This window comes from Kordia sp. SMS9, from assembly GCF_003352465.1.
Lineage (GTDB): Bacteria > Bacteroidota > Bacteroidia > Flavobacteriales > Flavobacteriaceae > Kordia.
Genome location: NZ_CP031153.1, coordinates 113,664 through 229,006 on the forward strand (window position 1 = coordinate 113,664; position 115,343 = coordinate 229,006).

At 36.0% G+C, this 115,343-nt stretch carries 101 protein-coding genes and 2 tRNA genes (2 of these 103 cut by a window edge); 55 read left to right on the forward strand and 48 right to left on the reverse strand.

Translation table 11 applies throughout. The annotated features are described in order from the left end of the window. From KORDIASMS9_RS00520 to KORDIASMS9_RS00560, 9 genes are all read left to right on the forward strand, one after another. Positions 1–1,742 carry the 3' portion of a glycoside hydrolase family 2 TIM barrel-domain containing protein gene (locus KORDIASMS9_RS00520; protein WP_114900974.1) on the forward strand. 61 nt of this gene lie to the left of the window's left edge, so 1,742 of the gene's 1,803 nt are visible here — the last part of the coding sequence; its start codon lies off the left edge, out of view; the stop codon is at positions 1,740–1,742. 44 nt (positions 1,743–1,786) lie between these two features. Beyond that, positions 1,787–2,110: a hypothetical protein gene (locus KORDIASMS9_RS22970; RefSeq protein ID WP_162819694.1), complete on the forward strand. Its 324-nt coding sequence runs from the start codon at positions 1,787–1,789 to the stop codon at positions 2,108–2,110. Positions 2,111–2,173: 63 nt separating this feature from the next. After that, positions 2,174–3,190 carry a glycosyl hydrolase gene (locus KORDIASMS9_RS00530; RefSeq protein WP_114900975.1) on the forward strand — a complete coding sequence of 339 codons (1,017 nt, stop codon included), beginning with the start codon at positions 2,174–2,176 and terminating at the stop codon, positions 3,188–3,190. Between the two features lie 429 nt (positions 3,191–3,619). Then, on the forward strand, positions 3,620–4,114 hold the full coding sequence (locus KORDIASMS9_RS00535; RefSeq protein WP_114900976.1) for a hypothetical protein: 495 nt from the start codon (positions 3,620–3,622) through the stop codon (positions 4,112–4,114). Positions 4,115–4,157: 43 nt separating this feature from the next. After that, positions 4,158–5,498, forward strand: coding sequence for a hypothetical protein (locus KORDIASMS9_RS00540; protein ID WP_162819695.1), 1,341 nt, complete (start codon positions 4,158–4,160; stop codon positions 5,496–5,498). 15 nt (positions 5,499–5,513) lie between these two features. Continuing rightward, the gene (locus KORDIASMS9_RS00545; protein WP_114900978.1) at positions 5,514–6,275 is read left to right on the forward strand and encodes a cyclase family protein; all 762 of its coding nucleotides are present in this window, start codon (positions 5,514–5,516) and stop codon (positions 6,273–6,275) included. 24 nt (positions 6,276–6,299) lie between these two features. After that, a complete protein-coding gene (locus tag KORDIASMS9_RS23590; RefSeq protein ID WP_205318021.1) occupies positions 6,300–6,761 on the forward strand; it encodes a hypothetical protein in 462 nt (153 codons plus the stop codon). A 111-nt stretch (positions 6,762–6,872) separates the two neighbouring features. Beyond that, positions 6,873–7,439, forward strand: a complete 567-nt coding sequence (locus tag KORDIASMS9_RS00555; RefSeq protein ID WP_114900979.1) for a LemA family protein — start codon at positions 6,873–6,875, stop codon at positions 7,437–7,439. Beyond that, the gene (locus KORDIASMS9_RS00560; RefSeq protein ID WP_114900980.1) at positions 7,439–8,380 is read left to right on the forward strand and encodes a DUF3137 domain-containing protein; all 942 of its coding nucleotides are present in this window, start codon (positions 7,439–7,441) and stop codon (positions 8,378–8,380) included. The genes KORDIASMS9_RS00555 and KORDIASMS9_RS00560 overlap by 1 nt, the downstream gene beginning before the upstream one ends. Positions 8,381–8,403: 23 nt before the next feature. Here the strand turns inward: KORDIASMS9_RS00560 and KORDIASMS9_RS00565 are convergent, their stop codons facing one another. Beyond that, positions 8,404–9,357 carry a lipopolysaccharide assembly protein LapB gene (locus KORDIASMS9_RS00565; protein WP_114900981.1) on the reverse strand — a complete coding sequence of 318 codons (954 nt, stop codon included), beginning with the start codon at positions 9,355–9,357 and terminating at the stop codon, positions 8,404–8,406. A 203-nt stretch (positions 9,358–9,560) separates the two neighbouring features. Here KORDIASMS9_RS00565 and KORDIASMS9_RS00570 point away from each other — a divergent pair, with 203 nt between their 5' ends. Then, the gene (locus tag KORDIASMS9_RS00570; protein ID WP_205318022.1) at positions 9,561–15,641 is read left to right on the forward strand and encodes an alpha-2-macroglobulin; all 6,081 of its coding nucleotides are present in this window, start codon (positions 9,561–9,563) and stop codon (positions 15,639–15,641) included. 511 nt (positions 15,642–16,152) lie between these two features. Continuing rightward, entirely contained in the window at positions 16,153–16,407 is a 255-nt protein-coding gene (locus tag KORDIASMS9_RS00575; RefSeq protein ID WP_114900982.1) for a hypothetical protein, read from the forward strand. Positions 16,408–17,129: 722 nt separating this feature from the next. Here KORDIASMS9_RS00575 and KORDIASMS9_RS00580 read toward each other — a convergent pair. Both KORDIASMS9_RS00580 and KORDIASMS9_RS00585 read right to left on the reverse strand, forming a co-directional pair. Then, entirely contained in the window at positions 17,130–18,275 is a 1,146-nt protein-coding gene (locus KORDIASMS9_RS00580) for a hypothetical protein (protein ID WP_162819696.1), read from the reverse strand. A gap of 32 nt (positions 18,276–18,307) precedes the next feature. Further along, positions 18,308–18,958 carry a DUF6624 domain-containing protein gene (locus KORDIASMS9_RS00585; protein WP_114905101.1) on the reverse strand — a complete coding sequence of 217 codons (651 nt, stop codon included), beginning with the start codon at positions 18,956–18,958 and terminating at the stop codon, positions 18,308–18,310. A gap of 175 nt (positions 18,959–19,133) precedes the next feature. On the opposite strand from KORDIASMS9_RS00585, the gene KORDIASMS9_RS00590 reads away from it, so the two are divergent. Both KORDIASMS9_RS00590 and KORDIASMS9_RS00595 read left to right on the forward strand, forming a co-directional pair. Continuing rightward, entirely contained in the window at positions 19,134–25,742 is a 6,609-nt protein-coding gene (locus KORDIASMS9_RS00590) for an MG2 domain-containing protein (protein ID WP_114900984.1), read from the forward strand. A gap of 81 nt (positions 25,743–25,823) precedes the next feature. Continuing rightward, on the forward strand, positions 25,824–27,560 hold the full coding sequence (locus KORDIASMS9_RS00595) for a T9SS type A sorting domain-containing protein (protein ID WP_114900985.1): 1,737 nt from the start codon (positions 25,824–25,826) through the stop codon (positions 27,558–27,560). A 2-nt stretch (positions 27,561–27,562) separates the two neighbouring features. Here the strand turns inward: KORDIASMS9_RS00595 and KORDIASMS9_RS00600 are convergent, their stop codons facing one another. After that, on the reverse strand, positions 27,563–27,928 hold the full coding sequence (locus KORDIASMS9_RS00600) for a glyoxalase (RefSeq protein WP_114900986.1): 366 nt from the start codon (positions 27,926–27,928) through the stop codon (positions 27,563–27,565). Positions 27,929–28,056: 128 nt separating this feature from the next. Here KORDIASMS9_RS00600 and KORDIASMS9_RS00605 point away from each other — a divergent pair, with 128 nt between their 5' ends. Further along, positions 28,057–28,737, forward strand: a complete 681-nt coding sequence (locus KORDIASMS9_RS00605) for a T9SS type A sorting domain-containing protein (RefSeq protein ID WP_114900987.1) — start codon at positions 28,057–28,059, stop codon at positions 28,735–28,737. 620 nt (positions 28,738–29,357) lie between these two features. Here KORDIASMS9_RS00605 and KORDIASMS9_RS00610 read toward each other — a convergent pair. The 5 genes from KORDIASMS9_RS00610 to KORDIASMS9_RS00630 form a co-directional block, all read right to left on the reverse strand. Further along, entirely contained in the window at positions 29,358–30,059 is a 702-nt protein-coding gene (locus KORDIASMS9_RS00610; RefSeq protein ID WP_114900988.1) for a peptidase E, read from the reverse strand. Positions 30,060–30,095: 36 nt separating this feature from the next. Continuing rightward, positions 30,096–31,049, reverse strand: coding sequence for a hypothetical protein (locus KORDIASMS9_RS00615; protein WP_114900989.1), 954 nt, complete (start codon positions 31,047–31,049; stop codon positions 30,096–30,098). 38 nt (positions 31,050–31,087) lie between these two features. Next, positions 31,088–31,528: a hypothetical protein gene (locus KORDIASMS9_RS00620; RefSeq protein WP_240321108.1), complete on the reverse strand. Its 441-nt coding sequence runs from the start codon at positions 31,526–31,528 to the stop codon at positions 31,088–31,090. A gap of 61 nt (positions 31,529–31,589) precedes the next feature. Next, the gene (gene obgE / locus KORDIASMS9_RS00625) at positions 31,590–32,588 is read right to left on the reverse strand and encodes a GTPase ObgE (protein ID WP_114900990.1); all 999 of its coding nucleotides are present in this window, start codon (positions 32,586–32,588) and stop codon (positions 31,590–31,592) included. Positions 32,589–32,622: 34 nt separating this feature from the next. After that, positions 32,623–33,729: an adenylate kinase gene (locus KORDIASMS9_RS00630; protein WP_114900991.1), complete on the reverse strand. Its 1,107-nt coding sequence runs from the start codon at positions 33,727–33,729 to the stop codon at positions 32,623–32,625. A 148-nt stretch (positions 33,730–33,877) separates the two neighbouring features. Between KORDIASMS9_RS00630 and KORDIASMS9_RS00635 the strand changes: the two genes are divergently transcribed. Next, positions 33,878–35,032 carry a 5-(carboxyamino)imidazole ribonucleotide synthase gene (locus KORDIASMS9_RS00635; RefSeq protein WP_114900992.1) on the forward strand — a complete coding sequence of 385 codons (1,155 nt, stop codon included), beginning with the start codon at positions 33,878–33,880 and terminating at the stop codon, positions 35,030–35,032. 1 nt (position 35,033) lies between these two features. Beyond that, positions 35,034–35,519 carry a 5-(carboxyamino)imidazole ribonucleotide mutase gene (gene purE, locus KORDIASMS9_RS00640; RefSeq protein ID WP_114900993.1) on the forward strand — a complete coding sequence of 162 codons (486 nt, stop codon included), beginning with the start codon at positions 35,034–35,036 and terminating at the stop codon, positions 35,517–35,519. Between the two features lie 555 nt (positions 35,520–36,074). Here the strand turns inward: purE and KORDIASMS9_RS00645 are convergent. Next, entirely contained in the window at positions 36,075–36,863 is a 789-nt protein-coding gene (locus KORDIASMS9_RS00645) for a T9SS type A sorting domain-containing protein (RefSeq protein ID WP_162819697.1), read from the reverse strand. Positions 36,864–36,943: 80 nt separating this feature from the next. Beyond that, entirely contained in the window at positions 36,944–39,394 is a 2,451-nt protein-coding gene (locus KORDIASMS9_RS00650) for a LamG-like jellyroll fold domain-containing protein (RefSeq protein ID WP_240321109.1), read from the reverse strand. A 165-nt stretch (positions 39,395–39,559) separates the two neighbouring features. Between KORDIASMS9_RS00650 and KORDIASMS9_RS00655 the strand changes: the two genes are divergently transcribed. The 11 genes from KORDIASMS9_RS00655 (at position 39,560) to KORDIASMS9_RS00705 (ending at position 47,461) form a co-directional block, all read left to right on the forward strand. Next, positions 39,560–41,593: a M3 family metallopeptidase gene (locus tag KORDIASMS9_RS00655; protein WP_114900995.1), complete on the forward strand. Its 2,034-nt coding sequence runs from the start codon at positions 39,560–39,562 to the stop codon at positions 41,591–41,593. Positions 41,594–42,075: 482 nt separating this feature from the next. Beyond that, positions 42,076–42,579, forward strand: a complete 504-nt coding sequence (locus tag KORDIASMS9_RS00660; protein WP_114900996.1) for a GbsR/MarR family transcriptional regulator — start codon at positions 42,076–42,078, stop codon at positions 42,577–42,579. An 85-nt stretch (positions 42,580–42,664) separates the two neighbouring features. Continuing rightward, entirely contained in the window at positions 42,665–43,009 is a 345-nt protein-coding gene (locus KORDIASMS9_RS00665; RefSeq protein ID WP_114900997.1) for a hypothetical protein, read from the forward strand. Next, a complete protein-coding gene (locus KORDIASMS9_RS00670; RefSeq protein WP_114900998.1) occupies positions 43,006–43,893 on the forward strand; it encodes a cyclopropane-fatty-acyl-phospholipid synthase family protein in 888 nt (295 codons plus the stop codon). Before KORDIASMS9_RS00665 ends, KORDIASMS9_RS00670 begins: the two co-directional genes overlap by 4 nt. A 6-nt stretch (positions 43,894–43,899) precedes the next feature. Beyond that, positions 43,900–44,253: a hypothetical protein gene (locus KORDIASMS9_RS00675; RefSeq protein ID WP_114900999.1), complete on the forward strand. Its 354-nt coding sequence runs from the start codon at positions 43,900–43,902 to the stop codon at positions 44,251–44,253. A gap of 6 nt (positions 44,254–44,259) precedes the next feature. Continuing rightward, the gene (locus tag KORDIASMS9_RS00680; RefSeq protein ID WP_114901000.1) at positions 44,260–44,667 is read left to right on the forward strand and encodes a hypothetical protein; all 408 of its coding nucleotides are present in this window, start codon (positions 44,260–44,262) and stop codon (positions 44,665–44,667) included. 4 nt (positions 44,668–44,671) lie between these two features. Further along, positions 44,672–45,589 (forward strand): TIGR01777 family oxidoreductase, encoded by a 918-nt coding sequence (locus KORDIASMS9_RS00685; protein WP_114901001.1) that lies wholly within the window; start codon positions 44,672–44,674, stop codon positions 45,587–45,589. A 40-nt stretch (positions 45,590–45,629) separates the two neighbouring features. Then, entirely contained in the window at positions 45,630–46,100 is a 471-nt protein-coding gene (locus KORDIASMS9_RS00690; RefSeq protein ID WP_114901002.1) for a hypothetical protein, read from the forward strand. After that, positions 46,097–46,561, forward strand: a complete 465-nt coding sequence (locus KORDIASMS9_RS00695) for an SRPBCC family protein (RefSeq protein WP_114901003.1) — start codon at positions 46,097–46,099, stop codon at positions 46,559–46,561. The genes KORDIASMS9_RS00690 and KORDIASMS9_RS00695 overlap by 4 nt, the downstream gene beginning before the upstream one ends. A 74-nt stretch (positions 46,562–46,635) precedes the next feature. Then, the gene (locus KORDIASMS9_RS00700; RefSeq protein ID WP_114901004.1) at positions 46,636–47,190 is read left to right on the forward strand and encodes a sigma-70 family RNA polymerase sigma factor; all 555 of its coding nucleotides are present in this window, start codon (positions 46,636–46,638) and stop codon (positions 47,188–47,190) included. 13 nt (positions 47,191–47,203) lie between these two features. Further along, positions 47,204–47,461, forward strand: coding sequence for a hypothetical protein (locus tag KORDIASMS9_RS00705; RefSeq protein WP_114901005.1), 258 nt, complete (start codon positions 47,204–47,206; stop codon positions 47,459–47,461). On the opposite strand, the gene KORDIASMS9_RS00710 is transcribed toward KORDIASMS9_RS00705, so the two are convergent. Beyond that, on the reverse strand, positions 47,458–48,273 hold the full coding sequence (locus KORDIASMS9_RS00710) for a hypothetical protein (RefSeq protein WP_205318023.1): 816 nt from the start codon (positions 48,271–48,273) through the stop codon (positions 47,458–47,460). The genes KORDIASMS9_RS00705 and KORDIASMS9_RS00710 overlap by 4 nt on opposite strands. A gap of 149 nt (positions 48,274–48,422) precedes the next feature. Here KORDIASMS9_RS00710 and gcvP point away from each other — a divergent pair, with 149 nt between their 5' ends. The 5 genes from gcvP to KORDIASMS9_RS00735 all read left to right on the forward strand — a co-directional run bounded on the left by gcvP (position 48,423) and on the right by KORDIASMS9_RS00735 (position 55,375). After that, positions 48,423–51,269, forward strand: coding sequence for an aminomethyl-transferring glycine dehydrogenase (gene gcvP / locus KORDIASMS9_RS00715; RefSeq protein WP_114901007.1), 2,847 nt, complete (start codon positions 48,423–48,425; stop codon positions 51,267–51,269). Between the two features lie 234 nt (positions 51,270–51,503). Further along, positions 51,504–52,562 carry a 3-oxoacyl-ACP synthase III family protein gene (locus KORDIASMS9_RS00720; protein ID WP_114901008.1) on the forward strand — a complete coding sequence of 353 codons (1,059 nt, stop codon included), beginning with the start codon at positions 51,504–51,506 and terminating at the stop codon, positions 52,560–52,562. 1 nt (position 52,563) lies between these two features. Then, positions 52,564–53,355 carry a pyrroline-5-carboxylate reductase gene (proC, locus tag KORDIASMS9_RS00725; RefSeq protein WP_114905104.1) on the forward strand — a complete coding sequence of 264 codons (792 nt, stop codon included), beginning with the start codon at positions 52,564–52,566 and terminating at the stop codon, positions 53,353–53,355. A gap of 83 nt (positions 53,356–53,438) precedes the next feature. Further along, the gene (locus KORDIASMS9_RS00730) at positions 53,439–54,227 is read left to right on the forward strand and encodes a LytTR family DNA-binding domain-containing protein (protein WP_114901009.1); all 789 of its coding nucleotides are present in this window, start codon (positions 53,439–53,441) and stop codon (positions 54,225–54,227) included. Positions 54,228–54,286: 59 nt separating this feature from the next. Then, entirely contained in the window at positions 54,287–55,375 is a 1,089-nt protein-coding gene (locus KORDIASMS9_RS00735; RefSeq protein WP_114901010.1) for a serine hydrolase, read from the forward strand. Positions 55,376–55,381: 6 nt separating this feature from the next. On the opposite strand, the gene KORDIASMS9_RS00740 is transcribed toward KORDIASMS9_RS00735, so the two are convergent. Then, a complete protein-coding gene (locus tag KORDIASMS9_RS00740) occupies positions 55,382–55,906 on the reverse strand; it encodes a glutathione peroxidase (protein ID WP_114901011.1) in 525 nt (174 codons plus the stop codon). A gap of 134 nt (positions 55,907–56,040) precedes the next feature. Here KORDIASMS9_RS00740 and mscL point away from each other — a divergent pair, with 134 nt between their 5' ends. Then, positions 56,041–56,493 carry a large conductance mechanosensitive channel protein MscL gene (gene mscL / locus KORDIASMS9_RS00745; protein ID WP_114901012.1) on the forward strand — a complete coding sequence of 151 codons (453 nt, stop codon included), beginning with the start codon at positions 56,041–56,043 and terminating at the stop codon, positions 56,491–56,493. Between the two features lie 9 nt (positions 56,494–56,502). Here mscL and KORDIASMS9_RS00750 read toward each other — a convergent pair whose 3' ends face one another. Then, the gene (locus KORDIASMS9_RS00750) at positions 56,503–58,026 is read right to left on the reverse strand and encodes a lipopolysaccharide biosynthesis protein (protein WP_114901013.1); all 1,524 of its coding nucleotides are present in this window, start codon (positions 58,024–58,026) and stop codon (positions 56,503–56,505) included. A 140-nt stretch (positions 58,027–58,166) separates the two neighbouring features. Between KORDIASMS9_RS00750 and KORDIASMS9_RS00755 the strand changes: the two genes are divergently transcribed. The 3 genes from KORDIASMS9_RS00755 (at position 58,167) to KORDIASMS9_RS00765 (ending at position 60,434) form a co-directional block, all read left to right on the forward strand. Then, positions 58,167–58,694, forward strand: a complete 528-nt coding sequence (locus KORDIASMS9_RS00755) for a methyltransferase (RefSeq protein WP_114901014.1) — start codon at positions 58,167–58,169, stop codon at positions 58,692–58,694. A gap of 3 nt (positions 58,695–58,697) precedes the next feature. After that, on the forward strand, positions 58,698–59,561 hold the full coding sequence (locus KORDIASMS9_RS00760; RefSeq protein WP_114901015.1) for a glycosyltransferase family 2 protein: 864 nt from the start codon (positions 58,698–58,700) through the stop codon (positions 59,559–59,561). Positions 59,562–59,684: 123 nt separating this feature from the next. Further along, complete coding sequence (locus KORDIASMS9_RS00765) at positions 59,685–60,434, forward strand: LytTR family DNA-binding domain-containing protein (protein WP_114901016.1); 750 nt, start codon at positions 59,685–59,687, stop codon at positions 60,432–60,434. Here KORDIASMS9_RS00765 and pafA read toward each other — a convergent pair. Beyond that, a complete protein-coding gene (pafA, locus tag KORDIASMS9_RS00770) occupies positions 60,431–62,119 on the reverse strand; it encodes an alkaline phosphatase PafA (protein ID WP_114901017.1) in 1,689 nt (562 codons plus the stop codon). The two genes, KORDIASMS9_RS00765 and pafA, sit on opposite strands and share 4 nt — an antisense overlap. Before the next feature lie 135 nt (positions 62,120–62,254). On the opposite strand from pafA, the gene KORDIASMS9_RS00775 reads away from it, so the two are divergent. After that, entirely contained in the window at positions 62,255–62,992 is a 738-nt protein-coding gene (locus KORDIASMS9_RS00775) for an ABC transporter permease (protein ID WP_114901018.1), read from the forward strand. Then, complete coding sequence (locus KORDIASMS9_RS00780; RefSeq protein ID WP_114901019.1) at positions 62,992–63,762, forward strand: ABC transporter ATP-binding protein; 771 nt, start codon at positions 62,992–62,994, stop codon at positions 63,760–63,762. The genes KORDIASMS9_RS00775 and KORDIASMS9_RS00780 overlap by 1 nt, the downstream gene beginning before the upstream one ends. Positions 63,763–63,819: 57 nt before the next feature. On the opposite strand, the gene KORDIASMS9_RS00785 is transcribed toward KORDIASMS9_RS00780, so the two are convergent. The 5 genes from KORDIASMS9_RS00785 to KORDIASMS9_RS00805 form a co-directional block, all read right to left on the reverse strand. Continuing rightward, positions 63,820–64,836, reverse strand: coding sequence for a hypothetical protein (locus tag KORDIASMS9_RS00785; protein ID WP_114901020.1), 1,017 nt, complete (start codon positions 64,834–64,836; stop codon positions 63,820–63,822). 298 nt (positions 64,837–65,134) lie between these two features. Beyond that, positions 65,135–66,625, reverse strand: coding sequence for a DUF389 domain-containing protein (locus tag KORDIASMS9_RS00790; RefSeq protein ID WP_114901021.1), 1,491 nt, complete (start codon positions 66,623–66,625; stop codon positions 65,135–65,137). Between the two features lie 3 nt (positions 66,626–66,628). Further along, complete coding sequence (locus KORDIASMS9_RS00795) at positions 66,629–67,705, reverse strand: mannose-1-phosphate guanylyltransferase (RefSeq protein ID WP_114905105.1); 1,077 nt, start codon at positions 67,703–67,705, stop codon at positions 66,629–66,631. A gap of 213 nt (positions 67,706–67,918) precedes the next feature. Continuing rightward, on the reverse strand, positions 67,919–68,518 hold the full coding sequence (locus KORDIASMS9_RS00800; RefSeq protein ID WP_114901022.1) for a SprT-like domain-containing protein: 600 nt from the start codon (positions 68,516–68,518) through the stop codon (positions 67,919–67,921). Positions 68,519–68,624: 106 nt separating this feature from the next. After that, positions 68,625–69,545 (reverse strand): DUF4349 domain-containing protein, encoded by a 921-nt coding sequence (locus KORDIASMS9_RS00805; RefSeq protein ID WP_114901023.1) that lies wholly within the window; start codon positions 69,543–69,545, stop codon positions 68,625–68,627. Between the two features lie 134 nt (positions 69,546–69,679). On the opposite strand from KORDIASMS9_RS00805, the gene KORDIASMS9_RS00810 reads away from it, so the two are divergent. The 7 genes from KORDIASMS9_RS00810 (at position 69,680) to KORDIASMS9_RS00840 (ending at position 75,073) form a co-directional block, all read left to right on the forward strand. After that, positions 69,680–70,579 carry a hypothetical protein gene (locus KORDIASMS9_RS00810; protein ID WP_114901024.1) on the forward strand — a complete coding sequence of 300 codons (900 nt, stop codon included), beginning with the start codon at positions 69,680–69,682 and terminating at the stop codon, positions 70,577–70,579. Next, complete coding sequence (locus tag KORDIASMS9_RS00815; protein ID WP_114901025.1) at positions 70,576–71,124, forward strand: hypothetical protein; 549 nt, start codon at positions 70,576–70,578, stop codon at positions 71,122–71,124. Before KORDIASMS9_RS00810 ends, KORDIASMS9_RS00815 begins: the two co-directional genes overlap by 4 nt. A 190-nt stretch (positions 71,125–71,314) precedes the next feature. Next, the gene (locus KORDIASMS9_RS00820; protein ID WP_114901026.1) at positions 71,315–72,088 is read left to right on the forward strand and encodes a co-chaperone YbbN; all 774 of its coding nucleotides are present in this window, start codon (positions 71,315–71,317) and stop codon (positions 72,086–72,088) included. Between the two features lie 139 nt (positions 72,089–72,227). Continuing rightward, positions 72,228–72,791, forward strand: a complete 564-nt coding sequence (locus tag KORDIASMS9_RS00825) for an outer membrane beta-barrel protein (RefSeq protein ID WP_114905106.1) — start codon at positions 72,228–72,230, stop codon at positions 72,789–72,791. An 87-nt stretch (positions 72,792–72,878) separates the two neighbouring features. Further along, positions 72,879–73,541, forward strand: a complete 663-nt coding sequence (locus tag KORDIASMS9_RS00830) for a DUF4386 family protein (protein ID WP_114901027.1) — start codon at positions 72,879–72,881, stop codon at positions 73,539–73,541. Between the two features lie 75 nt (positions 73,542–73,616). Further along, positions 73,617–74,102: an LURP-one-related/scramblase family protein gene (locus KORDIASMS9_RS00835; protein WP_114901028.1), complete on the forward strand. Its 486-nt coding sequence runs from the start codon at positions 73,617–73,619 to the stop codon at positions 74,100–74,102. Between the two features lie 110 nt (positions 74,103–74,212). After that, on the forward strand, positions 74,213–75,073 hold the full coding sequence (locus tag KORDIASMS9_RS00840; protein WP_114901029.1) for a PD40 domain-containing protein: 861 nt from the start codon (positions 74,213–74,215) through the stop codon (positions 75,071–75,073). Here the strand turns inward: KORDIASMS9_RS00840 and KORDIASMS9_RS00845 are convergent. The 8 genes from KORDIASMS9_RS00845 to porU all read right to left on the reverse strand — a co-directional run bounded on the left by KORDIASMS9_RS00845 (position 75,063) and on the right by porU (position 86,716). After that, positions 75,063–75,743 (reverse strand): YceI family protein, encoded by a 681-nt coding sequence (locus tag KORDIASMS9_RS00845; RefSeq protein ID WP_114901030.1) that lies wholly within the window; start codon positions 75,741–75,743, stop codon positions 75,063–75,065. The two genes, KORDIASMS9_RS00840 and KORDIASMS9_RS00845, sit on opposite strands and share 11 nt — an antisense overlap. Positions 75,744–75,843: 100 nt before the next feature. Further along, the gene (locus KORDIASMS9_RS00850) at positions 75,844–76,524 is read right to left on the reverse strand and encodes an SDR family oxidoreductase (RefSeq protein WP_114905107.1); all 681 of its coding nucleotides are present in this window, start codon (positions 76,522–76,524) and stop codon (positions 75,844–75,846) included. Positions 76,525–76,680: 156 nt separating this feature from the next. Further along, positions 76,681–77,628: a M20/M25/M40 family metallo-hydrolase gene (locus tag KORDIASMS9_RS00855; protein WP_114901031.1), complete on the reverse strand. Its 948-nt coding sequence runs from the start codon at positions 77,626–77,628 to the stop codon at positions 76,681–76,683. An 89-nt stretch (positions 77,629–77,717) separates the two neighbouring features. Beyond that, complete coding sequence (locus KORDIASMS9_RS00860) at positions 77,718–79,379, reverse strand: pyruvate dehydrogenase complex dihydrolipoamide acetyltransferase (RefSeq protein ID WP_114901032.1); 1,662 nt, start codon at positions 79,377–79,379, stop codon at positions 77,718–77,720. A gap of 6 nt (positions 79,380–79,385) precedes the next feature. Continuing rightward, positions 79,386–80,384, reverse strand: a complete 999-nt coding sequence (gene pdhA, locus KORDIASMS9_RS00865) for a pyruvate dehydrogenase (acetyl-transferring) E1 component subunit alpha (RefSeq protein ID WP_114901033.1) — start codon at positions 80,382–80,384, stop codon at positions 79,386–79,388. Positions 80,385–80,636: 252 nt separating this feature from the next. Continuing rightward, positions 80,637–81,119 (reverse strand): cytidine deaminase, encoded by a 483-nt coding sequence (gene cdd / locus KORDIASMS9_RS00870; protein WP_114901034.1) that lies wholly within the window; start codon positions 81,117–81,119, stop codon positions 80,637–80,639. Positions 81,120–81,569: 450 nt separating this feature from the next. Further along, positions 81,570–82,811: a type IX secretion system outer membrane channel protein PorV gene (gene porV / locus KORDIASMS9_RS00880; protein ID WP_114901036.1), complete on the reverse strand. Its 1,242-nt coding sequence runs from the start codon at positions 82,809–82,811 to the stop codon at positions 81,570–81,572. A 32-nt stretch (positions 82,812–82,843) separates the two neighbouring features. Next, complete coding sequence (porU, locus tag KORDIASMS9_RS00885) at positions 82,844–86,716, reverse strand: type IX secretion system sortase PorU (protein ID WP_114901037.1); 3,873 nt, start codon at positions 86,714–86,716, stop codon at positions 82,844–82,846. Between the two features lie 226 nt (positions 86,717–86,942). On the opposite strand from porU, the gene gldJ reads away from it, so the two are divergent. Together gldJ and murF are read left to right on the forward strand one after the other, a co-directional pair. Next, the gene (gldJ, locus tag KORDIASMS9_RS00890) at positions 86,943–88,652 is read left to right on the forward strand and encodes a gliding motility lipoprotein GldJ (RefSeq protein ID WP_114901038.1); all 1,710 of its coding nucleotides are present in this window, start codon (positions 86,943–86,945) and stop codon (positions 88,650–88,652) included. Positions 88,653–88,739: 87 nt separating this feature from the next. After that, on the forward strand, positions 88,740–90,014 hold the full coding sequence (gene murF, locus KORDIASMS9_RS00895; protein ID WP_114901039.1) for a UDP-N-acetylmuramoyl-tripeptide--D-alanyl-D-alanine ligase: 1,275 nt from the start codon (positions 88,740–88,742) through the stop codon (positions 90,012–90,014). Positions 90,015–90,051: 37 nt separating this feature from the next. Here murF and KORDIASMS9_RS00900 read toward each other — a convergent pair. The 10 genes from KORDIASMS9_RS00900 to KORDIASMS9_RS00945 all read right to left on the reverse strand — a co-directional run bounded on the left by KORDIASMS9_RS00900 (position 90,052) and on the right by KORDIASMS9_RS00945 (position 97,753). Then, positions 90,052–90,126, reverse strand: a tRNA-Val gene (locus tag KORDIASMS9_RS00900). 25 nt (positions 90,127–90,151) lie between these two features. Beyond that, positions 90,152–90,226: transfer RNA gene (locus tag KORDIASMS9_RS00905), tRNA-Val, on the reverse strand. Between the two features lie 67 nt (positions 90,227–90,293). Then, positions 90,294–91,514 (reverse strand): folylpolyglutamate synthase/dihydrofolate synthase family protein, encoded by a 1,221-nt coding sequence (locus KORDIASMS9_RS00910; RefSeq protein ID WP_114901040.1) that lies wholly within the window; start codon positions 91,512–91,514, stop codon positions 90,294–90,296. Between the two features lie 7 nt (positions 91,515–91,521). Continuing rightward, positions 91,522–92,409 (reverse strand): energy transducer TonB, encoded by an 888-nt coding sequence (locus KORDIASMS9_RS00915; RefSeq protein WP_114901041.1) that lies wholly within the window; start codon positions 92,407–92,409, stop codon positions 91,522–91,524. A gap of 6 nt (positions 92,410–92,415) precedes the next feature. Next, a complete protein-coding gene (locus tag KORDIASMS9_RS00920) occupies positions 92,416–92,784 on the reverse strand; it encodes a biopolymer transporter ExbD (protein ID WP_162819699.1) in 369 nt (122 codons plus the stop codon). Positions 92,785–92,789: 5 nt separating this feature from the next. After that, positions 92,790–93,176, reverse strand: a complete 387-nt coding sequence (locus KORDIASMS9_RS00925; RefSeq protein WP_114901043.1) for a biopolymer transporter ExbD — start codon at positions 93,174–93,176, stop codon at positions 92,790–92,792. Between the two features lie 9 nt (positions 93,177–93,185). After that, positions 93,186–93,872, reverse strand: a complete 687-nt coding sequence (locus tag KORDIASMS9_RS00930; protein WP_114901044.1) for a MotA/TolQ/ExbB proton channel family protein — start codon at positions 93,870–93,872, stop codon at positions 93,186–93,188. Between the two features lie 64 nt (positions 93,873–93,936). Continuing rightward, the gene (gene nhaD, locus KORDIASMS9_RS00935; RefSeq protein WP_114901045.1) at positions 93,937–95,358 is read right to left on the reverse strand and encodes a sodium:proton antiporter NhaD; all 1,422 of its coding nucleotides are present in this window, start codon (positions 95,356–95,358) and stop codon (positions 93,937–93,939) included. A 23-nt stretch (positions 95,359–95,381) separates the two neighbouring features. Then, positions 95,382–96,608, reverse strand: coding sequence for a Glu/Leu/Phe/Val dehydrogenase dimerization domain-containing protein (locus KORDIASMS9_RS00940; protein ID WP_114901046.1), 1,227 nt, complete (start codon positions 96,606–96,608; stop codon positions 95,382–95,384). Between the two features lie 80 nt (positions 96,609–96,688). Then, entirely contained in the window at positions 96,689–97,753 is a 1,065-nt protein-coding gene (locus KORDIASMS9_RS00945) for an anhydro-N-acetylmuramic acid kinase (protein ID WP_114901047.1), read from the reverse strand. A 173-nt stretch (positions 97,754–97,926) separates the two neighbouring features. Here KORDIASMS9_RS00945 and KORDIASMS9_RS00950 point away from each other — a divergent pair, with 173 nt between their 5' ends. Next, positions 97,927–99,069: an acyl-CoA dehydrogenase gene (locus KORDIASMS9_RS00950; protein ID WP_114901048.1), complete on the forward strand. Its 1,143-nt coding sequence runs from the start codon at positions 97,927–97,929 to the stop codon at positions 99,067–99,069. A 70-nt stretch (positions 99,070–99,139) separates the two neighbouring features. On the opposite strand, the gene KORDIASMS9_RS00955 is transcribed toward KORDIASMS9_RS00950, so the two are convergent. The 10 genes from KORDIASMS9_RS00955 to KORDIASMS9_RS23910 all read right to left on the reverse strand — a co-directional run bounded on the left by KORDIASMS9_RS00955 (position 99,140) and on the right by KORDIASMS9_RS23910 (position 106,853). After that, positions 99,140–99,955, reverse strand: a complete 816-nt coding sequence (locus tag KORDIASMS9_RS00955) for a hypothetical protein (RefSeq protein WP_114901049.1) — start codon at positions 99,953–99,955, stop codon at positions 99,140–99,142. A 78-nt stretch (positions 99,956–100,033) separates the two neighbouring features. Further along, a complete protein-coding gene (locus tag KORDIASMS9_RS00960; RefSeq protein ID WP_114901050.1) occupies positions 100,034–100,453 on the reverse strand; it encodes a DUF6565 domain-containing protein in 420 nt (139 codons plus the stop codon). Between the two features lie 19 nt (positions 100,454–100,472). Beyond that, positions 100,473–101,189, reverse strand: a complete 717-nt coding sequence (locus KORDIASMS9_RS00965) for a hypothetical protein (RefSeq protein ID WP_162819700.1) — start codon at positions 101,187–101,189, stop codon at positions 100,473–100,475. A 19-nt stretch (positions 101,190–101,208) separates the two neighbouring features. Continuing rightward, positions 101,209–101,961: a toll/interleukin-1 receptor domain-containing protein gene (locus KORDIASMS9_RS00970; RefSeq protein WP_114901052.1), complete on the reverse strand. Its 753-nt coding sequence runs from the start codon at positions 101,959–101,961 to the stop codon at positions 101,209–101,211. Positions 101,962–101,974: 13 nt separating this feature from the next. Next, positions 101,975–102,337: a hypothetical protein gene (locus tag KORDIASMS9_RS00975; protein WP_114901053.1), complete on the reverse strand. Its 363-nt coding sequence runs from the start codon at positions 102,335–102,337 to the stop codon at positions 101,975–101,977. After that, complete coding sequence (locus KORDIASMS9_RS00980) at positions 102,334–103,284, reverse strand: caspase family protein (RefSeq protein WP_114901054.1); 951 nt, start codon at positions 103,282–103,284, stop codon at positions 102,334–102,336. Before KORDIASMS9_RS00980 ends, KORDIASMS9_RS00975 begins: the two co-directional genes overlap by 4 nt. A 294-nt stretch (positions 103,285–103,578) precedes the next feature. Next, positions 103,579–104,217, reverse strand: coding sequence for a response regulator transcription factor (locus KORDIASMS9_RS00985; protein WP_114901055.1), 639 nt, complete (start codon positions 104,215–104,217; stop codon positions 103,579–103,581). A gap of 14 nt (positions 104,218–104,231) precedes the next feature. Continuing rightward, positions 104,232–106,343, reverse strand: coding sequence for a sensor histidine kinase (locus KORDIASMS9_RS00990; protein WP_162819701.1), 2,112 nt, complete (start codon positions 106,341–106,343; stop codon positions 104,232–104,234). Between the two features lie 97 nt (positions 106,344–106,440). Next, positions 106,441–106,617: a hypothetical protein gene (locus KORDIASMS9_RS22975; protein WP_162819702.1), complete on the reverse strand. Its 177-nt coding sequence runs from the start codon at positions 106,615–106,617 to the stop codon at positions 106,441–106,443. 104 nt (positions 106,618–106,721) lie between these two features. Continuing rightward, the gene (locus KORDIASMS9_RS23910; protein WP_256387004.1) at positions 106,722–106,853 is read right to left on the reverse strand and encodes a hypothetical protein; all 132 of its coding nucleotides are present in this window, start codon (positions 106,851–106,853) and stop codon (positions 106,722–106,724) included. 423 nt (positions 106,854–107,276) lie between these two features. On the opposite strand from KORDIASMS9_RS23910, the gene KORDIASMS9_RS01000 reads away from it, so the two are divergent. The 7 genes from KORDIASMS9_RS01000 to KORDIASMS9_RS01030 all read left to right on the forward strand — a co-directional run. Further along, positions 107,277–108,656, forward strand: coding sequence for a microtubule-binding protein (locus tag KORDIASMS9_RS01000; RefSeq protein ID WP_114901058.1), 1,380 nt, complete (start codon positions 107,277–107,279; stop codon positions 108,654–108,656). Positions 108,657–108,905: 249 nt separating this feature from the next. Further along, positions 108,906–109,967, forward strand: a complete 1,062-nt coding sequence (locus tag KORDIASMS9_RS01005) for a hypothetical protein (protein WP_114901059.1) — start codon at positions 108,906–108,908, stop codon at positions 109,965–109,967. 290 nt (positions 109,968–110,257) lie between these two features. Then, a complete protein-coding gene (locus tag KORDIASMS9_RS01010) occupies positions 110,258–112,222 on the forward strand; it encodes an AAA family ATPase (protein ID WP_114901060.1) in 1,965 nt (654 codons plus the stop codon). A 2-nt stretch (positions 112,223–112,224) separates the two neighbouring features. Next, complete coding sequence (locus tag KORDIASMS9_RS01015) at positions 112,225–113,970, forward strand: amidohydrolase family protein (protein ID WP_114901061.1); 1,746 nt, start codon at positions 112,225–112,227, stop codon at positions 113,968–113,970. A 27-nt stretch (positions 113,971–113,997) separates the two neighbouring features. Continuing rightward, positions 113,998–114,399, forward strand: a complete 402-nt coding sequence (locus KORDIASMS9_RS01020) for a nuclear transport factor 2 family protein (RefSeq protein WP_114901062.1) — start codon at positions 113,998–114,000, stop codon at positions 114,397–114,399. Between the two features lie 4 nt (positions 114,400–114,403). Then, a complete protein-coding gene (gene lepB, locus KORDIASMS9_RS01025; protein ID WP_162819703.1) occupies positions 114,404–115,105 on the forward strand; it encodes a signal peptidase I in 702 nt (233 codons plus the stop codon). Then, positions 115,105–115,343, forward strand: the beginning of a protein-coding gene (locus KORDIASMS9_RS01030) for a hypothetical protein (protein WP_114901064.1). The gene runs 403 nt beyond the window's last position; the window shows 239 of its 642 coding nt (coding positions 1–239); it begins with the start codon at positions 115,105–115,107; its stop codon lies beyond the right edge, outside the window. Before lepB ends, KORDIASMS9_RS01030 begins: the two co-directional genes overlap by 1 nt.

Sequence of the window (115,343 nt, forward strand, 5' to 3'; positions counted from 1 at the left end):
CTCTTGGAAAGAAAGATACTTCTTGGAATATTTTAGTCGATGGAAAACCTTTCCCCGTGAAAGGCGCCACATTTGGTCATGAAAATGACGTGGCGAATTATGACAAATATTTTAAAGATTTGCAAGAACTTGGCGTGAATACACTTCGTACGTGGGCAACTGGAGAAAATACCAAAGCATTTTTAGACGCTGCTGCAAAATATGACATTAAAGTGATGGTCGGCATTTGGATGCGACACGGACGTCCAGGCATGGAAGATGACGATAGCTTTGATTATCTACGAGATAAAGACGGTATGGAAGCGATGTACGATTTTTCTATAAACGTAGTGAAAATGTACAAAGATCATCCTGCGGTGTTGACTTGGGGCGTTGGGAATGAAGTGTACCTCAACATGGCAACAGACGAAGAGAAAGAAGCGTATTCTAAATTCTTGGAACGTGTGTGTAGCAATATCAAAAAGCTCGATCCCAATCACCCAATTAGTTCTACAGAAGCATGGACGTTTGGTTTGAAATGGTGGCAACAATATGTGCCTTCAATTGATATTTATGGCTTGAATTGTTATGGCGCAGGCGCAAATTTTCTTCAAGAGGAATTAGAAAAAAGAAACATTGACAAACCGTACATCATTACCGAGTTTAATGTGCAAGGTGAATGGGATATTAAAAATGAAGTCAATGGTGTGAAAGTAGAACCATCTGACGAAGAAAAATACACTGCCATTGCTGATGGTTATAAAAATTGGATCGTTACAAAACCCAATTGTTTAGGCGTATACGTATTTCATTATGCAGATGGAAACGATTATGGAAGTCCGTGGCTATTTACACATCACAGAGGTTTGTATCGTCCGACCTATTGGGCAATTCGCAAAGCATTTACAGGAAAAAAACCGACGAATGCCATTCCGAAAATTGAAACCTTTCAACTCTCCAACGAAACGATAAACAGTAACACATGGATTCCTATCACTTTGGAAGTTTCTGATGCCGAAAATGAAGCTTTAAATATTAGCTTCTATTACAATCAACATACAGGAAGTCGCAAACGGAGAAGTCAAATTCATAAAGTAAACCATAGAGGTTCGCTAAAAGACGGATTTGAAATTCAAGTCCCAAAAGAACATGGCGCGGTAAAAGTGTATGTTAATGTGCAGGATACTTTTAACAATGTGGGCATTGCTTCTACGGGCATTCAAGTGAATGATGCCGAATCTAAAAACAGAAAATACTTAGTTCCAAAAGTGCATGCGCCTTTTTATGTGTATAAAGATGGTGATGAACTTCCTTATATTCCCACAGGCTATATGGGCAATTATCAAGCGATGAAAGTAGACATGCAACACACCACAGAAGTATATTCGGGAACATCCGCTATTAAAATTGAGTATACAGAACGAAGTGGTTGGTACGGACTTGCCTTTGTAGATCCTAAAAATGATTGGGGAACTACACTTGGCGGATATACTATTGAAGGTGCTACTAAGTTTTCATTTTGGGCAAAAGCAGATCGTGATGGTGTGACCGCAAAAATTGGTTTTGGATTGATAGAAAAAGACAAACCTTTTCCTGACACCACTATACAATCTGAAAAAATTACATTGAGTAGCAAGTGGAAAAAATATACACTAAAAATAAAACGCGCTGATTTAAGCTGCATCCGTTCTGGCTTGGTACTTTTCTCTAATAGTTACGGACATCCGCAAAGTATTTACCTTGATGAGGTGGTTTTTGAGTGATGGTTTAAAAAGTATTTCCTAATATCGTTGGAAAGTTTGTCGCAGTGCTGCAAGAACGTTTCAAACGCAGGGGAAACCTTCTCGCAAAGCTGCAAGAACGTTTTGAACGCGGGGGAAACCTTCTCGCAAAGCTGCAAGAACGTTTTGAACGCGGGGGAAACCTTCTCGCAAAGCTGCAAGAACGTTTCGAACACGGGGGAAACCTTCTCGCAGGGCTGCAGGGACGTTTCCAACGTTGCGGGAAGCTTGTTGCATTGCTGCGAGAAGGTTTCCCCAGGATTTTTATTGCGAATTCTTCAATAAAACAACAAAAAAACACCATTTTATTACGAATCTTTCAAAATGAAGTTTTGCAAGTTCAATGTTAAAATGTATTGGATATCAATATGCTTTACACTACTTTTAAAGAGTATCACAAAAACACCTAATATATGCCAACAAACAAACTCTCCATTGAGGAAATGGTCGCACAAATAGACACTACAGTCGATCCTGACTTTGTTTATGCGTTTCAAAAGACAAAGTTTGTACCTTCAGATGGAAAAACCTTACTAATTATGGGACAAACGGTGGAAGGTATTACCGAATACCTCGATCATTTTTCCAAGGAAACCATTCCTGGAGGTTGGGCAGCGTATTGGGCAGTTACGGAATTCAATGGTGTAACAGAAACACATACCAACGAAACCAACAGTTCGCAAAACCACCAAATGTTGGTGGATCAATTTCCAAACACGGTTTTGCAAAGTGCGCTTTGGATGGTTGGAAAATTGGACATTGATAAAAATGTGAGTCATGGCAAATATGATTCCGTACTACAACAATATAGTACGTGGGCAAAATCAATCAACCGACCGATCTATCTTCGCATTGGCTACGAGTTTGATGGTATGCATAATGAATTAGAACCCGAAATTTATATAAAAGCCTACCAATATATTGTTGATTTTTTGCGGAATGATGGTGTGGAAAATATTGCCTTTGTCTGGCATTCGTATGCTTCCAAACCGTATAAAGACTATCCTGCATCTAACTGGTATCCTGGCGATGAGTATGTGGATTGGGTTGGAATTTCTGTCTTTGGACACGCTTACGACGATCCCAATTTTGGCAACTATTGCGATGCTGTAATGGAACATGCTAAAGTGTATAAAAAACCCGTCATGATTGCAGAAGCCAATCCGATTAAAGGTATTGAACCAAAAAGTGATGCGGCTTGGACAGATTGGTTTGTCAATTTTTTCTCTTTTTGTTATGAAAAAAACATCAAAGCGATTAGTTTGATCAACGAAAACTGGCAACGCTTGCATATTGATGGTATTGGCGAATGGAAAGACGGACGTTTGCACAATAACCCCAACGTGGCAAAAGCATGGTTTTTGGAGACTGACAAAGAACGTTATTTGAAGCAGTCAGAAACACTGTTTAAGGAGTTGGGATATGAGTAACTCTTTATATGTAAAATTGGGCTTGATTTTGTATAATAAAAAAGTAGTATCTTGGGTATTTCTAACGCAACCCTTATGAATAGAATTACAGTGATATTCATTGTTTTGTGCAGTTCAGTTCAGTTTCTGATCGGTCAAAACATCGCCTAATAATAAGCAAAAGTAATTGCTTGTGCTCGCCTACTTAAAAAAATTCTCAAAGATTTTTTATTCAATTTGTATTTGCTAAATTATACCAATTTTTCTACAAGAAGCGAAGTTGCTTTGGTATTATAGAACGCTGCGAATGTTTTGCATAGCCTTAGCCACGGAAAATAGTCGCAAGGAAATAGAATGCTGAATGAACGCGCTTATTTGTTGCATCTTATAGTAAAATTGGTATTAGATATGTAAACACCATATACAACACACCATCCACAACCCAAAAAAATGCTAACAAAACACATCTTACTAGGCTTTATATTTGGAGTATCCATGTCGTTTATTTCATGGATCGTGGGCATGATTGTAAATAGTTTCTTGATGAAAACGGCATACTATAAAAAGCTATCGAACCTAAATTTCATCAAAAGTAAACGCTTGAACAAACGTATCGGAATCAACTTCTTTCGGTGGATTGTAAAAAATACATTCTTCAAATTCTTCAATCAGAAAATTAAGGTCCAAAACAAACAAACGGATTTAACCGTGATTCGCTATGAAATGACGCTTTCTGAAATCAGTCATCTCATCGGATTTGCCTTTGTGACGATTGCCGCCATCTATCAAAGTATTAGCGTAAGTTTTGTATTTGGACTGATCATGATGATTCCAAATATTCTCATGAATTTATATCCTTCCTTATTACAGCAAGAAAACAAACGGAGAATTGACAAGGTATTGCAACGACAAAAACGTGCTCAAAAAACACAACAACTTCCATAGCAACTAAAATTTTCCTACCTTTCTTCACTGTATGAAGCAACCTATGAAAATCCTTTTTTTCTTATTAACGATTCTTGCAACTACTTCTTTGTATGCGCAAAAAAGTCTCAACGATGTTTTTGCCAATTGCCTCATTTCAGATACGGAAAGCAATATACAACGTGCGAATCCTATTTTTATCATTGCCATAGATGAAGCCAATAACCGCATCAAAACAAATTACAAAAATCTAGAAAACCTGCTCGTAGAAGCCACCGAAAAGCAATCGTGGTTTATCACGCAAAGTGAAGAAGCAGCTACGATTGTAGAAATAAAAAATGTAGATGTGAAAAGCGGTTGGATTACGCTTGGCGAAACCTACGCAGGTGTTTTTAATATGGACGAAGGCGAAACCTTGGAGTTTTTCAATCCGTTTGTCAATTACAAAATCATCGGAAACGAACCGTTGCTACAACCGTATCCAACACACATTAAAGACGCATATATTAATTACATTCAAGCGGGCGGCATCATCAAAAGAGCCAAAAATGAGTATGTATTGCTCACGCCCGTAATTTTTGGCGCACACAAAACAAGAGCTATTTATTATGCTACAAGTTCCGACTTGGAAAATTGGACGTTTCAAGAAAAGAAAATAGTGGATACTTCGCAAATTGCGTTTGCCAAAAAAGAAGGAAATGTATTCAGCACCGGAAATCCGTTGCCACTAAAAAACGGTACGTATTTGGTTTTACTTGGCGTAGAACAGCCTAACGGAAACTACACGTCTGCATACATGATCTTGAATGCAACACTAGATATTGTGCAAGCGCCACAAGAAATTAAAATTCCCGAATGGCATGGCGAACAGCAAAATAGTTTTCCGTTGGCAATCACAAAACACAACGGAGTCTACAGAGTATTGTTTCACAGAAGAAGCAAACGGTTTATTGAATCGGAAGTACATGAAATCACTACAAAAAACATTCTAAAAGCATTCAATCAAAACAAAGGTATCAGTTCGTCTAAAATCATACAAAAAGCCAAAGACGAAACAGGCTATATTCGCGGAAAAGCGGATGATGCGAGTTATATTACCTACAATTCAAAACTGTATATTTTATTGGGAAGCGAAGAGTTGCCTTCGGAATATTTGACATCTTTCAATCGTGAATATGGGTTGCTTTCGCTGGAAAATGACGAATGGATTCACGATGCGCGCAGTCCGTTGCTTGTCAATCCTGTAAACATCTACAATAAATATCCGGAATACGAATGGACATCTGATCACTTAGGTGGATTTGTGTCGCCTATAGTTCACGAAAATCACTTGTATCTATTTTTAACCTTCGGAACCGACAATCCTGACTATTTGTTAGCGGGAATCAAAATAAAAACGAACTAACCAACACTACCAATTATGAATATCATCGACCTTTCCAAACCGATTCAATACAATAAAAATGATCCTTGGTTTATGAAAGTCAAAATTAAGCACAAACCACATCGAAAAGCCAAATGGTTGCTTCGTATTTTGGGCTTGCCTTTTAAATTATTTCCCAAAGGATTTGAAGGTTGGGCAGATGATACGATCAAAAAAATGGGCGTACATGCTACCACACATATTGACGCACCTTGGCACTACTCGCCTACTGTGAATGGTGAAAAAGCCAAAACCATTGATGAAATTCCGCTCAATTGGTGTTACGGTGACGGCATTGTGATCGACATGAAACACAAAGTAGATTTTGATGCAATTACCGTAGCAGATATTACCACATTTCTTTCGGAACATAAGCTGAGTATACAACCAAACATGATTGTGTTGATTAAAACTGGAAGAGACAAATTTAATGGCTCAAAAGATTTTCATAAAATCGGCACAGGCATGAGCGCGGAAGCCACAGAATGGCTCATTGATCAAGGCATAAAAGTCATGGGAATAGACTCTTGGGGTTGGGATTTGCCGTTACCTTACATGCTAAAAAAAGCAAAAGAAACAGGAAATTCAGAATTTTTCTGGGAAGCGCATTTAGTTGGACAACGCAAAGAATACTGTCACATGGAACAATTGGTCAATTTAGATGCCTTACCCTATTCAGGATTTAAAGTAGCTGTATTTCCTTTAAAAATTGTCGGAGCTTCTGCTGCACCAGCGCGTGTGGTTGCCATGATGGAATAATACCAATTTACTATAAAAACGGACATGAATACAGATATAAATACATGTAAAGAATGTAAAAGCGCATATTACACGGATGTTTCTGAAAAGAAAAATTTGTGCGCTACTTGTGCACACTATTTATACGGTAAAGAACGCTGTTATCACCGATTTGAAGGTGGAGAACGCTGCGCAAAATGTTATTGGGATGGCACTTTTTCTGAACGTATCAAAGGCATTATCAAAAGAAATAACAAAAAACTTAAAAGCATAAACATAAGTATCTTTATGGCTACTGTAGTACTTGTTATTTCCACACCGTTAACTGTAATAGGAATTATTTATATTGACACTACACTGTTAAGTCTTGCAGAATATTCCTTTTCAAGAAATGTTTTACTCCTTTTAAGTGTTTTTGGAGTCTTAGTTTCTATTCCATTTTTAAGGAAAGCAAAAGCGCATAAAAAACAATTGATCAAAGAAAATCCGTATTTAGATTCATATTGAACTACGAATTGATAAATGTTGCCATTACTAAAAATTTTTACTTAAATTGAAACATTACACCAAAAACCAATACGTATACAATACACACACAAACCTTAAACTAAAAACACTATGGATATCTCTATTATTCTGATTGCTATTGTAGTCATCGTCCTCATTGCAGTAGCTGCTGTATACAACAGTTTGATCGGCAGAAGAAATCAAGTTCAAAATGCGGAAAGTTCTATTGATGTCATGCTGAAAAAACGATATGACTTGATTCCGAATTTGGTAGAAACCGTAAAACAATATATGAATCATGAGAAAGATTTATTAGAAAACATCACTGCACTTCGATCAAAATTAGTCACTTCTTCATTGGACAAACCCGAAAGACGTGCATTGGAAAGCGAATTATCGCAAGGTTTACAACAACTTAACATCAGTGTTGAAAATTATCCAGATTTAAAGGCAAACGAAAACTTTTTAAACCTTCAATACAACTTAAACGAAATAGAAAGTCAATTATCGGCTTCTCGTAGAGCGTACAATGCTTCTGTGTTAGACTATCACAACGGTTTAGACAAATTTCCTTCCAACATCATCGCTGGTTTTTTTAACTTTAAAAGAGAAGAATTTTTTGATATCATTCCTTCTGAAAGTAAAAACCCAAACGTAAAAAATTTATTTGACAATTAATGATATCGGAAGAAGTAAAAGGCAGATACGCTGCCATTCTGACAACCTTCAAAGCGGCTAAAAGAGATATTTTTCAACGATCAAAAAAGAATTGGAAAACCACGCTTTTTGTATATCTTGGTTTGGTCGTAGTAGGTTTGTTTTTGGTTATGTTTGATGTGATTAGATTTCAAAATCAGTACATGTTCCTAATTATATTGTTAGCACCTGCGATCATTTTTGCCATTCCTGCTATTATTTCCTCCACGCTCAAAGGAAAATGGGTAGAAAAATACAAGGATGAGGTTTTAAAACCCATTGTAGAAGCACAATTTCCAGGTATTGTATACGAAGATGAACTTCATATTTCCAAAAGCATGTTTAATGCGAGTAACCTTTTTACCAGACCTGATCGGTTTAATGGAGAAGATTTATTCAGTGGAAAACTAGACGCGACACAATTTGTTTTTTCAGAAATTCACGCCGAAGAAAAACATACCCGCAGAGATAAAAATGGCAACACAAAAACTTCGTATACAACCATCTTTAGAGGTTTGTTTTTAATTGCAGATTTCAACAAGGAAATTCACAATGAAACCTATGTCTATTCTTCGGGTGGAAAATGGTTTTCAAGATTCAAACGCGTTCGATTGGAAGATCCCGAATTTGAAGATCGCTTCAACGTATACAGCAACGATCAAGTGGAGGCGAGATATATTTTGACACCTAAAATGATGCAACGTATTGTAGATTTGGAAGATCGGTTTGATGCCAACATGTATCTTTCATTTCGTGGACACCATGTATATATTGCCATCAGAGAGTCGTACAATATGTTTGAAGCGAGTATTCATGATGATGTCAGCTTTCCGCAAATTCAACGCTTTCTGGAAGAAGTGAACAGTATATTAGAAATCATCAACGACTTGGATTTAAACTTGAGAATTTGGACGAAGCGATAGTTTTATCAAAGAAATCTAATAAATTACATCTCCAAAATCGCTTCTTTATGCTCCTCAAACGGATCTAGTTTTTCTTCCGCCAAGGCTTTATTAATCCACTCCAACGCTTTTTGCTTATTGCCGCGATGTTTGGCGATTTGTGACAAACGGTAATACGCCCAACACACTGGAACACCATCTTTTGCGGTATAATTGGCAATGTAGGTATTCAAGCACTTCTCGCCTTTATCCAACTGAATATTATAATCGGCAGCCACTTTTCCTATTTGATAATGCATGCCATTTCGTTGGTGTTTTTGGTGTGACTTTTCAAGGTTTGAAATTGCTTTCAATGGCTGATTTTCCTTTACATACAACTCGGTCAACTTATCATAGCACGTTACAGAACCGCCAACTTCAATCGCTTTCTTATAATATTCTTCCGCTTTTTCAGGCTCGTCATCGTATTCGTAAATATATCCTTTTGCCAAATAACCATCTACTTTCGAAAGATTTTCCAACTCATTGGCATATTTCATCGACTTCTTATAGCTGCCGCCAATAATACCTGGCAACTGCATATACAATTCCACCATTGCCCAACGCACTTCAATATGTGTAGGATCGAGTTCGGCAGCACGTTTAAACGAGCGTTTCACATCACCAATCAAACCGATCGCTCTCAGTTTACTTACTTCCAGCGCTTTCATGCCTTTTGCACCACCAAATTTATAATGATAATTGGCATTAAAATCGTCCATTTCTACCAAAAGCTCATAATTTTCAATAGCGCCATCCCACTTTTTTTGGAATCCGTACGCGTCACCTAGCAATTCGATCAACTGACGATCGTTGGGCGCATTGGCAACAGCTTCTGTTAAAATAGTTTCAGCTTTGCTATATTGTTTTTGATCAAATAATTGTTGTGCAGTTTCCGCAGTTGTTTGACTTATAGACAACATCGGAATACATAAGAGGAGTAAAAAAAAATGCTTCATGTGTAGTTTTCAGTTTCAATAGCTATTTACAAAGATACTACTTTCAGCGTGACTTGTTTTATAAAAAAATCTTAACATTTTCTATCTTGGAATGTTCTTTGCAATTTATCACACAGAAGTAACACTATTGCATTTAAAATTCTTACTTTACATACGTAAAAACGTCTTTTAGAATTTTACATTGTGATTAAACATGATAACGAATGAAAAACGCACTCACTATATTTATGATTCTACTCTTTAGTCAATTTTCTAACGCACAAGAAAAATATACACAACTTTGGAAAGAAGTCACGGCACTTGAAAAGAAAGGTCTAACGAAATCCGCTTTTGAAAAGGTTTCTGAAATTTACACACTTGCTAAGAACGATCAAAACAATCCGCAAATCATCAAAGCGTTTCTGCACAAAGCAAATTATCAGATGACGCTGGAAGAAAATGCTGAATTGACCATCATCAACAATCTCAAAGCGGAAATTGCCACACAATCGTTTCCTTCCAAAAATATGCTGCAAAGTATTTTAGGACAATTGTATTGGCAATACTTTAAAACGAATCGTTACAAATTTTACAATCGTACCAAAACGAATGAAAAAGTAGATGCCACCGATTTTAGAACGTGGGATTTACAGACATTATTTACTGAAATCTTCACACAACTTGATGCATCACTTCAAAATGCGGAACAATTGCAAACGACAGACTTACGTGCGTTTAATGAAATTCTCAACACACAAAAAGGCTCGAAAACCTTTCGCCCAACTGTCTATGATTTTTTGGCGCACAATGCCTTAGATTTTTACAAATCGACCGAAAACAACATCACAAAACCGAGTGAAACTTTCGAAATTAACAATGAAGACTATTTGAGTGACGCTAAACAATTTTCAGAACTCACATTGACGACAAAAGATACGCTTTCGCAAGAATTCAAAGCACTGCAAATCTATCAAAAACTCATTCGTTTTCACTTGAAAGATGCATCGCCTGAAGCACTAATTGCCGTTAATATTGAACGCTTGAAATATGTACAGCAAAAAGCTACTTTTGAAAATGTAAAAAGAAAACTCATCGCTATATATCAACAAGAAAAAGCAACACACGCTTCTCATCCGTATGCCGCAATGTATGATGTAGAAACTGCCAAATTGCACAAAGGATTTGGAGATGCTTACACTACCGAACAACCTGAAAAATATAAATGGGAATACAAAACAGCAATCGAATTGTGTGATGCGGTCATTGCAAAATTCCCAAAAGGTGAAGCGGCTGCACAATGCAAAGCCATCCGAGCTGATATTTTAGAAAAAGAATTTTCTATCACTACCGAAGAGATTATTCCAATTGCGAAACATTCAAGAATGTCCATTCAGTATAAAAATGTAGAAAAACTATACTTTTCTATTCGTAAAATACAATACAATCAAATAGACAAATACTATACGTTAGATGATAAAAAACAATTCAAATTCATCAACAATTTGCCTGTTGCAAAAACTTGGAACGCAACCTTACCAACAGATAATGATTATCATTTGCACACCACAGAAATTGCCATTCCGCCATTAGAAAATGGTTTCTATGTCATCATTGCATCTCCCACGGAAACACTAAACCGAAAATTTATGGCAGATGAAATTTTACAAGTCACCAATATTGCCATTACACATAAAAAAGCGCTTAGCGAATATATATTTCAACTCACCGATAGAAATTTTGGAAGCCCAATTGTCAATCAAAGAATAGACATTAAATACAAACTAGGCTACAGAGGAGATAACAAGCAAAAAACACTCACCACTGATGCTACCGGAAGTGCTTCATTTTATCCAGCTTCCGTTGGTCGTTTGTATGATTTAGACATTAAAGTTGCTACAAAAAATGATACGGCGTATTATGAAAATTTTAGTTTTTACAAGCGTTCCACTCAAGAAAATACCGATCCGATAAAAACCCTCTTTTTATTTACAGACAGAAGCATTTATCGACCATCGCAAATCGTACATTTCAAAGGAATTTTGGTACGTAGAGAAGGCACAAAATCTACGATTGTCAGTAATGAAAAAGTACAAATTACACTACGTGATGCCAATAATCAAGTGGTAAGTGCCAATTCGTTTGTTACCAATGAATACGGTTCGCTCAAAGGTGAATTTGTCATTCCGAATAACGGCTTAACAGGAAGTTTTTCACTAAATGCTTCAATACATAACGACAGACTCGGAAGTACTTATTTTTCTGTGGAAGAATACAAACGCCCAAAGTTTAAAGCGGAGTTTTTACCCATCACAAAAACCTTTGCCATCAATGATACAGTAACAGTAAAAGGAAATGCACTCGCTTTCGCGGGAAGCACCATTTCGGATGCCAAGGTGAGTTATTCCGTAAAACGAACGCCACGCTATCCACAATGGGTATATTGGAGAAGTCCATATATAAACACATCTTCACAACAAATTACAAGCGGAGAAACCAACACAGATGCTTTAGGAAACTTTGAAATTTCCTTTAAAGCGATTCCTGATGAAAGTACCGATAAAAAACTATTGCCTGTATTCGATTATGAAATTACGGCAGATATTACAGACATTAACGGAGAAACACGCAGTACAACTACAATTGTACATGTTGGTTATCACAGTTTGCAGGCTACAATTTTAATTGATAAAAAACTAGACGCCACCAAACGCGATTATACCGTAGAAATCATCACGAAAAATCTAAACAACGAGAAAGTTTCTGCAAAAGGCACAATAAGCATTCACAAATTGCAAGCGCCTGATCGTGTATTGCGAAAACGTCCATTTGCTGTGCCCGATTATCAATCCATCTCTGAAAAGGAATTTAAAGAATTATTTCCGTACGATGCCTATTCAAAAGAAGAAGAAGATTTTAGATTGTGGAAAAAAGGGAAGAATGTATTTAATGAAACATTCGACACCGAAAAAGCCGCCAAACTAGACCTAGGAAAAATCAAACGTTGGGAACCTGGAAAATATATCGTGGAAGCCATGACTACAGATGCCAATGGTTTTGAAATCAAAGATGTTACGTTTATCGATGTTTGGGATCCGAACGATAGACTCATTGCAGACAATAAATTATTTGAAATCTATACAGACAAAAAGTCGTATGCACCAAATGAAGAAGTCCTGCTTCATATAAATTCAGCAAACGAATTACTGAAATTAACGGTTGATATTGAAAAAGACAAACGCATTGTAAAATCGTATCAAATTTCAATGGGAAGTGGTAAACAAACCATTCGAATTCCTGTAGAAAAGGAAGATGAAGGCGGATTTGTAATACATTGTTCTGGAACGGTTTTTAATAGTTTTATTAGTCAAGAACTTCTAATTATCGTAAACTATCCTCCATCTGAATTAACGATAGAAACGACTACGTTTAGAGACAAATTAAAGCCTGCGCAAGAAGAAACCTGGAGTTTTAAAATCAAAGGCACGAAAGGAGAAAAAGTAGCGGCAGAACTGCTTTCTAGCATGTATGATGCGTCGTTGGACGAATTCAAATCGCACGCTTGGAATTTTAATCCAATCTACAAACCTACATACTATAGTCACATTTATATCAATGCTGGAAAAAGTTTTGACATTGCTCGTTTTGGCGATTCCTACATGAACACCAAACACAGAAACTACAGCACACAAGCCTACGATCAACTCAATTGGTTTGGATTTTCGTTATATAGAGCCAGAAGAAGACTGATGATGCGCAAAATGGTAGCTATGGAATCTGCAAGCATGTCAGAGCGAAAAATGGCAGCTCCAGTTGCTGAAGATGCGGAAGAATCAAGCGATTATTTAGGAGCTGTTGGCAATGCTAATTCATTTGCAGCAGGAGATCAAAACACAAGTTTTAGAGATGGCGATGCATCTTCTGCTAGAGAATTTGAGCTATTTGAAGAAAAAGCAGCAACTATAGTTCCACGAAAAAATTTACAAGAAACGGCTTTTTTCTTTCCACAATTGCAAACGGACAGCGAAGGAAATGTATCGTTCACCTTCACGACGCCAGAAGCCTTGACGGAATGGAAACTACAATTGTTAGCACATACGAAAGCATTACATTCAGCGACTAAAACACTGACAACAGTTACGCAAAAAGAATTGATGGTATTGCCAAATGCTCCTCGATTTTTACGGGAAGGTGACGAAGTAGTAATTAGCACAAAAATTTCGAATCTATCCGATAAAAACCTCAACGGAGAAGCTTCGTTACAGTTAATTGATCCGACAAACGGAAACAATATCAATTCTGCTTTATTTCCGCGTTTAGGAAAGCCAACTCAAACATTTTCAGTAGACGCCAAAGGAAATACACAAGTTTCTTGGTTGCTATACATTCCGAAGAATTTGCAAGCAGTTCAATATACCATCACAGCGAAAGCAGGCGAATTTAGCGATGGCGAACAAAATGCATTGCCTGTCTTATCCAATAGAATGTTGGTGACGGAAACCTTGCCCATGTGGATTCGTTCTGACGAAACCAAAACGTTCACGTTGGACAAATTGGCAAACACAACATCTGAAACGTTGACACATCACAAATTGAGTTTGGAAATGACATCCAATCCTGCGTGGTATGCCGTGCAAGCCTTGCCATATTTAATGGAATATCCGTATGAATGTTCGGAACAAACATTTTCACGTTACTACGCGAATGCATTGGCAAGTCACATCGCAAATAGCAATCCGAGGATTCAACAAGTGTTCAATCAGTGGAAATCGTCGGATGCTTTGTTGAGCAATTTAGAAAAGAATCAAGAATTAAAATCATTAATCATTCAAGAAACGCCTTGGGTTCGCGATGCACAATCGGAAACGGAACAGAAAAAACGAATTGCATTACTATTCGATCTCAATCGCATGCAAGATGAAGAAACGCGTACACTTCAAAAATTACAACAAATGCAATTGCCTTCTGGTGGATTTCCTTGGTTTGCTGGCGGACGCGAAAGTAGGTTCATTACACAACATATCATTACAGGTTTTGGACATTTGAAAAAATTAGGTGTGCGTACAAAAGAAAATTTCAACACCAAAAAGCTTCTTCAAAAAGCAGTTCTATATCTTGATAAAGAATTTGTGCAAGAATACAAAGACATTCGCAAATACAATAAAGATGCCGACTTGTCCAAAGATCATTTGTCATATTCGCAATTGCATTATTTATACATGCGAAGCTTTTTTGGGGAGATTTCATTGAACGAAGAAGCACAGAAAATTCGCGATTATTATTTAGGGCAAATAGATCAATATTGGTTGAAACGCAGTTTATATTCCAAAGGATTAATGACATTGATTTCACATCGAAACAATCGTACAAAAACTGCCAATGCCATTTTGCGTTCGTTACAAGAAAACAGCATTACGAGTGACGAATTGGGTATGTATTGGAAGGCAAACACATCTTCTTGGTATTGGTATCAAGCGCCGATTGAAACGCAGGCGTTACTCATTGAAGCTTTTGCAGAAATTTCGAATGATATCACTTCCGTAGATAACCTAAAGATTTGGCTGCTGAAACATAAACAAACCAATCGTTGGTCTACTACCAAAGCAACGTCGGATGCAGTATACGCGTTGTTGTTGCAAGGAAGCGACTGGCTTTCCGTAACCGATATGGTTGATGTAACGATTGGCACTAAGAAAATTTCGCCTGAAACCTTAGAAAATGTAAAAGTAGAAGCTGGTACAGGCTATTATAAAACGTCGTGGAACGGAAGCGAAATTACGCCTGAAATGGCAAAAGTTACCATCAGCAAAAAAGGAAAAGGCATCGCGTGGGGCGGATTGTACTGGCAATATTTTGAAGATTTAGATAAAATCACCACGGCAGAAACCTCGTTGAAATTGAGTAAAAAACTTTTCAAACGTACGTATGACGACACTGGCGAAGTGATTACGGAAATCGACGAAAACACAAAACTTGAATTGGGTGATTTAGTGCGTGTTCGCATTGAACTTCGAAACGACCGACCGATGGAATTTGTGCATTTAAAAGACATGCGCGCGGCAGGTTTTGAACCGATCAATGTATTATCGCAATACAAAAGGCAAGATGGTTTGGGGTATTATGAAAGTACCAAAGACGCGAGTACCAACTTCTTCTTTGACTATTTACCCAAAGGTGTTTTTGTATTTGAATACGACTTGCGCGTCAACAATAAAGGGGATTTCTCTAACGGAATTTCAACGATTCAAAGCATGTACGCGCCTGAATTTAGCAGTCACAGTGAAGGCGTTCGTGTGAAAATTCAATAATGGGGCAATGTTTGCAATTTGATGATTTGAAATACTACGTCTGATCGAGTGAATTTGTGTAACAAATTTGTATCGAGATCTACTAGGAAGTACTGAGTTTCAAAGTACTTCTCGATACAATTTTTCAATGAAAAATCACTCGAAGTGACGTTTGGCATTTCAGATGTGCAATTTTAGATCGGATAAAACAAATCCTTCCATACGTCATCACGAGGAACGCTAGTGACGTGGTGAGCTGTGCATCTTAAAAAACTTTCGCAATGACGATTCAACATTCAACATTAAAAAGGTCTAAAAGCATGTAAGCGCGATCTAAATTCTAGTAGCGAGCGGTCTAGAAACTCGCAAATACTACTTGCCTTCCGAAACTAGGAAAACTACTTGCTATTTGTGTTGAAATACCTGAATTTCACATCAGTAATTAATACTCTTACATATAACGTTGAAAAATCTCAAATTTACACTATCAATTCAAACCTATTAATAATCACTTTTTTAAAAACAATGTATTATGAGTACTTCAACTTTAATTTTAGACCCAGGAACCAATGGTGGTGCACAAGTTACACCAGATCGTTTTCCAGCACGAATTCAACTTACATTTTCTCCACAAGCGCAAGCAGAAGCGTTTTATGGACTTGATGGACAAAGACCTTCAATTCCTTTAAAACCAGGACAAACTATTGATGTCGTTGTCAATGTAAATTCTTTACAATTGCAATACAGAGTGGTGAGCGGACAAGCTAAGCTTCAATGGGAATTGTAAGATAAAAATCTTACCCAATTTATACAAAAGAGTTGTTTCTGTTATTTAGAAATGACTCTTTTTTTGATTTGAAAATGTGCCAATTTGACGATTTGAAATACTACGTCTGATCGAGTGAATTTGTGTAACAAATTTGTATCGAGAGCTGTTATGAAGCAATCTATTTTCAAAGTACTTCTCGATACAATTTTTCAATGAAAAATCACTCGAAGTGACGTTTGGCATTTCAGATGTGCGATTCTAGATCGGATAAAACAAATCCTTCCATACGTCATCACGAGGAACGCTAGTGACGTGGTGAGCTGTTGATCGCAATAAAAATGCTGCTATTTGAAGTAACGGATTGCCACAAGTTTTTTCATTTCGACAAACTCAATGTAAAACTTTCACAATGACGTTTCAATGTTTCCAATTTGACGATTTGAAATACTACGTCTGATCGAGTGAATTTGTGTAACAAATTTGCATCGAGAGCTGTTATGAAGCAATCTATTTTCAAAGTACTTCTCGATACAATTTTTCAATGAAAAATCACTCGAAGTGACGTTTGGCATTTCAGATGTGCGATTTTAGATCGGATAAAACAAATCCTTCCATACGTCATCACGAGGAACGCTAGTGACGTGGTGATCTGTGAAAAAGTTCCGCAGTTTCAAAAAGTCCAAGAATGCATAAGCACGATCTAAGAGCGATCTAAGAGATTCCGCCTCTCGGGAACAAGTCTAATAATACACTATCTCAAAACTCGTTTGTTTATCCAAAATTTTCTCACCACCAAGATAATAATACGAACGAATCGTTTTCGGATTTCCTTTGTTGTCATACAAGTATTCGTATTCAATGTTGAGCGAAACAAGTTTTCCTCTTTGATAAAATGTCAGTGTTCCCACGACTAAATACATTTGGTCATTGGTATCGTAAGTAATCTTGTAGGTTTCTTTCTCTGCTCCTTTTGTTCTGTGATACGCGGTAATTTTGTTCGTTTTTGAATATTGAAAAGTTCCTGTTTGAATGCTGTCATTGGTTTCCACTCTAGGAAATTCTTCATATTTCTGTTGGTCAATAGCGAGAGAATCTTCGTAATAATCAAATAAATAGCGTTTGTATTCGGTTTGAAACTGCTTTAGCAACTTAGCTTCTGAATACGTGTATGTTTTTTTGTAAATATCAATCACTTCGCCAAACTTATCATAGATGATTTTTTTCGCAGGCAAATCGCCCATGTAGACCATTTTTTCCAACGCGCGATCTTCAAAAGTACTTCGCCATAACGTACGTGTATCATTTTCTTCCTCGTCAAATTCTTCTAAAATCAAGCTTTCAAATGCTTTTATTGTTATCAATCGGTTTTTTTTATCGTAGTTATATGAAATACTATCATTGTTATTGTAAAAGGCAATCAAACGATCATGTTCATACACATACTTGTCATTCCCTTTTTCGTCATATTCATAGCCTACATCTTCATTGAGTTCATTTTTGATGGTTTTCACAATTCGATTTCCTTCTTTTTTAATATCCGCTTTCGGTGCTTCCAAATGATTGATTTCTTCTTTGGAGTCTTCAATTCCATACGTATACGTTCGTGTGATGGTTTTTGCAAGTGCTCCATTCGCGTTGAGCAACATGGTTACTTTTTGCGTCGTAGCTTCGTCATAACCTTGTTCGTATTGTGTAAACGTTCGCACTACTTTTTTCACCTTTCCGTTATATTTTGTAGGATCAGAAATACGTTCATTGTCTAAATATGTATAAAAAGTACTTTCGGGTGAAGCCATCTCTGGTTTGGGAAATTCCTGCGCGTGTACCTTCGCGAAAGCGAAAACAATAGTTAAACTAATTGTAATATAGTTTTTCATATTCATCATAACGATTGCTGGTTAAAATACGTATGCGTTTGTTACTCTTTATTTTTTTGCTGTTTTGTAAATTCGGCGGTTCGTTGCAATTGTTCTTCCAAATTCCATTCAAAATTGAACCGATTTTTTAAAAATCCAGCAATCGGTTCCAGTCCAATCGCAGCTCTTCTTTTGTCAATATTTACAGGATCATACACTGGCCACACATTAAAACTTTTGGTTGCTGGATAATACTTCATCTGTCCGCCATACCATTGCAATTCTCCTTTTTCTGTGGCAATTCTATCTGCGGCTCGTACCAAAAAACGCGCTTCCAACTTCTTGTCTTTGACGGCTTGTCGCATCATTGGAAGGTATTTTTCGCGCACAGCATTGTCTGAATGTTGCAGCACATTACACAAAGTCCAATTTCCGTTATTGCCACTTTTTTCTGGAGAAGGCCAACCATACGTATCTAATATTGCCTTGACTTTCTTTTCGTTTACTGCGTGATTTTTCTTGTATATTTTTTGATACTTTTTAAATTCTTCCGAATCCGCTCCATGACGTTTCATAGCAGTATCTCGCAAGCGTATCGGCGTTTGTTCGGTTTCCCAAATGGTATCCAAAACGGCTATTAAATCTTTTTTAGCTATTTCTTGACCAAAGCAACAACTAGCAAAAAGTAGAAAGAAAACAATACTATATTTCATGATTTTGGTGGAATCGGTTTGTGTTGTTAAAGCTATGAGAATCTTTTTTGAAATCAAAATTACCATGCTCCCAAAAAGATAACTTTACGAACTCAAATGGCGCATTCCCTAATCCGTTATTGTATCTTTCACAAGGTTTCTAGTTATTTGTGACACTAACCAAAAAAACAGTTCTATGAGAAAAATATACATTTTCAGCTTTGTCATGTTTTTAGGTGTGCAACTCAGTTTTGCGCAATATAACTACGACAAAAAATGGCAAAAAGTAGAAGAATTAGAACTTGAAGGAAAAGTTGCTTCTGCACAAAAATTAGTAGAACGCATTTACAACGAAGCCCATAAAACACAAGAAACTACACAACTTGTAAAAAGTTTTCTCTATCGTGCTAAATTTTCTTTGCTCCTTTCGGAAGATGCGGAAGTTCAGGTATTACAAAGTCTTCGGGTAGAAATAGATAAACAAGCATTTCCTACAAACGCCATTTTGGAAAACATCTACGCAAGCTTGTTAACGCAATATGCAAGAAAGTATCAATACAAAATTCGGAAGCGTTCGGTAGTACAATCTGAAAGCATTCCGAGCGATGTACAATTGTGGGACATCAAAACCTTTGTGACAGAAATTCACAAGCACTTTCAACATTCAATTTCGCGTGAAGAAGCATTGTTGCAACTTCCTGTAGAAAACTATATGACTTTATTAGAAGGAAATGCTACGATGCACATATATCGTTCGAGTTTGTATGAAATTTTAGCACACAATGCCCTCGATTTTTACGAAACAAACATTCCGTATGCTTACAAAAGCAATGAAAACTATCGTATTTCTGAGAAAGACTATACTCCAACGGAAACATTCATACAACAAAAATTTCCTGAAAACACACAAGAAGTTTTTGCCATGAGCAATACTTTGCAACTCTTTCAAAAGCTGGAAAAAGTAGCACTCAAAAACAAAAATGCACATGTAGATGTCGTTTTGAAACGTTTAAACTTCATCCTTAAAAGCACGCAGAACTATTCCAAAAAAGCTTCAAACTACACGAAAGCACTGCAACAATTGGGGAACAACTATCAAAACAATCCGTTGGAAGCGTTGATCAACTATGAACTTGCCAATCATTATTTTAAGGTTTCGCAACGTTACTATTACGATTCAAATGAAAATTCTAAAGAGTTGCGCACCAAAGCAATTGCGCTTACAAAAGCAATGACGCTTGCACATCCAAATTCGGAAGGCGGCATCAAATGTGCATTGCTTCAAAAAAAGATAGCACAAAAAAGTATCAAATCTACCGTCGAAACGTTTAGCATTCCAAACAAAGCCACACTAGCACAAGTAGAGATCAAGAATATAGACACCATATATTTAAAAGTCTATCGCGCACCACACGGACTTTTAGAAAATGTAAGCTATGTAAAACGTGATTCACTTGTGAATGATTTCATCAAATATAAACAACCAACACTTCAAGAAACATACAGTACCAACATCCCGAAAGATTATTACAAGCACACAACAGAAATCAACATTCCGTCACTTCCAAAAGGCAATTATCTCCTAGTACTTTCCGATGACGAAGAAGGACTCACTACTACAAGTGTAGTATCGTACAACAGTATTCAAAAAACGAACCTTTCGGAAATTATCACAGAATATAACGATAAAGAAGTACATACCATTTTGCATCGCGATACTGGAAAACCTATTCACAAAGCAAAAATTAAAATCTCAGACAACAAAGGAACTGTCAAACAAACGGAGCGCACCAACGTATATGGTCAAGCCACGATTAACAAACGTTCGCGCTATAAAACGGTTGAAAAGTATATCATTCACCAAGAAGATACCTTGTACACAGCCGCTACATCGTTGGGAAAAAAATATGAAAAAGGCGAACAAGAAGCCTATTGGGAAGCGAAGCCATTTGTGTTTACTGACAGAGCTATGTACCGACCTGGACAAACGGTCTATTTTAAAGTCGTGGTGATTCAACAAAAAAATGGTGTGAGTTCCGTAGTGCCAAATGTATTTTGTGAAGTTGAGGTCGATTCCGAAGACGGCGAACTAAAATTATTGCGACTCAAAACCAACGAATTTGGCTCGTTTAGCGGTTCGTTCAAAATTCCAAAAAGCAGTACAACGGGCGAATTTACCATTATAGTTGATGAAGATTTAGATTATGAAGAAGAAGAACATCCTTTTTGGGACCAAATAGACGAATTTGATACTGCCGAACATACCTTTACCGTAGAAGAATACAAACGTCCACGGTTTGAAGTTACGGTAGATCCTGTAACGAGCAATGTTGCGTTCAATGATACGATAAAAGTAACAGGAAATGCGAAAGCTTTGCTCGGAAGTTCATTGACAAATGCTACTGTTTCGTACAAAATAACACGATTTATCAATGCGTACAAATACAATTCAAATGAGCAAGAAAAAATCATTGTGGAAGCGAAAACCAAGACAGACAACAACGGAAACTTTAGCATTCCGTTTGTCGCTACCATTGACGAAAACGTTGCTAAAAAAGACACCTACGCGTATGAATACACCGTTTCCATAGAAGTTACAGATATCAATGGCGAAACGCAAACTGCCGAAAAAATGGTCAGTGTCAGTACCAGCGGCTTTACATTAGATTTAGATATTCCCCGAAAAAGTAACAAAAAATTACCGTTAAAAGTAGAGATTACCACCAAAGACATCAATGATGTCAATGTCGCAGCCAACGGACATTTTAAAATATATAAGCTTACAAATCCGACACGCGTGTATAAAAAACGACCTTGGTCAGTTCCAGATTATTACATCATTCCAAAAGAAACATTTGTGCAACAATTTCCACACATGTCGTATGATGACAAGGAAGAAGCGCAAGAAAAAGAAGCACAAATAACCTCAATGCCATTTAATACAGGCGAAAAATCAACCTTTACTTTAGATGTTTCTTCGTGGGAATCGGGCGCGTATATGATTGAAAATGCAGTGTATGATGAAAAAACAAAGGATAGTATTACGCAATCGGAAAACTTTGTACTCATTGATCCAGACGACGAATATTTAGCAAACAACGCACTATTTGACTACGAAATACGCAATAGCGATTATAAAAATGATGGCTTTATAAAGTTGAAATTGGCAACCGCTTTGCGCGATGATAAACTGAACGTATTTGTACAGGCATTCCACGAAAGTGAACAAATTTTTTCGAGCATGGAATCTGTTGAAAAAGGTTCAAAAATTGTCACCATTCCGCTTGCCAAACAATTGACGAATGAAGTAACCATCCGAATGAGTTTTGTAAAATTCAATACGTTTTATGAAGATGAATTTTCAATACTTCTGTATGAAGACAAAAACTATCTCAACATTGAAACCACTACATTTCGTAACAAATTGCAACCTGGACAACTGGAAACATGGCAGTTTAAAGTACTCAATTTAGAAAATAAAGGAAGTAACGCCGAAGTATTAGCGTCTATGTATGACGAATCACTCGATCAATTTAAAGTGCATGATTGGGATGTGAATTTTAATCGCTTCCGCGGAAATTACTATGCAGCACCACAATTACAAGTGCGTGGTTTCAAAACGAAACGATCTCGTGAAATTTACAATTCCAACAATAATTACACGATTCCAACATTCAAAAAACACCTAAAATTCAATTGGTTTGGACTCCACTTTCAAAATGCTAAATATGCAAACGATCAATACCTCACAAACATAAAAATACAGCAATATCTAAACAACACTGTATATACAGGAAGTGTTTCTGGCTATGTAGTGGACGATACAGGAATGCCGTTGCCTGGTGCATCAGTAGTAATACAAGGAACCAACATTGGAACTATAACCAATTTTGATGGTTTGTACAGCATCAACGCAAAAGCAAGTGATGTTTTGACGTTTAGCTATGTAGGTTTTAGTCCTGAAGAAGTGAAAATTGGAAGTCAAACGAATGTTAGCGTACGTTTGACTGGCAACAATGCTTTGGAAGAAGTAACTATTACCGCGTATGGAATTTCTACAACAAAAGCGGCAGTATCATCTAAAGTCATCACTATAAATGGTAAATCTATTCAACATGTGCCAGTAGGATCTTTAGATCAAATGCTCCAAGGCATGGCAGCTGGCGTCAATATAAATACGGGAAGTGGTGATTCAGGACAATCAGCCAACATTATTATAAGAGGACGAGGCTCTTTACAAGGCGACCTAGAACCGTTGTTTGTGATTGATGGTGTTCCTGTTGATCAAAATGTGTTTCGAAATTTATCAGATAAAAATATTACCGAACTTAGTGTTTTAAAAGGTGCTGATGCAACTGCCTTGTATGGAAATCGCGGAGCTAACGGCGTGGTAATTGTTACCACTAAATACGGAACACGGAAAGAAATGGTTGGCGATACCGAAGTAATTGTCGGTTTAACCGAAGAAGATATAGACACGGTTGAAACGCGGAAAAATTTACAAGAAACTGCTTTTTTCTATCCGCATTTACGAACGGATGCCGAAGGAAATATTGCTATCGAATTTGAAGCGCCAGAAGCCTTGACACGCTGGAAGTTTCAACTTTTTGCACATCAAAAAAATGGAATCTACGGAAGTATTTTAAAAAATGCCGTCACACAAAAAGAATTGATGGTAGTTCCGAATATGCCGCGTTTTCTGCGTGAAAACGATACGATTGTCATTTCCACGAAAGTGGTCAACTTGCAAAACAAAGCCACCAAAGGAATTGCTTCGTTACGTTTATACGATGCCCAAACGATGGAATCCATTGACGCAAAAGTACATCTCACCGAAAAAAATAAAAGCTTTACATTGGACGCGAAAGGAAACACAAATCTTTCGTGGAAACTATACATTCCCAAAGGAATTGAAGCCATTCAGTATAAAGTAATCGCTACGGCGGAAAACTTCTCAGATGGTGAAGAAAGTGTGTTGCCTGTACTCAAAAACAGCATTTTAATCACGGAAGCAAAACCTTTTGTGGTAAAATCAAGAGAAGAGAAAACGGTTATATTTAGCAAACTCGCTACAAATAAAAGTGAAACCTTAGCGCAACACCAATTGACCTTGGAATATACGTCCAATCCAACGTGGAGCGCCATTCAGTCGTTACCGTATTTGCTAGAATATCCGTATGAATGTGCCGAACAAACCTTTGCGCGTTTGTATGCCAATATGATTGCCGCACATATTTTGCAAAGCTCGCCTAAAATAAAGGAAGTTTTTGAAGCTTGGAAAGCCAATGGACAACAGATTTCTGACTTGGAGAAAAATCCGGAATTCAAATCCTTATTGCTTGCGGAAACTCCTTGGTTGCGCGATGCAGCTTCTGAAACGCAAAAGAAACAACAATTAGCAACATTATTTGACGAAAACGCATTGAACGAACTACAGCAAGAACTCTGGTACAAATTGGACAACTTACAAACCGCTTCTGGCGGATTTCCATGGTTTGCTGGTGGAAAAGCGAATTATTACATCACACTTCATATGTTGCAAACCTATGCGCATTTGGTAACATTCAATGGAATGACAGCACCGTTAAAAAATGACGCGCACCAAATAATGAAAGCCGCATGTAAATATATTGACGAACGTTTTTTAATTGCGCATGATGTACTGAAAACCTCAAATAATGCTTCTTACCAACAACAAATTGAGTATTTGTATACACGAACGATGATTGCTGATTTTATAGAAATTCCTGCAAATGTAAAAGAAGCGATGCAGTTGTATGTAGACAACTTGCAGAAAGATTGGTTGTTTTTATCTGTAAAACAAAAAGCCATGTTGGCACTTAGCTTGGCGCGAATGGACAAACAAAGTGATGCAAAAAAAATCATGACGGCGTTGGACGAACTTGCCGTAAAAAGTACTGAAAATGGTATGTATTGGAACGAAGTAACCAAACGTCGTTATGACACTACAAGCGCAGTAGAAACCCAAGCTTTATTGATTGAAGCTTATGCAGAAATTACCAAAGACGACGCAATTGTGCAAGAATTACAATTGTGGTTGTTGCAACAAAAACAGCGCAACCAATGGGAAACCACCAAAGCGACTACCAAAGCAATTTATGCCTTATTGTTGAATCCGAAGGAATTCGTTTCTATCAAAGACCATACGAAATTCACGATCGGTACGGAAAAAATCAAAACAAAAAAACTAACGGAATCTGAGAAAGAAGCTGGCACAGGCTATTTTAAAACGTCTTGGTATAAGGATGAAATTACCAAAGACAAGTCAAAAATAAACATAAAAAACAACGGGAAAACAGTTGGTTTTGGCGCAGTCTACTGGCAGTATTTTGAAACATTGAACAACGTTACCCAAAGTGAAACTGCTTCGTTGCAAGTCTCCAAAGCTTTGTATGTAAAAGAAACTGTGAATGGAGAAGAAACTTTAGTTCCGATTGCGAAAAAAGTGTTGAAAATTGGCGATAAAATCACGGTGCGATTAACGATTCAAAACAAAGATGATGTTGAGTTCATTCACTTAAAAGACATGCGCGCCGCAGGTTTGGAATCAATAAATGTATTGTCGGAATACAAATGGCAAGATGGTGTTGGCTATTATGAAAGTACGCGTGATGCTAGTACTAATTTCTTTTTTGACCGCATTCCGAAAGGTGTTTTTATTTTAGAATACGAAGTCCGCGTTAACAATACGGGCAATTTTTCTAACGGAATTACGACTATTGAAAGCATGTACGCGCCAGCATTGAGAAGTCATACCAAAGGAATTCGAGTGAATGTGGAGTAAAATTGGGATAAGGGTATTTTCTGATAGATTTTTGCTATTATTTAACTACATTTGAAAATATCATTACAGACCGACCATACCATGAAAAAACTACTACTTTTATGTACCATTTGTATTGCAACAGCGTCTTACGGACAGATTATTAATTTTCCTGATGCAAATTTTAAAGCGAAACTCTTAGAAAGTTTACACATTGATGATAATGATGATGGCGAAATAGATGTCGCAGAAGCCTTAGATGTGACTCGACTGTATATTCATTACGGAAATATTTCAGATTTAACTGGTATTGAATTTTTTACCAATCTTACGGAAATACGCTGTGATAATAATAATATTTCAACATTAGACTTGTCTATATTTCCGAGTTTAGAAAAAGTAAATGCCAACAATAATAATATAACAAGTATTAATGTATCTGGCTTGACGAATTTAGAATTTTTAAATGTGCATGATAACCAACTTACAAGTATAGATATTAGCGGATTATCAAATTTACACAGCATTTTAATTTCCAACAATCAAATTTCAACACTTGACACACAAGGATTATCATTGAGACGCATAGAATGTTCTGGAAATTTATTGACAACTTTGGATGCGAGTCATCATACAGAACTTACCTTACTGAAATGTGATAATAATAGTTTATTAGAATCCTTGAATATAAAGAATGGAAGTTTTGAGCGTTTTGGTTCAAGTTTTTCAGGAAATTTTGCGTTGCGATATATTTGTGTCGATGTAGAACAGTTTGCAGATGTTCAAAATAAAATTGCGGATTACGGATATACCAACTGTACTATTAATACTTTGTGTTCGTATGTTTCAGGACAAGCTTTCTCTTCAATTTCAGGTGCAATTTTATATGATGAAGCTTCTGATGGTTGTGATACTAACGATGTTGTATATCCTAATTTAGAATTTACACTTTCCGATGGCACGAATACTGCCACGAGTTATGCTGAGGCATCTGGCAACTACAATTTTGACATTCAAGATGGAACATATACCGTAACGCCAGTTCCAGCAAATCCAACATATTTTAGCTTCTCTCCTGCTTCTGTAACGGCAACTTTTCCAGACGATGCTTCTCCAAGCATTCAAGATTTTTGTGTGACACCAAATGGTGTATATCCTGATTTGGAAGTAAAATTTATGTCGGCAGGTGTTGCGTATCCTACCAATTTACCCTATCCCATCACAAATGATTATACTATAGGGTTTTTAGACAACGATCAAACGTTTTCTTTTAGACTTGTATGTGAAAATACAGGAACTACCACACAATCAGGAACACTCTATTACGGCTATAACATAACAGAAGTATTATCAACTACGACAACTCCTATGGGAACCGATTTTGGCGTTGGAGGTTTGTCGTGGAGTTTTACAGACTTAAAGCCTTTTGAAACATTTGAAGTGTTAGTAGTTTTAGAGTTTTCACAACTGCATTATCATAACTTTAATCATTCTGCTATCGCTATCTCTCCGCAACCAGATGCTACTTTAGGAAATAATGAGATGATGTTGGTTCATGAGGTTTCTTGTTGCCTTTTAGACACGCCAACTTTTTCTTTTAAAGATTATTTTGCGTTGTACCCAAACCCAACAAATGGCAGATTAAATTTAAAACTGAAACAACAAATTGACGTTTCTTCTTTGACAATTTATAATATGTTTGGTCAAAAAGTAAAGACTATTCCATATCAAAATCAAGAGCTCACCACAATTGATGTTGCAGATTTAAGATCAGGGCAATATTTCATAAAGATTTCAACCGACAAAACACTATTTACCACACGTTTTATTAAACAATAAAACTAGTTGACAAATTCCCCAATATGCCACAAAATTCCTGATGGATCGTGGAGAAAGAATTCATTCCCCCAATCGTTATACACGATACTTTTGAGTCGCACATTTTCATATTTTTGGTCTAATTGTAAGGATTGTACGTGTTCAAAATGTTTTTGTAATTCGTCAACTTCCATAAAAATCATGGAATTGTCCACCCAATCTTTCACATACGCATCTTGCAAATAAAAACCGAAGTTTCCCATGTGGAAATAAGACATGTTCGGAAATAGAACGATTTCTTCAAAACCCAAATCACGGTAAAAATTTCGAGAGGTTTCATACTCTTTTGCGCCGATAAACGCTCTCATAGATTTGATATTATAGTTCATTGCACAAATATTTAAGTAGTTTTTACACAAAAAATCATTTTCCCTCACTGAAAAAGACCGTTTACGTATTTCTTGTTTTATAAAGTAGTAAGATACAATAGTTTTGAAGCATAATCAAACCAAATGATATGAGACAAACATTACTTTCTTTGCTATTTTTAAGTGTTTCTATGTGCTGCTTTGCGCAGAAACATACATTGACAGGAACTATTTATGATGAAGACAAAAACGTATTGGCAGATGCAAATGTGATTGTAAAAAATTCCACCAACGGAACCGTCACGAATTCGCATGGACGCTTTGCGATTGAAGTTGCTCCCAAAGACGTGCTGGAAGTTTCCTATTTGGGCTTTGAAACAAAGAAAATTTTCATTACAGATCAAAAGAAAATTTCTTTCACACTAAACAGCACATCAGCACTAATAGACGCCGTGGAAATTACGGTTTCTGAAAGAAAAATTACGTGTACAAATACTGCATGTACAAAAATAAGTTTGAGCAGAAGCTGTGGAGTAACATCTCATGGCATATTGATTGAAAAGAGTGTTCAAAATGAAAAAAGAATGGAAACGACTCTTTTTCCAAATCCTTCCGCAAACGGATTATTTCAGCTTCAGCTATATAAAAGTTACACAAAGCTTACGCTAGAAGTTTTCAATATGAACGGACAATTGCTACAATCCAATACATATACGAAGCTTTCTAAAAACCCTCAGATTGATCTTTCAAAACATCCAAAAGGCATGTATTTAGTACGAATTGTCGCTGATGGAACTGTTTTGGAAACGAAGAAAGCGATGCGGTTGTAGGTTGAAGTTTATGGGTTTAATTTAAAATTCAACATTTAGCATTTAGCATTTAGCATTTAGCATTTAGCATTTAGCATTTAGCATTTAAAATTAAGCATTCAGAGTACTTCTCGATACTAAATTTCTACGAAATTTCACTCGAAGTGACGATTTTGTAATTTGAAGATTTGAAAATGTTTCAATTTGAAAATAAACCTTTGATATGTCATTCCGAGGAGCGATAGTGACGTGGTAATCTGCTTCTAACTTTAAACTCACACGTCAAATCGAGTGAATTTGTGTAACAAATTTGTATCGAGATTTGCTTTGAAGCACTTAAATATTCAAAAATCTAACAACACATTCAAAAAGCAAAGCGTTCTAACATCAAAGTACTTCTCGATACTAAATTTCTGCGAAATTTCACTCGAAGTGACGGTTGGTTTAATGTAACAATTTGTTAATGTAGAAATGTGTTAATATAGCAATGTGTTAATTTGGTGATTTGGTGATTTGTTTCAATCAGATAAAAAATAGTGTTTGAAACTAGCAGATTGCCACAAGTTTTTACAAAACTTTCGCAATGACGTTTCAAAATAGACTTTGAACTAATTTAAAATTTAACATTCAGCATTTAACATTCAAAAAGTCTCAAAAATCTCCGCTTCCAAACGTTCTTCAATAACTTGATCGTCTTGTTTGTACACGTAATAGGAATGATTGTTTTCATTGAGCGACATCGCTTTGACAGGTTTTCCGTTTTCAAAGACAATTCCTGCTAAGTCATCACATGCATAGCCATCGGTTAAAATTCCGTTGGCAATATTGCTGTGAAATAACGGACGGCGCGACGCTTCCGAATGGTAATGCGGACAATGACTGTATGGTAAGAAGTTGAACCCTTCAACAAAGGTTAATTCTTTTGGGCGCGAATCTGTAAATCCGCCATTAAACCAACATAAAGAACCAGCGCTTCCACCTGCTAAAATGATTCCGTTTTGATAGGCTTTCATCAACGCTTTGTCGATTTCATGCGCTTTCAACAAGGTCATCATATTGAGCGTATTGCCGCCACCAATAATAATGGCGTCCATTTGCAATAAATACTCTTCGAAACTCCAATCTTGTGAACTAGAACTGATCCAAATTTTGAGTACATGTGGTTCTACTTCGATGTTGTGGCAGAGTTCATACCAATATTCAATATACCAAGGTGCATCGCCTGTAGCCGTTGGCAAAAAGCAGATTTTCGGCTTTGCTTTTCCAGTCAGTTTTGCAGTATATTTTACAAATTTTTGATTCACTTGTCCACCATACACAAATAAAGTTGAGGTTGTATCCATAGTTTTTTGATTGAAGTAAAAGTTTGGAATTCTATTTTAATTATGCTCAAATTTTCTAGTATCTCCAGGTTTTTGAGTAAAAGGCGGTCTTGGACGTTTTGCATTTTTTTGAGATCTGTACGCTTGCATTTGCTCCCATCTTTTAGGATCGTACTTTTTCCAAAACACTTCATAAAATTTTCTATTTCCTTTATCGTTTCGAATAAAATCTGCAAAAAGTGCTACAATTTTATCGCGATACGGAGAGTTTTTATGAAGCATATCATAGTTATTTTCATCAAAAACCATAATAGAAGCGTAAATCGTTTTCCTAGATTCCAAACCTCTTGCAATTACCGTGAATTTTTTATCGTCGTTTTCAAACAACGGAATGTCTTTCCAAAGCAATTCAGGCAAATGACTCTGCGTAGTTCTAAAAATTTCTTTAGCCCAATTTCCAAAATGATCATATAGTACTTTTCGTGTGAATAAAGCAGTAGTTACACATTCAAATTTGACTTCATTGATCTGCAACGTATCATTTTTTACCACAGGTCGATATTTATGATATAAGATTCCCCTAAAACCTTGTTCTATTGTTCTTTCACAACGTTTGCCAATTGGTGTTGTTTCGTAATATTCTACCGCTAATTCTTCGTTCAAAGCGCCATTGGGTAAAATCAAATTTTTATCAAACAATAACTCAGCAATATCTTTGGGAGATTTCACTTTTATTTCGCTAAAAGCAGCGTTCATGTCTGATTGTAGAAAGTAGAGTTTTGTATTTGGATAGTACGATTGGGCACGTTCATTGTATTTTTTTTCCAAGTGAACTTTAATGATTTTTTCATTCTTCTTTAAATCGTAAATAAAGAAGGTTTTTTTGTTCTTTTTGATGATTTTTACATACGGTGTATCACCAATGTAGGCGATTCCGTTTTCTACATGAATATCTTGTGCAAAAGCAAAACTAATGTAAAAAGCGAAAAGGATAGTAAGCCATTTTTTCATGGTAGCGATTTCGGTTGATGACAGAAAGATATGGAATTTTAGCTTTTTATGATAGTAATTTCTTTAGAATGATGCGTTACATTCTCTTTATAAAACAAATTTTTTCGAAATTCCGCTGGTTTTTTATCGTTTAATAAATTTAACTTCCCGTTTAGTTTGATGAGTTCTTGAAAGTGCTTTTCACGCTGTTCATATTGTTCTTTATTGTTATACGTTGTAATCAGCATCAAGTGAAAAGGCGCTGCTGCGGAATAGGAAGTTTCCATAATTTCAAACGAATGAATATACTTTTTCTGCATTGCCATGTTGCGCAATACTTTCCAGTTATATTCATAATAAAACATGGCTTCTGCCTTATTTTCATTGACAATTTGCACAAAATCTACAGTGGAAATGCGTTCACTTTTTTGTGAAAATACACTTTGCGTGAAGAGAAAGAACAACACTAGAAAAAGTGTTTTTGAATGGATGGTTTTCATGATGATTGATGATTTCTATCCAAAAAAGATACAAAAAAAGCGACTTAAAAGTCGCTTCGTATTAGTTGTTTAACATTTCCCAGAGTTTGTCTTTCAACTCCATAATGCCAAGTTGCGCTACAGAAGAGATAAACATGTATGGAACGTTGAGATCTTTGTCGAGTTCTACACGCATTTCTGCCATCAATTCTTCGTCAAGCATATCCGATTTTGAAATGGCGATGAAACGTTCTTTATCCAGCAGTTCGGGATTGTATTTTTTTAATTCATTAAGTAAAATATCGTATTCTTTGGAAATATCAGCGCTATCCGCGGGAATCAAGAATAACAAGGTTGAATTTCGTTCAATATGACGCAAAAAGTAATGTCCCAAGCCTTTTCCTTCGGCAGCACCTTCAATAATTCCAGGAATGTCTGCCATGACAAACGATTTAAAATCTCGGTATTCTACGATTCCTAAATTTGGTTTTAGTGTCGTAAATTCATAATCGCCAATTTTTGGTTTTGCAGACGTAATTACAGACAATAAGGTTGATTTTCCAGCATTTGGAAATCCTACCAAACCAACATCTGCCAAGACTTTTAACTCTAAAATGATGTCAATTTCTTCACCAGGAATGCCAGGTTGCGCATACCGCGGTGTTTGATTTGTGGACGATTTAAAATGCCAGTTTCCGCGTCCGCCTTTTCCACCTTGTGCAATGATTTTTTCCTCATCGTGTTCCGTAATTTCAAAGATGACTTTATTCGTTTCTTTGTCACGAATTACGGTTCCGAGTGGCACATCTAAATATACATCTTCACCATCGGCACCTGTACTTCGGTTTCCACTTCCATGTGCACCGTGACCAGCTTTGTAATGTCTTTTTAATTTGTAATGAAATAATGTCCAAAGGTTTTGGTTTCCGCGTACAATAATATGTCCGCCGCGTCCGCCATCGCCGCCATCGGGTCCACCTTTCGCGTTGTATTTTTCGCGTAGTAAATGCATAGAACCTTTTCCTCCGTTTCCGGAAGTCAAATGCATTTTTACATAATCTACAAAATTCCCTTCTGTCATTGTCTCCTCTTTTTATGTGGACGCGTTGTGTTGTTTACAATTGATCAATAGTAGCGCTCAAACGCACTGTAATTTCTTCAATAGTTCCGATGCCGTTGACACTGTGAAATTTGTTTTGTTTCTTGTAGTAATCAATTAATGGCGCCGTTTTTTGATTGTATTCATCAAAACGATTTCTAATTTTATTTTCGTCCTGATCATCAGCACGACCACTCACTTTTCCGCGTTCTAACAAACGTTGAATTAAGATTTCATCATCCGCTTCTAGCGCAATAGTTGCAGAAATTCCCATGTCTTTTGTCGCTAGGAAATTATCCAATGCTTCTGCTTGTGCCGTAGTTCTTGGGAAACCATCAAAGATAAAACCATTTGCCTCTGGGTTTTTTTCCACTTCTGCTTGCAACATGTTGATCGTTACTTCGTCAGGCACCAAATCACCTTTATCCATGTAAGACTTGGCTAATAATCCTAATTCTGTACCATTTTTGATATTGTATCTAAACACATCTCCTGTAGAAATATGCACCAAGTTGTATTTTTCTTTTAAGAAATTTGCTTGTGTTCCTTTTCCAGCGCCTGGCTTTCCGAATAAAATTAAATTGATCATGTTGTGGTTGTGTAATTGATAAACTTCAGGTAGATTTCTTCCCAAATCGTCATAGTCGAGTCCGTAACCGACAATGAATTCGTTGGAAATTTCCATCCCGATATAATCTATGTTGTGTTGTTTTTTATATGCTTCTGGCTTAAAAAATAAGGTTCCTATTTTAAAGTCTTTTACTTTTTTTGCTTTGAATATTGCGTGCAATTCATCTAAGGTGTTTCCTGTGTCAATAATATCTTCTAATACGATCACAGTTCTGCCTTCAATATCTTGAGAAAGTCCAATGAGCTCTTTAATTTCGCCAGAAGAAGACGTTCCATGGTAGGATGCTAATTTTACAAAAGTCATCTCGCATGGATAATTATACGCTTTCATAAAATCGGCAAAAAACATAAATACACCATTCAAAATTCCAACGAAAATGGGTTGTTCATCTTTGACATCTTCTGCAATTTCAGCAGCCATTCTGGTCACTGCTTCCTGAATTTGTGCTGAAGAGATAAATTTTTTGAAATATTTGTCGTGTAATTTGATCACTTTTGCGTGTTTTTCCTATGATTTTCCTTAAATAAAAGACACAAAATGCTTTTAAAGGGGCAAAGATACAAATTGATTTATGAATAACGTTTAATGAGTTTACTTTTACGAAATTAGATTTGTATTTTTGTTGAAAATGTAAAAACGAATGAATTATTTCTCCTCTAATTTTAAATTAGGAATTTTAGGCGGCGGTCAATTGGGAAAAATGCTGCTCTACACTACCCGAAAGTTTGATGTATATACGTCTGTGTTGGATCCAAGTGACGAAGCTCCTTGCAAAATAGCGTGTAATGAGTTTCACCAAGGTGATTTGATGGACTTTGAAACCGTGTATAATTTTGGTAAAAATGTGGATGTGTTAACTTTTGAGATTGAACATGTAAATGTAGACGCATTGCAAAAGCTAGAAGATGAAGGCGTACACGTATATCCGTCTGCAAAAACGTTGCAAACCATTCAAAATAAAGGAATTCAGAAGCTTTTTTATCAGAAAAACAACATTCCAACAGCGCCATTTTCTATTTATATGTCGCTAGAAGAGTTGCTACACAGTGTAGAAAATGACGTGATTTCGATTCCGTTTGTGTGGAAAAGTACGCAGTTTGGCTATGATGGAACTGGTGTAAAAGTAGTACGTTCTTTAGCAGATTTAGAACGTTTGCCAAATGTAGAGTGTATGTGTGAACAATTGATCGATTTTAAAAATGAGCTCGCTGTAATTGTTGTGCGTTCTGTTTCTGGAGAAGTAAAAACGTATCCTGTGGTAGAAATGGAGTTTCACCCAGAAGCCAATCAGGTGGAATATGTAATTTGCCCTGCGAGAGTTTCTGAGGATATTCTAGCGAAAGCCCAAAAAGTAGCATTGCAAGTTTCAGAAGCATTACAACATACGGGAATTTTAGCCGTAGAAATGTTTCAAACACAAGACGACGAAATTTTAGTGAATGAAGTGGCGCCAAGACCTCACAACAGTGGACATTATAGCATTGAAGCGAGTTATACGGATCAATTTGAACAACACATTCGCGCCATTTTGAATCTTCCGTTAGGAAAAACCGAAAGTAAAGTTGCGGGAATTATGGTGAATTTGGTAGGCGCCGAAGGATATACGGGCGATGTAGTGTATGAAAATATTGAAAAAATCATGCAGTTGGAAGGCGTAACACCACATATTTATGGGAAGCAACAAACACGCCCATTTCGCAAGATGGGACATGTAACTATTGTGAATGAAGATGTTACCGAAGCACGAAAAGTAGCGGCGGAAGTAAAACAAATAATCAACGTAATTAGCAAATAATATGGCAAAAGTGGGAATTATTATGGGAAGCACAAGTGATCTTCCTGTAATGCAAGAAGCAATTGATATTTTGGAAGGTTTCGATATTGAGATTGAAGTAGATATTGTGTCTGCACATCGAACTCCAGAAAAGTTATTCGATTATGGAAAAAATGCGCATACGCGTGGTATTAATGTGATTATTGCTGGTGCTGGTGGCGCGGCTCATTTGCCAGGAATGGTAGCTTCATTGTCTCCACTGCCTGTAATTGGTGTTCCTGTAAAATCTCGAAATTCTATTGATGGTTGGGATTCTGTATTGTCTATTTTGCAAATGCCTGGCGGCGTTCCTGTAGCAACTGTTGCGTTGGATGGCGCAAAGAATGCTGGAATTTTAGCGGCGCAAATTATTGGAAGTTCAGACAAATGTGTGTTGGATAAAATTTTGGTGTACAAAGAAGGTTTGAAACAGAAAGTGATTGACGGCGCGAAGAAGGTTGCGAAGTAATCGTTCTTTCCGACTTTAAGATATATTAAAACAACAAAAGCCGCTTCGAAAAGCGGCTTTCTTATCTTTACAAACCATTTAAAAATAAAACTAACCTACCATATTATTAATCATTTTTTACCCAAAAATACATTGGACTAAATAAGTTTGTAATGATGCATCAAAAGTATTGCATTGCTTGGTTTTTCTACTTTTTGGATGCATAAAAAATTGTTTTCTCGTTGAAATGATTAAACTCTTCGTTGAAAGGTATTTCTACTTTTTAACTACTTATTTTAACTTCATTTAAAGACATAAAAAAACCCTCTAAGAACTCTTAAAGGGCTTTCATCAACCAATCCATTTAATTATAATACAGTTAATTAGGGCTATCAACATTGTAATTATGCGTCAAGTAGGTTAATATATTAGTATTAAACCATGAAAAATTTATCTTACTACTAAATCAACAGGACAAAATTCCTAATTATCTAGCAGTTCAAAGAATGGCAGAAAAGTTTCTTTAAAGAATCGACAAAACACTTATTTTATCGACGAAATACATTTTTTATCTGTTTATTTGGCTATTTTTTGGACGATTTGCACGCCAGAAATCGTAGTATATTGGATGATGTAGATGCCGCGAGCTACGTTTTTAGTCAAGATTTCATTCGAAAAATTTGTAGAAAGAATTTGTGTTCCTGTGATGGAATACAAACTGACTTTGGCAATATCATTGCGTTGTGTATACAGTTTTAATTGATCATCATGAAAATACGCGAGAATATCTTTGGAAGTATTTTCACTATCGACGGTATGTAATGCACTGCGATAGTCTAAGTTTAGAAAGAAACGATCGTGTGTTTCTCCCGTAATTCCTGAAAAGGTATAACTTGTTTGGCGTAAATCTGTAAAGGTACTTTGATACGTATCTTCTAAAATAATGTCAAAGTCTGTGCTTAAAAATTCAGCATCTATAGAAATTGTATATAAACCATCGGAAGTCAATTCGTAGCCCAAAGGCACTTGTACATTGGCATTTGTTAATTCTGGTAATGCCTGTATGGAGAGTCGCATCGCACCTAAAAAAGAATAAAATTCTACCGCTGCGCCGTCATTGATAAACGGTCCGTCGTAGCCATCATCAAAATGAATCGTTCCTTCTGGAATGAATCCTAAAAGAATCGTGACAAAAGAACCATTTCCTGCCAATCGCAACGAAATACGTCCGTCTGTGGGACTGTTTTCAGAATTTTTACGGACTTCTTGGATGTACTTCTTCGAAGCATAATCGTAACAAATTTGACCAAACATCGTCATGTATGTGCCAAAAAAAAGTGCTATTACAAGTATTTTTGTCTTCATAATAGAGACCTTTTAAAATGGGGTTCAAATCTCTACGACAATTATACACAAATTTTATTTATATTTCTTGTTTCTGACTGTTAAGACTTTAGGATTTTTTTTGTGAGTATAACTCCGCTTTCAGTTGTGTACTGAACCACATACACGCCTCTTGCCAATTGCGGCATTGCAATGGTTTCAGCATATTCGCGTTGTAGCAATAGTTTTCCAGAGATGTCGTATAAACTAATCATCTCAAAATCGGTACGCTTGGTAATGGTTTGTAAGTCATCACCATTAAATAATACGTTTACTTGATTTGGTTCAATGTCTAGTTCGTCAATACTTAGTGTATTTCTGTATTGAACTTGGATGAAGAAACGATCATTTTCTTCTGTTGGACTCGTCGTAAATGTGTATGAAGTTTGACGTAAGTCTGTAAATGTCCCTTGATATCTGTCTTCTAAAATGATGTCAAAATCTTGCGATAGATATTCTGCATCAATTGATAATGTGTACGTTCCGCTTGATAGGACTTGGTATCCTAAAGGCACTTCCATGTCTGTCGTTGTTAATGCTGGCAATGCTTGAATCGACATTTTACTGTCAGCCACATACGAGTAAAACTCAATACTAGCGCCTTCGTTGATAAATGGTCCATCGTACGTATCGTCATAGTTTATGGTTCCTTCTGGAATAAAACCTACCAATTGTGTTGCGTACATTCCGCTTCCAGCTAAACGCAATGACATACGACCATCCGTTTGACTATTGCTTGTAGTTGTGGTAGATTCTGTAGCAAATGCAACTTCTCCTGTTGGTCTGAAGAATTGGTCATTATTTGCGACTACTCGGTGTGAATTTTTAAATGTTACCGTTCCTGAACCTGTACTTTTTGCTTGCACGGCAAAACCTTGCGCAGTTGCAATGTTTCCGTCTGCTGCTCCTAAAGGGTTTGAACCTGTATTATTATATTCGATGTAATCCGAAGCTAAATTATCTCCTGTTGGCGCGTCTGTTTGCCTCCAGTAATACACGGTTCCTTCAATGTCATCTGAATTGTCTTTTTGAAACGCTTCCCAATCAATTGCAGACGGATATGGATTTCCGATGATGTTATACCCAGATTCGCTTGTGTTTGGATCTACCGTATAGTACACAGGTTCATCAATATCGCCATTGTTGACTGTTCCATCAAAAACGGCCGTTTCTACATTAAGATGATTTGCTCTTAATGCATAACCTCTACCAACTTCCATATCTGTATGATTGTTATTCCATGAAGCATTTGTGGTAGAAGCATTCCAGTAGTAGTCAAATCCGCCAACATCAGGAAAAATAGTAGCTATTACTGCATCTGTTTCCGCTACAGGAGTAGACCAATATGAATAGAAAAGCGTATTGGTATAATTTGGAGAATCTCTTTCAATGATATAATTTCCAGTACCTTTTACAGGAATGTTTTCACGTGGAAGCAATGCACCATCATTCTCAACGGTAATCGTTCCGTTATTTGTTAAGTCATAATATACATCCAATGTAGCACCTGCATTCACCGTAATAGAAGCGGAAGCATCAACCGTAAGTTCTCCAACAATCGTATGTGCCGTTAGTACTGGATAATTTGTTGAAGAAGGAATCACTACAGATTCCAATTTAGTAGCGTCTGGTGCAGTACCTCCAACCCAGTTTGTACCAGTAGTCCAACTTGTGGTTGACGCAGTTGACGACCATGTAATTTCAGTTTTATTACTTGCAGAATCTGTGGTTACAGCATCGCTATCATCTAAATAAGAAATGGTATCACCATCTAAGGCAGCCACTAAATTATCTGTTCCTACTGTCGTGATTAATATGTCTTTATTTTCGTCTATTTCGGTAACTGTACGCACATCGTCCCAAACTCTAAATCCCCAAATATTTCCTGCAAAATAATTATTAGAATTGGATTGTGAATTGTTATTGAAACAGTATTCTGAGCTTCCGCCAGAAGTCCATGTTCCACAATTTGGATATCGTATATTACCATCAGAGCGTCCTAAATTAATATCGCCACTATGCGATCGTATTTCAAAACCAGCTCTAGAATCCATTAAACTTCCATCTAAATACCATTTTAAGTTTGTATTATCAGATGCTGCAATTGGGTCATTTACAGGAACACCAACATTGTCAAACACTAATGCTATATGATACCAAGTATCATCACTAATAGGTTCTCTAAAATACGTTCCATTCCATCGTGGTGTATAATCACTATTAGACCTGTTATATCCTCCAACAACGACATAATCGTTTTCTACGTACAGTATTATTCCACGCGATCCACCACCTTCTTTGTAGATTATTTGTCTACTCGTGGCATCATCCACTTTAAAATATCCTTCAATAGTTCTATCGTTTACGGTTGTCGTGTTAATATTGTCCGAATCAGTTAACTCAATAAAGTCATCAACTCCATCCAAATAATACCCGTCATTTGGAGGTTGTGCATAGGTTAAAAAGGATAGTAGTAAAAATATTTTTAAAATGTATAAATTCTTCTTCATCATCGGAGCAATTTTTATCATTATATACGTAAATTCTCTATCTTTGGTTTTCAAAAATTTGAAAATTCATGTTTTCGATATATAAATCTACATACTATTTATAAAAATAGTATTTTCTTACAAAGATAAAGATTGCAAATCGACAAAACAAACAAATAGATCGTCCAAATGACCGTTTTAACACATAAATTTCTTACAAAACATACCACAGCTCCTTTTTTTCAAATTGATGAAAGTGAGTTTGTAACAGCAATTGACTCCGAAATTGCGAATGCTAAAAAGCAAATTGAACAAATTGTTGCTAACGAGCAGCCACCTACTTTTGAAAACACAATTGAAGCGTTGGAATATTCAGACGAACAGTTGGATCGTATCACAAGTATTTTCTTCAATTTGAATTCGGCTGAAACCAACGAAAATATTCAAAAAATGGCACAAGAGATTTCTCCTAAGTTAACAGAATTCTCTAATGATATTGTATTGAATGAAGGTTTATTTGAACGTGTAAAAACTTTACATGCGCAAAAAGATACACTAAATTTAACAACAGAACAACACACATTATTAGATAAAAAATTCAAATCGTTTTCACGAAATGGCGCTAATTTATCTAAAGATAAGAAAGAAATACTTCGCGAAATTGATAAGAAACTATCAAAGTTGAGTCTCACTTTTGGTGAAAATGTTTTAGCGGAAACGAACAAATTTCAGCTACACTTAACAGATGAAAAAGATATTACAGGACTTCCAAACGGAGCGTTAGAAGCCGCAAAATCTATCGCGAAAAGTCAAGATAAAGACGGTTGGATTTTCACACTCAATTATCCAAGCTATATTCCTTTTATGAAATATGCTGACAATCGCGAATTGCGCAAACAGATGGCAACTGCTTTTGGTTCCAAGGCTTTTAAAGGTGATGAATTGGACAACAAAGCCAATGTGTTGGAAATTGCCAAGCTCCGTCATCAACGTGCCAATTTGCTCGGTTATGAAACGCATGCACATTTTGTGTTGGAAGAACGCATGGCAAAAACACCTGAAAAAGTAATTTCGTTTTTGAATGAATTGCTCGAAAAAGCAAAACCAGCCGCTGAACGTGAGTTTTCACAATTGTCAAATTTTGCCAAAAAATTAGATGGTATTTCAGCATTGCAAAGTTGGGACAGCGCATACTATTCTGAAAAATTAAAGCAAGAATTATTCAATTTGGATGATGAAAAACTGAAACCGTATTTTAAACTTGAAAATGTAATTGATGGGGCATTTACGGTAGCCGCAAAATTATTTGACATTCATTTCCAACAGGTATTTGATATTGAGGTGTATCACAAAGACGTAAAAACTTATGAAGTTGTAGATGGCAATGGTAAATTTGTCGCAGTATTTTATGCCGATTTTCATCCGAGGAAAGGAAAGCGAAATGGTGCTTGGATGACGTCCTATAAATCGCAGTACCGAAAAAATGGAACGGTAGAACGCCCACATGTATCTATTGTGTGCAACTTTACCAAACCTACGGAATCGAAACCATCATTATTGACTTTTAACGAAGTTACGACTTTGTTCCATGAATTTGGACACGCATTGCACGGAATGTTGGCAGACACCACCTATCCAAGTTTAAGTGGAACGTCCGTTTTTTGGGATTTTGTAGAATTACCAAGTCAAATACTAGAAAACTGGTGTTACGAAGCAGAAGCCTTGGCCATTTTTGCAAAACATTATGAAACTGGAGAAGTCATTCCGATGGAATACATTGAAAAAATCAAAGCTTCCGCAACCTTTTTAGAAGGAATGGCGACGTTGCGTCAGATAAGTTTTGGTTTGTTAGATATGAACTGGCACGGAATTGATCCAACAGATATTACCGATGTAAAAGCACATGAAAAAACGGCTTTCGAAAACACACGTTTGTTTCCAGAAAATCCTAAAACTGCGATGAGCACTGCCTTTTCACATATTTTTCAAGGTGGTTATTCTTCTGGATATTACAGTTACAAATGGGCAGAAGTGTTGGATGCAGATGCTTTTGAATATTTCAAAGAACATGGAATTTTCAGTAGAGAAATTGCTTCAAAATTTGCAACACACGTACTTTCAAAAGGTGGAACAGAACATCCAATGACATTATACAAACGTTTCCGCGGAAGCGAACCAAAACCAGAAGCGTTATTGAAACGTGCAGGATTGCTAGCGGAATAGACTTCTTAGATTGTTAGAACTAAAACTAAATTTGAAACGCCAAACGTCACTTCGATTTCTATGACAAAAGCAAGCGATTTTGATTAAAAGATTGAACTCACTAGTTTCTTTATTTTTTTACCACGAATACACGAATTATTTTTCTTATTACTGTCCGTCACTTCGAGTGGTTTTCTGTCATTGAGCTTGTCGAAATGCAGAAAATTGTATCGAGAAGCACTTTGAAAAGTAACCAATTCGTCATAATGCTACTTATTAGTGATGTTATTTATTAGTGATGTTACTTGAGTAATAAATTTCATAGTTTGAAAACACATGCAATCAGCAACTAGCGATAATGCTACTGAATGTATCAAAGTGCAAGTTGATTTTGACTGCGCCCAATCTGAAAAGTATATTTTTAAATTCAAGCTAAAAATTATAAAAACAAATTAAACTTTCAATAATTTTTGAAAGTTTGAAAATTATTGTATATTTGAACTATGAAAGTAACAGAAGCAAAATATAAATTCATTCAAACTTGGGGCGCGTTAGGAACCTTATGGGGAATTAACAAAGCGATGGCACAAATTCATGCGTTGCTCTTGGTGTCACCAGAACCTTTATCGATGGAAGATGTCATGGAAGAATTGCATATTTCCAGAGGAAACACCAGTATGAATTTACGCCAATTAATCGATTGGGGCATTGTATACAAAACTTCCAAAGCTGGCGAACGAAAAGAATATTTTACTTCTGAGAAAGACATTAACGAACTCGCGAAGCAAATAGCAAGAGAACGCAGTCGAAGAGAAATTCAACCAACATTAAAAGTGTTGAAAGAAGTGAGTAGTATTGAAGATGATGGTTCCGCAGAAACAAAGGAATTTATCAAACAAACAAAAGCGCTCCACGAATTGGCAAATACCGCAGATTCTATTTTGAATCGAGTCGTAAATCAAGAAGCCAATTGGCTGACCAAAACGTTCATTAAACTTTTAAAATAACAACAAACACGAAAGGAATTCATTTTCCTTTTTATTTTCAATAAAACTTTCACTAATTATTGAAAGTTTAAAAAATACAATAGTCATGAAATTTATATATCACATCAACAACATCGTATTCGCATTGACCATTTTAGGGTATACATTGATCATTCCAGGACTTTTTATGCAGTTGGTTTTAGGAATTATTCAACTCATATTCTTCATCGTCTTACTATGTAATTATGATAAATTTTCAAAACGAATACAAGATCATTTAAAAATTTATGGAGCTGTAGCCAGTTTATCTTTATTGCTTTTTTTCAATGGCGATCTTATCAATACAGCACTCAACACATCTATTGTACCTGTTTTTAGTATCATTATTCCGTTAGGTATTGCTGGCTATTTCACTTATATCATTGTTGAACTCGAAAAACGTGTCTTATGAAAAATCTCTGTCTACTCACCTATCTCAAAAAGGAATTTCAAACACCAACAAACAAAGAACAAATCATTGACTTTTACGACAAAGCCACGGACGATTATCGTTTTTGGAGCAAAGATCTAAACATGCACTTTGGGTATTATATTCCTTTTAAAACCTCTTTGTTTACGCGTGATCGCATGCTGAATCAGATGAATGCAGAAGTTTTCAAACGTTTACATATTAAAAATCAAAAAAAACACATTGTAGATTTAGGTTGTGGCATGGGCGCATCTATTCGTCACGGAATTGCCAATCATCCAAAATTAGCTGTGACAGGTTTGACAATTTCTCCGTTTCAAGTAGAAAAAGGAAATGAATTGCTTCAATCAGATCGCGGAACAATTTTAAACAGAGACTACCGAAACACATTTTTAAAAGAAAACTCCTTTGATGGCGCGATGGCGATAGAAAGTTTGTGCCATTCAGGTTGTAGCAAAGACGCGTTGGCGGAAACATACCGAATCATAAAACCCAATACTACGTTTGTCATTGCAGATGCATTCATAAAGAAAAATTACAAGCAAATGAATCTGCTCGCAAAATACACGTATAAAGGTTTGTGTGACTCGTGGAGTTTGGAAAGTTTGGCAAATATCAATCGTGTCAAAAAAGACTTAGAAGATATCGGTTTTAAAGACATCAAAGTGCAAAATATTTGGTACAGAGTGGCGCCATCAGTATTACATGTTCCTTTTGCAATTGGCGGATTTATCCTAAAAAAACTATTCAAAAAAGAACCGCTAAAACCCGAAAGTAAACAAAACTTAAAAGGTTCATTCTTTGCGCTTTTATCAAGTTTGAGCATGATGAATTTTGGATATTATATGATCACAGCTAAAAAATAAATTGGTATGAATTTCAATATCATCAGTTACATACTATACATTCCAATAATCTTCTTTATTACCATAAAAGTAGGCTGGATACTATACAAAAGTGGCGAAGTGTTTTTATGTAGCATTTTTCAAAATGATATTGAGATGACACAAAATTTAAACAAACTTTTACTCATTGGATATTACTTAATCAATTTAGGTGCCGCCACAATTACAATTACCTTTTGGGATACGGTGGAAAACCTACCTGAAATGATCAATACACTGTCCAAGATTCTCGGAAGCACAATTGTGCTGTTGGCACTTTTACATTACAACAACATCTTTTGGATTACATTTTTAAACAGAAAAAAACAACCTATAAATTAACACATCATGGGATCAACAAAAATCATCATCGCGTATTTCGTCTATCTACCAATTGTTATTGGACTCACCATTTTTGTCTCTAAAAAGCTATTTGAAAGTGGCAAAAGTTTTATGATCGAAATTTTTAGAGGAAAGGAAACAATAGCGCTCGCAACCAACAAACTTTTTGAAGTTGGTTTCTATCTTATCAATATCGGAATGGCGTTAATTCTTATGAAAATCTCAAATTACAATGGAACTTACAACATTGACAACCAGAAACTTATTGAAGTCATGGGACTCAAAATTGGAAGCTTTTCTATCTACCTTGGGGCAATGCTACTTTTGAATTTATTTCTATTTCTACGAGGAAGAAAAGTGACAAGAAGTACAGAAAAAAAACCTGTTGTACCTACATTTTCAACCAAAAAATAACGATATGAAAAAGATAATCATTGCAGGCGGAAGCGGATTTTTAGGACAATCATTAATCAGCTACTTTTTACCAAAAGGATATGAAATTATAGTGCTATCAAGAAGCGCAAGAAAAACAGGAAACGACCATTTGCGCTATGTACAATGGAATGCAAAAACTTTAGATATTTGGATGACTGAACTTGAAGGTGCAACTGTATTAATAAACCTTACGGGAAAGTCGGTAGATTGTCGCTATAGTGAAAAAAACAAAGCAGAAATTCTAAACTCCAGAGTCAATGCTACGAAAGTGCTAGGCGAAGCAATACAAGCCTGCGCTGTGCCTCCAAAAGTGTGGATGAATTCGTCTACTGCAACAATTTATGAGCATTCGCTAAAACGAAAAATGACGGAAGAAAACGGAAAGATAGGTGACGATTTTTCTATGAACGTTGCCAAATCGTGGGAAGCTACTTTTTACGATTGCAATACTCCAAAAACCAACAAAATTGCGTTGCGGACTTCCATCGTATTGGGAAAAAATGGTGGCGCGTTTATTCCGCTGAAAAACCTAACAAAACTTGGTTTGGGCGGAACGCAAGGAAGTGGAAAACAAAAAGTGAGCTGGATTCACGAACATGATTTTTGTCGCGCTGTTGCATTTTTGCTAGAAAAACACGAAACGGGAACGTATAATATAACAGCTCCGAATCCGATTGAAAATAAACGTTTTATGAAAACAATTCGGAACGTACTTAAAGTTCCTTTCGGACTCTTTCAACCAAAATGGTTACTCAAATTTGGTGCGCTCATTATAAAAACGGAAGCTGAATTGATTTTAAAAAGCAGATTTGTAATTCCTGAAAAATTAGTCAATGCTGGTTTTCAATTTCAATATCCGACTGCTGAAAAGGCGATTGAAGAAATTATTAATCGTCATTAAATAAAAAAACTATCCTATTTTTATAGGCTTAAATCTAATTTTGGGAAGAAAGAAAAAAAATATTTGGACTAAGAAAAACATTATAAATGTGATCTTATTTTTTGGAATCATAGTTGTTTTACTAAAAATAAACATATATGATAAAAAAAAACTAGCCAACGATTCCTTTAAAACTGTTGGTGTAATAGAAAAGTTGCACCCTAAAAAACCAATAGGAAAACGTTCTAAAGATGTTATTTATTTCTACTTTATCAAAAATGACATTGTATACCATAAAATATTAACTAAGACTGTAGGTGTAATTAATAATCATAAAATAAAATTGAATGACTGCTTTGAATTAAAAGTAGCTAATTCAAGTAACAGTATTTATGAGTTAAATTTAACAAAGAGAATTGATACTTTCATTGATAAGAAATTATATCAAAAACATGACTACAACAGTTTTATTCATAGAAACAAAATAGAAAGATACATCATTAATTCTAAATCAAATAAAGATAAGCTTTGATTACTATTACACTAAAAACACATATCAAAGCGCCAATTCAAACAGTTTTCGACATTTCTAGAGATATTACCGAACATGAAGCTTCAAGCAAAAACACACGCGAGAAAGCAATTGCTGGTGTGACTTCTGGGAAAATAAATTTGGGAGAAACGGTAACGTGGCGCGCCAAACATTTTGGGGTTTATATAAAACACACGAGTCTAATTTCCGAAATGGAATCACCCACTTTTTTTGTGGATGAAATGGTAGAAGGTGTTTTCAAAAGTTTGCGACATGAACATATTTTTAAAGAAGTGGACAATGCAACGGACATGACAGACATTTTCAACTACGAAGTTCCGTATGGCATTTTTGGACGCGTATTTAATTACTTCATTTTAAAATCCTATCTCACCAAATTTTTACACGAACGAAATCAACACATCAAACAACGCGCAGAAATCTCAAATTTAACAGGTTGACAGATTTTTCTATCGCTGTAAATATTTTTTATTTCAACAATATCGTTTACATTTGAAAAAACAATAGCTCACAAATGCCAAACCATCAACTGGATCCGAACAAGTGGATTACGCTCTATGCGGATTATCTTTTCAATTACACAATTGTAAGGGTAAAAGATAGAGAAACTGCACAAGATTTAGTCCAAGAAACGTTTTTTGCAGGACTAAAATCAATGGCAAATTTCAAAGGAGAAGCCTCAGAACGTACGTGGCTCATCTCTATTTTGAAACGAAAAATTATTGATTACTATCGCAAAATCAATTCAAAAAAAGGGCAAGCGGAAGTACGCATCAATTACAATGCTGACACAGAATCGGAAGGTGATTGGTTGGAAGAGCGCGTTGCTGATGGATATGATAAAAACGCCGAAGATCAAATGCAAAATGAAGAACTTGGACTTGCCATTGAAGACTGCATTGACAAACTTCCAGAAAAACAAGCTAAAATCTTTAAGATGAAAACCATTTTAGGATACGACACAGAAACCATTTGTAATGATTTAAATATAACTGCGTCTAACCTTTGGGTTATCATTCACAGAGCGAGAACCACGCTTTCTGGATGCCTCGAACAGAACTGGTTTTAATAAGTAATGAAGAATGAGTACGAAATTCAAATTTTTTATATCGTGTGAAGAAGCTCAACATATTTGCGACAAATCGCAGTATGGAGAAGCTGGCTTTTGGGAAATACTAAAACTGAAATTAAGATTGTCTTGGTGTCACATCACAAGAGCATATTCTAGTAAAAATGCAAAGCTCACCGAATTGGTTCAAAAATCAAACATTGACGCTATAGAACAAAAAAAGAAAGACGAAATGGCGCGCAAACTCAAAGAAGAAATGAGCAAATACTAAACACATACTAAAAGTAAAAACCATACAATCGGAATACTCTCTACCCAAAAAGCGGCAAAGTATTTCGATTTTTTTATGCGCGATTGCCAAATAGACACACACAACAACAACCCGATTCCCACAGTCATAAAAAATGCTGTAGAAAAAGATTTTTCAATAAAATATTCTAAGAATACAAACAATACAATCCACACATAGGCAAGCAATTTTGTTCGTGGAATTCCGAGTCGCTGTGGCAACGTTCCCAAAGCGGCGGCATCATACGACAAATCGCTAATCTCAAACGGAATCATCAAAACCAACACTAATACAAAACGTTGCAAACCCAATAAAATAACATTGGTTTCTGCAAGTGGAATATCTGCATTCACAATGGGCAACAACACCGTAACTCCTGTCCAACACAACGCTACAATAGAGATTTTAAAACCTGGGAGCGTTCTAAAATTTTTCTGTTTGGGTAAAAAAGGAATAATATAAAGCGAAGACAGTAAACTCAATCCGACGGCAAGGAACAAGGTTTTCCATTGTAATTGAAACGCATAATACGAAGCCAATACAAAGCACACAAAACTCAACATCTGTATAAATTTCAAGTAGTTGGTGGCAACAAAAAAATATTGCTTCGCAGAACTCCCGTATTTTATAAAATTATATGTCACAATCGTACCGTAAAATGTGAAATACAAAACAGCTTCATCATACGGTAAATCAAACACATACAGCGTACAATACGTCAAAGCATACACGCTAAAACCTATGTGAATACTGCTATCTAAATAAAAATTGAAACCTCTTTTTAAAACATTCATCAAACAAAAATAGCCAAACTGTTCATAACCTAACTTTTTCGTTAAAAACTTTCGCATTTCGCAACCACACAAAATTGCAAAGAAGTAATTTTTTAGTTGTATTTTTGCATGCCATAAGCACAACTATAAAAAAAGAAAAAATATAGCTGATGAAAACTGATTCTTTTTCATTGAGACATAATGGAATTCGTACGAAAGACATTCCATACATGTTACAGACTATCGGAGTTGATTCTGTTGAACAATTGATGGATGAAACCATTCCAGATGGAATTCGCTTGCGAGAAGCACTTTCGCTTCCAAAAGGACTAAGCGAAAATGAATTTTTAGCGCACATGCAGGATTTGGCAGGTCACAATAAAATCTTCAAATCGTACATCGGTTTGGGATATCATGAAGCCGTAACGCCGCCTGTCATTCAACGTAACATCTTGGAAAATCCAGGTTGGTACACAGCGTATACGCCGTACCAAGCAGAAATTGCACAAGGAAGATTGGAAGCCTTGTTAAACTTCCAAACGGTGGTGACGGAATTGACAGGAATGGAACTTGCCAATGCGTCTTTATTAGACGAAAGTACCGCTGCGGCAGAAGCCATGACAATGCTATTTGGTGTACGATCAAGAGCGCAGAAAAAAGGAAACATCGTAAAGTTTTTCGTCTCTGAAGAAGTATTACCACAAACAATTTCCTTATTAAAAACACGTGCTATTCCGATCGGAATTGAGTTGGTAATTGGAAATCATGAAGAATTTGACTTTTCAACAGACTATTTTGGTGCTTTACTACAATATCCTGGAAAACACGGTCAAATATTTGACTACAGAGCATTCACAGAAAAAGCAAACGAAAACGAAATCAAAGTAGCAGTAGCAGCAGATATTTTAAGTTTGGTATTGTTAGAATCGCCAGGAAGCTTTGGAGTAGATGTTGTCGTAGGAACCACACAACGTTTCGGAATTCCATTAGGATATGGTGGACCACATGCCGCATTTTTTGCCACGAAAGAAGCGTACAAACGTAGCATTCCAGGAAGAATCATTGGTGTTACGAAAGATACGGACGGAAATCGTGCATTGCGCATGGCATTACAAACCCGCGAGCAACATATCAAAAGAGACAAAGCAACCTCTAACATCTGTACTGCACAAGTATTACTTGCCGTCATGGCGGGAATGTACGCAGTATATCACGGACCTAACGGATTGCGCTACATCGCTAACAAAGTACATACAAACACTGTAAATCTCGCAAATTCGCTTAAACAATTAGGGTTCAAGCAAACAAATACAGCATTCTTTGATACAATTGTCATCAAAGCAAATGCTGCCAAAGTAAAAGAAATTGCAGAATACAACGAAGTTAACTTTTTATACATTGACGACAAAACGGTTGCCATTTCTATCAACGAATCAACTACGAAACGTGATTTAGAAGACATCATTTTCATCTTTGCGGCGGTTGTTGTAAAAGAAACTGTGCAGATTACAGATACAAATACTTCTAAAATATTAGCTTCTGTAGTACGTGAAACACCGTTTATGGAAGCAGATGTATTCAACACTTATCATTCGGAAACAGAAATGATGCGCTACATCAAGAAATTGGAACGTAAAGATTTATCGCTAAATCATTCCATGATTGCCTTGGGTTCTTGTACAATGAAATTAAACGCTGCGGCGGAAATGTTATCGCTAAGTTCAGCACAGTGGAATAACATTCACCCTTTTGTTCCTGTAGAGCAGGCAGAAGGGTATCAAATATTACTAAAAGAACTGATTCACCAGCTAAACGTTGTTACAGGTTTTGCAGGAACTTCTTTGCAGCCAAACTCTGGTGCGCAAGGAGAATTTGCAGGATTGATGGTCATCAGAGCCTACCACGAATCAAGAGGAGATACACACAGAAACATCTGTTTAATTCCAGCGTCTGCACACGGAACCAACCCAGCAAGTGCCGTGATGGCAGGGATGAAAGTTGTTGTAACCAAAACGTCTGAAGACGGAAATATAGACATCGACGACTTGCGTGAAAAAGCATTGCTTCACAAAGACAATTTAGCAGCGTTAATGGTAACCTATCCATCAACACACGGCGTTTTTGAAGCAACCATTAAAGACATTACACAAATCATTCACGATAATGGTGGACAAGTATACATGGATGGTGCCAATATGAACGCACAAGTAGGACTGACAAATCCTGCTACAATTGGTGCCGATGTTTGTCACTTAAATCTACACAAAACATTCGCCATTCCACATGGCGGCGGCGGACCTGGTGTTGGACCAATTTGTGTAGCAGCACACTTAACACCTTTCTTACCAAGCAATCCAATCATTGAAACTGGTGGCGAACAAGCCATTACTTCAATTTCTGCGGCGCCTTGGGGAAGTGCCTTGGTATGTTTAATCTCGTACGGATACATTACCATGTTAGGGTCAAGAGGATTGACAGAAGCGACAGAATATGCCATCTTAAATGCAAACTATATCAAAGGTCGTTTGGAAGGTCAGTACGACATTTTATACACCAATGAACGTGGACGTTGTGCGCACGAAATGATCATTGATTGCCGTCCATTCAAACAACACGGAATAGAAGTCACAGACATAGCCAAACGTTTGATGGATTATGGTTTCCATGCGCCAACAGTTTCATTCCCTGTAGCTGGAACGATTATGATTGAGCCAACGGAAAGTGAAAGTGTCGCAGAATTAGACCGTTTCTGTGATGCGATGTTAGCTATTTTTGAAGAAATTTCAGAAGCAAGCGCAAGTGACACCAACAATGTGATGAAAAATGCACCACATACACTCGGAATGTTAACAGCTGACGAATGGAATCTTCCATACTCGCGTCAAAAAGCTGGATTCCCATTGTCCTTTGTGGCTGAAAACAAATTCTGGCCAACCGTTCGCAGAGTAGACGATGCTTATGGAGACAGAAACTTAATTTGTACGTGTGCGCCTATTGAGGAATATGCAGAAGCATAAAATACACTTTAAAAATCATGAAAAGAGCGTCCTTTGTACGCTCTTTTTTGTAGACTGTTTCATATTTTTATTTGAAGAATTATCACTATCTTATGTATTCTTTTGAAAATTATTCACATAATTAACATTTGAGTGCATTATCCTCAAAAATAAAAACTTTGAAGCATCCGCTAAATAATTAAAAGTCTATTATCATTAATTTAGTAGCTTATAATCCCAAAAAACTATGATTGTATGAAAGTGAAAATAACTGGGACAGGATGTTATATTCCCTCTGAAGTTGAAATCAATGAAGCTTTCCTTCAACACCAATTTTTAAATGAAGATGGTAGCCCTTTTAAACAAAACACAGCTATTATTATAAAAAAATTCAAGTCGATTACAGGAATTGATGAACGCAGGTATGCAGAAACGCATCATTCTTCTTCAGACTTAGGATTTTTTGCCGCTGAAAAAGCAATTGCTAATGCCAATATTGATCCTGAAACCTTAGATTATATCATTTTTGCACATAATTTTGGCGACGTAAAACACAATACCATTCAAAGTGACATGGTACCAAGTTTGGCAAGTAGAGTAAAACACAACTTGCGCATCAAGAATCCAAAATGTGTTGCGTACGATGTTATATTTGGTTGTCCAGGTTGGCTTGAAGGCATGATACAAGCGTATGCTTTTATCAAAGCAGGAATTGCTAAAAAATGCCTTGTTATTGGCTCAGAAACCTTATCACGCGTTGTGGATGTTCATGACCGAGATTCTATGATTTACTCAGATGGTGCTGGCGCAACAATTATTGAAACTACTACCGAAGATTGTGGCATTATTGCACATGAAACTGCAACACATTCGTATGATGAAGCGCATTATTTATACTTTGGAAAATCAAACAATCCTGAGTTGAGCGACGATACGCGATACATAAAAATGTACGGTCGAAAAATATACGAATTTGCTTTGACGCATGTGCCAGCAGCCATGAAAGCTTGTTTAGACAAAAGTGGTGTTGCTATTGATGATTTGAAAAAAGTATTCATTCATCAAGCCAATGAAAAGATGGACGAAGCTATTATAGAGCGTTTTTACAACTTATATGATAAAGAAGCTCCTAAAAGCATTATGCCAATGACTATTCATAATTTAGGAAACAGTTCGGTGGCAACGATTCCAACGTTATTTGATATGGTTACCAAAGGACAAGTAGAAAATCAAGACATACAAAAAGGTGACATCATTATGTTTGCTAGTGTTGGTGCTGGAATGAACATCAACGCAATTGTTTATAAATATTGACATGAATCACGATACAATTGCCATTATTGGTGGCGGAAACTTAGGAAAATCTATTGCGCAAGGATTGTTAAAACAACACAACAATCCTTCGCAAATTTATGTAACGCGCAACAAAATTGAACTTTTGAACGATTTAAAAGCGCAAGGTGTGCAGGTAACTTCTAACAATGTGGAAGCCGTACAACAATCAAAAATCCTAATTTTTGCCTTAAAACCGTATCGTATTGAAAGTGTACTAAAAGAACTTTCTGCATATATTACACCAGCGCATTTAATCATTTCTGTGATCAGTGATTTTTCTCTAGAACAACTAGCAACCTGTGTGAATAGCAACATTGAAATCGTTCGTGCAATGCCGAATACCGCAGCCGCGATTGGCGAATCACTTACCTGTTTGGCTTCGAAGAATGCTTCCTCAGAAAACATGTCGAAAACGAAATTTATTTTTGACGCATTGGGCGAAACCATAGAAATCAACGAAAGTTTGATGGATGCTGCCACGGTTCTCGGTGCCTGCGGAATTGCTTATGTGTTACGCTTCATTCGCGCAATGATTCAAGGTGGCATTGAAATTGGATTTGATGCCAAAACCGCAACGAAAATCGCTTCACAAACGGTAAAAGGTGCGAGCGAATTGTTATTGCAAAACGGGAACCATCCCGAAGAGGAAATTGACAAAGTAACGACGCCTAAAGGCTGCACCATTGCTGGACTGAACGAGATGGAACATCAAGGATTTAGTTCGTCATTGATCAAAGGAATTAAGACTTCGATTGAAACCATTCAGAAATAAACTACTTTATATTTAGTTTGTATTTACTAAATTAGTTGCATAAAGCGAATCATCAATTATTTTAGTCTTACGAATTGAGTATAATGTCATCCTTAAAATTTAAAAAAACATACCTGTATCATTTTTTAGCGGCTTTTATAATTGCGCTTTGGCTTACTATTTTTTTAATTATTATTGCTCCTTTTGATGCTTCAGAAGTTTCTTTTAAAATACGATTACTAATAATGCCTGTGTATGGGCTCATTACATTTATTGGATACATTGTTTTAATTCCTTTCCAAGATTTTGTAATCAAAAAAAAGCACAAACAATTATTATTTGAAATATTTCACCTAATTCTATTTAATATTATCGTACTAATTGGTAGTTATCTGTACTATAAATCTAGTATTGTTAATGGTGATTATTCGTTTACAAAATTTACATTTGAAGTTTACTATCCTATTTTCTTTATACTATTACCAATCATCATCTTTGCTAAATGGTTTTTGAGAAAACAACATGGCAATAAAAGTTCTGAAAAAATCATTTTGAAGGGTGATAATAAGTTAGATATACTTCAAATAGAGAATTCAGATTTAGTGTGTATTTCAAGTGCAGATAATTATGTTGAAGTAAATTATTTAATAGATGGTATATTACATAAGAAGCTTCTAAGAACTACTTTAAAAAATATAGAACTTCAATTCCCTGTATTGCTAAAAGTACATCGTTCACACTTAATCAATCCTGATCATTTTAAAGAATGGAAAAGCGCTGCTAAAATTTTATTAACTGGAATAGAAGTTCCCGTTTCCAAAAATTACAAAAACGATGTATTGGCTTTAAATCACTCATCCCTAAAAACGATAGATTCACCACAATCGCAATAAAATAGGGACATACAATCATTTTCATCTTTAAATTTGAACTCAACAAAAATTCACAAACGATGAAAAAAAATATAATCTTAATAGCAACTATTCTGGTATCTTTTACAAGTATCTCTCAAGATAAAAATAAAGAAGTACATGTATTATTAGAAAAAATGGTGTCCGATAAAAAAGTAATGGGTGTTGTTGCTGGTTACAGTGTAGATGGCAAAACAATTGCTATGTCTTCTGCTGGATATGCCAATAAAAAAACAAAAGAAAAGTTTACAACAGCTACAAAACTACGCATGGGTTCTATTGCAAAACCAATGACAGCTTTGGCAGTGATGCAGTTGGTAGAACAAGGCTTATTAGATTTAGATGCGCCTATACAAACGTATATCTCAGATTATCCAACACATCCAAAAACTCAAATTACTACAAGGCATTTATTATCGCATACATCGGGAATTGCAGGTTACAAAAATGGAAAAGAATCCAATACTACAAAAAACTACCCAACACTTTATGATGCTTTAGCGCTATTTAAAGACAGAGCATTACTATTTGAGCCTGGTACTCAATATAATTATTCAACTTATGGTTATACCGTTTTAGGAGTTATTATTGAACGCGTATCTGGACTAACTTTCGAAGCGTATATGCAAAAAAATATTTGGGATAAAGCAGGAATGACACATACAGGAGTTGATAAATTTGGTGTAAAAGTAGAAAACAAATCAGAGTTATATTCTCGTAATAACGGAAAAGGAAAAGCTAAAAAAGCCAAAGAAAATAATTTAAGTAACAGAATTCCTGCTGGAGGATTTTATACAACTGCAGAAGACATGTTAAAGTTCGGAAATGCTGTGTTAAATAATGTTTTTGTTAAAAGAAGCACTTTAGATCTCATGCGCCAACATCACAGTTTGGAAAAAGAAAATAACGCCTATGGTTTTGGTTGGTTTTTGTATTCAAAAAAACCAAATGAAGGCGCACTTATTGGGCATACTGGAGGTCAAACTGGATGTACTTCGTTTCTTTTTATAGCTCCAAGTAAAAAAGCTGTTAGTATTATATTAGCAAATACATCAAGAGCACAATCTAGTGTTGATCCAGTGGCTAATGAATTGTTAAAATTATCAGTGTATTATAAAAAAAATGACTAAGCACTTTTATAAATGCTTACGGATTTTCGAACTCATAGGTTTCGTCAATGAGTAGTAATAATTGACGAATTGACCGTTTTCGTCAATGAGGTATTTTTGAAAATTCCATTTCACGCTGGAACGTTTTTTACCATTTAATTCTTTAGAAGTCAACCACTTGTACAACGGATGTTGGTTTTTCCCTTTAACGTCAAGTTTTTCCGTAAGTGGAAAGGTAACACCAAAATTTATTTGACAGAATTCCTGAATTTGTGAAGCGTCTCCAGGTTCTTGTCGCCCAAACTGATTGCAAGGCGAACCAATAACAACCAATTGATCTTTATAGGAATCACTCAACTCTTGCAACTCTTTGTATTGTTTGGTAAATCCGCATTTAGACGCCACATTTACAAACAAAATTTTCTTTCCTTTAAAATCTGACAACAACATCGGATTTCCGTGAAGATCATTAATTTCAATATCGTAGATGGATTGTTTTTCAGTGTTTGCAGAAACATTGGTACTTAGTTTCGCTTTTTCAATGGTTTTCATAGCTTTTCTTTTTCTTTTCACTACAAAAATAACGATTTTAACGCTCTTTTTCACGAAAAGCGATACTTATCGTAGTTTTCATTTCTAATGAATATTTTCAAAAAGGATTCCTATTTTTACAAAAAAGTCACAACATGAAATTAAATCTATTTAAAGAGTTTAAAGAGTTTGCCGTAAAGGGAAATATGATTGATATTGCCGTCGGAGTTATTATTGGAGCCGCTTTTAACAAAGTGATTGATGTATTGGTGAAAGAAGTTTTTTTACCGCCATTATCGCTTTTGACAGACGGAATTAGCTGGTCCAATCGAAAAGTAATTCTGCGAGAAGCTGTAACAGCAGACAATATGCCAAAAGTAGACGAAGTCGCCATTGCTTATGGAAAGCTTTTTGAAGTGCTGGTCGATTTTGCCATTATTGGATTTACTGTGTTTTTAGTGGTGAAGTTTATGAATTCGATTCGTAAAAAAGGGCAAGATCCGAAGAATACAACCATTGCCACACCGAAAGATATTGAATTGTTGAGCCGAATGACGGAATTGATGGAACAGCAATTGGAAATTGCACAGAAGAATGCAGCGAAATAGTTTTAAAATTTACTTTACGCCTAATTTTTCCGAAATCCAATCGTTGGCAGCAGGAATCATGCGGAGTTTGAAAATGACAAATCCGTTGACGATCATACATGTTCCTACTTTTAGTAATATATCGAGCAGAATATAATTGGTTGTAGGAAAGTAATGCAACAGACTTACGGTGACCGTGAAAGACAGCAACAACCAAATATGCTTTTGTGTAAACGGTTGTATTTTATATTTTGAATAGATAAAAATCAGCTTCACGGTGTTGTACAAACTCATGGAAATCAATGTCGCATACGCAGCGCCTTCAATCCCCAAATTGAGATATTTGATAAAGTAAATATTCAATGAAATGTTTAATACAACTAAAATAGCAATCGCTACCATGTTGAAACGATAGTATTTTGAATACAGCAATATATGTGAATTGAACGAAGTCGTCATGTCAATCACAACATTAAAACTCAGAATTAAAATCACGGGAATGGTGTCTACTAAATTTTCACGCGTAGGTAGCATTGAAAATAAATCATCCACACCTAAAAAGATACAACAGAGTAAAAATCCACCAATAGCAAATAGCAATTTTGAGACTTCTTGATACTTTTTTCCAAGCGAAGTTATGTCATCTTTTGCTATATATTCTGTAATGATCGGACTGTAAATGGTATATAACCCAATCGCAGGAATTGCCAAGGTTGCCGCTAAAACCACGCCGATACTGTACGTTCCGTTTGCCGTCATGGCATTGCCTTCTTCAATCAAATTTGGCACCATAATTCCATCAATCTTAAATGCCAATAACGAACCGAGAATGCTAAAAAAAGCAAACACACTGTACTTTATGTATTCACTTCTAAATTCACGATGAAATACTTTTTTTGACTTAAAATTGAATTGAATGTTCGCTACTTTTTTCACATACCACAACGCAATGAGCATAATAATGACAAAACAAAGTACATAGATGATTTTTCCCGTTTCTACCGTGATCAAATTCCCTAAATACAGCAAAAAAATCGCTGGAAAGAAAATTTTAATTGAAAAGCGTTCTAATAGTGTCGGAATGGCAATTTTTTTATAGTTGGAAGCTTGTCGTTTGCACACATCCATGATCGCGAAAGCAACACCTACAATGACAGAATAGCCAATATAGTCAAAGACGTGAAAGTCTGTGAGTACAGTTGATAGTGAATTCGCCAATAACAAGAAAATAACAGAAAATAAGATGCCATTTATCATCACAATGAGTAACGTTGTGGAGAAAAAAGCATTTCGTTTTTCAGCAGATTCTTTAAATCGAGGAAAGTAGTTGACAAGCGATTGCGACGTTCCAAATACGAAAAACGCCATGAGAATTTGTGCACCATCAAAAATATAGCGAATGATCCCTAAAAATTCTTTGTCGTTCGGATAAATAAAAAGCGTGGACACAATGCCAATAGCCGCACCAACATAGTTGATGATACTAAATTTAAGCGTTTGTGACGATACTTCTTTTTGGTGTTTTTCCAATCGTGGCAAATGTTTGTATGACAAATGTACACAAATGTACGGAACGAGTCTGCGTTTTGAAAAATGAACTTTAGAAACGATCTCAAATACGATTTAAAGAAGCTAGAAAGACACGATTTTAGCTATGGTTTGTATATATTTGTATTGATCAAGACTTTCAACAGATGTACAGTAAATTCTATCCGCATAAGCGTTATAAATATACGCTTGAATTTTTAAAGGAAGTTATTCCTACTAATGCAAAGATTTTAGATTTGGGTGTAGAAAACCCTTTTTCAGAAATCATGAAGAAAGAAGGATATATGGTTGAAAACACGAATGGAGAAGATTTAGACGAAGATTTTTCATCAGTACAAAATAGTGATGCTGATGTAGTAACTGCGTTTGAAATTTTTGAACATCTTGTGGCACCTTTTAATGTATTGAAAGAAATTAAAGCAAAAAAATTGGTGGTTACCGTTCCGTTGCGTTTGTGGTTTGCAACTGCGTATCGCAGTAAAACTGATCCTTGGGACAGGCATTACCACGAGTTTGAAGATTGGCAGTTTGATTGGCTGTTAGAAAAATCAGGTTGGGAAATTATCAAAACAAAAAAGTGGACCAATCCTTCACGTCCACCCATTGCACCACGACCAATTCTTCGCCATTTGATTCCACGCTATTACGCTGTGTATGCCGAACGCAAAGCATAGTTTATGAAGTATTACATCATCATTCCAGCACATAACGAAGCGGATTTTATTGAACAAACGCTTCATTCTGTAGTGCAACAAACGCTGCTTCCAAAAAAAGTAGTACTCGTAAATGATGCTTCTACCGACGCTACCGAAATGATTATTGATCGGTTTGTGGCGCAGTATTCTTTCTTCACGAAAGTGAACACCAATGCGAGTGATGAACATCTTCCGGGCAGCAAAGTCGTAAAAGCTTTTTATACAGGTTTTGAAACGTTGGATGCTGATTTTGATGTGATTGTGAAATTAGATGCGGATCTCATTTTACCCACAAATTACTTTGAAACGATTTGTCGTCATTTTGAAAGTGATCCAAAAATTGGAATTGCTGGCGGTTTGGCTTTTATTGAGAAAAATGGCAATTGGGTATATGAAACTGTTGCCGACAAAAATCATGTGCGAGGTCCATTTAAAGCCTATCGAAAAGCGTGTTTTGAACAAATTGGCGGTTTGCAAAAATCATTAGGTTGGGACACTGCAGATGTGCTTTTAGCGCGTTTTTATGGTTGGAAAGTATTTGTAGATGAAACTTTAGCAATAAAGCACTTAAAACCTACGGGGAATGCATACAAACAGAAAGTGCATCGCAACCACGGAGTCGTTTTTTATAAACTTGGATATGGCTTTTGGATTTCGTTGATTTCTTCCTTCAAAATTGCACTGAAAAAGAAAAGTATTCCTATCTTTTTCGATTATATGAAAGGATTTTTTGCAGCTCAAAAAGCAAAAACACCTAAAATGGTGACTTCGGCACAAGCTACATTCATTCGCACCTACAGACGTACGCAAATGACGCGAAAAATTAAACGCTTTTTAGGTCTTTAATAGTCAGAAAAATAGCAGGTATTTCTTCGCATTTTAAACAAAAATTGCATTTTCTCAGAAATTTAGCGTATTTTTAAATCGTATTACCTCTCAAGAAACCCCGATTCAGTAAAAAGTACATACATGATTAATGCAATTATCATTGAAGATGAGCAGTCTTCCATGGAATATTTAGTAGCTATTCTTAAACAACATCATTCATATATAAATATTACTAGCTGGGCTTCTGATGTTGAAAATGCTGTAAAATTAATTCAACGTAAAAAACCTGAAATTGTTTTTTTAGACATTCAACTGAACGACGGAAGTGGTTTTCAAGTGTTGGATGCACTTCAATCAGAAATGAATTTTGAGGTTATTTTCACCACAGGCTTTTTAGATTATAAAGAAAAAGCCATGGATTATTTTGCGTTTTATTACCTCAACAAACCTATACAAACAGACGAATTGAAAAGAGTGCTGGATATGTATATGTTGAAACGTTCTGCGTTTGACAAACTTAAATTTGAAGCTTTAAAGCAGCAAATTGCCAGCAAAGGCGAATCGATAACTATTTATGAAAGAGGCAAATATACGTCTATTCGCTGTGCGAGTATTGTGTATTGTGAAGCTTCTGGAAGTTATACAAATGTGTATCTAAGATCGGGGGAACAAGTCATGATTTCAAAAAATTTGAAGTCGGTAGAAGAACTGTTGGAACACAAAGATTTTTTTCGTGTACATCGATCTTTTTTGGTGAATGTAAAGCAAGTTAAAAAGTTTACTCCAGACGGCATTGTAACCTTGTCAAATGGTGTTGAAATCACTACTTCTATCAGAAATCGTAAAAAAGTAATACACTTTTTAAGCCTGTATAATAAAAAGAATATTTAGTTTTTTAAGACCATTTCAATTGGATTTCCTGTAGCTGCATTTGGAAAGGAAATTTCTAATAAAGCGGAAATTGTCGGTGCAATGTCTGTAATTTTGATTCGCTGTAAAGTTTCTCCTTGTTGAATTCCATGTCCGTAAAATAATAGTGGAACATGTGTATCATAATTAAATCCTGAACCATGCGTGGAACCTGTACGCGAGTATGGAATCGTGGCAATATCCAACACAAAACACACATCACCAGATCGTTTTTGGTTGAAACCACGCTGTAACGTAGCTGCAATTCCATGTGTAAATTCACTGTTCAAAAAAGCAGTTCGTGTGTATACTTTTGAAATTTGATTGTGAGTTAATAATTCGCGTTGTAGTGCGTTTTCAATCGCTGTAGCGGAAAGGTTCAATCGTTTTATTTCAGTGTGATTTAAGAATATTTGTCCACTTGAAATGTTTTCTATGAGTTGGTCGCTTCCGTAAGTCGTATTTAAGAAATCTTCTAAGTGTTTTTTAAAAGGACGATTTTCAAAATATCCTGCTGGAATTTTCAAATCTTGCAAATACGATGGCACATGTACCGCCGCGTGATCTGCCGTTAAGAAAATGGTATAGTTTCCTTGTCCCACTTCTGCATCAAGCGTTGCAAATAAGCGTTCTAAATCTTTGTCTAATCGCAAATACGTATCTTCAATTTCTTTTGAGTTTACACCAAAACGATGTCCCACATAATCTGTACTTGAAAAGCTAACTGCCAAGAAATCGGTATCGTTATCTTTTCCTAAACTTTCTCCTTGTATGGCTGCGATTGCAAAATCGGTTGTCAAGCTATTTCCGTACGCCGTTGCTTTTAGAATGTCAAATCCGCCATTTTCGTCTTTTAAATTTGCCAAATCATACGGAAACGCTGCATTCGCTTTTCCTTTAAAAGAGCCTTCATACGAACTTGCATCTTTGTCACTTTCTGTATACGAATTGATGTCGTACAAAGTATTCCAAGTGGTCAGATACTTTTCTGCTTCATCCGCCGCATTGAATTTTTGCACCCACGTTGGCAATTCGTTGGTATAATAAGTACTTGTAATCCAATTTCCTTTGTCTTTTCCATAAAACCAATAGGCTCCATTTGCGGCGTGACCTGCTGGTAACACTGCGCCTCTATCTTTAATGGCAATTCCGATCACTTTTCCGCGTTGTTGTGTATCCAATCGCAATTGGTCTGTTACAGTCGTCGTTAACATGCGATGTGGAGACATTTTCCCTGCCCATTCTCCTTCTACTCCTACAGAAGCGTAACGATCGTCGAATGCGCAATACACCGATTTTTTGATGAATTTATCATACCAATCGTTTGCAATAATTCCATGATTTTCGGGAGTCGTTCCTGTGTATACGGACGCGTGTCCAGGACCTGTATATGTTGGAATGTAATTGTAATGCGTGTTTTTACAATTGTATCCTTCTTTGATCATTCGCATAAAGCCACCATTACCATATTTGCTTTCAAAACGCGTTAAATAGTCGTAACGCATTTGATCAACTACAATACCAACCACCAATTTTGGTTTGGACGTAGCTGAAGTTTGTTCAGACGTTTCGGTAGTTTTTTTCGGCGTGCTTTTTACTTTTTGCTTTACAGAAATGCACTGAATAAAAAGTAATGACAACACACCAAGTAAGATACTTTGCTTCATGATTCAATTCGAATTTATTAGCTATAGATGATTTTATGATTTCAAAAGTAATTGTTTTACAGCAAATACCATTTTAACTAATCATTAAATCGTTAATTATTTTATTAGCTTCTATGAATAATGTATTTTTAGCCCATGATTTACCTAGAAAATATAGGACGCTATTTTTTAATGTTAAAAAGCGTATTTAGTAAGATGACCAAATGGTCGATGCTAAGAAATCTTATTTTTAAAGAAATTGACGATTTGATTATCGGTTCTATGGGAATTGTATGTTTCATTTCCTTTTTTGTGGGCGGTGTTGTTGCCATACAAACTGCCTTGAACATTAACAATCCGTTGATTCCTAAATACCTTGTTGGTTTTGCTACACGACAGTCGGTAATACTAGAGTTTGCTCCTACATTTATTTCTATCATTATGGCAGGAAAAGTAGGTTCATTTATCACGTCAAGTATTGGAACCATGCGTGTTACCGAGCAAATCGATGCGTTGGAAGTAATGGGCGTAAATTCGTTGAATTACTTAGTTTTTCCAAAAATTATTGCCTTGTCTTTGTATCCTTTCGTGATTACGATTGCGATGTTTTTAGGAATTGTCGGCGGTTGGTTGGCGTCTATTTATGGAGGATTTTCTACGAGTGCCGATTTCGTTCAAGGATTGCAAATAGATTTTATACCCTTTCACGTAACCTATGCATTTGTAAAAACCTTTGTGTTTTCATTTGTATTGGCAACCATTCCTTCTTTTTACGGCTATTATATGAAAGGTGGCGCGTTGGAAGTTGGAAAAGCAAGTACAACCTCGTTCGTTTGGACGAGTGTTGTGATTATTTTGATAAATTACCTCATCACACAATTATTACTGACTTAATGATCGAAGTAAAAAACATAAAGAAATCTTTTGATGGTGTTGAAATTTTAAAAGGAATTTCAACCACGTTTGATAAGGGAAAAACCAATCTCATTATTGGACAAAGTGGTTCTGGAAAAACGGTTTTTTTAAAATCACTATTAGGACTACATGTACCTGAAGAAGGTTCTATTGTGTTTGATGGGAAAGAATACAAAAGTTTATCTGTTAAAGAGAAAAGAGAGCTGCGTACCGAAATGGGCATGGTTTTTCAAGGAAGTGCCTTGTTTGATTCCATGACGGTTTCTGAAAACGTGATGTTTCCGTTGCGTATGTTTTCAAATCAATCTAAAAGTGAAATGCAAGATCGTGTCGATTTTGTATTGAAACGTGTCAATTTGGTTGATGCACACCATAAATTTCCCGCAGAAACTTCTGGTGGAATGCAAAAACGTGTGGCAATTGCGCGTGCCATTGTGATGAATCCGAAGTATTTGTTTTGTGATGAACCGAATTCTGGACTCGATCCGAAAACGGCGATTGTGATTGACAATTTAATTCAAGAAATTACGGACGAATATAACATTACGACTGTCATCAACACACACGATATGAATTCCGTGATGGAAATTGGTGAGAAAATTATTTTCTTAAAAAACGGTGTGAAAGCTTGGGAAGGCACCAATAAGGAAATCTTTAAAACTGATAATAAATCTGTAACCGATTTTGTGTATTCTTCTGATTTATTCAAAAAAGTAAGAGAAGTATATTTAAAAGAACTCGAAGGCTAAAAGTACTTTCAAAAACTTCTCTACTATATAGTATACCAATTTACATTTAAAATGGTATTATTCGCGAGTTAAGATATATTCTCTGCTTAAAAAATCCGCTTCAGAGAGATCCATTTTTAGAATCAGACTGTCTTTTGTGACTTTAGAAACTTTGATAGTTTTGTTGGCTTTCTCCAATAATATGGTTTCCAAATTTTCATAATATTTCCAATCACAACGTCTTGTAAAAGGTTTACCAACAAAATATACAGAATCTTTACTAATACGTATCTTTTCAAAATTATCTAGCGAAAAAGGAACTGTTGTTCGCAACGAATCCAATGGAAGTTTCTCCTTGTAAACCAGCTTCCAAGTTCCATATAATGAAGGCGATTTTTTATAAGCCTTGTTTACTTCCTCAAAAACTTGTGATCTTTCTTGAAAAAGATAATCAGTGATATATACTTTATCGTTTACCAATGAATCCACAACGCCGTATGTTACTTGGAAAACACCGTCATTATTTTGAACTAATATGGTACGATTGTCAACATTTTCAACCCTCCAAAAACTTGTATTCAATATACTAGTAGCCTCACTGAACGAATACATTACAGAATCATTGGTAAAGTCAAAATATGCTTCTGTATCATCGTAGTATGTTTTATAATGTTTTCCCGTTGGATTCCAATTTATAGTTTTAGAATTTTTAGGCAATTTTCTCAAGATAGTTTGATACATTTTGTCATCAATCATACTCGAAAGAACAATACTATCGGTTGAAATTTTTAGTTGATTTTCTACTTCATTCCCAAGTTTGATTGTATTACTCGTTAATGAAAAATTAACAACGGTATCAATATACCCTCCTGAGTTTTTAGAGTTAAAACTTTTAAGTCGCACCGTATTTCCTTTAAAATCCATCAGATGAATATAGTCGGGAGCATCTCTAAATGTATTGTTAGCATCGTTACTAGTTTGAAAGTAGCTTACAATCCAAGTTCCTTCTAAAGCAGTGTTGGAATTTTTGTCAGTTGTACAAGAAATACATATTGAAATTATGAATAGTACTAAAAGAATTGATTTTTTGTTCATGATGGTAATATTTACGGTTTCTAGAAATATTTGTATAGATTTTCTTTGAAACGTTACAAAAATACTTTACACAAAAGAAAGACTGTCTAAAAAGTATAACTTACGTCAAACCGAACTCTTGTGCTGAACTCCTATACCGAACTTGATTCAGTATGATTCAGTTTCTCATAAAGATTAGAAATCAATATGATGAGACTCTGAGTCAAGCTCAGCATGACGTTTCCGATAATCTTTTCTATACTAAAAAAGCGAACCTTACTAAGTCCGCTTTTTAATGAAGTATAATTTTTTAATTTATTTACTCTCTAATACGCTCCACAATTAAGGTATCTAAGGCTAGTTTTTGCTGCAACCATATTTTCAACTCTGCTTCGCGAAGCGTTTGAATGCTATCACTCAACGCAGGATTCCATTTTACGGCAGCTACTGGAATGGTATCTACGGTACTAAAATTACTAGAACTCAACATTCTAGCATATCCAAATTGACGTAAATCTGCATATTGTATTTTTGCGTCTTTGGATAAGGTACTGAAAGCAACATATTTTTCATTCTGTGAAGAAGCTTTCGATTTTAATTGATCTTCTAAATTTAATTTATCTTGTTTCAATTTAGTATTTTCTTCCTGCAATCCTTTAATCACAAGTTCTTTTTGATCTAAATCTTTGTAAGCCCTGTCTAACGCATCTGAAATTTTATCAACACTTCTATTTTTATTACCAAAAATCTCTAATGTAAAATCTTTGATACTTTCATATTCTTTGATATCGCTTCTATACTGCGCTTCTAAAACAGAGGAAACTTCTCCATTAAAGTGCAGAAATATGGTTCTATTGTCTATGTCTAAATCTTCTTTTCGCTTTTGTAGCCAAACTTGAGGGTTTTTCTCTATTTTTTCTACAAATAAATTATAATCTCTACTGATATTGCTTTCCTGCAACACATTCCAAAAGGTCCAAACTGCAGGAATCATCACTGCAAAAGCGACCAAAGAAGCCAATCGTGAAATTCGTTTTCGCCGTTTAGAATTGGCGTATTTCAACATTGGAAAACGCAGCAATTTCAACACCAAAAAGGTAGCTAAGGCAATAAATATCGTGTTGATGGTAAACAAATACATGGCACCACCTGCATATCCCAATCCTATAGATCCGCCTTTGGCAAGTCCGAAACCTACCGTACATAATGGCGGCATTAAGGCGGTTGCAATTGCCACACCAAAAATCACAGAAGCAATGGTTCCTTTTTTGGTTCTCGCAATAATTAATGCCAAACCACCAAAAAAAGCAATCAAAACATCACGAATATCGGGTGCTGTTCTAGCTAATAATTCAGAAGAATCTTTCTGTAAAGGAAAAAATTTAAAGAATAGAAAGGCGGTCAAAATACTCACCACAACCATGACTATGAAGTTGATCAACGATTTACGAAGCGTGTAAATATCGTTGATCGCAATCGACATTCCCATTCCCAGAATTGGTCCCATTAATGGGGAAATTAACATGGCTCCAATAACAACTGCTGGCGAATCTGCATTCAATCCGACCGAAGCAATAAAGATGGAACAAATTAAAATCCAAGTCGTTGCCCCTCTAAACGGAACATCTTTTTTGACATCTTCAATGGTTTGATCTTTATCTACGTCATCTCGAATATCTAAAAGATTGTGTAAAAACCTTTTCAATCCTTCCCATAAACCTTTCGGGTCATCTACAACCTGCGTTCCATTGGTAGTTTCTTTGGGTTCGTCTTCTGTAAAATTAAATTTGTTTTCGCCTTCTGTACTCATGTATTATCCGTAATTTTCACCAAAGGTGTCTTTAACTTTTTGTAAAACTTTTTTAATGTCTTGCTCTTTTGCTTTTGGGTAAATTAACAAAACATCTTCTTTATCCACGACAATATAATCATTTAATCCATCAATCACCACGACTTTTTTATTCGTCGTGCGAATCATATTTCCACTTGCTTCTTGCAATATAGGTTTTGCATTGACAACCGCATTACGGTTTTCCTCTTTGTCCAATTTGTCATACAAGCTTCCCCAAGTTCCTAAATCATTCCAATCAAACGTTGCTGGCAGTACATACACGTGTGTTGCGTGTTCCATGATGGCATAATCAATCGAGATGTTTTCAGATTTTCCATAATTATCCCGAATAAAATCGTCTTCAAAGTCTGTATTGTACACCGAAATGCCTTTTTCAAATAACGCGTACAGTGTTGGTTGAAATTTTTGAAAAGATGTTACAATCGTTTTGACGCTCCAAATAAAAATTCCTGCATTCCACAAATAATTTCCGCTTTCAAAAAAGGTTTTCGCTGTTGCATAATCGGGCTTTTCCGTGAATTGATGCACTTTTTTAATTGCATGTTCACTTTTTTCAAAATTAATATATCCGTATCCTGTATTTGCAAATGTTGGTTGAATCCCCAACGTCATCAGTACATTTTCTTGTTCGCATTTGTCAAAAGAAGCTTGTAAATTGTCCACAAAAGCAGTTTCATCTTCAATCCAATGATCACTTGGTGCTACGACCATCACGGCATTTGGATTTTCTTTCTGAATTTTGAGCGAAGCATATAAAATACAGGGTGCTGTATTGCGCATGGCAGGTTCTAACACCACTTGTTTTTGTGTGGCATCTGGCAATTGTGCTAAAACCAGATCGTTATATTTTTCATTCGTAAGAATGTAGATATTTTCTTTTGGAATGAGCTTTGAGAGTCTACTAAATGTCTTTTGAATCAAGGTTTCTCCTGTTCCCAACATGTCGTGAAACTGCTTCGGGAAGCTAGATGTACTTACCGGCCAAAAACGCGATCCTACGCCGCCAGCCATGAGAATGGCATAATAATTCTTGTTCATTTTCGTCATTTTTCGTGGTAGTTTTTTTTGTTATGAAGGCAATATAATACAGATTGCGGAAATACCTAACAAAACTGTAGATTATTGATGGTTTGGTATCGTTGATCGGTTATAAAAATAAGATGTTCGGATATATTGTAAAGTCTCATTTAATTTTCTGTACAAATTAGATATAATTTGGTTCACTAAAAGTCCCAATAGTTCTATTAATAACTAACTCCGCAACAATTCCACTTCCGCATTTGGGTTGAACAAATACACACGACCCGAAGAAACTTCTACACATTCATAGCGTTTGACACGTTTGTTGCCGCGTTTGAATATTTTCCCGTTGTGTAATCGGAATGTACTGCCATGTGGAATTTCAAATACATAGTTTTTATCATTTTCTGGATCGTATTGTTTCAGTGCCAACGCAAATTTGGCATCTGTATCACTACTGGCTTTCGGGTTTTTGAAATGATTTGCCACAATCGGTAAAATCTTCATGGGAAATACCTGCGGATTGATAAACGGCAGCATCAATTGTTGAAAGGTGCGTTTCCACTCGATTCCGTGCGGTTTTATCAAACGCCCAAAATTTTCATACGCAACCAAATGTGCAATTTCATGAATTAAGGTTACAAAAAACCGGTATTTATTTTCGCCAGCATTTACGGTAATCATGTGTTTACCATCGGGCATTCTGCGATAATCGCCATGTCGTGTGACACGTTGATTGACGATTTTTAAATGCACCTGATGCGCTTTGATCAATTCAAAAGTAGGATCTACAGCGCGTTCAGGAATGTATTTGGCTAGTATTTCTTTCACGGTTTCACAAAAATACACATTTGTTTGGAAAAGCAATAAAGTATATCCTTGACAACCTGACGATTTCGGGAATGGAAACGTCAGGTTGTATTTTGAGATTTAAAAATTACTTTCTCCCCTTTCTCCATCTTCTAAAAAAGATAATTCCAACAATTGCAAGTAGAATGATTGGCCAAATGGATAAAATGCCAATGAATAGACTTTGTATAAAATGCCAACCTCCTAACAAAGCTTCTTTAGCTTTAGCTCCAAAACCCTTTTTGTAGGCCACAGGCTGCTCTTTGTATTCAATGGTTTCATAAATTTCTACTTGAATCGTACTAAACGCCACTCGGCTACTCATGTATTTGAGTTTTCCCTGAACAACTTCAATTTCTTCTTGAATGACGCGCAATTGATTTTCTGTCGCCAAAATATCCTTCACGGTTTTTGCATTTTTTCGTAAAACTGCCTCCAAACGTTCTTTCACTTCTATTTTGGTTTGCAAGCGCGTTTGTGCGTCCATATATTTTTCTGTGACATCGGTTGTAGAAATGTTGACATAATCGGTTTCTTCTGCAAATTTCTGAATGCCGTCTAATACGGTGTCAAAGTTTTCTTTGGGAATTTTGATCGTGAATCGGTTTTTCTTTTCGTTGTAATTTTTATCGTAACGCAATTCCGAAATATAACCACCTTGCACGTACATCATTTGTTTGATATCTGTCAACGCTTGCGCAATATTTTTCACTTTGTAGCGCGTACTCGCTGTTTTGATAATTTTTAAGTTTTCAGGAATGTTTGAAGCGAAAGTCTGATCGTTACTTGGTGATGTATATTTATAATCTTTACCTTTCCCTTCAACATCAAACTGAACATCTGTAGTGAGCACATCTACGCCATCATAATCATATTTGAGATCGACATTTTCTAACGAAAGTTCTTCTGTAAAACTTTTAGGATTCCCATCATGACAAGACATGAATATTAAGAAAAGAAAAATACATACTGATGATTTTAAAATTTGTTTTCGTGTGATTGCATTCATAATTTTATATTTTTAAGGATTACGAATACAAACCTATCAACGTTTTGGCAAGAAGCTTTGTAAACGACTTGTAACAGCTTTGTAAATTAATTTACAAAATACAATTAACTGATTATCTGATTTTTACATTTTAATTGAACACAGAAAAAACATATCATTTTTCACGATTAAAGACGGAAATTGCAGCCACATTTCTGGCTTCGCATTCAGCTTCGAGTGATATTCGTGCGTGGAAAGGAAATACGATTACAGATTTTCAAGAAGATTTACGCCGTAAAACCAACGATAGTATTAGCGAAAAATGGTTTTACACGTATATTAAGAATGATGCCGAAAAGTTGCCGCGTATTGACATGTTGAATTTACTCAGTGTGTATGCTGGTTTTGAAAATTGGAATGATTTTGTGCAGCAACATGCTGAAACTAAAGTTGAAAAAAGTGCCAAACGTTTTCCAAAATTTGTCTGGTTGTTTTTGCTAGTTCCATTACTTGCGTTTGGAATTTATAGTTTGTATCCGACAGAAAACATCTTTTCCTTTTGTTTTGTAGATGCCGATCAGCGGGAAAATATCACAAAAATTCCGTTGGATATTGAAGTGATTCGCACCAATGAAACTTCTTTGTATTTTCGAACGGATAGTTTGGGCTGTTTCTCCTACTCAACTCCTGAAAAGCAATTGACGTTTGTGGTAAAATCGCCGTATCATAAAACGGATACGATTGTGCGACATATCAATTCGAGTTCACACAAAACTGTGCATTTACAAACGGACGATTACGCACTCATGTTATTGTATTATGCGAATGGAAACAAAGATGATTGGAAAAAACGGCGTGTACAATTGAACGAATTGATTTCAGAGAATGCGCAAATTTATCGTGTGTTTAAAAATGATATTGGGATTGAACTATATAGCAAAAAAGAATTTATCAACTTATTAACGATTCCGACAAGTAGTTTGAAAAAGTTGCAAATTTTGGACAAAGTATACGCGAATGAACAGATTGTGAAACTTAAATTCAGGATTCAATGATGCGAAAGATATTGTACATATTCGGCTTCTTATTTTGTATTTCATGCAATGAATTTTCACCTAAATCTGAAAATTCGACTGCGCCAACAGAAGATTCTAAAGTTCAAGAGTTGTATTTTGACACCGATGGTTCTACAGATGCCGTAAAAGGCACAGAGTTAAGTTTTACCACAAATTATTTTAGATTCGAAGCGATTGATTCAGAAATTTCTGAAAAGCTTCAAGCCAATTACGAAGCGCAATTGTTAGCGACGAAACATCCTGAATTCGCAGAAGCAATCAATGAGCAATTGGCAAATTCGAGTAAATTTAAAGAAGCAATTGCAGATTCCATTCAAACCATTTCCATTGAAAACATTGAATTTCTAGGCGATCTACAAACTCGCAACGATGACACTTCCATCCAAAAAATGAGCTTCACAAAACGGATCAATTCAACGTATACTGAGAAAGATAGCGTTTTAGTCGTCATAAAACGTTCTGTGATTGAAATTGATGATACTAAAAAAGTAAATACCTCGTTTTCATTTGAGAATTTAGATTGATTCCATTTTTAGATCCGCTGTTGTTAGATTTTTTTTATGGCGCTAACGTTTTTTGTGAATCAACTCACTGAAACGATACGACTTTTTTTCTTATCAACTAACAACAAATCAATTACGCCGAAAAAACAGCACAATAATTTTTTGGCACGATATTTATATATATATTGAAAACGAATTAAATTTAAAACAGATGAAAAGAGTATTGCTACTTCTATTTCTTTGCGCTGCTTTGCCCGCTGTTGCGCAAACTGAGTTATCCGATGATGACGCCGAATCAAAACTACTCGTAGATAATGATCGCCTGATCGTGCTAGATTTTTACGCCACTTGGTGCGGACCTTGCAAACGTATGGATCCGATTTTGAAAGAATTGAACAAAAAATACAAAGATCGTGTTGATTTTTACAAGATTGATGTCGATAAAAGCCAAGTAGATGATGCTTTGGGAATTTCGGCAATGCCAACGTATTTATTCATCAAAAACAGTTCAAATTTGGAACAAATTGAAGGTGCGATGAGCAAGACAAAGATGGAAAGTTTGGTCAAAAAATACATGAACTACGATGAAGATGAAGTAGAAGAAACTGTGATTGAATCTACAGAGACTGATGGCGATAGTTTTTATGATGCTACTGCAAAACATGGAGATGCTGACGAATTTAGTCAGGCAACCTTAGACAAAATTTGGAATTCTTCTACACGATTGAATTCTCTAGCTTGGCATGCGTACAAAGAACATGACAATGTAAGGCATTTACTCAAAGCCATTAAAGTTGTAGAGCGTTCTATTGAATTAGAAGCGAACTATTACAACGTAGATACACATGCAGCGCTACTATACAAAACTGGGAATTACGCGAAAGCATTGAAAAAAGCAAAAAAAGCAATTGATATTGCAAAAAAAGAAGGCATCTCGTATGGTTCAACTTCAGAACTGATTGAAAAAATTATTGAAGAAATGTAAATTCATTTCATAAAAATAGTAAAAAAGGAAGCTACTCATAGTTTCCTTTTTTATTTGCACATAAAATAGTACTTTTAGCTTAGCATTCTTACAATGAATGCTAAAACAATCGTATTCATCAATTTACATACAATTTAACATGAAAAAAACCGCATACATTCTTACCCTTTTAGGATTATTGACTTTCTATTCAACCTATGCACAATCAGATACCAAACGTTCCATAAAAGCGTCTGTTGGTTACGGAATTAGTTCGCCTTATGATGATGTCGAAGTAAATGGTAGTGGTTTTTTTGCTCAGGGTGAATATGTACTTGAATTCTACAATTGGTTGGATGTTCGTCCTTATGCAGGTTTTATTTTAGCAAGTAGTGACGAAGAAGATAATGCTGCAAACGAAGCTGGATTTAAATCTGATGCTAATGCTTTTTTGATTGGTGGAAAAGCAAGAATAACAGCACCAATTCCTTGGGTTGCACCGTATCTTGAAGCTGGTATTGGAATGTCTTTTGGGAAGTTTGAAACCATTACAAATACTACTAATATTGAAAAAAGTGGTGCACTGTATCATATTCCAATTTCTGTTGGATTAGAAATCGGACGTAAACACAATATAGATGTTTCGCTTACATACTTTCTGCATCCAACTGCTGAGCAAGTTTCAGGTGCTTTTACTTTTGGTGTGGTGTTCCCGTTGAATTAGTTTTTTACTCATACACTTTCTAAGACATTATAAAACTTGTAACAAAACTCAAATCCGCTCGTCTTGCTCGTATAAAGAAGGGAAATTATGGATTCAAAAAGGTTACAAAAAATTGGTGGTGTTGCTGCCATTTTAGAAGCATTGATTTATATCATTGCTTTTATATTTTATGGTGGAATTTTAGCGTTTCCAAAAGCAACTGCCAGTACCCAAGAAGAATTCAACTTTCTCTCTGAAAATTATACCACATTATCCATTTTAAACTTTATCAGTTATGTATTGTTTGGAATTTTGCTGGTCATTTTGGTCGCAGCAATTTATGAACGGTTCAAAAGTTATGCACCACATTTTGCTAAAATCATCGCTGCTTTTGGAATGATTTGGGTGGTTTTGGTCATTGCCAGCGGCATGATTTCTAATATTGGTTTGCATGAAGTTGTAGAAATAGGCACTAAAGATCCTGAAAATGCGATGCTTATTTGGTCGAGCGTCAGTATTGTGACAGAAGGACTTGGCGGCGGAAATGAAATTGTAGGTGGAATTTGGGTTTTGTTAATTAGTATACTTTCTATAAAAGAAAAACTCTTTTCTATTCCTTTGTCTGCTTTGGGCATTATTGTGGGAATTGCAGGAATTTTAACGGTTTATCCATTAGATATCTTCACAGAAATCTTTGGAATTTCGCAAATTGTTTGGTTTTTATGGATTGGATTTGTGATGATTGGGAAGTCAGCCACACCTAAAAACTAGAAACTGTCGCTTTCTTTAGGTGTAACGTTTGTATGAATTTGATACTTATACATTGTAACCAATAAAACTTGCACAATGATATACCGCGTTAAAGAAAAATTTTGGTCTTTTGGAGACAACTTCGCTATCAAAGATGAATATGGAAATGATTGTTTTTATGTTAAAGGAAAAGTATTCTCTTGGGGAGATAATTTATCATTTCAAGATAAAGACAGAAACGAAATTGCAGTCATTAAACAAAAACTATTCACACTACTGCCAAAATATCAAATCTTTATAGATGGTGAATTGTATGCGGATATCCAAAAGCAATGGAGTTGGTTTAAGAAAAAGTTCACCTTAGATGTTCCTGGACCGAACGACTACACGATTGAAGGTTCTTTTTGGGGACATGAATTTTCGTTCATTCGAAATAACAGAGAAGTGGCAACCATTAGTAAAAAACTGTTTGCTTGGCGCGATAGTTACAGCGTTGATATTAAAGAAGACGAAAACCATGCGGCTATTATAATCACTTGCATTGTTATTGATCAGATATTGCATGATGGGAATCATTCGTAAGCACTAGCTTTCTAGCTTTTTATACGCTTAGTTTCTTCTATAGTATTTTACAAACTCATCCAAACATAAAATTTGTTTGTATATATTAGTGAACACACAAGTGAACATATATGAAAAAAGCAATCTTAGTTTTAGCAATCGTTTTATCAATAAGTAGCTGTCAAAAGCAAGTCAACGAAAGGATTTTGTTTTCATCAAGCAGTTTGGGGAACTCAGATATTTATGTCATGGATAGTGAAACACTAAACTCAAAACAGCTTACAAATTCAACTTTTGAAGAATGGGGACCGACTTGGATTACGGAAAACGAAATTTCCTTTTTAAGACAAAAGCACGATCAAATTTTACGCTATAAATTGAATCTTGATACAGGAGAAGAATCTCAGATACAACATCCTGAAAACTGTATTTTGGATGATAAAAACATGTTGTACGCTTCCAACGGTTTTTTACAATTGTACCAATGTACGTCTAATATCTTCTTGTTTGATAAAAAAGCAGGAACCACAACGAATCTCACTCAAAACATGAATGGATATTCGAAATATCCTAGTTGGAGTTTTGATGGCACACAGGTAATTTTCACCAACAATCAATCAGGAACTAATGATATTTTTATGATGGATCTCGCAACCAAAAAAATTACCCAAGTAACCGATTTCCCTTCCAATGATGAACGCGGCGAACATTCTCCTGATAGAAAGCATATAGTGTTTAGTTCTGATAAATTTGAAACTAGGAATCAAGACATTTTATTAAAAAACTTAGAAACTGGAACGTTAGAAAATATTTCCAACAGCAAAGGCACTGAATTAATTGCTAGATGGAGCGTTGATGGAAAACATATCTATTTTGGCAGTAATAAAGATGGTAATTGGGAAATTTACCAATATACTTTACAAGACAAATCCACCAAAAGAATGACAACAAATGCAGCTTTTGATGGAGATCCTAGAGTTTTTAAAGGCTGATGTATTCTTTCGCTGATACAGTCACTAAAGACGGTTGATACGCTGGCACATCAAATCTCATATTGAGATACAACCATTTCGTTGGCACAGAGTTCGATTTTCCATTGACAATTTTATCATAATCAATTCCCCAATCTAATAAGTTTACTTGACCGCTTAACACTAAGGAACTTGCTATTGTTTCTTTTGGATCTCTAATTCCTGTGACAAAAAATTTCACTTCTTTTTCAATGCCTTTGATAGCCATTTTCCCATTAACTTGATACCAATCTACGCCCATCGTATACACATTTGTAGATGTAAACGTAATTTTTTCATTATGTTCTCCAACAAACAAACCTGGCTTTCTAATGGTTGCTGTTAATTCCTTTGCTCTACAAACGTTAAATGTATTTGGATCTACTTCAAAGGAAATGTGCATGTTTTCCAAAGGGTTTCCTTGATCGCTACGTGAAGCAATGTCTAACTGTAAGTTGGTCACAACACCCGCAAATGGCGTACTGCAATGTCCGTGAGTCACAAATAAATTTATAGTCTGATGATCTTTGCTTTCTAAGGAAGATATTTGTTCTTTTGGTTCAGTATTTGGCACATTGTTAGCGTAACCACTAACGACTAATACGATTACTAATACAGCTAAGGGCAACGCAATATTTTTGAGTTTCTTCATGATTTTATTTTTACATTTCTACGAATATAGCCTGAAGTGCTTATTAAATTTGTCAATCAAATGTAAAAAAAGTGTCAAAAGTGAATTTACACAATCGGAATCAAGGCGTAGAACTCGAAACTTGCATTATTTTTCCGTTATAGTATTTGTTTCCGTTAAGGGAAAAATCAAAGATATATTCTGCCATTTCCAAGGCACTTAACGGTGCCTTGTATCCAGGAAATGCTTCTGCCAACATTTCGGTTTGAACTGCACCTAAAGCAAGTACGTTGAACGCAATTCCTTGGTCTTTGTACTCTTCTGCTAATAATTCTACCAAGGTAATCACCGCACCTTTGGAGGAACTGTATGCTGCCAATCCTGGGAATTTCATACTTCCCTGAATGCCGCCCATAGAACTAATGGTGACAACGTGACTTCCCGATTTCATAAACGGCAATAACACACGACTCAATTCTGCTACACCAAATACATTGACGGTGTAAATCCATTGAAAATCGTCCATCGTGGTTTCTCCAAACGGTCGGTTCAACAAAGAACCTGCATTGTGAATCACGATGTCAACTTGTTCCCAGTTTTCTTTTACAAAATTGGTCACGCGATCGTAATCTTCTGGTTTGCTTAAATCGAATGCAAAAGAAGTGATATTATCATAGGTCAAATTTGAAATTGGCTTTTCATTTCGCGATAATGCCAAAACATTGTAACCTGCATTGGCAAATAAATGTACCAATTCAAAACCTATTCCGCGACTTGTTCCTGTGATGATGACGTTTTTCATAATGAAGTGTGCTAAAGTTGTGAGCTGCTGAATCAAGTTCAGCATGACCTAATTTTATTTTAAAGTACTTCTCGATACTAATTTGTTACATTTCGACTTCGCTCAATGTGACACAAATTCACTCGAAGTGACGTTTTTTTAACTCAAATAATATCCTTATTTCGAAGTTGTCAATTGAATCTCTTTTGTAGGTGCGTTCACTGCTTTTCGCACAGCTGGAATAAACGTGTTTACAAAGTTTGCCATGTGATTGAAATCCATGATATCTGACTCATCTCCTACTTTGTGATAGTGATCAAAGTTTGTAAAATCGAACGTACAGAACGTTTGTGCTGGAATTTTGAATTCGTTAAAAAACGGATAGTTGTCCGAACGCATAAACAATCTATACTCACCTGCTTTTGGTAAGAATCCTGCAATTTTCTTTCCTGCATATTCGTTCATCTTTACTGCCAAATTCGATTTTTCAAATCCAGTTACGTACGCCGTATAATCTTTTCCAACTAAAGGTACACCTACCATTTCAAAATTTAACATTAGGTATAGATTCAAGTTTTCTTTCTTTAGCGTTTTTGCCAAATATTTTGAACCTAACAAACCTTTTTCTTCCGCAGAAAACAATGTAAATAAGATGCTTCTTTTGTTGCTTTTGGTCTTTGCAAAGTATTTTGCCATCGTCATTACCGTTCCTACACCAGCAGCATTATCATTCGCGCCATTTGCAATTTTATCACCATCTACAGCTTCTGCAAATCCAATATGATCGTAGTGCGCACCAAGAATGACAAATTCATTTTTTAAATCTGGATCATTTCCTTCTAAATAGCCAATGACATTAAATGCATTTTTTCCTTTGACCGTAAAACTATCTCGATAGGTGTCAAAATACGGTTGTACACCAATAGTTTTAAAATAGTTTTCAATATACGTTGCGGCTTTTTCAATGCCTTCCGTTCCGGTGTCTCTTCCTTCCAATTCGTCAGAAGCCAAATAGGTAACAATGTCGTCTACTTCTTGTGCTTCAATGACAATTTCTTTGGTTTTACACGAAAAGAAAAGCAATGCTAGGAAGCAAATGGCAATTATATTTTTAAGATGTTTCATGATGATGATGATTGTTTTTGATGATGATGCTATTACTTGTTATGAATAAAAAATCCCACTTCCGTGGGATTTTTCAATGTGTATGTATGTTAAGCTAACATAGTCACGGGATTTTCTACATACTGTTTTACAGTTTGCAAAAATTGTGCTCCTGTGGCGCCATCAACAGTTCTGTGATCGCACGCTAATGTTACTTTCATAGTATTTCCTACGACAATTTCTCCGTTTTTCACCACTGGTTTTTGGACAATCGTTCCAACCGATAAAATAGCAGAATTTGGCTGATTGATAATTGAAGTGAATTCTAAAATTCCAAACATTCCTAAGTTAGAAATGGTGAAGGTACTTCCATCCATTTCTGCTGGAGAAATCTTTTTGTTTCTTGCTTTCCCTGCCAATTCGCGTACTTTTCCTCCAATGGTAGTCAAACTCATTTGGTCTGCAAATTTCAACACTGGTACTAACAATCCTTCGTCAACTGCTACGGCTACACCAACATGAATGTGTTTGTGATACGTTGTAGAATTGTCGTTCCAAGTGGTATTTACTTGAGGATGTTTTCGCAATGCCATCGCGCAAGCTTTGACAATCATATCATTGAAAGATACTTTGATATCTGGAATTGCATTGATGGTTTTACGAGAAGCAATCGCGTTGTCCATGTCCAATTCTACCGTAAGGTAATAATGTGGCGCCGAGAATTTCGATTCTCCTAAACGACGTGCAATGGTTTTACGCATTTGCGAGTTTTTCACTTCTTCGCTGCTTTCTTCTCCCGCTGGCACAAATGGTGTGATTGCTGGAACTGATTCCGCAGCTGGAGTAGCAACTGAAGGTGTCGCTTTTGCTACTGGTGCCGCTACGGCTGCTGGTGTAAAGTTTTCTACATCACGTTTTATAATACGTCCATGATCACCTGATCCTTTCACTTGCGTGAGATCAATTCCTTTGTCGGCTGCAATTTTCTTTGCCAATGGTGAAGCTATAATTCTACCGCCCGAAGATTCGCTGCCAGAAGCTTTTGGTGCTTCCGCTTTGCTTTCTGCGGCTAAGTTTCCCGAAGGTTTTGATACCGTTTCTTCTGAAGATGAAGTAGCTGAATCACCTGAAGCTGCTGCTTTCAAAACCGTATCTACATCCGTTCCTTTTTCTCCAATAATTGCTAAAATACTATCTACAGGTGCCGTTTCTCCTTCTTTTACGCCAATGTAAAGTAATGTTCCTTCATTGAAAGATTCAAATTCCATGGTTGCCTTATCCGTTTCAATTTCAGCAAGAATGTCACCTTCTTCTATGGTATCGCCTACTTGTTTTAACCAAGACGCCACAGTTCCTTCCTCCATTGTATCGCTCAATCGTGGCATGGTAACGACAATCGCGCCTGCTGGCATTTCCACTTTTTCAGTAGTGGATTTAGGCGCTTCTTCTGTTTTCGTTTCTGTAGTTTCTCCTTTTGGTTCTTCTTTCGTTTCCGAAGTTCCGCCACCTTTTACCAAGGCATCTACATCTTCTCCTTCTTCACCAATAATGGCTAACAACGTATCAACTGGTGCGGTTTCTCCTTCTTGCACGCCAATGTAAAGCAATGTTCCTTCATGGAAAGATTCGAATTCCATCGTTGCTTTATCAGTTTCAATCTCTGCGAGAATGTCACCTTCTTCAACTGTATCACCTACTTGTTTTAGCCATGATGCCACAACACCTTCTTCCATGGTGTCACTTAGTCGTGGCATGTTTATAATTTCTGCCATGTTTTATTATAATTTATGAGGTAAAAATGGATAATCTTCTTGTTCGTATACTGCATCGTACATGAGACTTTTTTCTGGATATGGCGATTCTTCTGCGAATTTTTCACATTCTTTCACCAATGCTTTTACACGCTTATCCATTTCTGCAATTTCGTCTTCTGTAGCATATTTTTTCTCCAATAAAATTTCTTTTACTTGGTTTATTGGATCAATTTTTTTGTATTCTTCTACTTCGTCTTTTGTTCTGTACTTTTGTGCATCTGACATCGAGTGACCTCTGTAACGATAGGTTTTCATTTCTAAGAATGTTGGTCCATCACCGCGTCTTGCTCTTTCAACAGCTTCGTGAATCGCTTCTGCAACTTTTACAGGATTCATTCCGTCTACTGGCCCGCAAGGCATTTCATAGCCCAAACCAAGTTTCCATATATCCGTATGGTTTGCGGTTCTTTCTACAGAAGTTCCCATGGCGTATCCGTTGTTTTCACAAATAAATACCACCGGAAGTTTCCAATTCATTGCCATGTTGAACGTTTCGTGCAATGATCCTTGGCGCACAGCACCATCTCCCATATAACACAAAGTTACCGCATCTCTTTTAAAGTATTTGTCAGCAAAAGCCAATCCTGCTCCTAAAGGAATTTGTCCACCTACAATTCCGTGTCCACCATAAAACCCTTGTTCTGGTGCAAAAATATGCATAGAACCTCCAAGACCTTGAGAAGTTCCTGTGGCTTTTCCATACAATTCTGCCATTACTTTTTTAGGATCCACGCCCATTCCGATCGGCTGTACGTGATTCCTGTAGGCAGTAATCATTTTATCTTTTGACAGATCCATAGCATGCAATGATCCTGCTAATACTGCTTCCTGACCATTGTATAAGTGAAGAAATCCACGTACTTTTTGCTGAATATACACAGCAGCAAGTTTGTCCTCAAATTTTCTCCAAAATAACATATCCTCGTACCATTTGAGGTATACTTCTTTAGTGATTTTTTCCATTTATTTCAAATTGGTTGGTTTTGTGATTTTTGGAAATCTAAAAACCATTTTAGGGTTTATTATTTGTTGTTGTTTGTTCGATATACGAATAACAAAAATACTATTTTAATGAGAAGTGAAAAAATGTAGCGGCAAATTATCGCGCTTTTAACACGATTTATACTTTCGAAAACGTTATCGAAAACATAATAATTATACACAATGCATTTTTTGATTCTTTCTTTGTATGTAATTCATTCGTTTTTTCAAGTTTTACAAATAACTTTTATCAAAAACTAACGGCAATAAATCTTTTAAGGAATTGGATTTCATAATTTTTCCTTCGCCGCCCATAAAGTATATTTCAATCGCTTCGTCTTGACGCATTTCGTATTCCGCAATGGACTGTCTGCACGATCCGCAAGGTGGAATTGGCGTTTTGTTGATATGATTGTCGGAAGTAGCTGTAATTGCAATTTGCCGAATTTTGACGTTTGGATATTCCGCACCAGCGTGAAAAATAGCTACGCGCTCTGCACATAAGCCAGATGGATACGCTGCATTTTCTTGATTGCTTCCTGTTACAACTACGCCATTTTCGAGTTGTAATGCTGCGCCTACTCTAAATTTGGAATACGGCGCATACGCCTTTTTACGTGCGGCTACCGCATGTTCCATTAGTTTTTGAATATTTGGAGGAAGTTCCTCTATATAATCATAACACGTAAGTGTTGTCGTAATTTTTATTTCCTGCATGGATCAATTTCAGTTTTTTTCTTTGGTTGTTTTATTCACCTTGAAATAGCATAGAAAGATAGTAATTATTTATGAGATTGTTAGGTGTTGGGATTTTGGGTGCTAGTTGCTAGAAAAACACTTTTCATTTTACATGTAGCGTTTTATATTTTTTTTCGATTGTTGCGTGTTTAAACGAGTAAACTTCTTTTTTACCACGAATTCACGAATGATTTTTTGATTTAGTGAGCACGCGTTGGAAGCGCGCGCTAGTGTTTGGTTGCTGGTTGCTAAAAATATAAACGCACAAAACCTTGAGCTTTCTATTTGTTCATTCGTCTTTTGTGAAACTTCTTCAATATTATACCAATTTACTACTCAAGACCAAAAACCTACCTCCCAACATCCTGAAAAACAAAAAACCTTCCAAGAAGCTTGAAAGGTTTTTGTATTTTGTATGTGTGATGAATTTTATAATTCGTCGTACGTGTCTCCTAAGTTGAATGTTAGTGAGAAACGCAATGTGTTTTCTAATGGATTTCTAACTTGTGATGCCGAGAATAGATACGAAACATCAATTGTTACAGCGCTGTATTTGAATCCTGCACCTAATGTAAAGAATTTTCTAGCTCCTTTTTCTTCTGCTTCATTGAAGTATCCGGCACGAAGTGCGAATGAATCTTGATACCAGTATTCTGCTCCCAATGCCCAGGTAAATTCTTTCATTTCTTCACTAAAACCTCCTGGTGCATCACCAAATGATTGAAAGATTCCAGACACAAAACTAACATCGTCATCTTGTCCAGCTACAATGATTGTTGGCTCGTTTTCGTTTACGTCAGGCGTTGATAGGTCGTCTGTATCTTGATCTCCGTTATCGTTTACATCTACGAAACCGAGTTGTGGCGGTGTTGGTACTAATAGTTTGTTTACTTCAACACTTACCGCTAATTTGTTGTATTCATCAAAGATAAAATCAAATCCACCACCCAATTTCAATTGTGTTGGTAAAAAGTTTTCTTGACCCAATTCGTCATATTTTAGTTTTGGCCCTAAGTTTGAGATGTTAAATCCACCTCTCCAACGTCCATTGAAGTTGTCATACGCAACTTCTTCTGACTGATAGTATCCTGCAATATCAACAGCAAACGTACTTGCCGCATTTGCTTCAACATCTGGTTGTGATTGCAATTTTAAATCTGAACGCAAGAAACGACCTGTTACCGACAATGCAAATTGATCACTTAAACGCAGCGCGTACGATGCATCAATTGACAATTCGTTTGGACTTTCTATGAGCGGTGTGAAGTTTCCTATATCTGCTTGTTGTTGTGTAATGATTTCTATTTCACCCAAGCTGAAATACTTGATACTTGCTGACCAGGCACTTCTTTCGCTAATTCTATTGTAGAACGTTAAGTTACCTAAAAAGATATCATTTACCAAATCACTTAAATATGGTGTGTAACTAACTCCAACTCCAATTTGCTCTTTTACAAAAGCATATTTTGCAGGATTCCACTGTTGTGAATAGGTATCAGGAGAAGTGGCAACTCCGAGTTCTCCCATTCCTCCTGCTCTCGCATCAGCTGTAATGAGTAGGAAAGGTACACCTGTAGTGATTACTCTTGTATCGTTTGGATTGACAATCGTGGTTTGTGCCAACATTCCGAAAGGAATCATACATAATATAGATAAAAATAGCTTCTTCATTCAGTTAAAATTTTAACAAATATAGGTTTTATTTATAGGATTACAAGTTTTTCAAATTTTTCGACTTGCTGATTAGTTAACGGAGATTTTACAGTAATCTTGTATACGTAGACACCTTTTGCAAGTTTATCACCAAAATCGTCCTTTCCATCCCAGACAATATCTCTTGACAAGGAACTAAAGTCTTTGCTTGACGCACCCGAGTTTGCTTTTCCTACCAAAGTACGTACCACTTTTCCTGATATGGTAAAAACTTGTATCATAACATCCAATTCACTTGAACTGTTGTGGTTGAACCAGAATTCAGTATAACTTACAAAAGGATTTGGATAATTTAACACATTGGTAATCGTCAATGAGTTGCTTTCATTGAATACTGTAAATTGAATTTCAGTGGTTGTGGAGTTGTTGTATACATCCCAAGCTCTGAGTGATAGTGTATGTGTTCCTTCTTCTATATCGCGCAATGGAAATTTTACAACTCCGCGTGTGTAGTCGTTTAGTTCGGTTTCGTAATAGTCGTTTAGAATGATTGGATTGACTTCATCTCCATCTAAAATAGCAATGATATCATGCCCAATTCCACTTGCTGTATTGATTCCGTTTGCATCTGATAATTTTGCCAGCAAGAATGGTGATTCGTTGGTAATTCCACCAGAAACAAAACTTTCGTCATTTAAAAATAAATTAACCACAGGCGCATCATTATCTATAGGTGCATCTTCGTTGAGTTCGCCTACTTTGATATTTTCACTGAAACCTGTATTGTCTTCTAAGGTTCCTTCTTTTTCGGCATAAAAACTGATACGACCGTTTCCAACAGGAATGGTAATGTCACGTGGTACTACAAATTCAAATTCGAAGTTTCCTTCTACTACTTCTGATTTCCCTCTAAAGATAATTTCTCCTAAGGTTTCAAAATCAAAGATGAATGGAAAGTCATTGGCAAGTGTTTGACGTTGTATTTTTTTGTCATAAATCGTAGAAAACACGGTTCCGTTATAGGAAGTGATCAAGTTTCCAGCGTCATCTGTTACGTTTCCTGCAATTTTTACTTTGCTTAATGCTTTGAGTGTATCTGTAGCTTGTGTGATTGGCACATCATTAATGGCTGTTAAGTTGACTCTAGGACGTGGAATAGCTAGTTTCATTGCTGGATCGCCAATGTAGAAAACCGTTCTTTTGTTACTTGTGGTGACTAAATTTTTAGTTTGACGCAACGCTTCTGACACAGGTTCATATTCATTAGAACCATACGAGAATAGATATCTCGCCAAGAGTTCATTGATACTTACACCTACGTTTTGAAATATTTGTCGCGTGGTTGTCAATAGCGAAACTGCGCCTCCATTTTCGTTCCAAAACATAAATTCTCCTGCGGTTTCACGAAGCGGATTGTCAAAACGTGTATATTCACAAGTAATTGTGATAAATAAAGGAAGACGACAATCGTTTGTTAAGTCTTGTGAATCTCCTTTTTCGAATATTCGTTCTCCTGACAAACCATCTTCTCCACCATGCCCAAAGTAATTTACGACTAAAGAACCTAGTGCAATGTTATCTTTGATAGCTTCGTTTACTTCTGGATATCTTTCTCCCGCGGCTGAAGATTGTTGCACATACGCATCCGCGTGAATTTTTGAAATGTTGATGAATGGCTTTTCAGTGGCAATATCTTCCCCAAGTGCATCTAAATCTACTTGTAGGTCTTTATCAGAGTCATTTTCCGCATCATCGGACACAATAGTTACTGTATTTCGCCATCTTCCAAATGCGGCTTTACTGTAGTATACTAATGTTTTATCAACAATAGCTTTGGCTTGATTTGGATCTAGGACTAACATTCTTCCCATGGCGACATCTAGACGATCTGTCACCGTCATTGTTCCTTCGTTTTCGTCCATCATTCCAAAAAAATCATCTGTCATAAACCCACTCGTGAGGTTGAAACTATCATACGCTTGATACACGGGAACAATGTTGGTATTTCCTTGAATTCTATCTTTGTAGTCATACGAAGCATCGCCAAACATACATACATATTTGAGACGATTTTCAGGTATACTTGCATTGTCGTACACATATTTTATAAAGTTACGAATGGCACCAATATCGGGATTTCCTGTGTTGAATTCGTTGTAAATACTTTTGAGCGTCACCACTTTTACAATCATTCCAGAGTTTCCTCTGTGGAATTCTGCAATTCGTTCTGCTTGAGACACCATATTTTCAGGAGAAATGATGATATATTCTACATCGCCATCTGCAAATACACTTCCTTTCAAGTCTTGATTTAGCACTTGATTGTTAGGTTCTATGGTTGGAATTAAGAATCGTGATGTATCGCCCGCAATGTATTTTCTAATTTCGCCCATCGGTGCTTTGAACGAAAATGAACTTGCTGCTCCTGTATTGGTTACTTTGGTTACATTCCAAATATCTGTAATGTCCCAAACTTCATATATTCTGGTAGCGTTTGAAATGACAAATTCTCCCGTTCCAATGATATTTCGCGCATCATTGTATTTGAAAAAGAATTGATCGTCAACTCCTGTAAGTGCTCGTTTAGATTCTACTGAAATATAATCTAAATATGCAATAGAACCTGCGATTCCGTTGTTTTCGTAGTTGAGCGTAATGTTTAAGTCAGTTGAGTTTAGATTCACATCATCTACAATGAGTCCATTTCTGTTAGGTGGAACGCCAGATACATTGTGTTGTGTGGCAATTCGCGTATCGTTAATTTGAGGAAACGTGAAATTGAACGCTGGCTGACCGTTGATATTTTGTGCAGCTTGACCATTGATAAACGTACTCATACTGGTAATTCCGTTAGAGATTGCTGCAGGTTTTATTCCGATACGAACAGGTTCGGTCGTTACTAAATTTGTCAATGAAAAGCTGAATGTTTGTTCAGATTCAATATTAAAGACTTCGCCAAACCATCTTCGCCCAAGTTTTACAATATTGATATTGTCTACTTCATGATATTGATAATCATCATATTCTGTAATAGTCACATCAGGCGCAGCTGTTGGTTGCACAGCTTCTGGAATTCGTTTTCCATCAGCGGAACCATCGGCTGTGATGTAATAATAGGTTTTATCTGTATACGCATTGATGTGTGTTTGACTATCTTCATTGAAAACATCAGGACCTTCTGCATAAAATAATATGTAATCATTTCCATTAAATACACCATCTTCTTCCCCAAAAACGGTAATTGCATTTTCAGTGACATCGTAGTATTCATTGGCTGAATTTAGATGTGGAATCATTCTTCCGCCATTTCCATAGATTTTAATTTTTCTCGGATCAATGTTTCCTGCGTTGATTCCTATTTGATTTAAAAGATTTGTGTCTATTCTATAAATACCTGATTTATCTACTGAAAATCTATAGAAATTTCCACTTGATAATACAGAACTAGTAACAGCACTACTTTTAGCAAAAGAAGAAGGTCTTCCTGCCAAAAGATTATAATTTACATCAAAACTCAATACTTTTTTAACAATTCCGTTTTCTCTAATTAATGGAGACACCGTTAATATATGTGCATTTTTACCTCTTGCAACCGAATTACCGATTTGCACTTGAATAGAAGTTGGTAATTTTCGCTTGTCAATTCCGCCTAAATTCTGATCTGAAATTGTACCATACGCTACATTTGTAATTTGTATTGAATTTTTATTTACAAAACGATCATCGTCCCATTGCGCTATAAAACTGATGGTTCTGTCGTCATTGCTCACAAAATATTCTTCATTAAATGTTGGTAATTTCACAGAGGAATTTTCTTTTGAAAATTCTTTTGCCGTGTCGCTCCACGTAAGATCAAAGTGCTTATTTTGCGCGTTGGCACTTAGAAAAAGGAGACCTATTAGAAAAGTTAGTGTTTTTTTCATTGCATCTTAAACGATAAATACATTGAAATATTATTCAATGTTTTAGCTTATTTCTTAAAAAAACAAAATTAAGAATAATAAATCACAACTGTACTCGTTATATGAAAACTATTGATATTAATAATTGAGGCAAAGCGTCATATTAAATTTTGAAATTAATCTTGATATTTTACCTTTAATTACTATATTGCAAACCTAAATTTCTTTCAATACTCAAGTCTTGACTATGAAAAAGCGAACTTTAAGAATTATGCTACTTGTCGCAGTAGTTTCACTAGGATTTTTTAGCTGTAAAAGATCATCATCAAACAGTACATCAAAAGCCACAGGATGGCGCATTGATGGTAAAGATGGAGGATTTACAGCCAATACTAAATATAAAGATCAGGAAACGGCTCCTGGACTCGTATTTGTAGAAGGAGGAACTTTTACAATGGGAAAAACACAAGATGATCCTATGCACGATTGGAACAATACTCCAAATCAGCAACACGTACAATCTTTCTACATGGATGAAACAGAAGTCACCAATTTAATGTATACAGAGTACTTATATTGGACAAAAACTGTTTTCCCGCCAGAAGAGGAAAATTACAGAAACATTTATACAGGTGCTTTGCCTGACACATTGGTTTGGAGAAATCGTTTAGGATTCAACGAAACGATGACTACAAATTACCTAAGACATCCTGGATATGCAGAATATCCTGTGGTTGGTGTCAATTGGATTCAAGCAGTACAATTCTGTAAGTGGAGAACAGACAGAGTAAACGAAGCTGTTTTGGAGCGCGAAGGCTACATTGCCAAAGGTGTAAAAACTGATAGTATTGATGCTACTAGCACATTCAGTACAGAAGCATACTTAACAAAACCATCCGAAACATATGGTGGAAGAATTGATGAGTATCAAGGAAGAATTGCTGAAAAGTCAAATAAAAGCAGTAAAAAGAAAAACGATGACGATGACGATGCTGATGCAGATGATGCTGAATCAAAGAACGTATATGCAAAACGTACTACAGGTGTTATTCTACCTGAATACCGTTTGCCAACCGAAGCTGAGTGGGAATATGCCGCAAAAGGGTTAGATGGTTTGCGTGAATACAACAATATTCGTGGTCGAAAAAAATATCCTTGGAAAGGAGAATTTACAAGAAGCGGAAACAGAAAAAGACGTGGAGATCAGTTAGCAAACTTTAAGCAATCCAAAGGTGATTACGGTGGAATTGCAGGTTGGTCAGATGACGGTGCAGATATTACAGCTAGAGTAAAATCATATCCTCCAAATGATTTTGGATTGTATGATATGGCTGGAAATGTTGCAGAATGGGTTGCTGATGTATACCGCCCAATTGTAGATGATGAAGCAAGTGACTTTAACTACTACCGTGGTAATGTATACACGAAAAATAAAATCAACGAAAAAGGAGAAACTGTAATTGTTACAGAAGGAGAGATTAAGTATGATACGCTAGCAAACGGTAGAATTGTTGCAAGAAACCTTCCTGGTCAGTTAGCTGAAGTAGCTATTGACGAAAAAGAAACATACTTGAGAACTAACTTTGACAAGTCTGACAACAGAAATTACCGTGATGGTGATGTGTCTTCTTCTAGATTTTACGATTTATTCAGCGAAGAAGATGAGGAAAATGGAGAAATGGACGCGAAGCGCATGTACAACGCTCCTAAGCACTTAGTTGATTCAGACTCTACAGGAATGGTAAGACAATATGACAAGTCTAACTCAAGAACAACTTTAATTGACGACAATGTAAGAGTTTACAAAGGTGGTTCTTGGAAAGACAGAGCGTATTGGATTGATCCAGCACAAAGAAGAGCTTTCCCTGAGTATATGGCAACTTCGTACATCGGATTTAGATGTGCGATGTCAAGAGTTGGTTCAAAATCACAAGACAGAAAGAGTCCAAGAAAATAATACATTTAATACGTGTATCAAAATTTAAAAGCCCTGACGTATCAGGGCTTTTTTTTCGTTTAGACATGTTTTTTTAAAGCTACAGAAATGATTCAAGATTTATACGCTAAATTTCAACAACACCCAATAGCATCTACTGATTCTAGAAATATTACACCTAACTGCATATTCTTTGCCTTGAAAGGTGACAATTTTAATGGAAATAAATATGCTGAAGATGCACTGAAAAAAGGCGCTGCTTTTGCGGTTATTGATGAATCAGCATACAAAACCAGCGAGCAAACCATTCTCGTAGAAAATGTGTTAGAAACATTGCAACAACTTGCTAGTTACCATCGCAAGCAATTGAACATTCCGATTATCTCATTAACAGGAAGCAATGGCAAAACAACGACTAAAGAACTGATCAACGCTGTTATTTCAAAAAAATACAACACTACTGCAACGAAAGGAAATTTAAACAATCATATTGGCGTACCGCTTACCTTACTTTCTATGCATGCTGATACAGAAATCGGAATTGTAGAAATGGGCGCAAATCACCAACAAGAAATTGCCTTTTTAAGCAATATTGCCGAGCCAGATTACGGATATATTACCAATTTTGGAAAAGCACACTTAGAGGGTTTTGGCGGTGTAGAAGGTGTCATAAAAGGAAAAAGCGAACTGTATGATCACTTAAAAACAAATGCTAAATGTATCTTTGTCAATGGTGACGATCCAAAACAAGTTGAGCGAACACAAAACACTAAAAAATATACCTTTGGAAGCACCGAAGGACACGATTTGAAAATTGAATTCGTAAGTGCTGATCCAATGGTAAAAGCTACTGTAAACGATATTGAAATTCAGAGCCAACTGATTGGTTCTTACAATTTTTCAAACATTGCAGCAGCCATTGCAATGGGAATGTATTTTGAAGTTACACTTACGGATATAAAAGACGCTATAGAAGCATACATTCCTTCTAACAACCGATCGCAAATCATACATAAAAACTCTAATAAAATAATTTTAGATGCTTACAACGCCAATCCTACAAGCATGAAAGCTGCCTTGGATAATTTTTCAAACCTCAGCGATACCACTAAAATTGCTTTTTTAGGTGATATGTTTGAACTTGGAGAAAGTGCCGCAGCAGAACATCAATTCATACATGAATACGCAGCCTCTTTACAAATTGATCGTATTTATTTAATTGGAGAAAACTTTGGCATCACAAAAAGCAGCAATCCCAACATAAGCATTCACATCACTTTTGAATCGTTAAAAGATCAATTCCCAAAAGAAATACAAAACAGCACGTTGTTAATCAAAGGTTCGCGCGGAATGGCGTTGGAACGAATTTTGGAGTTGTTATAAACTAAAAAAAGCTTCTTGCAATAAGAAGCTTTTTTTGTGGGTAATACTGGATTCGAACCAGTGACCCTCTGCTTGTAAGGCAGATGCTCTGAACCAGCTGAGCTAATCACCCGTAATTCATTTTTTCAATAAGATAGTGGGCGATACTGGATTCGAACCAGTGACCCTCTGCTTGTAAGGCAGATGCTCTGAACCAGCTGAGCTAATCGCCCTTATTGCTTATAGCGGATGCAAATATAAAATAGATTTTATATCTAGCAAAATTTAAAGCTATAAATTTCAAAGTATTTCTGCCACCACAAAGGTACTACCGCCAACATAAATGAGATCGTTATTTGACGCATGTTCTACTGCAACCGCATAGGCTTCTGAAACTGAATTGTATATATTGCCCGTCAGCTGATATGTTGTTGCTTTTTGATGTAATTCTTGCGCTGATAAAGCACGATCTATTTTTGGGCTGCAAAAGTAATATGTGGCTGTTTTAGGGAATAATGGAAGAATTGCATCTAAGTTTTTATCATTCACAACACCGAAAACAATGTGTAATTGTTGAACATCTTCTTTTTGTAATTGCTCCATTACAAGTTGCAAACCTTCTTTGTTGTGTGCAGTATCGCAGATGGTTTTTGGAAACTCATTTAGAATTTGCCACCTTCCTTGCAGCTTTGTATTGGCAACTACGTTTTGCAATCCGTTTTGAATGTGTTTTTCTTCAATTTGGAAGTCTTTTAGTAACTGAACTGCTTGTACTGCCGATTTGTAATTTTTCTGCTGGTAATCGCCTAACAGATCTGTTTGATATACTTTTTGAATGGTTTTTTCAGCAAGATACAACTCAGCATTCAACGCTTTCGCTTTTGCTTCAAACACAGGAAAAGTTTCTTTGTGATATTCGCCAATCACAACGGGAATATTTTCCTTGATGATTCCTGCTTTTTCTACAGCTATTTTTGGTAACGTGTCTCCCAGAATGGCAACATGATCATATCCGATATTGGTAATGACGGAAACTTCAGGTGTAATGATATTTGTGGAATCCAATCGTCCGCCGAGACCAACTTCTATCACGGCTAAATCAACGTTTTGCTGTGCGAAATAGTCAAATGCAGCGCCTACGGTCAATTCAAAAAAAGACAATTCTTCAGCAGCGATGTATGTTTGATACTTTTTTGCAAATTGAATGCTAGTTTCTTGAGAAATCATCTCGCCATTGACACGAATTCGCTCTCTAAAATCTTTTAAATGTGGCGATGTGTACAATCCGACAGTATAACCAGCTTCTTGCAATATAGAAGCGATCATGTGACTTGTAGAACCTTTTCCGTTGGTCCCAGCTACATGAATGCTTTTAAATTTTTGATGAGGATTTTGTAAGTGTTCGGCAAACTTGGTAATTTTCGTCAAATCCCAAGCCGTGCTACTATTAGAAGCGCCTTTTTTTTGATAGGAAGCTTCAAATTGCGCTTTCCACCATTGCATGGCTTCTTGGTTTGTCATTGATGAATTATTGACCTAATTTGAAATTTACCACAATAAAACCAACTTGCTTTGATGGTGCTTTTGCATCTTTATTCCATTTGTATGTTTTTGCAGTTTTTATGGCTGCATCAATCAAACAACTTTCAGTACTTGTAGATCCTTTAGGAGAATATTCCGCAGAGATCACTTCTCCATTTCTATTCACTTTAATAGCAACTACGATGGTTCCAGCCTTATTACACTCTTGGAGTACTTTGCTACTTGCAAGCTTGCTTCTTCCATTCAAGCCATAACCACCGCCGCCGCCGTTTCCTGAGCCTGGTTCTCCATAGTAACTTGCCGCATACGGATCTCCGTTTGGATTTCCTTTATTTCCTGGACCATCATTTGGTCCTTCTCCTTCACTTTCATCTTCTCCGTTTCCGTTGGCATCATTAAATAAGGCATCAATCTTCGCTTTTTTAGCCGCTTCTTCTGCTTTCTTTTTGGCTTCCGCATCTGCTTTTGCTTTTGCAATACGATCTGCTTCTGCTTTTGCCTTCGCCTCTTCGTCTGCTTTGCGCTTTTTTTCCTCTTCCGCCTTTTTCAGAGCAATCGACTCTTCTGATTCTTGTGTAATGACTTCTTCCGAAGATGTATCTGGCTGTGTTTCTTGTACAGGTTCTGTTTCTTGTGGTTGTTCTTCTTGCTCCTCTTGTTGTTGTTTTGGAGCTGCCACAGGCTTTGGATTTTTTTGAGTTTCTACGTCACCACTTCCTGTATTGCTTGTCCCGAAGTTTACCGCGATTCCACTTTCAATTGGCGGATCCATGTATGTCTTTCCAAATATGAACATGAATATTAATAATAAAACCATCAACACCGTAGTAATGGTGGCTGATTTTCGTTTGTGTTCTGTATTGAATAACGACATAGTTCTTTATTTTGAGACTCCTCCGAGAATGATTGTATACTTATTTTTTGTTGCAATATCCATAATCTTTAGGAGCCTTTCGGCAGAAACTTCCGCAGAAGCTTCCAAAGATATGACAGGATTTGCATAACCGTCAAATTGTATTTTTAATTGTTCTTCAAGTTGTTCTATAACAATTTTCGTTCCATTTAGAAAGATCGTTGCATCTTTATCAACTCGAATTTGTATTGTTTTTGCTTTTTTCTTTTCAACTTCCGTTTCAACTTGTGGCAAACCTTCTAAATAATTCGCAAAATATGCCAGTCCTATTAAAAAAATTGCACCTGCGATAAAAACGAAAGGCAGTTTAAATTTTTTATTCCTGGTTTCAAGCAAACCCATTACTCTGGGCGAACTGCTAGAATAATTTTATATTTATTTTTATTCGCAATGTCCATAATATTTACTGCTTTTTCAATTGGCACACCTTCTTCTGCTCGCAATATGATAGTTGGTGTATCTTGCCCGGCTAATTTGGCTTTTAGTTTCGATTCTATTTGACTTTCTCGCACACGATCTGAATCAATGTATACTTGTAAGTTCTTTTTAATACTCACCGAAACATTTTGCGTGTTCGTTGATTTTCCTTTTGCTTTTGGCAAGAGCAAATCGAGCGCATTTGGCGAATTGGACGTTAACATGAAAAACACCAATAATAAAAACACAATGTCTGTCATGGACGACATGCTAAACTCTGGACTTACTTTATTTCTACCGCGTAATTTCATAGAATATCGTTATACAGGTTCGTTTAGTAAATCTAAAAAGTCTACAGCATTTGCTTCCATTTGATGTACCACTTTGTCTGTTTTCACTACTAAGTGATTGTATCCAATATACGCAATAATTCCCACAATTAGTCCTGCAACCGTTGTGGTCATCGCGGTGTAAATACCTTCTGCGAGAGAACCCATTTGTGCTTGTCCGCCACTAGTTGCCATTTCTTGAAAGGCGATAATCATTCCAATTACCGTTCCTAAGAATCCAATCATGGGTGCAGCGCCTGCTACAGTTGCAAGAATACTGACATTTTTTTCAAGTTTGTATACTTCTAAGGTTCCAGCATTTTCAATGGCTTTGTTAATATCTTCCAACGGTTTCCCTATTCTGGCAATTCCTTTTTCGGTCAATCGTGCTACAGGAGAATCAGTTTGCGCACATAATATTTTGGCAGCTTCCAGCTTTCCTGTCGATACATTATCGCGAATTTGATTCATAAAGTTTTTATCAATTTTAGAAGCTGATTTGATTGCAAATATGCGTTCAAAATAAATGTATAAAGCGACAGCTAGTAAAACTAATAACACACTAATAATAATGATACTTCCAGGTCCTCCATCAACAATTAATTTGATGATTGAAAATGTTTTTTCCTGACTTTCAGGATCTTCAACAGGAGTAGTTGGTGTTTGAAATAATAACATAGTTGTTTTTTGATTTAGACTATAATAACGGTGTTTTTTTTAATTAAGTATACAAATCAGGTACTTAAAATAGGGTTCGCATGATCATGAAAACTGCCGAACCAACGACGAATCCAATAAAGGCGAGCCACGATATTTTTTTGAGATACCAAAAGAAATCTATTTTTTCCATTCCCATTGCAACTACACCAGCCGCAGACCCAATGATGAGCATACTTCCTCCTGTTCCCGCCGCAAAGGCGATGAAATGCCACAGCTCGTGATCTAACGGTTCTGTAAACATTCCTAAACTGGCGGCTACCAACGGAACATTGTCAATGACTGCCGAGCCTACTCCAAGTGCCATGACTACTAAATCAGAAACTCCTCCATCGTGCATTTCTGTTCCTAATTGTGGCGTTGCCGTTTTTAACCAATCTGCAAAACCGAATAACAACCCTAAGGATTCTAATGCCGCTACTGCCATTAAGATTCCTAAGAAGAATAAGATACTTGGTAATTCAATTTTGGATAAGGAATGATGTACTGGACTGTGATGCACTGGAAGTCCATCAGCGTTTTCATCATAGCCTTCATTGGCACCGACAGCTGCCATCGTGAATTTTGAGTTGCTGTATATTTCTGCAAATATGGCAACGACCGAAAGTGACAACATCATACCTACATACGGAGGCAAATGTGTAACTACTTTGAAAACAGGCACAAATACAATTGCTGATAGTCCTAAGTATAACATAGTTGGACCAAAACGATGTGTTTTTTCTTCTTCCGCACCTTCTTCTTGAGGTAAGTTTCCTTGAAATGGTTTTAAAAAAGAAGCAATAAATGTTGGCACAATCATACATAATAATGATGGTATAAATAAGTAGCCAAATAGTTTTCCTGTAGATACTTTATCGCCAATCCATAACATCGTTGTCGTAACATCTCCAATTGGTGACCAAGCACCACCTGCGTTTGCTGCAATGATAATTAAACCGGCATACCAAACACGAATATTTCTGTCGGAAATAATTTTTTGTAAAATTGAAATCAGTACGATCGTTGCCGTAAGATTGTCAATAATAGCAGATAAGATAAACGCTAAGAACGCAAATATCCACAATACGCGCTTTTTACTTCGGGTTTTGATGAAACTTTTTATCGTAGCAAAACCATTAAAATAGTCAATAATTTCCACAATGGTCATCGCACCTAATAAGAATACTAATATTTCTGCGGTTTTCCCAAGGTGATGCAATAAACCTTCTTCCATGAGATGCATTTTATCGTCGGTTGCTAAGGCACCAAAACCATTTTCTCCACCGACTAACGCATGCGCTCCTGAGTCGAACCAATTTTGAAAGTCTTCAATTCCGAAAGCGATAAACGCCCAACATATTGCCATCATGGCTAATGCGGGAATAAGCTTGTCAATTTTTAAGTTGTGTTCTAAGGTTATGGCTAAATATCCAAAGACAAATACGGCTATTATTGCTGATTCCATTTCTATTTTTTATAAGTTGGTTTTTAAACTAATTCTTTTAATGCAATTTCAAAAGCAGTTTTGCTGACATCTACTTTTGAAGCATTTCGTTTGAATGTATTTTGTAATGCTTTTTTGATGGTTTTGGAAGTATCTTCAAAGATGGCTTCATCGGTCATTTGTACTCTACGTTCCATGAAATATGCAAAAACTCTTGCCATTCCACAGTTGGAGATAAAGTCTGGTATTAAACTTACTTTTTGATCCGTATGTTCCATGATTGGCCCGAAGAAAATTTCTTTGTCTGCAAAAGGCACATTAGCACCACAGGTAATGACTTCCAGTCCAGTATCAATCATTTTATCAATTTGTTCTTGCGTGATGAGTCGCGATGCTGCACAAGGTGCAAATACTTCCGTTGGCAATTCCCAAATGCGTTGGTTAATTTCTTCAAAAGGAATCATGTTATCAGCTACAAGCGTATTTCCGTCTTTATGTAGGTAAAATTCCTTGATGGCTTCTTGCGAAAAACCATCTTCGTTAATCACGCCGCCAACTCTGTCAATAATTCCAACTATTTTTGCGCCCATTTGTGATAAATAGTACGCAGCAGCAGCTCCTACATTTCCAAAACCTTGTACAATAGCGCGTTTTCCTTGAATGGATCCGCCATATATATCATAAAAATGACGTGCTGCTTCGGCAACTCCAAAACCAGTAATCATGTCGGCAACGGTATATTTTCGAGATACATCGGGAGAAAACACAGGACTTTCAATTACTTTGATCACTCCCAAACGCAATTGTCCAATTCGGTTGATTTTGTCTGCATCTGTCGGTTTAAAATGTCCATTAAAAACGCCTTCTTGCGGATGCCACACGCCACTATCTTCCGTAATTGGAATTACTTCATGAATTTCATCTACGTTTAAATCGCCTCCAGTTCCGTAATAACTTTTTAGTAAGGGTGCTACGGCGTTGTACCAACGTTTCAGCACTCCATTTTTTCGCGGATCTTGTGGATCAAAGTTAATGCCTGATTTGGCGCCACCAATCGATGGTCCTGAGACGGTGAATTTGACTTCCATCGTTTTTGCTAGAGAAAGTACTTCATTCATGTCTAAGCCTTTGCGCATGCGCGTTCCGCCACCAGCTGCACCGCCACGAAGTGAGTTAATTACGGTCCAACCTTCTGCATTTGTTTCAGGATCTTTCCAGTTAAAAACAATTTCAGGTGCTTTGTTTTCGTAAATTTTGAGTAATTCTTTCAAATATTTGTATTTAAAGTACTAAAGGTTTGTATCGAGACAAATATAAAAATTGTTCGCTTGTTTACAGAATCCTTTGGCTACTATTTAACGATATGATAATTGTATATTTTTCCAGAGCAATGATCTTTGGATGCTCCCGTGACTGTTTTCAGACAATTTACTTCTTCGCGCAAGCGTAAAACTCCTAAGAAACCAAAAATTAACGCTTCTTTGTATTCAATGAGTTCTTTGGTGGGTTTTACTAAATTTAGTTCTTTGTAATAGACAATTCTTTCTAACAAATAATCGTTGTAAGCACCGCCACCAGTGACTAAGACTTTGGATCTTATTTTAAAATTTCGTGCTAATTGTCTCGCTACATGTTCTGTAAACGTTCGCAATACATCTATTTTTTTTCTTGGGAATGCTTCTAATCGTGGAATTATTTCTTTTTGAACCCATTCTAATCCGAGTGACTTTGGCGGAAGCTGTTTGTAATAGGCTAAATTGTCTAATTCTGCACCTAAACTCAATAAATAGTCGCCCGATTTTGCCAATTTACCTTTGTCGTCATAGTCAAATCCTACTTGTTTTGCGTATTTGTTCAGTACAATGTTTACGGGACAGATGTCATACGCAATTCGTTTTCCATCTTTGTGATAGGAAATATTCGCGAAGCCACCTAAATTTAAACAATAGTCATATTCCGAAAATAGCAATTCGTCGCCAATTGGAACTAACGGCGCGCCTTGTCCGCCTAATTTGACATCTTGTACCCGAAAATCACACACTACTTTTTGTTGAATGAGTTCTGCTAAAATTTCTTGATTGCCGATTTGATACGTAATTCCTTTTTCGGGTTCGTGCAAAATGGTATGTCCATGTGAGCAGACTGCATCTATTTCCGTGATTGTATGTTTTTTGATGAATGTTTGAATCGTTTTGGCTAACAACTTTGTGTATACGGTATCAAATTGTTGAAGTTTTTGTGGCGTGTAATTGATAGCTTCTCGCAATTGTTGTTCAAAAGTTGTTGTGTACGGAATCGTTTCTGCGGCTAAAATTTTGAATTCCCAGTGTGTTGTTTTTTCGAAATGTATGTAGGCAAGATCGATTCCGTCAAGGGAAGTTCCAGACATGACACCAATGGCTTTGTAGGGATTCATATTGTAAATGTATTTAAATTTTGCCGTTTTAAATTCACTTTTTGGGACGATTCATAATTTTGGCACTAATAAATTAAGAATTCTTAAAAATAAACGCTTATTATTGAAAATCTGCTATTTTAGAATTATCTTTGTGCGAATTTTTTAGAGAATTACTAATACAATATATAATTATGGATTTTAATCTTACAGAGGAACACATGATGATTCGCGATGCCGCGAGAGATTTTGCAAGAACGGAATTACTTCCTGAAGTTATTGAACGTGATAACAAACAGGAATTTCCAAATGAGTTGGTTCGTAAAATGGGCGAGTTAGGATTTATGGGAATTATGGTAGATCCGAAATATGGAGGAAGTGGAATGGACACAATTTCGTATGTGTTGATTATGGAAGAATTGTCTAAAATTGATGCTTCTGCCTCAGTGATTGTATCTGTAAATAATTCATTGGTATGTTATGGTTTGGAAGCATACGGAACAGAAGCTCAAAAACAAAAATATTTAACAAAGTTAGCCACTGGTGAAAATGTAGGTGCTTTTTGTTTGAGTGAACCAGAAGCTGGAAGTGATGCAACTTCGCAAAAAACCACTGCGATTGAGATGGACGATCACTATGTAATTAACGGTACTAAAAACTGGATTACAAGTGGTGGACGCGCAGATGTGTATTTAGTGATTGCACAAACTGATCGCGAGAAAGGACATAGAGGAATTAACGCATTTATTGTAGAAAAAGGAACACCTGGTTTTGATATTGGTCCTAAAGAAGACAAGTTGGGAATCCGCGGAAGCGACACACATACCTTACAATTTAACGATGTTAAAGTGCCAAAGGAGAATCGTATTGGCGAAGATGGTTTTGGATTTAAGTTTGCAATGAAAACACTTTCTGGTGGACGTATTGGAATTGCAGCGCAAGCATTAGGAATTGCTTCTGGAGCGTATGAATTAGCCTTAAAATATTCAAAAGAGCGTAAAGCGTTTGGAACGGAGATTTGCAATCACCAAGCCATTGCTTTTAAATTGGCGGATATGTATACAGAAATTACCGCTGCACGTCATTTAGTAATGGAAGCCGCTTGTAAGAAAGACGCCAAAGAAAACTACGACATGGCAAGTGCAATGGCAAAATTGTATGCTTCAAAAGTTGCCATGGAAGTGACTGTAGAAGCGGTGCAAGTTCATGGAGGAAACGGTTTTGTAAAAGAATACCATGTAGAACGTTTGATGCGTGATGCAAAGATTACACAGATTTACGAAGGTACTTCTGAGATTCAAAAAATTGTAATTTCAAGAGGAGTTATCAAAGGATAATCTTCTTTTTATACTATATTCAAAACGCGTTGAAGAGATTCAGCGCGTTTTTTGTTTTTATACTATTTTTTCAGAAACGATAATCCACACCAAAACCGAGTGCGTTGATGCTGACACTTCCCAATTGGTAATGATTGTAGCCACCGTGAATGGACAAACGTTTTAAGTGATAACGCGCATGCAGTTTGAATTCATCTATGGACGAATCGTTGATTAAACTTTGTTTCCACAAAGCACTCAGACTGTAGGGTTTTTTCAAAAATACCTCAACACCGACTTGATAAGCAAATCCTGTTTCGTCTACACCATTTCCAACATGTGTGGCTCCAACGCCCCAAAAAGCAGTTACGTATTGTTCGCGCACTCGGTAGTAATTTATCATAACAGAGGTTGCTCCTAAATTATTTTTAGGTCGATCTTCAAAGAAATGCAGGTGATTTGCTTCTATTCCAACTAAAGGCACAAAACGGAAATTCAGCTTGATATCATTGCCATAGAATTCTTTTCCGCTCGTAAAAAATGTATTAGAAACAATAAATTGACTTCTTTTTAACGGTATACTTTCATCTTCGTCTCCATACGCATATTCGCCATGTGAGCCGTCGGAATATGGATATTCATAAAAATAGCGGGATTCCATTTCACCAAAAAAGATTCCGATGGTAGCATGATAGGCAATTTCAATAAAAACGCCGTCAAAAAAGCCAACGCCATCGCCCCAATCATCATCGTTATTATTAGTACTTCTATTTGAATTGGAATTGGAACTACTAGAACTACTAGTTCCCGAAAGGTCATTTTTAGCTCGATTTAGTTTTCCTTGTGCATGACTCGCACTTATCACAAAACAGCATACTAATAGTGATGCTACTATTTTTGACTTCATAAAGTTTGGTTTTAACGTTGCCAAATGTTATCAAGAAAAGTGCCAAAGGTAATTACTTGTGGTATTTATGTTTTAAACTCATTCAATTAATTGATCAACTATCTTTAATAAACTTTGTATTCTTATATCAGCAGGAAACTTCAATAACTCTTTTAGTATTTCTTTAAACTCATATGCAAACTCTTTAAATATTGCATTGTATTCTCCACTTAATATTTTCTTTATTGAGATATCGCCCTTGTATAAGTGAAACGCAAAATCATAACGATGAACTCTTATTTTTTCACTCATTGTAAGTTGATTTTTGAACTTTTTATAATCTATTTTACTATACGTTTCGTATAGAACTGTTTCTCTACTCCAATCTTTTTCTGAATATGAAGCCCAATTGCTCTTTATTCTCTTAATAAAATTTTGATATTCTCCTAAATACTCTTCTTTTGTCGTTCGATGACAGCTTAAAAGAAGAAGGAGAAATGATAGATAAAAGTATTTCATAATTGCATATATTGATTTATTAAAAAGGATGTAACGTATTTTGATTGACTTTTTTTAAATCGACAAATTTTCCGCGTGCTTGTAATTTTCGATTGTCATAAAAACCACCTTTCACGTGGTGATCATTTTCTTTTCTTATGAATTTTAAAACTACTGTTACATGATGTCCGCCATTTTCTATAGTTCCCAACTCACCATAGTGACAAGTTAGTATAATGTGCTGCCCATCATCAGTTTTTGTCATCATGACTTTAGAGCTTTCAGCTTTTATCTTTTTATCTCCTGACTCTACATAAAAAAAACTCACCTTAATTTCACTTCCTGTTTGATATACGATAATTGTTAGTTTTGAATTTCTTTTGTATTCTCTAAACATTTCATGTGAATAGAAACTTTGTTTGAATTCTTTGAAATAAAAAGATTCTATAGTGCCTTTATATGTTCCTGAAAAATCATCAACGGTAAACATATGAGAAAAAGGACGATATTTCCACAATTGATTGTCTGTCAATTTTAAAAACCCAATTAAAATTATCACCAACATAATGATGAAGTATCCATTTCCTTGTACTAAAAATATAACTACGATGACAGTACCAATCAGCCAAAAAAGGGCTATTGTTTTATAGTATGTGAAGTACTTTTTTTGAGTGGTTAAAAACAATCCGAAAAGTATCACTAGCATATTAAACGCAGGATTGCCCACTTCACTTTTTCCATTCATTTTTAACTTCATTCAAATTGATTTTTAGGGCTTAATTTTTAATTTGTTGTTTTATCATATTTAAAAAGATATTTCGTTTTGGCGCCCAAACAAGCGGACGTTTTGGCTCTAGTCCAAATTTTGTTTCTAGCGTTTCTTTGAGTAAATCGTAATGCAATTCGTTGTCAATTTGAATGCCTTGAAAGTGCTTGAAAACTCCTTGTATTTTTCCTAAATCAAATGGTGTAATGGCAACTGAAATTTGACTTTTGGTTTTTGCCCACGCCGCGCCCATTTCTATCAAACACATGGGCGATTTGTAAAAGTTATCTGAAAGCATAAAAAACACCAATACATCTTCGTCTAAACGCGCTTCTATTTCTTCAATAAAATTATTTCCTAATGTAGTTCCATATCCTTCTAAGGAAGTACAAAATATATTTTCAGATGGTATACCAATGACTTCTAAAAGCTGAACGAAACTCGTTACGACTTCCTTGTCTTTACTAGAATGACTGATGAATATTTTTTTTAGATATTCTTCTTTTGGCTTTTGTGTAGGTTTGCCTTTTTTGAGAATGACATAGTTAGAGGTGTCAATTTTTAAATCGTCTGCAATGAGTAACAAAATTTTGTCAGAAGCGGTTGCCAATAGTTTTTTGATTTCGGTTTGTGTGTAATCGTTGATGGCTTCATTGGTGATTCCGTAGCCGCTAAGAATAGCAACAATTTCCTTCATGCTGTGACTGGTTTGTAAGGAAAAGAAAATGTCTTGAATTAATCGGTGTTGTGTTACAGGATTCATAGGTTTTTGTTTTTTAGTAGTTTCTTATAATGTATTCTGATTTCAGTCTAGTTTTTAAGGATTTTGAAATTGTATAGCTGTCAATTCGCTGTAAGACCTCTTCATACAAGAGCTTTTGTTGTAATTGTTCACGCTCTATTTTAGAAGCATAATGTCTGTAAAAAGCATATTCTGAAAGCTTATAAAATAGTATTCCAAGTAATACAAAGACACCTATTCCCTCCTCCATTCCAATGTCGAATGAGATTTCTTTTAGTCTTGAAGTGATTGCCGCAGCTCCTCCAAATTCGCTTGTCCACTTTAATAGCAAAAAGATGAATTTGGGAATCATAAGTCCCACTATAAAATTGGCAACTGTATCAATTTTAACAATCATATTCTGTTCGTTTTAGCTAATTCCTTGTAATAAATTCCAAGTGGTGTCAGTACGCACGAACTCCCATTTTTAGCTGCTTCATCTAAGGATTTTGCATCTGTGGGAAGTAATAAACCATTGGCGTGGTATTGTCGTAGATCGGACATGACATTAGCTAGACCGTTTTGAGCTTCTTCTCCCAGTATATAATCAGCAGAAAGCTGAATTCCCTTTTTATCATCATTGAAGTATTTCGGCAGCTTTCGAAGTGTTTCCGATGCGATTTTTGGAGTACAGTTTCGCAACGGAATCATTTTGGACACATGCGATTTGAATATAGGACGCTGTTTCCATGAATCTAACATGATATCTACATAGTTGTACATTCTGGCAACATTTACTTTTCCTAGTATATCTGCCGCGCCACCTTTTAATGCATCGTAAATAATGGTTGTAAATACGCCAAATCCTCCGCGCTCCATAGAATATTGTGTATCTCTACTCGCCGTAAGTAACGAAACGCCTTCTCGTAAGATTACTTTTCGATCGCCGAGTTCTGCAAAGTTTCCAATGCCGCCGCTGTGACAACAATCAAGAATGATGATAACTTCGGTTGCTTTGGAATTGTTTGCCATATTCACCACTTCACTCAAGCTAACACCTTCATTATGTTTTTCGGCATCTTCCGTTACCAAATAACTTCCTAAATGTGTAGATGCGCCGTGCCCTGCAAAGAAAAAGAAGGCTACATCTGCTTCGTGATTGAATAAGTCGTAAATTTTATTTTTTAATCGTGGAATTGTAATTGTACACGTATCGGGATTGGAAATTAATAACTTACAGTCAAAATTTGGATCGCCATTTTCATGTCTCGAAATGACTTCAAGCATGCGTTCTGCGTCAGGAATACAGCCTTTTAATGGACTTTTTTGATAATGATTAATTCCTACAAGTAAAGCTCTTCTCATGTATTGGTAGTTTTATAGTTTGTATACTTATACCAATTAAACTATAAAATGCAACATATAAACTCGTTCATTTGGTATCCTAGTTCCTTGTGAATATTTTCCGTAGCTACGGCTATGCAAAAGATTCACGGCGTTCTATGATACAAAAGCAACTTCGTCTATAAAGTCGTATTGTATAGTAGAATTGATATTACAAATTTCAAGCATTCCGCTAGACAAGAAAACCTCAATATTAAGGAACAAAAAAACTCCCCAAATTTGAGGAGTTTTACAAATCACTTATGAAGAAAAAAATCACACATGTCCGTTTTCCATGGCATACCGCACCAATCCTAACGAGCTTTTTACCCCTGTTTTTTCTATTAAATTTCTACGATGTGTTTCTACCGTACTGTTGGCAATATTAAGTTTGGCAGAAATTTCAGAAGTCGTATGATCGTCTACAATTAAACGCAGTACATCTTTTTCACGCTTGGTAAATTGTACCGTTTTCGACTTCGGTTTGCGGACAGCTTCCAACAGGGTATTTAATACTTGCCCTTTGATATATTCTTCGCCTCTTGCAATGGTTTCTAACGCTTCTACAAACTCCTCCATGCCTCTATTTTTCAAAATGTAACCATTGGCACCAATTTCAATTAATTCATGAATAAATTCACTTCCGTCGTGCATTGTTAAAATCAAGATTTTTATTTCAGGATGTTCTTTTTTGATGATTTTTGCTGCTTCTACGCCATTAATTTCTGGCATGCTGATATCCAACACAGCGATATCAACCTTGTTTTTTTTGATCAATTCTATTGCTTCCTTTCCATTTCCTGCTTCTCCGACTACTTTTATATGTGGATTGGAGATTAGTAATGATTTTAAACCGTCAATTACAATTTGATGATCGTCTGCAATGATAATATGGAGTGTTTTTTGTTGTTTCATGATATAATCTTTAGTTAAGTAGGTATTTCAACAGTTACCGTAGTGCCATTTCCTTTATTAGAATCTATAAGTACGCGTCCGCCCATTTCCACAATACGAGCTTTTACGCTTCTAAGTCCCATGCCTTCATACAGTATTTCTTGTGTATCAAAGCCGATTCCGTTGTCGGTAACCATAATGTTTAGTTCATTTTCTCTTTTTAATAATTGAATCGTGACTTCAGTGGCATTTGCATGTTTCAAAACATTATTTAAAAGCTCTTGCACGACACGATACAGTTGAATTTCCGTTGAATTCCCCAATCGGTTGTCCAAACCATGCGCTAACAATTCAACCTTTATTGTTTTCGTTTCTTCTATTTTCTGTTTGAGTTCTTTTAAGGCTGGTAACAGTCCAAATTTGGTCAACGTGCCCGAAACCATATTGTGCGCTATTTTACGAACCGTTTCGCAGGCTTCGTCCAATAATTGATTGGCTTTTTCGTATTGTGATTTGGTTTCTTTTTTTATTTTTTCTAGATCATCTTCCACAGATTTGTAATGAATTTTCACTACCGAAAGCATACTTCCCAAACGATCATGCAAGTCTTTGGCAATGCGCGCACGTTCTTCCTCTTGCCCACTCACCATGGAGTTGATTGCTTTTCGTTCTTGTTCTTGCAGCATTTCTTCGAGTTTTTTTTCTTGCAATTCTCGTTCTAGTTGTGCTGTAATTTTTTGTTGTTCGTAGGCGAGTTCTGCCACTTTTTTAGCTTGTTTTAGCTTTCTACTTCGTAAAATGACAAAAAATAATAGAATAGCTGCTACTAAAATGATGATGATGATTTGATTTTTTCTTTGCGTTTCCTTCAACAAAAATTCGGCTTTATTTTTTGCAGCTTCTTCTTTTTGTTTGTTTTCTATATAAGTTACTTGATACCGATCCGCCGCTTTTATTTTTTTATAAATATCACTTTGAACATACTCGCTTGAGTCTTTATACTCAAGTGCTATTTGGTACTCGTTTAATTGCTCATAATAATTTGCTAATGACTGATAGGTTTTTTGCAATAAGGAAGAATCTTGTACTTGTTTTTGTAATGCTAAACTCAGCTGAAAGTTCTCAAAAGCTTTTTCTTTTTGATTGATGGATACATATAAATTTCCCAAATTGTTATAATTGGTTGTCAATCGTGGAAAGTCTTTATCTGCCTTAAAAATTTCTTGTGCTTTTTTATAATATTCTAGCGCTGCTTCACTTTTACCCATCTCTTTGTACAAAGTTGCCAGATTATGAAAAAGATCTGATGTGTCCTCAATATCATACTCAGAAGCCATTTCTAATGTTTCTAAATATATTTTTTCTGCTTTTTCATCTTGATTCAAATAATCATACGCCATTCCGATAAGTATGTTGACCGGGTAGATATCATTTGATCGTTCTAAATCTGTAAAAATTCTTTTAGCTTGTAAAGCATTTTCTAACATTTCTGCATAATTTTCTCGGTCTGCATCCAATGATGCCAGTTGTCTATATATTCTTCCTAAGCCTAAGGAATCATTTGCTTTTTCAGACAGATCTAAACCCTTTAAATAATATTTTAAAGCACTTGAATACACTTCAACATCGGTATACAAATCTCCCAAATTGCGATTTGCAACAATAGCAGCTTTCAAGTTTTTTTGGGCTTCAAAAGAAATACTACTACTCAAAAAAGCATCAATAGCTTTTAATGTTTTCTTTTGATTTTTATACAGCAAACCAAGCTCGTTATAACCTCTGGCGATACCGTGATTGTAGCCTTCTTTTTTGGCAATTCTTAATGCTTCTACAAAATAGGTTTCGGCATCTTTGATACGGTTTTGAAAAATGGCAATTCTTCCTAAAAGATTTATGGCATCTACTTCACCTTTTACATACTTTATACTTCTACTAAGCTCAAGTCCTTGTTGTGCATACTTAATTCCTGATGAATCCTGTTTTTTGCGAAGCTGAAAGGTCAATTCATCCAAAGTTTTAACTTTAGCAATTCCCGATTGTACAGTCAAACGTTTTTTTAAACTGTCAATTTTAGATTTTTTTTGAGCAGTAACGGTATATACACTACACCAAATAGTAATGCAGAGAAAATAATATAATAGCTTCATTAATTGATTGATCATTGGGTATAAAATAAAAATTGAAAGGCTTAACTTTCTTCTAAAGATAAGTAAAGCCTTTCAATTACTAAACTTTTGTTAAGCATCAAAAATTTTGAGGTCTTACTACAGTTTCTGTTGTTTCGTCAGGATCTTTTACTTTTGGCTCCTTGGGCTTTACTGGTTGATCTCCTTCATCAGTTCTTGGAGTCTCTGTGGCTTGCAATACAATCTTTTGATCGAGTTCACTTTGTAATTCGTCAATGGTGGTCAGTGTTTTCATAAAATAAATATTTATTGTTTTACACAAAGTTCCGTGTAAAAACGTTTGGAAACAATCATCAATATTGAGTGTTTTTAGTTCCTCAATATTAAGGAAGTGTCTCATTATTCTTGAAACACTGTCACTTGGTCTTTGTGAATCGCAATCGTTAAGTGTGATTCTTCTTGTTCATCATAATAAATTTCTACTTCTTTAAACTTGTTTCCGATTTCGATGGTTGTTTTTGATGGTTTCATTTGGTTTATTTTAGTTATTCATAAAGATCATTCAAAAACAAGCTTAAAACAATACTTAATTATACGTATTTTTAGATCGTTAGTATTAAGGAAGTATTTTTTTATCTATACATATTCACACCTGTTTTTTTTAAGATTTAAATTAGCGTTGAATGATTTTAAGATGATATACTGAACCGTTTCTATTGAAAAAAACTTTCTAAAAAGCCCCTAAAAACCAAAAAAGTACTACAAAACAACCTGCAATTTTATTTTTTGAGCGAAATCTGTAACGTCTCCGAAAAAAATAGACAGATATTATTGTTAAATTCTTATATTTAAAAACTAGTTAAAAAAACGTTTTTCACTTTCATGAAATGCCGCTTTTTTTAATTACCGATTTCCAAAAAAATAACATTCATTAATAAAAAAACAACTTAGTATATGGCTGACGATTTTGATTTATTAGAAACTTCTGGAGCAGAACAAAAACAAACGACAAACGACAAAGTAGATTGGGGAAAAGCAATTGACCAAATGAAGTCTAAACTTTCTCAAGAAGATAGTCCTGAAGTACGCCAAAAAATATTAAATGCAACGTTAGATAACGTGGTAGATATGGCGGAAAAAGATCGTACTTCACTTTTAGATGCCATTAGAGATTTAACCGATTATCAAGATGAAGTCGGAATTATTTTTGAGCGTTTTTCTACCTTAAATGATGATGAACAACGCGTGATCGATGATGCACAGAAAGAATTGGAAAAAGCAAAAGTGGAATACCAAGATGCGCTAGACAAAGCAGATACGTGGTGGAATAATCTTTGGGGACGAAAATCTCGCATAAAACGTGAAAAAACCGAACTAGATCAAGCGCAAAAAGATCGAAAATTTGCAGATTCTAAAGCGAAAGAAATGTTTCAAAAACGTATTGAAAGTTCCGATACAGAAACCTTATTAAAAGAACTTTCGTTTAAAAGTCAAGCTGCGGTAAAACGTTTGAAAGATCGTGAAGTAGAAATCAAAGAAGTAGAAGACAAACTACAAGTTGCCATTGTAGAAGCGAGCAAAAATCACACGAAAGCCTTAGAGAAAAAAGAGGAAACGGAAGCTGAACTCGAAGAACAAAAAGCATTGTTGAGTCAGGCGCGACAAGCCTTAGAAGAAATTGTAGACAAACAATCTCCTGAATACTCAGAAGCTTTGGCTAAAATTACACAATTAGAGCAAAAAGTAGAAGAATTAGACGGTTTACGAACGGCTTACATTACGTTGGCAGCGAGTAAAGACAGTTTTGTTCACAAACATAACTTAACAATCAAAGTACTCACATCATTGCGTAGCAACTTACAAACGCACAGAGCCAAGTTAAAATCTGATACGGAAGAACGTGTTCGTTATTATGACGGTTATGTAGTGGCTTTAAAAGCACGAACCGATCAAGAATTTGCGGCGATTTTAGAACACTTAGGAATCAAAACGGATGAAAAAATCGGAGAAACATTGGCAGCAATGTATACGGCAAGTTCGAAAGCACGTCAAGATATGATGGAAAACATTCCAGTACACGAAAAAGTAATGAAAGGTATTTACAGCAGTTATGCCGAATCGTTGCAGGAAATTCGTGAAAAAGATGTGGAAATCCGCAAGAACTTTGCTGATCGCTACGGAATTGACATGAAAGAATTGTTCGAAGAATATTATAAAAACAACGAAAATCCATCTACAGGAGACGCTGGCGGAAACGACAATGCTGGTGATAGTACTGGTGTTGGAAACGGCGCACCTGCAAACGATGGTGGTTCTGATGACTTGTTAGGATAATTCGTAACACCTTATTTTCTTTGATGTTGCATGAAGGATTGAGGCGACATCCTTTTTAACTTTGAGACGTCATTACGAGGAAGCATGACGAAGTAATCTGCTTTTTGAGAAACAGATTGCCACTACAAATCTAAAATTTGTCTCGCAATGACGAAATTCAAAAAAAGATACAGCCGAAAGCCTGACCGCCAATTGGTAAATTTGCGGACATGCCCAAAAAATAAATACGTATATACATAATTTCATTTCATGTCTATAAATGATATCACAACACCTTTAGATTCCGCAGCCTTAGACTCGGAAGCGCAGTACGATTTGTATTACCGAATGGTGATGCATGTTTTGGATGAATTTGAAATTAATTTGGTGGAATGGAATCATTATCGAATTTGTACCAAAGAAGAACTGAAAGCGCTTGAAAACTATTGCAAACGTTTGGCGTTTTCGTTGCGTGTGATGCGACTCAAATATCGTTTTGACGAAGAGCAAATGAAGGTCGATTTGACCGAGTCGGGCTTTCCAAACTATTTGGAATTGCGCTATATTCACAACGATTTGGACTTGAAAGAATCGTTTCAAGCCAAATTGCCCGATGCGAGCGAATTTAAAGAAAAGTTCATTCGCCAACTCATGGTAAATAAGCAACATGTGGACAAACGCGATTTGTTTGAAGCGTCGTCGTCGCTGTATTACAATCGGATTCAAGAAGATAAAATATTTAAAAAGTTTGTTTTAGGGAAGATTAAAAAGACGAAAAGCACCTTTGCAACCTATGTGCTCGATTGGGCTTTTTACGATGTTACGCTGAACAGACCTTTTATTTGCTTTATGTATTTTGATTATAAATATGACGAAAAAATTGAGCAAGAAATTTACGATACCGTCAGAGATTGTGCCGATCGGTATCAAGATTTAGAAAATATGGCGTACATGCTAGATAAACGCATGAAATATGTGCATCCGCGAAAAATAAAGCGTGTCGATTTGGGCATTTTACACAGCATATTTTCAAAGGACGATCATGAAATCACACAAGCGTTGCTAAAAGCAATTGCCGTCAAAGATGTAAAACTCAATTCGTTTTCGCTAACGACAACGGTAGAAACCATCAATTCGGTAAATTCATCGAGAGTGAGCAACGATTTACTATCGTTCAAAAAGCAAGAAATTCAAGTGTGGGGCGAAGTAGCAACACACAAATACATTTTAGCGCCACACCGCGTGATTCAATTGTTATATGGAAAAATTCCAAACACCATCATTCACTTGCATCACGAACCTTTTGAAGTGGAAGAATTACCAGAGATTTGACACTTCGACAAACTCGGTGTGAAGTGTTGCTTACAAAACTATTTTTTTTAGAAACACCAAGCGTCACTTCGAGTGTTTTTCTGAATAGAATGAAGAAAAAAGTATCAAGAAGTACTTTGAAACGCTACATATAAAAGTTTTAGCTACTTGTGAGAAGTTGAATCAAGTTCAACTTGACGAAAAGCCTAATTAACAAATAAAGAAGTTTAGAAGTTTAAACTTTGATTTAAAAATTGGTGTAAACAACGAGCAACAAACAACTAATAAACAAGAAAAAAACAAAAACATACATGGAGAAACAACCGACTTTTCCTATCAAAAACACGGAATTACAAATCTTACGAGAAGAAGCTTCTTCGTTCATCAAATCTGTACAATGGGAACAAGGATACAAAGCGCGTAATAGGGACGGAAATAAAGAGCAGGAAGATATTTTACTATACCTTTCCAAAGCAAATGGCAATGCAGGCGCAAACGCCATTTCGATCTCAAAAACTATTTTAAGTCTCAAAAAACGCCTGTTACCAGATTCTGTTGCCTTACCGCTTTCGCTCAATGAAACCTTATTTCAGTTGCAAGAAGCCATTGCCATTGGATTGTGGATTCGCGATAGTTATTACGACGCGTCTGGCTTGTCAATTCTTCATGAAAAACGTGCGGGACTTTCGCAAGGACAACGCAAAGAATACGAATCCAAACAGCAAACAGCAACCGCTTTTATGGTATTCAGTTTGGCGTATTATGTGGTTTCCAAACTTAAAGAAAAAGCGTCGGAAGATAATACTGTGATGCATAACAAATTTGCAGGCATTCCTGAAGTTTCGTTTTTAACACCGACTAAGGGAATTTCATGTCAGTTATTTTACTATGACAAGTATATGAATCATCCAAATTTGATCAACTCTGAACAAGACGTGATTGACTTTACCGTGATGTATTTTGAAGCGTATTTGGACGAAATTATGCAGCGAAAAGGCGCACTCGATCATACAGATGTAATAACAGATAGAACCTATCAATTGGAAGATTCTGAATTTTCTATTGCAGGTTGGGAAACGATTTTTACAGGAAGTGCCACGAGTGTGGAATTCAATCCAATCCGTTTTGAGCAAATTGTCGGAAACAAAGACGCCAAGCATTTTGCCAAGCGTTTGGTAGAACGTTTGATGAGTTACGATATCAAAACCAAACGAAATCCGTTTCAAGAACTCGGAGGTTTTATGCCTGTATTTATGGGCTACGGAATTCCAGGAACAGGAAAAAGTATGTTGATTGCTGCCATTGCTACGATGCTGAAAGAACGTTGCGATCATTTGGACATTCCATTTTTATTTCATCCAATGCCAGATACCGTAGTTTCTACCTTTCAAGGTGGATCTGCCGAAAAAATGGTACAATGGATGAAACCGATGCAAGATCCGTCACGATTGATTTTTGCCCCAATTGACGATGCTGAAAACAATTTACAAGAACGAACTGCGCAAGGAGTTTCTGCTGGTGTCAAAGAAGTAATTAGTGTGTTTTTACGGTACACGGAAGGTGCATACGCGGTAAATCACGGAAACAGTTCTATTGGTTTATTTACGAATTTGCCCGAACAATTGGACAAGGCCGTAATTTCCAGAATTCAAGGACGTTTTAAAATTGATGGTGCGCGCACAGAAGCCGATTTCTTAGATCAAGATTATATTTGGTGGTCTAAAATTGAAAAAACCTTGTCTGGATTTGTTTCTATGAAAGATCATCCAACATACAAATATTTAAGTGATCAAACTTTAGCAAATAGCGCTGGTGAAATTTTAGGAAATATTACGGAACCTAGTGAGGATAAAATTAAAAGAATCTTCAACAGTACTCTGGAAGTCAACTCTTTAAACGATCATGTTTTTTATTCAGATTTATATGGTGCTGTTCAAAAAGAATTTCCGTTTTTCTCGTCGAGAGACATTCGAAACATTCAAAGTGCGATTTCATTACGTTTGACAGATTTTAACTTGGAGGACGATTGGTTTGAAAATCCAGAATTGTATTTCCAAAAAGAGTACGACACCAAACTCGGCATGTTGAAAGAGTTGATGAAATCGAATATGAAAGGGTTAGATTTTGCTGAAATTAGAAAGCAAGAAGTCATTCGCTACTTGGACAATGTTGCTACGATTGCTGATACAGACTTCTCCCGAAAGGTAGACCAACAAATTATGCAAATTAAGATTGCTGCTGAAGCGCGCGATCGTTTTGAGGAAGGAATAAAATAATCATGAAAAAAATTGTTTTCTTATTGTTTTTTTGTGCGACTTTTAGCGTTGCGCAAGACGATAGCATCAATATTGAAAGTAAAAAACTCAATTCCAACAACGAAACCATTCTTATTGAAAACATCCACGTAATTGATGTGATTTCTGGTAAAGAAAAAGTACAAAGCGTATTAATTCGCGATCAGAAAATTGTAGAAATCAAAAAGCAAATTTCTACTGACGAAGCTAACCTTGTAAAAGTTGACGGAACCGAAAAATGGCTACTTCCAGGATTGATTGATGGGCATGTACATCTGTTTCAATCAGGAAGTTTGTATACACGTCCCGATGCATTTGATTTACGCGAATACAGACCGTATGAAGAAGAACGCAGTTGGCTTCGTAAAAACGCGCCTGACTTGTTAAAACGCTACTTACAATGCGGAATTACGACTATTATTGATGTTGGTGGACCGATGTATAATTATGAAATTCGAGATCGCTATAACGATAAAACTGCCTTTCCAAACGTATACTTGACAGGACCTTTAATTTCAACCTATCAACCAAAGGCCTTTGACATTGAAGACAGTCCAATTATCAAAGCAAGTTCGGTTGCAGAAGCGGTGCAACAAGTGCGCGATCAATTGCCGTACAAACCCGATTTTATTAAAATTTGGTACATCAATAATGGAGATGCCGAATTGAATTATAAAATTGTGAAAGCAACCATTGCGGAAAGTCACAAACACAAGTTGAAAGTAGCCGTACACGCCACCGATTTAGAAACTGCCAAACGCACATTGAAAGCCAAAGCGGATATTTTGGTACACAGCGTAAGCGAACCGATAGATGATGCTTTTGTAAACGCTATTAAAAAATCGAATGTCAGCTATATTCCTACATTGATGGTGAGTGATCAATATGTGGAAGCGTTTGCACAAGAAATTTCTTTTACGAATGAAGAATTACGCTATTCGAATCCGTTTCCTATCAAAAGTTTTCAAGATTATAAACATTTAGACAACGACGAATTATTTGATCGTTATAAAAAGTATGCTGTTAGAAGGAAAAAATCTGCTGCAGCTGATGATGCTATAGAAGCGGCTAACTTAAAATTATTACAAAAACACAACATTAATATTGCTACAGGAACCGATGCAGGAAATATCGGAACCTTACATGCAACTTCCTATCAAAGAGAAGTAGAATTGATGAAAGAAGCTGGTTTGACAAACTTGGAAGTGATACAAGCATCCACAATAAACGCAGCGAAAATCTTAGATAAGCAAGATGAAATTGGAAGCATTGAAGTTTCAAAAATGGCAGATTTGATCATTTTAGACGCCAATCCTTTGCAAGATTTAAAAGCCTTACAAAAAATTACACATGTTGTAAAAGCAGGAAGCATCTATAAAAGAGAGGATATTTTACAAGAAACACCTGAAAATATCGTCCAAAGACAGGTAAATGCGTATAATACTGGGAATTACGAAGCTTTCTTTGAAAATTTTAGTGATGATGTGGAAATTTATTCATTTCCAGATAAACTAGATATTAAAGGCATAGAAAACTACAAAAAAAAGTTTACAGGAATGTTTGAGCGGAATCCCAATCTTCATTGCCAAATTGTAAGCAGAACTACTTTATCAAATACTGTCATAGATCACGAACGCGTGAAATTTTCAGAAGGAAACTACACCGAAGTCATTGCCATTTATAAAATTGAAAATGGCAAAATCGCAAAAGTGTACTTTATTAGAGATTAATTTTTATCTTTAATCAAATCCCATGTCATGAAAAAATTTATTCTATTACTTTTTATACTTAGTGCGAATGTTTCTGTGTTTGCGCAAGAACTCACAGACATCAAAATCATCGCACAAAAACAAATGGAAGCTTATAATTCGCGAAACATAGAAACGTATGCAGCCTTGTTTAATGATAATGTTAAAGTGTATGATTTTCCAAAAACATTACGCTTTGAAGGAAAAGACAAACTTATTGAGCGCTATGGTAAAATGTTCCAAAACACGCCTGAATTGTACAGTTTTATTGAAAAACGAATTGTTACCGATAACAAAATCATTGATCAAGAAAAAGTAATCTACACAAAAGGTGGAACACCGAAAGAATTTGTGGTGATGTATGTGGTGGAGAATCAAAAAATAGTAGAGGTGTATTACATTAAACGCTAAGATTTTGAATAAAAAACTTAAAATAGCAATATACATTCTTGTAGGGTTGATTGTTGTATATCAACTCTTAAATTTCACAAAAATACTGGCATTTTATACTGTTCCCACGACAGGTAATGAGCCGAATATAAAACATGGTTCTTTTATCATAGCTTCCAACTTGATAACGCCCAAACGCGGAGATTTTATTACCTACGAATTTCAAGATCCAATGTATGGAAAGTCTACAATGACACACCGTTTATGCGCAATGGAAAACGACACGTTGGAAATTCGCAACGGAACACTTTTTATCAATGGCAAAAATGTTGATGCAACTTACAATTTAAAACATGCATACATTTTAAGTGAAGAAAAGTTTAACTCCTTAGATGAAACTGTGACAGGAAAAGATTACATGATCATTCCCAATGAAGGTAAGCAAGGATATCTTACGTACATTGAAGACAAGGATGCGGAAAAACTGCAACTCAAAGCGTATCGTTTTTTAGACGATAAGACAAATTCGGATCCGAAAATTAAAGAAATCTATCAAAATGACTGGAATAAAAATCATTTTGGTCCGCTGATCATTCCCGAAGGAAAAATATTTGTGCTTGGCGACAATCGCGACTACTCACAAGACAGTCGTTCTTATGGATTGATTGACCAAGAAGCCATTACAGGTGTCCTTTGGAAAACTTTATTTGTAATAGAATCTAACTAATGGAAAGATCCTACTTTTTCTATTTCATTAGCACCTACCTTATATTCGTTTTTGTATTCGGATTCATTCTAATAGCACAAGATTCGATCAATTTACTGGATAAAACTGTCCAAATTTTACACATCCCCTTTTTATTTTCGTTGTTTGTAGCGCCTATACTATATTATGTATATCCGCCTTCAGATGTCCACTATCGTTACCGAAAACATAAGAAAAAAGTATTCAAAAAATTTATAGA

Bases quoted from the DNA above. Each gene is read 5' to 3' on its own strand.
- KORDIASMS9_RS00530 (WP_114900975.1), top strand. From the start codon at position 2,174: ATGCCAACAAACAAACTCTCCATTGAGGAAATGGTCGCACAAATAGAC.
- KORDIASMS9_RS00535 (WP_114900976.1), top strand. From the start codon at position 3,620: ATGCTAACAAAACACATCTTACTAGGCTTTATATTTGGAGTATCCATG.
- KORDIASMS9_RS00540 (WP_162819695.1), top strand. From the start codon at position 4,158: ATGAAAATCCTTTTTTTCTTATTAACGATTCTTGCAACTACTTCTTTG.
- KORDIASMS9_RS00545 (WP_114900978.1), top strand. From the start codon at position 5,514: ATGAATATCATCGACCTTTCCAAACCGATTCAATACAATAAAAATGAT.
- KORDIASMS9_RS23590 (WP_205318021.1), top strand. From the start codon at position 6,300: ATGAATACAGATATAAATACATGTAAAGAATGTAAAAGCGCATATTAC.
- KORDIASMS9_RS00555 (WP_114900979.1), top strand. From the start codon at position 6,873: ATGGATATCTCTATTATTCTGATTGCTATTGTAGTCATCGTCCTCATT.
- KORDIASMS9_RS00560 (WP_114900980.1), top strand. From the start codon at position 7,439: ATGATATCGGAAGAAGTAAAAGGCAGATACGCTGCCATTCTGACAACC.
- KORDIASMS9_RS00565 (WP_114900981.1), bottom strand. From the start codon at position 9,357: ATGAAGCATTTTTTTTTACTCCTCTTATGTATTCCGATGTTGTCTATA.
- KORDIASMS9_RS00570 (WP_205318022.1), top strand. From the start codon at position 9,561: ATGAAAAACGCACTCACTATATTTATGATTCTACTCTTTAGTCAATTT.
- KORDIASMS9_RS00575 (WP_114900982.1), top strand. From the start codon at position 16,153: ATGAGTACTTCAACTTTAATTTTAGACCCAGGAACCAATGGTGGTGCA.
- KORDIASMS9_RS00580 (WP_162819696.1), bottom strand. From the start codon at position 18,275: ATGATGAATATGAAAAACTATATTACAATTAGTTTAACTATTGTTTTC.
- KORDIASMS9_RS00585 (WP_114905101.1), bottom strand. From the start codon at position 18,958: ATGAAATATAGTATTGTTTTCTTTCTACTTTTTGCTAGTTGTTGCTTT.
- KORDIASMS9_RS00590 (WP_114900984.1), top strand. From the start codon at position 19,134: ATGAGAAAAATATACATTTTCAGCTTTGTCATGTTTTTAGGTGTGCAA.
- KORDIASMS9_RS00595 (WP_114900985.1), top strand. From the start codon at position 25,824: ATGAAAAAACTACTACTTTTATGTACCATTTGTATTGCAACAGCGTCT.
- KORDIASMS9_RS00600 (WP_114900986.1), bottom strand. From the start codon at position 27,928: ATGAACTATAATATCAAATCTATGAGAGCGTTTATCGGCGCAAAAGAG.
- KORDIASMS9_RS00605 (WP_114900987.1), top strand. From the start codon at position 28,057: ATGAGACAAACATTACTTTCTTTGCTATTTTTAAGTGTTTCTATGTGC.
- KORDIASMS9_RS00610 (WP_114900988.1), bottom strand. From the start codon at position 30,059: ATGGATACAACCTCAACTTTATTTGTGTATGGTGGACAAGTGAATCAA.
- KORDIASMS9_RS00615 (WP_114900989.1), bottom strand. From the start codon at position 31,049: ATGAAAAAATGGCTTACTATCCTTTTCGCTTTTTACATTAGTTTTGCT.
- KORDIASMS9_RS00620 (WP_240321108.1), bottom strand. From the start codon at position 31,528: ATGAAAACCATCCATTCAAAAACACTTTTTCTAGTGTTGTTCTTTCTC.
- obgE (WP_114900990.1), bottom strand. From the start codon at position 32,588: ATGACAGAAGGGAATTTTGTAGATTATGTAAAAATGCATTTGACTTCC.
- KORDIASMS9_RS00635 (WP_114900992.1), top strand. From the start codon at position 33,878: ATGAATTATTTCTCCTCTAATTTTAAATTAGGAATTTTAGGCGGCGGT.
- purE (WP_114900993.1), top strand. From the start codon at position 35,034: ATGGCAAAAGTGGGAATTATTATGGGAAGCACAAGTGATCTTCCTGTA.
- KORDIASMS9_RS00645 (WP_162819697.1), bottom strand. From the start codon at position 36,863: ATGAAGACAAAAATACTTGTAATAGCACTTTTTTTTGGCACATACATG.
- KORDIASMS9_RS00650 (WP_240321109.1), bottom strand. From the start codon at position 39,394: ATGATGAAGAAGAATTTATACATTTTAAAAATATTTTTACTACTATCC.
- KORDIASMS9_RS00655 (WP_114900995.1), top strand. From the start codon at position 39,560: ATGACCGTTTTAACACATAAATTTCTTACAAAACATACCACAGCTCCT.
- KORDIASMS9_RS00660 (WP_114900996.1), top strand. From the start codon at position 42,076: ATGAAAGTAACAGAAGCAAAATATAAATTCATTCAAACTTGGGGCGCG.
- KORDIASMS9_RS00665 (WP_114900997.1), top strand. From the start codon at position 42,665: ATGAAATTTATATATCACATCAACAACATCGTATTCGCATTGACCATT.
- KORDIASMS9_RS00670 (WP_114900998.1), top strand. From the start codon at position 43,006: ATGAAAAATCTCTGTCTACTCACCTATCTCAAAAAGGAATTTCAAACA.
- KORDIASMS9_RS00675 (WP_114900999.1), top strand. From the start codon at position 43,900: ATGAATTTCAATATCATCAGTTACATACTATACATTCCAATAATCTTC.
- KORDIASMS9_RS00680 (WP_114901000.1), top strand. From the start codon at position 44,260: ATGGGATCAACAAAAATCATCATCGCGTATTTCGTCTATCTACCAATT.
- KORDIASMS9_RS00685 (WP_114901001.1), top strand. From the start codon at position 44,672: ATGAAAAAGATAATCATTGCAGGCGGAAGCGGATTTTTAGGACAATCA.
- KORDIASMS9_RS00700 (WP_114901004.1), top strand. From the start codon at position 46,636: ATGCCAAACCATCAACTGGATCCGAACAAGTGGATTACGCTCTATGCG.
- KORDIASMS9_RS00705 (WP_114901005.1), top strand. From the start codon at position 47,204: ATGAGTACGAAATTCAAATTTTTTATATCGTGTGAAGAAGCTCAACAT.
- KORDIASMS9_RS00710 (WP_205318023.1), bottom strand. From the start codon at position 48,273: ATGAATGTTTTAAAAAGAGGTTTCAATTTTTATTTAGATAGCAGTATT.
- gcvP (WP_114901007.1), top strand. From the start codon at position 48,423: ATGAAAACTGATTCTTTTTCATTGAGACATAATGGAATTCGTACGAAA.
- KORDIASMS9_RS00720 (WP_114901008.1), top strand. From the start codon at position 51,504: ATGAAAGTGAAAATAACTGGGACAGGATGTTATATTCCCTCTGAAGTT.
- proC (WP_114905104.1), top strand. From the start codon at position 52,564: ATGAATCACGATACAATTGCCATTATTGGTGGCGGAAACTTAGGAAAA.
- KORDIASMS9_RS00730 (WP_114901009.1), top strand. From the start codon at position 53,439: ATGTCATCCTTAAAATTTAAAAAAACATACCTGTATCATTTTTTAGCG.
- KORDIASMS9_RS00735 (WP_114901010.1), top strand. From the start codon at position 54,287: ATGAAAAAAAATATAATCTTAATAGCAACTATTCTGGTATCTTTTACA.
- KORDIASMS9_RS00740 (WP_114901011.1), bottom strand. From the start codon at position 55,906: ATGAAAACCATTGAAAAAGCGAAACTAAGTACCAATGTTTCTGCAAAC.
- mscL (WP_114901012.1), top strand. From the start codon at position 56,041: ATGAAATTAAATCTATTTAAAGAGTTTAAAGAGTTTGCCGTAAAGGGA.
- KORDIASMS9_RS00755 (WP_114901014.1), top strand. From the start codon at position 58,167: ATGTACAGTAAATTCTATCCGCATAAGCGTTATAAATATACGCTTGAA.
- KORDIASMS9_RS00760 (WP_114901015.1), top strand. From the start codon at position 58,698: ATGAAGTATTACATCATCATTCCAGCACATAACGAAGCGGATTTTATT.
- KORDIASMS9_RS00765 (WP_114901016.1), top strand. From the start codon at position 59,685: ATGATTAATGCAATTATCATTGAAGATGAGCAGTCTTCCATGGAATAT.
- pafA (WP_114901017.1), bottom strand. From the start codon at position 62,119: ATGAAGCAAAGTATCTTACTTGGTGTGTTGTCATTACTTTTTATTCAG.
- KORDIASMS9_RS00775 (WP_114901018.1), top strand. From the start codon at position 62,255: ATGATTTACCTAGAAAATATAGGACGCTATTTTTTAATGTTAAAAAGC.
- KORDIASMS9_RS00780 (WP_114901019.1), top strand. From the start codon at position 62,992: ATGATCGAAGTAAAAAACATAAAGAAATCTTTTGATGGTGTTGAAATT.
- KORDIASMS9_RS00785 (WP_114901020.1), bottom strand. From the start codon at position 64,836: ATGAACAAAAAATCAATTCTTTTAGTACTATTCATAATTTCAATATGT.
- KORDIASMS9_RS00790 (WP_114901021.1), bottom strand. From the start codon at position 66,625: ATGAGTACAGAAGGCGAAAACAAATTTAATTTTACAGAAGACGAACCC.
- KORDIASMS9_RS00795 (WP_114905105.1), bottom strand. From the start codon at position 67,705: ATGAACAAGAATTATTATGCCATTCTCATGGCTGGCGGCGTAGGATCG.
- KORDIASMS9_RS00805 (WP_114901023.1), bottom strand. From the start codon at position 69,545: ATGAATGCAATCACACGAAAACAAATTTTAAAATCATCAGTATGTATT.
- KORDIASMS9_RS00815 (WP_114901025.1), top strand. From the start codon at position 70,576: ATGATGCGAAAGATATTGTACATATTCGGCTTCTTATTTTGTATTTCA.
- KORDIASMS9_RS00820 (WP_114901026.1), top strand. From the start codon at position 71,315: ATGAAAAGAGTATTGCTACTTCTATTTCTTTGCGCTGCTTTGCCCGCT.
- KORDIASMS9_RS00825 (WP_114905106.1), top strand. From the start codon at position 72,228: ATGAAAAAAACCGCATACATTCTTACCCTTTTAGGATTATTGACTTTC.
- KORDIASMS9_RS00830 (WP_114901027.1), top strand. From the start codon at position 72,879: ATGGATTCAAAAAGGTTACAAAAAATTGGTGGTGTTGCTGCCATTTTA.
- KORDIASMS9_RS00835 (WP_114901028.1), top strand. From the start codon at position 73,617: ATGATATACCGCGTTAAAGAAAAATTTTGGTCTTTTGGAGACAACTTC.
- KORDIASMS9_RS00840 (WP_114901029.1), top strand. From the start codon at position 74,213: ATGAAAAAAGCAATCTTAGTTTTAGCAATCGTTTTATCAATAAGTAGC.
- KORDIASMS9_RS00845 (WP_114901030.1), bottom strand. From the start codon at position 75,743: ATGAAGAAACTCAAAAATATTGCGTTGCCCTTAGCTGTATTAGTAATC.
- KORDIASMS9_RS00850 (WP_114905107.1), bottom strand. From the start codon at position 76,524: ATGAAAAACGTCATCATCACAGGAACAAGTCGCGGAATAGGTTTTGAA.
- KORDIASMS9_RS00855 (WP_114901031.1), bottom strand. From the start codon at position 77,628: ATGAAACATCTTAAAAATATAATTGCCATTTGCTTCCTAGCATTGCTT.
- KORDIASMS9_RS00860 (WP_114901032.1), bottom strand. From the start codon at position 79,379: ATGGCAGAAATTATAAACATGCCACGACTAAGTGACACCATGGAAGAA.
- pdhA (WP_114901033.1), bottom strand. From the start codon at position 80,384: ATGGAAAAAATCACTAAAGAAGTATACCTCAAATGGTACGAGGATATG.
- cdd (WP_114901034.1), bottom strand. From the start codon at position 81,119: ATGCAGGAAATAAAAATTACGACAACACTTACGTGTTATGATTATATA.
- porV (WP_114901036.1), bottom strand. From the start codon at position 82,811: ATGAAGAAGCTATTTTTATCTATATTATGTATGATTCCTTTCGGAATG.
- porU (WP_114901037.1), bottom strand. From the start codon at position 86,716: ATGAAAAAAACACTAACTTTTCTAATAGGTCTCCTTTTTCTAAGTGCC.
- gldJ (WP_114901038.1), top strand. From the start codon at position 86,943: ATGAAAAAGCGAACTTTAAGAATTATGCTACTTGTCGCAGTAGTTTCA.
- murF (WP_114901039.1), top strand. From the start codon at position 88,740: ATGATTCAAGATTTATACGCTAAATTTCAACAACACCCAATAGCATCT.
- KORDIASMS9_RS00910 (WP_114901040.1), bottom strand. From the start codon at position 91,514: ATGACAAACCAAGAAGCCATGCAATGGTGGAAAGCGCAATTTGAAGCT.
- KORDIASMS9_RS00915 (WP_114901041.1), bottom strand. From the start codon at position 92,409: ATGTCGTTATTCAATACAGAACACAAACGAAAATCAGCCACCATTACT.
- KORDIASMS9_RS00925 (WP_114901043.1), bottom strand. From the start codon at position 93,176: ATGAAATTACGCGGTAGAAATAAAGTAAGTCCAGAGTTTAGCATGTCG.
- KORDIASMS9_RS00930 (WP_114901044.1), bottom strand. From the start codon at position 93,872: ATGTTATTATTTCAAACACCAACTACTCCTGTTGAAGATCCTGAAAGT.
- nhaD (WP_114901045.1), bottom strand. From the start codon at position 95,358: ATGGAATCAGCAATAATAGCCGTATTTGTCTTTGGATATTTAGCCATA.
- KORDIASMS9_RS00945 (WP_114901047.1), bottom strand. From the start codon at position 97,753: ATGAATCCCTACAAAGCCATTGGTGTCATGTCTGGAACTTCCCTTGAC.
- KORDIASMS9_RS00950 (WP_114901048.1), top strand. From the start codon at position 97,927: ATGGATTTTAATCTTACAGAGGAACACATGATGATTCGCGATGCCGCG.
- KORDIASMS9_RS00955 (WP_114901049.1), bottom strand. From the start codon at position 99,955: ATGAAGTCAAAAATAGTAGCATCACTATTAGTATGCTGTTTTGTGATA.
- KORDIASMS9_RS00960 (WP_114901050.1), bottom strand. From the start codon at position 100,453: ATGAAATACTTTTATCTATCATTTCTCCTTCTTCTTTTAAGCTGTCAT.
- KORDIASMS9_RS00965 (WP_162819700.1), bottom strand. From the start codon at position 101,189: ATGAAGTTAAAAATGAATGGAAAAAGTGAAGTGGGCAATCCTGCGTTT.
- KORDIASMS9_RS00970 (WP_114901052.1), bottom strand. From the start codon at position 101,961: ATGAATCCTGTAACACAACACCGATTAATTCAAGACATTTTCTTTTCC.
- KORDIASMS9_RS00975 (WP_114901053.1), bottom strand. From the start codon at position 102,337: ATGATTGTTAAAATTGATACAGTTGCCAATTTTATAGTGGGACTTATG.
- KORDIASMS9_RS00980 (WP_114901054.1), bottom strand. From the start codon at position 103,284: ATGAGAAGAGCTTTACTTGTAGGAATTAATCATTATCAAAAAAGTCCA.
- KORDIASMS9_RS00985 (WP_114901055.1), bottom strand. From the start codon at position 104,217: ATGAAACAACAAAAAACACTCCATATTATCATTGCAGACGATCATCAA.
- KORDIASMS9_RS00990 (WP_162819701.1), bottom strand. From the start codon at position 106,343: ATGAAGCTATTATATTATTTTCTCTGCATTACTATTTGGTGTAGTGTA.
- KORDIASMS9_RS22975 (WP_162819702.1), bottom strand. From the start codon at position 106,617: ATGAAAACACTGACCACCATTGACGAATTACAAAGTGAACTCGATCAA.
- KORDIASMS9_RS23910 (WP_256387004.1), bottom strand. From the start codon at position 106,853: ATGAAACCATCAAAAACAACCATCGAAATCGGAAACAAGTTTAAAGAA.
- KORDIASMS9_RS01000 (WP_114901058.1), top strand. From the start codon at position 107,277: ATGGCTGACGATTTTGATTTATTAGAAACTTCTGGAGCAGAACAAAAA.
- KORDIASMS9_RS01005 (WP_114901059.1), top strand. From the start codon at position 108,906: ATGTCTATAAATGATATCACAACACCTTTAGATTCCGCAGCCTTAGAC.
- KORDIASMS9_RS01010 (WP_114901060.1), top strand. From the start codon at position 110,258: ATGGAGAAACAACCGACTTTTCCTATCAAAAACACGGAATTACAAATC.
- KORDIASMS9_RS01015 (WP_114901061.1), top strand. From the start codon at position 112,225: ATGAAAAAAATTGTTTTCTTATTGTTTTTTTGTGCGACTTTTAGCGTT.
- KORDIASMS9_RS01020 (WP_114901062.1), top strand. From the start codon at position 113,998: ATGAAAAAATTTATTCTATTACTTTTTATACTTAGTGCGAATGTTTCT.